Below are 115,343 nucleotides of genomic sequence, written 5' to 3'. Positions count from 1 at the left end.
GTGAGCCGTTGAACCTGCGCTGCTCGGTGAGCACGCTGATCACCCGGGCGCCACCGGCCTCGTAGGCCTGCGCCAACTGCGCCGGATCGGCGATATTGGCCAACTCACCTCGGGACGGGCTCGCACGCTTCACCTCGGCGATCACGGCAATACCCGGTTCCCGCAAGGCGGCCATCACGTTCAGTGGCGCCGGTGCTTCCTGGGCCCGCGCCTTGATATCAGCCAAGCTGATAACGGCCTCGCGGGCGGCAACGTCGGCGCGAACTCCCTCGATAATGGAGTCGAGCACTGTGGCCGAACTCATCGCCCGTCGGTTCCTTTCTGGTGCCTCCGGGCCGGTCCCGGTTGCCCTCCCTGGAAGGGTAGCCGTCGCCACACCTTCACCATTCACCGGCCCTTACTGTCCGGATCACTGCCGTCACCGGTCGGATCGTGACCTTCGTCCAGCGCATCCCACAACATTCGCTCCGACATCGGTTCATCACCGCCGTCGCCCTTGGCCGCCTCCCGCCGCGCTGCAGGTGCCGCGTAGCGGGTCGCATTGCCACGCCTCGCGCCGTTGGCCGACCGCATCAGCAGCACCGCGCCGACCAGTGCACACCCAGCTGCTACCAGCGTCAGCACCGCGCCACCATAGGAACGACTGGTTCCGCCCCCGGCGGCGGTCAACTGGGAGACGGGTACGACTGCCAGGTCAGCGGCCCGCTGCGCCACATCCTTGATCACCCACAGGCTGATCCCCAGGTACCCCATGCCGGCGCTGGCGGCGGCGATCAACAGGGCCAGCAGGCGCAGCGCCCAGCCGTGCACGGCCAGCGTCGCGACCGCGGCCGCCAGCACGAGCAATGCCAGCGGGATCAACGCCGTCGACCAGGATGCGCCCGTCAACGCCGTGGTCTTGGGCTGGCCGAGCCCGTCGAACGATGTCACCGAGACCCAGGTCATCCGCGAGGCGACCCACAGCAGCACCGCCGCGACGACGAACAGCGCCTGTGCCACCCGTGTCACGGCTCGGCCAATGTGTCGGCGGCGGCGATGGCGTTGAGCACGGCTTTGGCCTTGTTCGCCGATTCGTTGTACTCGTAGGGGCCGTTGGAATCGGCCACGACTCCCCCGCCGGCCTGCACGTAGGCCGTGCCGTCACGCATCAGGGCGGTCCGGATGGCGATCGCGAAGTCGGCGTTGCCCGCGAAGTCCAGGTAGCCCAGCACGCCGCCGTACAGGCCGCGTCGGGTCATCTCGACCTCCTCGATCAACTCCATGGCACGCACCTTGGGTGCCCCCGACAGCGTGCCGGCCGGGAAACATGCCGTCACCGCGTCGAGCGCGGTCTTACCCTCCGCCAACTCCCCGGTCACCGTGGACACCAGGTGCATCACGTGGCTGTAGCGCTCGATGTGGCTGTAGTCCTCGACCCGCACCGTGCCCGGGCGGCACACCCGTCCCAGGTCGTTGCGGCCGAGGTCGACCAGCATCAGGTGCTCGGCACGTTCCTTCTCGTCGGACAAGAGCTCTTTCTCGAGAAGGACGTCTTCTTCCTCGGTGGCACCGCGCCACCGCGTTCCCGCGATCGGATGGGTGGTGGCCCGGCCGTCCTTCACCGTGACCAGCGCCTCGGGACTGGAGCCGACGACCGAAAAGTCCAGTCCGCCATCGGCATCGGGGACATTGAGCAGGTACATGTACGGGCTCGGGTTAGTCACCCGCAGCATCCGGTAGACGTCAATGGGATCGGCTTGGGTCGTCATCTCGAACCGCTGCGAGGGCACCACCTGGAAGGCTTCGCCGGCCTCGATGTCGCCGACGAGCTTCTCGACGATCGCGGTGTACTCCTCCACTGTGCGCTGTCCGCGATGGTCGGGTTCGGGCCGGCTGAATGTCGCCACCGTGGACGACAGTGGTTGGCCCAGCGCAGTGGTCATGATGTCGAGGCGCCGGACCGCATCGTCGTAGGCCTCGTCGACGCGCTCGTCGGTCCCGTTCCAGTTCACCGCGTTGGCGATCAGGGTGATGGTGCCCTCGTGGTGATCGACGGCGGCGATGTCGGTGGCCAGCAGCAGCACCATGTCCGGCAGGCCCAGATCGTCCACGGTGAGCTCCGGCAGCCGTTCCAGACGCCGCACCATGTCGTAGGCGAAGTAACCGACGAGCCCCGAGGACAGCGGCGGCAGGTCGGGCACCGCCTCGGTCTGCAGCAGATCCAGCGTGGCCCGCAACGCCGCCAGCGGCTCGCCACCGCTCGGGGCGTCCTTGGGGGCCGTGCCCAGCCACACCGCTTGGTCATCGCGGACCGTGAGGGCCGAAGGTGCACCGGCGCCGATGAACGACCAACGCGACCACGAGCGACCGTTCTCGGCCGATTCGAGCAGGAACGTACCGGGACGGTTGGCGGCGAGCTTGCGGTACGCCGACAACGGCGTCTCGCTGTCGGCCAGCACCTTGCGGGTCACCGGGACCACGCGGTGCTCGGCGGCCAATGCCCGGAAATCCTCGCGCGATGTGGTGCGGGTGAGGCTGTCGGGGGTGGTTTGCACAGACCAATCCTCCCAGATCGTCCGAGCAGGATCGGCATGCAGACGGCGTAGCGTGAGCGACCATGACACAGATCAGGACCGGTGACACCGTTCCCGACTTCGAGCTCCCCGACCAGACCGGCACGATTCGCAGCCTGACGAGCCTGCTCGCCGACGGACCCGTGGTGCTGTTCTTCTATCCGGCGGCGATGACGCCGGGGTGCACCAAGGAGGCCTGTCACTTCCGGGATCTGGCCGGCGAGTTCGCCGCTGCCGGGGCAAACCGGGTCGGCATCAGCACCGACCCGGTCGCCAAGCAGGCCAAGTTCGCCGACATCCAGAGTTTCGACTACCCGTTGCTCTCGGATGCCGACGGCAAGGTGGCGGCCCAGTTCGGGGTGAAGCGTGGTCTGCTCGGCAAGCTCATGCCGGTGAAGCGGACCACGTTCGTCATCGATACCGACCGCACCGTGCTCGCGGTGATCGCCAGCGAGATCAGCATGGACACCCACGCCGACAAGGCACTGGAAGTGCTCAAGGCGCGTTGACCGCCCGCAGCACCGCCGCCATCGACGCCGCGAGCACCGAATCGCTGCGCCCGCACGCCCATCCGGTGCGACTGGGCGACCGGTACTCCAGGTAGCTGACGGCGGTGCTGCCGATCGACTGTTGGGTCAGGCTCAACACCTCGACCGGATGGCCGATCTCGGCGAGCGCGGCCCGCAGTGCATCCACCGGTCCGATGCCGCGATGGCTGCTGGTGACCGTGCTGCCGTCGAACACCAACGTCAGGTCGGTGACTGCGGCCGCGCCGTCGCCGCCGGTGTGCCAGTCCTTGAGTTGCACCGGCCCCGCCGCCTCCAGATAGGTCGCCTCGAACAGGTCGAACAGTTCGGCGGCGGTGACCTCCGCACCGCTTTCGTCGGTGTGGGCCTGGACGTGACGGGCGAAGTCGATCTGCAGGCGGCGCGGCAGGTCCAACCCGTAGTCGGTGGCCAGCAGGTAGGCGATGCCTCCCTTGCCGGATTGGGAGTTCACCCGGATCACCGCGTCGTAGGTGCGGCCGATGTCAGCTGGGTCGATTGGCAGATACGGTACCCGCCAATCGATTTCGTTCTCCGGATGCCCGGTGGCCGCGGCCCTGGCGCGATGTTCGGCGAAGCCCTTCTTGATCGCATCCTGGTGTGTCCCGGAGAACGCGGTGTGCACCATGTCCCCGACATAGGGATGGCGTTCGTGGATCGGCATGCGGGTGCAATGGCTGACCGTGCGCGCGATCTCGTCGATGTCGGAGAAATCGATCATCGGATCCACGCCTTGGGCATGCAGATTCAGCGCCAGGGTCGCGATGTCGACGTTGCCGGTGCGTTCTCCGTTGCCGAAGACACACCCCTCCACGCGCTGAGCACCCGCCAGCACCGCGAGTTCGGCGCAGGCGATGCCGGTCCCCCGGTCGTTGTGCGGATGCACTGAGAGGATGACGCTGTCGCGGCGGGACACGTTGCGGTGCATGTACTCGATCTGGTCGGCGTAGACGTTGGGGGTGGCGATCTCGACGGTGGCCGGCAGGTTCAAGATGACCGGACGTCCCGGGGTGGCTTGCCACAGCTCGATGACCGCGTCACACAACTCCAGCACGTAATCAGGCTCGGTGAGGTTGAACACCTCCGGGGAGAATTCGAACCGCATATTGGGCATGCCGTCGGTGAACTCGAGGACGTCACGCGCACCCGCCAGGATTAGGTCCCGCAGTTCGGCGCGCGCCTTGCCCAGTACGACATCGCGCCAGGTCGGAGCGGTAGCGGTGTACATGTGGACGACGACGTCGTTGCCGATGCCGCGCACCGAGTCCACGGTTCGTTCGATCAGGTCGCGGCGCGCCGGGACGAACACCACGATGGTGACGTCCGGCGGGGCGATGTCGGACTCGGCCAGCAGTCGGACGAAGTCGAAATCAGTCTGCGAGGCGGACGGATATCCGACCTCGATCTCCTTGTAGCCCATGGCCACCAGCAGCTCGAAGAAGCGGCGCTTGCGGGCCGGGTCCATCGGTTCGGCCAGCGCCTGATTGCCGTCACGCAGATCCACCGGCACCCACAGCGGCGCGCGTTCGATCCGGGCGGTGGGCCAATCGCGTTGCACCAGTGGAACTTCGACTCGGTCGTAGACACTGGCGTAGCGGTGCGACGGCATTTGCGAGTGCCGCTGCCGATTCCAGGCCGGTGCGGTGGCCGGGATCTCCCCGGCCGGGGTGTTGATGGTGGGAAATACAGAACTGGTCATGAGGATGCCTTCGGTCGGATGGGAGTTCGACCGGCGCGCCACAGCCCCACGGCAGGGGGCCGGTCGATTCAGGCCCCGCCGCGGCGGCTAAGGAGGAGGGCACGCGTCATGATGGGTAGACTATACACAACTCCTCAGACAAGTAGACAGGTTTCGATGACCTCCCAAGTTCAGCGTCACCCGCTGGCGGCCCAGACCGCCCAGCTTCTACTGACGCGCATCCGCCAGGGCGAATGGCCACTCGGACATCGACTTCCAGGTGAGACAACCCTGGCTGCACAGCTCGGCGTAGGCCGCTCCACCCTGCGCGAAGCCATCCGCGAACTGTCCGGCAAGGGCGTGTTGGAGAGCCGCCAGGGTGCCGGCGTATTCGTCACGGCCCTCGACGCCGCCGAAGACTGGGATACCGTGCTGCGCCGGGCCACCATCGTCTCGGTGATCGAGGCACGCATCGCCATCGAGGCCGAAGCCGCCGCGCTCGCCGCGACCCGGCGTACCCCAGCCGATGTGCGCGCGATCCGTCGCACCCTGGCTGCCCGCGGGGTGACCGGACAGTCCGTACCCGACCACGTCGATGCGGACATGGCGTTTCACCGCACGGTGATCACCGCGTCCCACAACGAGGTGCTGATCCAGTTGTTCGACGCCTTCCTGCCGCGGCTGCGGCTGGCGATGATCGACATGCTCAAGATCCGGCCGATCGCCTCCGAACCCTGCGATCACGACCTGCACCAGCAGTTGGCCGACGCGATCGTCGCCCGCGACCCCGAGGCCGCCGCAGCCGCCAGCAGAACCCATTTGAGCTCATTGAAGGAGTCTTTCGCATGACCCCGGTCCTCGACATCGCCGATGTGACGTTCCGCCGCGACGGCAAGCAGATCATCGACGGCATCTCCCTGACGGTGCAGGCCGGTGAGCACTGGGCCCTGTTGGGACCCAACGGCGCCGGGAAGAGCACGCTGCTGGGTTTCTGTGCCGCCGTGACCTTTCCGACCTCAGGCACCGTGCACGTGCTCGGCGGCCAGATGGGCCGCACCGACCTGGCCGTGCTGCGCCGCTCCATCGGCCACGTGAATCCCCGGCACCGGCTGCAGTACCCGCTCACCGTGCGCGAGGTGGTCCTCACCGGCATCACCGCCACCATCGACATCGCCGCGCACTGGGAACCGACCGCAGAACAGGCCCGCCGGGCCGAGGAACTGATCGACACCGTGGGGCTGTCGGCGCGGGCCGACGCGATCTGGCCCACGCTGTCTCAGGGCGAGCGCGGCCGCACCCTGATCGCGCGGGCATTGATCGCCGATCCGCAGCTGCTGCTACTGGACGAGCCGACCACCGGTCTGGACGTCGCGGCTCGCGAGCAATTGCTGGAAACGCTTGACACTCTGGATGACTCGCATCCGGACATGGCCTCGATCCTGGTCACTCACCACCTCGAGGAGCTGCCCACCAGCACCACGCACGCCCTGTTGATCGCCCACGGCCGCACGGTGGCCAGCGGCGCGGCCCGCGACGTCGTCAACACCGAACACGTCAGCGAAGCGTTTGCGCACCCAGTGGTGGTGGGGTATCAGGACGGCCGGTGGAGTGCGCGGGCCAAGGCCAGTTCGCGGGTGTTGTAGCTTCCGCGAGTGCGACGCAATGGTCGTTCGCAGCGCCAATGCGCGACCCTTGCGTTGATCTCGGCGATTGCATCAGGCTTCGGCGGCTGTGTTACGCCGCCGACGCGCCTCACGGTGCCGGGTCACCGGTGTGGTGTCGATGACGCGGTTGACCATGGTCGCCAGAAAACGCGAGGGTTGCAGCTCGGGCGGCACCGTGTCATGCCGGATCGCGATGTCGGGTAGTGCCGCCAACGCCTCGTCGACGGCGGCTGTGGCAACGTCGACGATCTCGAATAGCGCGTCCGGCTCGGCCTTTTCGATGCTGTCGACCTCCTCGTCCGCGGACTCGGCGACCTCGACGTCGTAATCGATCATCACCAGCGCAACCGCGTGATAGGCGTCGTCCTCGGTGCCGAGCTTGCCCAGCAGATCGATGAGCCACTCGGCCTTGTCCGGTTCTGTGCTCAGAATCGTCGAGCGCAAGCCGTAGACAAAGCCCAGCGCCGAAAGCGGGTGGCGCAGACGCAGATTCTTGGCGTCGCCGTAACTTTCCTCGACCCGGTTGGCGGCATTCTTGCCGAAGCTGGAATCCATACGTTTGGTACTGATCAGCAACTCCGGGCCGGTGTCCCAATCCGACATCACCACGTCGACCTGTTTCATGTAGTGCTTACCGAGCACGCTGGCACTCGACGCGGCAACGCCTTTCATCGACCGCTTCAGCCGTTGCTCGATGAGGTGGCGTTCCTTCTGCGGCAGCGCCTCGAGCAGACTGGCGATCGCGCTGGGCATGATCCGCGGATCCGTTGCTCGGGGCCACACCGCATCCGGATCGAATCCAGCACGCCGCAACTCGTAGGCCAGCCACACGTCCAAAGCCAGCGCCGGAACGCCGGTGGTGGACGGCGCGTCCAGGAACAGCGGGACGCCGAGAAGCTTGCGCAGCACCCGGAAATCGGGAACGAAGGTCAGTGCGCCTCCGCTGCGCACCCACGGATTGGTGTGCACACCGCCGGGCGCGGCGTCGGCCACGATGCGATCGAAGATGGCCCATGCTGTGGCCTTGGTCGACGGTTCAGCGGGCACGCCGAGACCTTACCGTCCGGCGGGTCGCCAATGAATCGCGCGCGGCACGAACGGGTTCCAGAACGATCCTCGTCTCCAATCCCAACGCATCGTCGACGACGCGAGTCGCATCGAGCAGACGGCCGCGCTCCAACAGCGATCCGACCCTCCGGCGGACGGCCCGCAGTTCGTCGGCACGAGCGGCCACCAGATCGGGTGAGGGAACGAGCCAACGGTCGGCCTCGCGCGGTTCGATCTTGAGGATCCCGCCGCCGTAGGAACGGCCGACGATCTCGGCATGTAGCACCGTCACCGAGTTCAGCGCCGCCAAGCCCAGCAGGTCGCGCCCCAGCGTGCGCACCCCGTCACGCAGATACACGCCGTGCACCGAGTTGAGATGATGTGTCTTGGCCCGGTTGCTGATCAACCGCGGAGTATCGGCGTTCATACAGGTCAGCAGCAGGTCGGCCGGTTTCACCAGTGGCACCAGATACCAAGGCTGACGCACCCGGCATTTGTAGGCCAGATGCACGCCTGCGGCGTGGCCGGCGTCGATGTAGCGCTGCGCAGCGGCCGATGGCTGCCCGGCCGGACGGAACAGGTGTATCGACCGGCCGTCCTCCCCCAGCCTGGCCAGTTGCTCGGCGGTCAGCGTGAGGCCGCGTAGATGGGCACTGCCCGGCGGGGACAACGGCAACAGGTCAGTACCGCGCAGACCCAGCTCATGCACGCGCTCAGGCGACAGCGCGAAGAAGCCGTTGTTGCCGGTCACCATGCCCAGAGTCGTGTCGCCCCACGTCTCCAAGGTTGTGAACTGCCCAGCCTCGTGTAGACCGTGGAGCGCATCGACCGGCGCGTTACCGATCAGGCCGCTGACCCACTTGTCTGCGGGATCGCGCGGCGACCAACGACGTTGTGCGAGTTCGGATGTCAACGAGCTCGCGTTGCAGGCCCGGTGAATGACGGCGTGACTGGTCGGCCCACCCCCATAGCCGTCGGCCAGCAGCAGCACCACATCGGCTTCGGCCTCGGGAAACACCTGCTCGTCGAACATCACCAACTCGACGCTGGCGAACCGATCGAAGAGAAACTTCCGCACCGCCGCCGCGTAGTTGACGCTCAGCAGCTCGGCGGGCAGCACCAGGGCCAGGCGACCACCTGGCTGCAGGAACAACGCAGCGTGCACGGTGAACGCGGCCCAGCTCGAGGCCAGCCCAGACAGCGTGACGCCCGCCTTGAGTGCGGCGCGGCGCGACTGTGCCCGGGTGGCACCCCGGAAATCCTGGTAGCGGATGTAGGGCGGGTTGCCGATCACCGCCGTGTACTCAGCACGCGGTTCGACGTCGAAGAAGTCGGACGTCCTGATCCTGGCCCGTCCCCCGGCTTCAGTGACGCGGCGGCGCGCCGTGGTGGCGCTGCTTCGGTGAATCTCGATGCCGTCGAGCTCGGGATGCTCGAGACCGAGCTGCTGCAGCCTGCGGGTGGCGGCTACCAGGAAGGCCGCGTCCCCGGCCGAGGGCTCCAAGATCCGCTCATCGGCGGACCGCACTGCCCATTGGGTTAGGTAATCGGTGATCTGGACCGGGGTGAAGTACGCACCGCGCGCTTTGCGGGCTTCGGCAGAATCGCCGTGGGCCGGCCCAGCGCTGTCAGTCACCCCGTTATTGTGCGATACCGCACCGACAAGCCCATGACCGCAACGCCCGCTCAGAGTTTGAAGTTCGTATAGACGATCCGGTGCCCGAGAAATCCGCTGACCTCGGCGATGAACTCGGGCGCCAACGGATTCCAATTCCAGACCTCCATGGTCAGCAGGCCGAACCCCCAGGTCGGCTCCCAGTCCCACCCGTTCACGTCGTTGTCCGCACCACAAGACGGGCACGGCATCGCACCGACACCACCATCAGCCCAATCACCGATGGCAGCGAATGCCGCCTGCCAATTCTGATCATCCGGTGCCGGCAGCTCCCGGTGCCCGCAGCGCCGGCAAGTCAATACCTCAGGCTCGTAGCTGTATGACACCACCCGGCCGACGCTGATGGCGGCCCCGTTTGTCCAGAGCACCGGTGCCGGTTCGGTACCGCCGATGGCGTGGCCATAGTTCGGTCCGGGCGGGTGACCAAGTGGCGTCCCGAGCACGCAGTCGGATTGTTCGGCACTGATCACCCCGGTGTCGATGAGCCACCGGGTCAGGCGGGCACCCAACTCGGGTGCGTCCTCGGCCGACACCTCGACATCGACCAGTGACTGCGACCAATCTCCCATCGCTCCACGGTAATGCCGCGTCAGTCAGTCTACGGCCGCCAAAAGCACGTCCGCGTCGAAGCAGGTGTGCGCCCCGGTGTGGCAGGCGGCGCCGATCTGATCGACCTCCAGCAACACCGTGTCGCCGTCGCAGTCCAGACGGACCGAGTGCACGTATTGCGTGTGCCCCGAGGTCAGGCCCTTGACCCACTGCTCGCCGCGGGAGCGTGAAAAATAGGTGGCCTCACGGGTTTCCAGGGTGCGAGCCAGCGCGTCGTCGTCCATCCAGGCGACCATCAGTACCTGACCGGTGGAACGCTCCTGCGCCACGGCGCTGAACAGCCCGTCGGCGTTGCGCTTGAGGCGCTTGGCGATGTCGGGATCGAGAGCCATCACCGCACCACGATTCCTTCGGCCGCCATCGCTGCCTTGACCTGACCGATGGTCATCTCCCCGAAGTGGAAGACGCTGGCGGCCAGCACCGCATCCGCGCCAGCCTGCACGGCGGGCGCGAAATCAGCCACCGCGCCGGCACCACCGCTGGCGATCACCGGGACGCCCACTGCCGCGCGCACGGCACGCAGCATCGGCAGATCGAACCCGGCCTTGGTGCCGTCGCGGTCCATCGAGTTGAGCAGGATCTCGCCGACGCCGAGTTCGGCGCCGCGGGCGGCCCATTCGATGGCATCGATGCCGGTGCCGCGGCGCCCGCCGTGAGTGGTCACCTCCCACCCCGAGGGAGTGGGCTGATCACCGGCGGGCACGGTACGCGCGTCGACGCTGAGCACGATGCACTGCGAACCGAACTGGCGCGCCATCTCGGCCAACAGTTCGGGCCGGGCGATCGCCGCGGTGTTGACCGACACCTTGTCGGCGCCGGCACGCAGCAGCACGTCGACGTCCTCGACCGCGCGCACACCGCCACCGACGGTCAGCGGGATGAACACCTGCTCGGCGGTGCGCTTGACCACCTCGAGCATGGTGGACCGGCCCGACGAGGACGCGGTCACATCGAGGAAGGTCAGTTCATCGGCGCCCTCGGCGTCGTAAACGGCCGCGAGTTCCACGGGATCGCCCGCATCGCGCAGGTTCTCGAAGTTGACACCCTTGACCACCCGGCCGGCGTCGACGTCGAGGCACGGGATCACCCTCGTCGCGACGTCACTGATGGTGCTCACAGATAGTCCTCCGGATTGCCAGCGGATTTCACGATTTCCAACATGCGTTCGTGCACGCCGGGCGCGGCGGCCAGCGCCGACTTCGACTCGGCGGTCCACGGATCGCCGGCCAGGTCCGTCACGATGCCGCCCGCGGCCCGGACCAGCGCCACACCGGCAGCATGGTCCCAGATGTGGTGGCCGAAACTGATGGCCCCACCCAGGATCCCGGCCGCCACATAGGCCAGGTCCACCCCGGTGGCGCCGTGCATCCGCACCCGCGAGCACACCCGGCTCAGATTGGACAGCACCTCGACCCGGTAGCGGCCGGGGAACCGGCCGCGAGAATCGATGTTGAAGGTCTGGATCCCGACGATCGAGTCGGTCAACGTCGGCGACCCCAGCGGCGGCAGCACGGTTCCGTTGTCCCGCACCGGTCCCCCAGCCAGCGCCGAATACCGCTGTCCGGTGAACGGCAGCCAGGTCAGGCCGGCCACCGGCTCGCCATCGGCCAACAGTCCGAGCAGGATGGCCGCCATCGGCGAACCTGCCGCGTAGTTGAACGTGCCGTCGATCGGGTCGAGCACCCACACCAGCGGGGAATCGATGGGCTCACCACCGAATTCCTCACCGTGAACCCCGATTCCGGTGGCCTCGGTCAGGGCCCGCACCACCTGCCGCTCGATCGCCAGATCGACCTCGGTGGCAAAGTCGTTGCCCTGCTTGGTGACAGCCGAATCCGCGCGGTGCCCGGCGATGAACGGCACGGACGCCGCGTCGAGGATCTCGGTGGCGGCAGCAACCAGTGCGGCCAGCTTCGACGAATCCAGGTCACCCACCTCGCTTATCCGCTGACCGCGGCCAGTGCCTGCGGCAGAGTGAATCGTTCGGCGTAGAGCGCCTTCCCGACGATCGCGCCCTCGACACCGTGACCGGTCAGGGTGGCGATTGCCCGGAGGTCGTCGAGGCTGGAAACCCCGCCCGAGGCGATCACCGGAGCGTCGGTGCGGTCGGCCACCGCGGCCAACAGTTCCAGGTTGGGCCCGGTCAGGGTGCCGTCCTTGGTGACGTCGGTGACGACGTAGCGCGAACACCCTTCGCGATCAAGGCGATCCAAGACCTCCCAAAGATCGCCGCCGTCGGTTTCCCAGCCGCGGCCGCGCAGCCGCCAGCTGTCGTTCTCGAACTGAACATCCAGCCCAACTGCGACCCGGTCGCCGTACTCGGCGATGGCCCGACGGCACCACTCGGGGCTTTCCAGCGCCGCGGTGCCGATGTTCACCCGCGCGCAGCCGGTGTCCATGGCCGCCTTGAGCGAGTCGTCATCGCGGATCCCGCCGGACAGTTCGACTTTCACGTCGAGCTTGCCGACCAGATCAGCCAGCAGTTCGCGGTTGCTGCCGCGCCCGAAGGCGGCGTCCAGGTCCACCAGGTGGATCCACTCAGCGCCGTCACGCTGCCAAGCCTCCGCAGCTTCCAGTGCCGAGCCGTAATCGGTCTCACTGCCGGCCTTGCCCTGCACCAGACGCACCGCCTTGCCGTCCACCACATCGACAGCCGGCAACAGAATCAAACTCACAGTCCCTCAACCCAATTCGCGAGAAGCGTCGCACCGGCGTCGCCGCTCTTCTCCGGATGAAATTGCGTAGCCGACAACGCGCCGTCTTCGACGGCGGCGATGAACGGCACGTGATGCGTCGCCCAGGTGACGCGTGCGTCCGGATTACCGGACCATTCCTGGGCGGCGTACGAATGCACGAAATAGAAACGCGTGGCGGTGTCGAGGCCCTTGAACAGAGTGCTGCCGGCCGCAGCTTCGACGACATTCCAGCCCATGTGCGGAATCACCGGCGCGTCCAGTCGGGTCACCGAGCCTGGCCACTGCCCGCACCCGGTGGACTCCACGCCGAACTCCACGCCGCGGGCGAACAGAATCTGCATACCGACACAGACGCCCAACACCGGACGACCATGCTGCAGGCGGTCGGCGATGATCTTCTCGCCGCCGATCGCCCGGAGTCCGGTCATACAGGCCTCGAAGGCACCGACACCCGGCACCACCAGTCCGTCAGCTGCCGCGGCGGCGCCGGGATCAGCGGTCACCTCGACGTCGGCGCCCACCCGCTCCAGCGCCCGCTGGGCAGAGCGCAGATTGCCCGATCCGTAGTCCAGGACGACGAGTTTCTTGGTCACAGAGTCCCTTTGGTGGACGGGACGCCGGTGACCCGGGCGTCGTACTCGACCGCCTGTCGCAGCGCGCGCGCCACCGCCTTGTACTGCGCCTCGGTGATGTGGTGCGGGTCCCGGCCGTAGAGCGTCCGCACGTGCAATGCGATGCGGGCGTTGAAGGCCAGCGATTCGAATACGTGGCGGTTGATCACGGTGTGGTAGGGCGCGCTGGACCCGGCGATGGTGAATTCGACCATGAACTCGGGTTCCCCGGTGTGCACGAAGTAGGGCCGGCCGGACACGTCGACGGCGGCGTGCGCCAGCGATTCGTCCATCGGGATGAACGCATCGCCGAACCGGCGGATGCCCTTCTTGTCGCCCAACGCCTGGCCGAGTGCCTGGCCCAACACGATCGCCGTGTCTTCGATCGTGTGATGCCCCTCGATTTCGATGTCGCCCTTGGCGTGCACGGTCAGATCGAAGCTGGCGTGGGTGCCCAGCGCGGTCAGCATGTGATCGAAGAACGGGACACCGGTATCGATGTCGACGACACCGGTGCCGTCGAGGTCGATCTCGACGGTGATGTCGGATTCCCTGGTCTTGCGTTCGACTTTCGCGCGACGGGTCACGATGCTCCTACCGGGCTGTTGGCGGGCTGAAGTTCGGTGGTGGCCAGATCGGCGCTGGCGGCCAGGAATGCGTCGTTCTCCTCGGCCAGACCGATCGTGGTGCGCAGGAAGCCAGGGATACCAACATCGCGGATCAGAATTCCCTTGTCCAGGTAGCGCTGCCACGTCGCCGGCGCATCGGTGAAATCGCCGAACAACACGAAGTTCGCGTCGCTGGGGATCACGCGGTAGCCCAAGCGGGTCAATTCGGCGCTCACCCGGTCGCGTTCGGCGGCCAGGGTCGCCACGCTTCCCAGGGTGTCATCAGCATGACGCAGTGCTGCACACGCGGCGGCCTGGGTGAGCACGGACAAGTGATACGGCAAGCGCACGAGCAGCAGCGCATCGATCACCGCGGGAGCGGCGGCCAGGTAGCCGAGCCGTCCGCCGGCGAACGCGAACGCCTTGCTCATCGTGCGGGTGACGATCAGCTTGGCCGGGAACTCGTCGATCAGCGTGACCGCACTGGGCTGCGAGGAGAACTCGCCGTAGGCCTCGTCGGCGATCAAGATGCCACCCGTCATCTCTTGCAGCAGCCGGCGCAGGTCCTCGATCGGGACGCTCTGTCCCGACGGGTTGTTGGGGCTCGCCACGAACACCACGTCGGGTGTGCGCTCCTTGACCGCGGCCACCGCTACGTCGATGTCGAGCCCGAAATCCGCGGCGCGGGCCGCCTGCAGCCACTCCGTCTGGGTGCCGTCCGAGATGATCGGGTGCATCGAGTACGACGGCACGAAACCGATCGCGGTGCGCCCCGGCCCGCCGAAGGCCTGCAGAAGCTGCTGCAGGATCTCGTTGGAACCGTTTGCCGCCCATAGGTTGTCGACGGTGAGCGGTACGCCGGTTGCCGCCGTGAGATAGGCGGCCAGATCGGTGCGCAACTGAACCGAGTCCCGGTCGGGATAGCGGTGCAATTCGGCCGCGGCGTCGCGGACCGATGCGGCGACGTCGTCGATCAGAGCCTGGGTGGGCGGGTGCGGGTTCTCGTTGGTATTGAGCCGCACCGGAACCACCAGTTGCGGTGCCCCGTAGGGCGATTTCCCGCGCAGGTTTTCGCGCAGCGGCAGATCGGCCAGCGTCACATCCCGTGCGCTCATGATCGCCTGTTCTTCGCGCAAGCGCTCATCACCGTTCAAACCTCCGTCGTACCGCCTCGCCATGTGAGGGCAGGTTTTCCGCCTTGGACAGCGTGATCACATGGCCGGACACATCTTTGAGTGCGGCTTCGTCGTACTCGACGACGTGGATGCCGCGCAGGAACGTCTGCACGGACAGGCCGCTGGAGTGGCGGGCGCAACCCGCGGTCGGCAGCACGTGGTTGGATCCGGCGCAGTAGTCGCCCAGGCTGACCGGCGACCAGGCACCGACGAAAATGGCTCCGGCAGAACGAATCCGGCCGGCCACCGCAGGAGCGTCTTCGGTCTGGATCTCGAGGTGCTCGGCGGCGTAGGCGTTGACCACGCGTACCCCGGCATCGATGTCGTCGACGAGCACGATCGCGGACTGCTTGCCCGAGAGCGCGGCCTTGACACGCTCGACATGCACGGTGGTCTCCAACTGGCGAGTGAGCTCGCGGTCGGTAGCCGCGGCCAGCGCCTCGCTGTCGGTGACCAGCACACTGGCCGCCATCTCGTCGTGCTCGGCCTGACTGATCAGGTCGGCGGCAACGTGCACCGGATCGGCCGTGTCGTCGGCCAGGATCGCGATCTCCGTCGGACCGGCCTCGGCATCGATGCCGACCTGCGAACGGCAGATCCGCTTGGCCGCGGTCACGTAGATGTTGCCGGGGCCGGTGATCATGTCGACGGGGGCCAACTCGGCGCCATCGGTGTCGGTGCCGCCGTAGGCCAGCAACGCCACCGCCTGCGCACCGCCGACGGCCCACACCTCTTCGACGCCGAGCAGCGCCGCAGCGGCCAGAATGGTCGGGTGCGGCAGGCCCGCGAATTCCGCCTGCGGCGGGCTGGCGATCACCAGCGAATCCACACCGGCGGTCTGCGCGGGCACCACGTTCATCACGACACTCGACGGGTACACGGCGTTGCCGCCGGGTACGTACAGCCCGACACGCTCGACCGGGACCCAGCGTTCGGTGACGGTGGCACCAGGCCCCAGCGTGGTGGTGGTGTCGGTGCGTCGTTGGTCGGCGTGCACCGTGCGGGCCCGGTCGATCGCGACTTGCAGGGCGGCGCGGACATCGGGGTCGAGGTCGGCGAGGGCCGCAGCCAGCCGGTCCGCGGGCACCCGCACGGTGTCGGGACGGATGCCGTCGAAGGTATGGCCGTAGTCCAGCGCGGCCTTCGCGCCGTGCTCGGCGACGGCCTCCACGATCGGGCGGACTTTGGGCACAATTGCGTCCACGTCGACTCCGCCGCGGGGCAGCGCGGATCGCAACTGCGCGGCATTCAGCGCACGGTTACGCAGGTCGATACGGGACATCTGAAACTCGGCCATCGGTTCAATTGTCCCTGATCAGTCCAGTTGATAAAAATCCGTCGTCGGCTGCCGCCGGCACAACCCGCCGTAGTGTGGTCCCAGACTGCCGAATGGAGCCCTAGATGTCCGCGAAAGACCATCCGAACAACGCCCCCGGCGTACCGATGCTCATACCGCCCGCGCTGGAGCGGTTCCAGATCAAATACATCAACCCGCTGGTCAAACCGTTTTCCAAGCGCTTGCCCGGCTTCACCGTGATCAAGCATCGGGGCCGTACCTCTGGTACGCCGTACGAGACGATCGTGACCAGCTACCGCAAGGGCAACGTTTTCGCGGTGACGCTCCTGCACGGCAAGACCAACTGGGTCAAGAATGTGATCGCCGCCGGCGGTGCTGACGTGCACCTGTTCCGCGGCGACATCAAGATCACCAATCCGCGCGTCCTGCCGGCGGGCACCGACGATCCGACCCTGCCCCGGATCCCCCGCAACGCGGCCCGCCGGATGGGCGTCTTCGTCGCAGATATCGTTTGACACGCTCGCCAGACTGCACATATGACCTGGCAGATCTGGCTCGCGTTTCTCGGCGCGTCGATCGCCATCAGTCTGTCCCCCGGTGCCGGGGCGATTCAGTCGATGGCGACCGGCCTGACCCATGGCGTACGCCGTGGGTCATGGAGCGTGCTCGGACTCCAGCTCGGGCTACTTGCACAGCTGGTGTTGGTGGCCGTCGGACTGGGGGCCGTGGTCGCGAAGTCGATGCTGGCCTTCCACATCGTCAAGTGGATCGGTGTGGCGTACCTGATCTACCTGGCCATCCAGCAGTGGCGCAGCGCCTCGCAGGATCTGCGCGACCGAATGGGCGGCACAGGTGAACGCGGCCGACTGTCCCTGGTGATGCGCGGATTCCTGGTGAACACGACCAACCCGAAGGGCTTGGTGTTCCTCGTCGCGGTGCTGCCGCAGTTCGTGGTGCCGACGGCGCCGTTGCTGCCGCAGTACTTGGCTATCGGAGCGACCATGGTCGTCGTCGACGTGGTCGTGATGAGTCTCTACACCGGCCTGGCGGCGCGGCTACTCAACTGGCTGCAGACACCGCGTCAGCAGACGATGCTCGGCCGGGTGTTCTCCGGGCTGTTCGCCACGGCCGCGGTGGTGTTGTCGTTTGTCCGCCGCGGCGCGACCGCGTAGGAACCCTCTGTTGAGCACTAAACCGAGGATCTCAGCCACATATTGACCGGAATCCTCGGTTCAGTGCCCCAGGCCTGCCTAGTCGACCGTGTTCTCCTGCGCGCTCTTGATGATCGGGGCGGCCTGCTCCATCGCGGCCCGCAGCGGGCCCGCGGCCTCGTCTGGCAGGACATCACGCGACCACAGGAAGCGGCAGCGGTGCGGGCCGTCGGACACCACCTGCATCACCGCGTTGTCGTGCTCGGGCCTAGCGGTGTCACCTATCAGGGAGTACGCGACACGGCGCGTTGACTCGTCACGGCTGACCAGCCGCTCGCGGGCGACGAAACCGTCGGCGAACGTCACCACCCGAACGTCATCATGGGCTTCGGAGGTCGCCACGAATCCGGGCGCCATGCGTACCGGGCCGTCGGACCAGTCGCCGATCACCTCCCACACCGTCGCGCTGTCAGCTTCAATGTCGAACTCAATGTGGATCGATGCCATACCAGCCAGTCTGATCGCGGGCCGACCAGGCGTCTTGAACATTTTTGCGGGCCGTATCTGTCGGTCGCGAAGGCTAACGTGGCGCACATGCTGACCGCCCAGGCACTGATCGCGCGGCCGGAATTCAGCATCGCCACCTGGAGTTGCTCCGGCGAGCACCCGGACTGGTCAGAGGCCGAATGTCCGGTCGACGGGCGATTCGTGCTGGTGCGTTCGGGGTGTTTTCGCCGCCGCGGGTCCGGCGAGCCAGTGGACCACGATGCCACCATGGGCTACCTCGGCGAACCCGGAGAACACGAGCATTTCGCCCACCCACACGGCGGCGATGCGTGTACGTCACTACAGCTCAGCGCAGACCGCTGGTGGCAACTCGCCGGCGAGCGGAATCGGATCGGGCCGTCCTCCGTCTACGTGGATGCCCGTCTCGAACTTGCGCACCGACGGCTTCTGGCCGGCAGTCGCGCCGATCCCGATTACCAACTGGCGGAGGGCCTGGTGCGGCTGGTCGGGTCTGCGTTGCGTGCGGCCGCACGACGTCCGATACCGGCGTCCGATCCACCTGCTCGGCCATCGGATCGGTTGGTCTCGCAAGCCCGTGACGCGATCAGGCAGGCGGATGACGCCGCGGTCGGGTTGTTCCCGCTCGCAACTGCGCTCGGGGTCTCGCCATACCGGCTGAGCCGATCGTTCAGCAACGAACTCGGGGTGTCGGTGACGCGGTACCGCAACCGGGTGCGGGTCGGCCGGGCTCTCGACCATCTGCACCGCGGCAAATCCACGATCGCCGACGTCGCGGCCACACTGGGTTTCGCCGACCAGGCCCACTTCTGCCGCACACTGCGTGCGCACACCGGGTTGACGCCGACCGCGGTTCGACGCGAATTACGCTGCGCGGGTTAGGTATCGAGCCCGAGATCGAGCACCCGCACCGAATGAGTGAGGGCACCGATCGCCAGGTAGTCGACCCCGGTACCGGCGTATTCGGCAGCGCTGTCAAGGGACAGACCACCCGAGGATTCCAGCAGCGTCTTGGGCGACCGAGTGTCGCGGCGCTGCACGGCGATCTGGGTCTGCCAAACCGGGAAGTTGTCCAGCAACACCAATCCCACGTCGGCGGCGAGCACGTCATCGAGCTGTTCGAGGGAATCCACCTCGACCTCACACGGCAGATCCGGAGCCTCGGCCCGGACGGCCTTGAGTGCGGCCAGCACCGACCCGGCCGCGGCGACATGATTGTCCTTGATCAGTGCCGCGTCGCCCAGCCCCATCCGGTGGTTGACGCCGCCACCGACGCGCACCGCGTACTTCTGCAGCGCACGCAGGCCCGGCAGTGTCTTGCGGGTGTCGCGGATCTTGGCGTTGGTGCCGGCCACTGCGTCGACCCAGGCGGCGGTCGCCGTGGCGATCCCCGACAGGTGGCACATCAGGTTCAGCATGGTGCGTTCGGCCGTGAGCAGCCCGCGGGTCGGCGCCTCGACCGTCAGGATCGAAGAACGGGCGTCCAGCCGGGCACCGTCCTCGACGCGGTCGATCACGCGGTAGCCGTCGGCGCCGAGGACCTCGTCGAGCACCAGCAGCGCAATGTCGACGCCGGCGGCCACGCCCGGCTCCCGATTCACCACCGAGGCGGTGGTCATGGCATCGGCGCCCACGGTGGCGAGAGTCGTGATGTCCGGGCCGAAGCGCAGGTCCTCCTCGAGCGCACGGGTGATCGTGGCCCGGGCCTCGGCCAGCTCAGTATCCGAAAGTGCCATCAGCACACCGCCGTTGCGGTATCGAGGACGGGGCGGCCGGCTGCGGCGCGAATTGTCACGGAATGCTCCTGAGCGGGGTCGGTATCGGGGTGATCGGCGCGATGGTGGCAGCCACGGCTTTCGGTGCGGGCCAGGGCCGCGACGGCGATTGCGCGTGCGGTCGCGGTGAGGGCCGCATCCTCGAAGCTGTGGCGGTCCGCGGGCTGCACCGAGCGCGCATCGGCCAGAACGGCGTCGAGTCGTTGCAGGCCCTCGGCGTCACGGACCACTGAAGCATGCTCAGACATGGCGTGCTGCAGGACATCTCGGTCAACGGAGTCTTGACGGCGATCCTGCGGCGCCTGGGCGCGCACCGAACCGGCCGCGCTCGCGTGCTCGGCGGCCAACCTGCCGGCCCGGCCACCGACGACGAGTCCCTCCAGCAAGCTGTTGGACGCCAACCGGTTGGCCCCGTGCATCCCGGTGCGGGCGACCTCGCCCGCGGCGAACAGCCCGGGCAGTTCGGTACGTCCCTGCACGTCGGTCACTACACCGCCGCAGCTGTAGTGGGCGCCGGGAACCACCGGAATCGGTTGGCAGGTGGGGTCGATCCCGGCCGCCGCACAGGCCGCCGCCACGGTGGGAAACCGGTCGGAGAACCGGGCGATACCCCTGGCATCCAGATACACGCACGGGTCACCCGTGGCGCTGAGCCGGGCGTTGATGGCCGCCGCGACCACATCGCGCGGGGCCAGGTCCCCCATCGGGTGCACCCCGTCAGTCACCGAGTGACCTTGCGAATCAATGAGTATGGCGCCTTCACCGCGTAGCGCTTCAGTGATGAGCGGACGCCGTCCGCCGCCGTTCTCCACGTACAGCATGGTCGGGTGGAATTGGACGAACTCGATGTCGCGGACCGCAACTCCGGCCCACAACGCCAAGGCGATACCGTCACCCGTCGAGCCACTCGGATTGGTAGTTGCCGCGTACACGTGGCCGAGGCCGCCGGTCGCCAGGATGACCGATGGCGCATGGATGAGACCCAGGCCGTCCTCGTTGCGGACCAGCACTCCGGTCACGCCACTGTCGTCACGCAGGATCTCGCACGCCACGTGGTCCCGGCGGATGTCGAGTTCGGCCGCCGCCGAATCCAGGGCGCGCTGCACCTCGGCCCCGGTGGCGTCACCCCCGGCATGAATGATCCGGCGTCGGGTGTGGCCGCCCTCGCGGGTCAGCGCCCAGCGCCCGGGAGCTGCCTCGTCGAACTGGGCACCGTCGGTCACCAAATCGGCCACGGCGCCGTAGCCGGCCGCAACGATGGAGCGCACGGCATCCGGGTCGCACAGGCCACCCCCCGCGGCGACCGTATCGGCAACGTGCGCCTCGACGGAGTCGTCGGAATCCGGCAACACGACGGCGATCCCGCCCTGGGCATGGAACGTCGCGGTCTCGCGAGCCTTGCTCAGCACCACCACTCGACGGCCCCGGCGGTGCGCCGCCAAAGCCGCCACCAGACCGGCGACTCCGGTGCCGACCACGACAACGTCAGCGCGCTGCTGCCACAGCGTCGAACTGCCGCAGGCGAAGCGGCTCGATCCCCGGGCGCTGCCCGTCGGGGTCATTCGCCGCCGCCGGGCTGACCAATCGCGATCATGCGCTGCACGCTGGCCCGTCCCAGCCGAGCGGTCTCGGGATCGACATGCACCTCGTCGGCACCTTCGATCAGGCAGCGCAGCAGTGCGGCCGGCGTGATCATCTTCATGTAGGTGCACGACGCGCGGTCGTTGACGGCCAGGAAGTCGACTTCCGGTGCAGCCCTGCGCAACTGGTGCAGCATTCCGACCTCGGTGGCGACGAGCACCTGCCGGGCCCGGGTTTCCCGGGCCGCGTCGAGCATTCCGCCCGTGGACAGTATCTTCACCCGCTCCTCGGGAACCGCACCCTCACCGGCCAGGTAGAGCGCCGAGGTGGCGCAACCACATTCGGGGTGCACAAACAGTTCGGCGTCGGGGTGCGACCGGGCCTGGTCGGCCAGCTCGTCGCCGTTGATCCCGGCGTGCACGTGGCATTCGCCGGCCCAGACGTGCAGGTTCTTGCGGCCGGTGACGCGGCGCACGTGTGCACCCAGGAACTGGTCCGGGCAGAACAGCACCTCGCGATCCTCGGGGATCGAGGTCACCACCTCGACGGCATTCGACGACGTGCAGCAGATATCTGTCAGTGCCTTCACCGCGGCGGTGGTGTTGACGTAGGACACGACGACCGCGCCGGGGTGCTCGTCCTTCCAGGCCTGCAGCTCGTCGGCGGTGATCGAGTCGGCCAGCGAGCAACCGGCGCGCTGGTCCGGGATCAGCACCGTCTTGTCGGGGCTGAGGATTTTGGCCGTCTCGGCCATGAAGTGCACGCCGCAGAACACGATGGTGTCCTCGGGGGCCTCGGCGGCGATGCGTGAGAGCGCCAGGGAATCACCCACATGGTCGGCGACATCCTGGATGGCCGGCAGCTGGTAGTTGTGCGCCAGCAGCGTCGCGCCGCGCTGATCGACCAAACGGCGAATCTCAGCAGCCCATTTCTCGTCGCCGTCAACGCCGGAATAGCCACCGGGACCATCGACGATCTGATCTGCCAAGCCCCCCGCGAGGGTGTCATCGAGAGCGGTCACGCCGACCTCCTCCACTGCGTCAGGTTTTCGACTTATAATCGAAAACATGCCACATGGTAACACCGCGCACGAAGTGCTCGCCGTCGTGTTCCAGGTTCGCGGCCTCGACACCCGGCAACCCGCACTCAACGTGCTGCTGTGGCAGCGGGCACTGGATCCCGAGCGGGGCAAATGGTCCCTGCCGGGCGGCCGACTGGATGACGACGAGGACCTGATCAGCTCGGTCCGGCGACAGCTCGCCGAGAAGGTTGACCTGCGAGAACTCGCCCATCTGGAGCAGTTGGCGGTGTTTTCCGACCCGCGTCGAGTTCCCGGCACGCGGACCATCGCATCGACATTCCTTGGCCTGGTGCCCTCCCCCTCGACCCCGACCCTACCGCCGGACACCCGGTGGCATCCGGTCAGCGACCTGCCCCCGATGGCCTTCGATCACGCGCCGATGGTCGAACACGCCCGCAACCGACTGGTGGCCAAGTTGTCGTACACCAACATCGGATTCGCCTTGGCGCCAAAGGAATTCGCACTATCCACGTTGCGCGACATCTACAACGCCGCGCTCGACTACCAAGTCGACGCCACAAACCTGCAGCGGGTGCTGGAACGTCGCAAGGTCATCACCCGCACCGGGACCACCGCACGATCGGGCCGCAGCGGCGGCCGGCCCGCGGCCTTGTTCCGGTTCACCGAGTCGCGGTACCGCGTCACCGACGAATTCGCTGCTCTACGCCCGCCCGGGTGAGTCGACTGGCTTCTTAGACCCTTCTTAAGTAAGAATGCCGGGATGGACTTGGGCAGTGCAGCCAGCGTCTCGGCAGCCGAATGGATCGGTCGGGCACCTCACGAGGAGCTCGACCAGGCCTCCCGGCCCGTCCTGCCCCACCACGACGCGTTCTATGTACCGCCTGCGGGTTTCCAGCACGCCGAACCGGGCACCGTGCTGCGCAGCCGTGACGTCGAGCTGGCGTTTCTGGGCCTGATCCCGCAGCGTCTGCAGGCCACGCAGCTGTTGTTCCGCTCCACCGACCGCAACGGCATCCCTGAAGCCGCTGCCACCACCGTCATCGTCCCGGCCGACGCCGCACCGGACTGCCCGATCGTGTCGTACCAGTGCGCGATCGACGCGATTTCAGCCCGATGCTTCCCCTCCTACGCCCTGCGCCACCATGCCAAGGCCACCGGCTCCCTGGCCCAGCTGGAATTCCTGCTGATCTCGGCCGCGCTGGCCGAAGGCTGGGCGGTATCGGTGCCCGATCACGAGGGCATCAACGGCATGTGGGGCGCGCCCTACGAACCCGGTTACCGGGTGCTCGACGGCTTGCGGGCGGCACTCAACTCCGAGCACCTGTCGTTGTCTCCGACGGCCCGTATCGGCCTGTGGGGATATTCCGGCGGCGGCCTGGCCAGCGCCTGGGCAGCCGAGATGGCCGGCAGCTATGCACCGGAGCTCAATATCGTCGGTGCCGTCCTGGGCTCCCCCGTCGGCAACCTCGGAAACACCTTCCGCCGGCTCAACGGCACCGTGTTCTCCGGGCTGCCGGCCCTCGTGGTGGCCGCCCTCGCCGACATCTACCCCAACCTCAACCGAGTGATCGCCGAGCACGCCACCACCGAGGGACGCAAGATCCTCGACCGGCTGCACCGGATGACCACGGTGGAGGCCGTCGTGCGGATGTTCCGCACCGACATGGCCGATCTGGTCGACCTGCCACTGGAACAGATCATCGACGGGCCCGAGGTCACCGAGGTGTTCAAGGACACCAAACTCGGTGTGGCCGTACCGGTCCCGCCGGTTCTGATCGTGCAGGCGGTGCACGACGAGATCATCTCGGTCGACGACATCGACGAACTCGCCGATACCTACCTGGCCGGCGGCGCCGACGTGACCTACCACCGCGACATGTTCAGCGAACACCTGCTGTTGCACCCGTTCTCGGCCCCGATGGCGTTGCGCTGGCTGGGCGATCGGTTCGCCGAGCGCCCGCTGACCGCCAACCTGGTGCGTTCGAAATGGCCGACGCTGCTCAACCCGATCACCTACATGGGCATGGCGCGACTGGCCGGAATCGCCACCAAAGTGGCTTTGGGCCGAACGGTACGGAAGCGCCCGCTCTGAGCTGTCGCGAGCTGGCACAATAGGGGTAGATGCGTTATATCCGTCAGCCCCCGACGGTGGCCCTGCGCGACAGCGTCGACCACCTGTGGTGCATTGCGGACGGACCCACCTACCCGGCGGAACGCATCCTTCCCACCGGCACCACCGAGCTTGTCATCAACCTCGGTGTCGACACCATCGCCATAGCGAACAGCCTAGGTACACAGCGCCTTTCGGGTGCCGTGGTCGCCGGCCCCTACACCCGGCCGTTCGACATCGACGCCCGTGAACACACCGCCATGGTGGGCGTGCACTTCAAACCGGGCGGTGTCCGTGCAGTCCTCGGAATATCAGCGCACGAACTAGTGGGTTCCCACATCAACCTCGACACGGTGTGGAACGGCGCGACGGCCGACCTGCGCTCCGAGATCTGTGAGACGCAGTCGATCACACAGCGGTTGGCGATCGTCGAACGTACCTTGCTCGCCCGACTGCACGGGTGCCGCGGACTGACCCCGGAAGTGGCATTCGTGGTGGACGCGCTCAGCCTCGACCGCCAACCAACGATCGAAAAACTCGCCCGCGCAATCGGCTTCAGTCACCGCAGGCTGATCCAGTTGTTCACGGCCCAGGTCGGAATGCCACCCAAACGGTTCGCCCGCGTTCAACGGTTTCGGCACGCACATGACGCTGTTTCGTCGGCACTCTCACCACCGCATTGGCCCACCTTCGCCATCGAGCACGGTTACGCCGACCAGTCGCACATGATCCGGGAGTTCCAAGAGTTCTCCGGGATGACGCCCGCCCAGCAGCTGCGCCGAAGCAGCTACGTCGCGAAGGATGACCACATCGCACTCGAGCCATAGGTCAATTTTGTTCAATACATCCGGTGCGAAGATCGGCAGACTGCGGTCATGTCTGGACATATCACCTACCGAGCCGGCGCGATCCGCTACCAGGTCACCGACGTCGAGCGCGCGATCGCGTTCTACACGGGCCAGCTGGGATTCGATGTCGCCCTCCGCGGAGGACCCGCGTTCGCGTCCGTGGTCAGCGGCAATCTCACCGTGTTCTTGAGCGGGCCGGGCAGCTCCGGTGCACGTCCACTGCCCGACGGCGCGCCGCAGATCCCCGGAGGCTTCAACCGGATCGTGCTCGAGGTCGATGACCTCGACGCTGCCGTCACTGAGTTACGCGGGGCCGCCGTCACGTTCCGCAACCAGGTGGAGACGGGGCCGGGGGGACGGCAGGTCCAAATCGACGACCCCGACGGCAACCCCATCGAGCTCTTCGAACCCGCAGCCGTCAAGCCCCGGGTGGAGTGACCACCGGCGGGATCACCGGATACGTCGGGGTCTCCACAGGAGGCCAGGCACCGAGATCGTCACGCACGGTCGACACCGCGATCAGCGCGTAGACCATTGCCGCTGCGGCGGCAGGGAACAGGATCGTGCCGGCGATCTGCAGCGGTGTGTGTCCGAAGAAGACCGACGGCGCTTCCAGCACGTAATGCACCCGATGTTCCGTGGTCACCGAGGCTCCGGCGATGTCCAACGAGCCGAACCGCACGTGAGCCAGTGCCGCACCGACACCGGCGGCCACCCCGGTGGCCAACGCAGAGCCCATGGCCAACGCGGCGACCATAACGGGCCCGCGATGCGGGGCCCACTGCCACAGCGCCACTGCAGCCACGACCGCCAGGACAACGAGCATGCCGACGAACATGAATGCCGACGTGAAGAAATGATCGGATTCACTGCCCAGATACGCGTGCACGCGCTCGCCGCTACGAGTCAACGCGATCACTCCGTGAACCCCCGGCGTCAACCACGCCCACAGCGCGCCGAGCAGCGCTCCGGCCACCGCGAGAGCCCCGATGACGGTCAACACCGCCCGCTCACGCGGAACGCGGGGCGCGCCAACGAGATTGGCCGGAGCCGGACCGGCCTGGGCAACCTGCTCTTCGCCCGAGAGGCTCATCGGGACCTTCTGCTCTTCGCCCGAGAGGCTCATCGCCGCGTATCCAGGTCCATCGAATCCACCTGCCCATGCCGCGAACACTTGGCCCACCACCCGGTGGGCCGCACCTGGACGATCATCCGGCGGCCGCATTCGGCACAGAACCGTGGCGGTTCCAGGCCGAGTTGTGCGGCGGTGGGCACGACGCTTCCGTCCGCCGCGTCCGCCTGGACCCCGGTGTAGACGTTGTATAGGCCGGCGCCGACGGGCGCGGGCAAGTCTTGAACCATCACCACCAGTTCTACAGGCTGGCGTTCAGCGCCTTGATCGGCATCTGCAGATCGTCGAGCAATTCAAGGTCCGACTCGGCCGGGCGGCCCAGCGTGGTCAGGTAATTGCCGACGATGACAGCGTTGATGCCGCCGAGGATGCCCTGCTTGGCGCCGAGGTCACCAAGGGTGATCTCGCGGCCACCGGCGAAGCGCAGCATGGTGCGCGGCAGCGCCAGCCGGAACGCGGCCACCGCCTTGAGGGCCTCAGAGGCAGGCAGCACCTCGAGATCGCCGAACGGTGTGCCCGGGCGCGGGTTGAGGAAGTTCAGCGGCACCTCGTGCGGGTCCAGCTCGGCCAGGTTGGCGGCGAACTCAGCGCGCTGCTCCAGCGTCTCGCCCATGCCCAGGATGCCGCCGCAGCAGACCTCCATGCCGGCTTCACGCACCATTTCCAGCGTGCCCCAGCGCTCCTCCCACGAGTGCGTGGTGACGACATTGGGGAAGAACGACTGCGCGGTCTCCAGGTTGTGGTTGTAGCGGTGCACGCCCATGTCCTTGAGGCGGTCCACCTGCTCTTGGGTCAGCATGCCCAGCGAGCAGGCGATCTGAATGTCGACCTCGTTGCGGATCGCCTCGATGCCCGCGGCGACCTGGGCCAGCAGGCGCTCGTCGGGGCCACGCACCGCGGCCACGATGCAGAACTCGGTGGCGCCGGTCTTGGCGGTCTGCTTTGCCGCCTCGACCAGACTCGGGATGTCGAGCCAGGCGCTACGCACCGGAGAGGCGAACAGACCAGACTGCGAGCAGAAGTGGCAGTCCTCCGGGCAGCCGCCCGTCTTGAGGCTGATGATGCCTTCGACCTCGACCTCGGGGCCACACCACTTCATCCGGACCTCGTGGGCCAGGGCCAGCAGCTCTTCGAGCTGGTCATCGGGCAGCTGCAGCACCTGCAGCGTCTGGTCCTTGTCGAGGCCGACGCCACGCTCCAGAACCTGCTCGCGAGCTACGCCCAGTACATCTACGGCTGCCTGCGTCACCGAAAGTCCTCCTGTGGATCATGGGGTCGGCGGTGCCGACAATTGAACACCGTTCAGGCTAGGGTAACGGTGTGCAACTCCACAAACCCGACGTGGTGGATGCGGCGACGGCCATCCTCGACAACTACGGCATCGCCGACCTGACGATGCGCCGCCTGGCGCGCGAGCTCAATGTCAGCCCGGGCGCGTTGTACTGGCATTTCGCCAACAAACAGGAGCTGCTCGGCGCGGTCGCCGACCGCATCCTGCAGCCTGCTCGCACGGATTCCACGACGCCGTCCTGGCCGGGCCGGATCCACGAGATCTGTGTGGCGCTGCGCGACGCACTGCTGTCGCACACCGACGGCGCCGAACTGGTGTCATCGAGCTTCGCGGCTGGGCAGTCAAAGCTGGCCATCGAGATCGTGGCCCAACTCGCCGACGCCGCCCAGCGTGCCGGTGTGGCACCGCCGGACGACGAGTTGGCTGCTCGCACCTTCCTGTACTTCGTACTCGGCTTCACCGCCGACGAACAGTCCCGTCTGCAGTGGGACGCCGCGGGCGCCCTGGCCGACGAGCAGTCGGTGCTCACCCGTGACACCTCCCGGCAGTTCGCCTTCGGCCTGCAGTTGCTCGTAGACGGTGTGGCAGTACGGGGCGCCAGCACACTCAGCTCCGGCCGCGGTGGCCGGCAGCGTAGCGAGAATTGACCCGGCCAGCTCAGAATGCCACCTCAAAATGGCGGTGGTGGTCCATATTCTTCGGCGAGCCAGGCTTGGTATTGGCGTTCGACGTCGAGGTCGTTGTTGAGTTCGGCGCGTAGGCGTCGTTCTTCGGCGATGCGGTCTTGGCTGTCTTGTTCGCGGGTGTGTGAGCGTTTGGGCATCATCGCGCTCCGGTGCGGATTCTCGTTGGGGGCTCCGGGTTCGGACAAGTTGAGGTTCCCGGTGGGTTGACCCAGGGTGGGGAACATACCCGCGCCGTGTGGTTCGGTGACATGCGTGTGGCCGGTCGGTGTGGTGATTTCGACTGTGCCGTCAGGTAATTGACGATCCGACCAGCCGGGGCAAAACGTCTTCACCAAATGATGGGCCCGGCAGTACAGCTTGGTGTTCGATGGATGCGTCGGGCCCGCCGGATAGGGCACGGTGTGGTCGATGTCGCACCGGCCGATCGGGGCGTCACAACCGGGGAACCGACACGTCAGATCGCGCCAGCGGATGAACTCCGACAGTGCCACCGACGGGCGATACCCCGGCTCAGCCCCCTCGGGGGCGGCGGACTCGCTGGGTTCGATCGGCGCCTCAGGCGAACCGCTCGATTCGGTCGACTCAACCGTGTCAGACACCGTGCCTTGTTCGGCCGGAGTCTTAGGCGCTGCAGGCATCCGCACCGGCTTGATCTTGGCCGTGGCCGCCAGGTCGCGAACGGATTCGGCAGGCAGGATGCCATACCCAGGCAGATACCCCGGATTCTGCGAGGTGCCATCGAGAGTGGATTGCTCGGCCAGCACGTGCACCACCGCCGCATCCGCCGCCGCACGCTTTTGGGCGGCCGGGCAATCATCCCGACCACACCGGCAGGTCAAGTGGGCCTCCCGCCGCGCCAACGGCCCGATCGCATCGGCACGGCGCCGCTCCCGGTTGCGCGGATCATGCTCACACACCGTGTCCGCCAGCGCATCCAGGCGTTGATCGAACGCCGCCCCGTCGGCGGCATCCACATTGGCGACGATGGTGGCCTGACCGGGGCTGCCCGGATCGACCTGCACAAACCGGTCTTGCGCCAGATCCGGCGGCACCCGGACCCCGTTCGGATCGAGCTTCGCGATCCACTGATCAATCCGATCCCGCAACTGCCGCTCGGAGAACCGCATCCACTGAGGCGCCCGCGCAGCCAACTCGGCGTCCAGCCCGGCCCACACCGCGCGGTCCGTGGTCTCGGTGCGGGCGATGATCATCCGCACCACCCGATAGTCGATATCGCCGACGGCGAAGCGGGCTGCCACCTGGGGCAGTTTGTCGCGCAAGACCCGAGCGTGATGTACCTGGGTGCCGCCGCGGCCCCGGCTGATCCGCATCGCCACCGACACCTCCGCCGAAACCTCTTCGAACGGATCGGTGCGCCACAAAATGCTGTCGGCCAGTTCCTGTTCACGCAGGCTGTCCAACGCCCCGATCGCGGCCAACCGTCCGGCGATCGCCACCGACTCGGCCCGCGTAGCAGCACTGACCTTGTCGATCAACTCCACATCAGACAGTGAGTCGAACATGTGTTCGATTATGCCACCACCCACCGACGCTGCGGGCGAATTCGGGCCGGACAGACCTAGGGGCAGTTCCCGATCGGGTGATCCAGGCGCTTGTCGCCGTCCCAATGACGTAGCCCGGTCACCTGACCGACGATCTCGGCGGGTCGCCCGGCGATCCGCACAGCGGTGGTCAGCCGGCCCGGAGCGATCCGCCGGGCCAGCGTGACGTGCGGGGTCCAATTCCCCGGTTCGGTGTGCGGCATCGGAGCCGGGTCCATGAACGGCAGACACAGTCGATACACCTCGGCCTGGACCTCGAGCAGCTCATCCGTCGGGACCAGCAGCCGTGCCAATACTCCGGCCGAGCGCCCGAAGATCAGCGTCGCGCCCAGCCGGCACGGCAGCGGGAACCGGTCGACGAGTTCGGTGAGCACGGCGTCGGCCTGAACGTCGATGTGTTGGGCGACGGTCAGCGTCGCGTGCGGCCTGCCGGCGGGCGCCTGGCTGGGAATGTCGGCCTCGCGCAGTGCATCCCAGATTTGCCGGACCGCGGTTTCGGTGTCCGGGTCGAATACCAGCTCGACGGAATGGACCATCTCAAGCCAGGCCGGTCAGCCAGTTCAGATCGAAGGCGTCGGCGCAGATCTTCTCGAACTCCTCGGCGCTCGCCCGGCCCGCCCCTGCGGGCAGTACGGCACGCACCGGCGCCAACCGTGCCAGCGCGTCCCGGTTGCCGGACTCGGCGACCCCGGGGTGGTCCGGCCACGCCCCGATCACCAGACCGGCGCAGGTAATTCCTTGCCCGGCAAGAGCTTCCAATGTCAATGCGGTGTGGTTGAGCGTTCCCAGCCCCGGGGAGACCACCACGAGGACGGCGGCGGAGAGGTCGACGGCCAGATCACGCAGCGTGACGCCGTCAGCCCCCAGCTCGACCAGCAGACCGCCGGCACCTTCGACGAGGGTCAGCCCGTCGGGAACCTCGGCAGCGCGTACCGCATCCGCCAACTCGGTACGCGTCGGCAACGGAAGGCCGGCGCGTTGCGCGGCCGCCACGGGCGCCAGCGGTTCCGGGTAGCGCCATCCGCCGTGCAGATTGCCGACCCCGGACAACCGGTTCACCTCACCGAGGTCGTTGTCACCGTCCACGGTTCCGGTCTGCACCGGCTTGGATACCGCGACATCGAGCCCGGCAAGCCGGGCCGCGCAGGCCAGCGCCGCGGTCGTCACGGTCTTGCCGACGCCGGTGTCGGTCCCGGTGACGACGAGCGTGCTCACAACCGGGCCTCCGACAGAACCTCGGTCAACACCTGACGGGCCAGATCCATCTCGTCGGCGGTCAGCGAGGCCCGGGCCGTCAAGCGCAGACGTGAGGTGCCCTCGGGAACCGTCGGTGGCCGGAAGCAGCCCACCCGTACGCCGCGGTCCAAACAGGCGGCAGCAGCAGCCACCGCGACCTCGGGCTCACCGAGGATCACCGAGACGACGGCGGAATCGGGCACCGCGGTATCCCCGGAGATGCGGGCCAGCTCGGCGGCATGGTCCAGAACCGCTTGCGCTCGCTGGGGTTCGGCGATCAGCACCCGCAGCGCGGCCGACGCCGCACCGACTGCCGCCGGTGCCAACCCCGTATCGAAGATGAACGGACGGGCCGCGTCGATCAGGTGGGCGCGGATCGGCTCGGGGCCGAGCACCACGCCCCCCTGGCTGCCGAGCGCCTTCGACAGTGTCGTCGTCATCACCACGTCCGGCGCTCCCGCGAGGCCGGACTCGTACAACAGGCCCTGTCCGCCCGCACCGCGCACGCCGAGCCCGTGTGCCTCGTCGACGAGCAACAACGCGCCGTGTCGGCGGCAGACCGCGTGCAGTTCACGCAGCGGCGCCAGCACGCCGTCGGTGCTGAACACCGATTCGGTCAACACCACCGCGCGGTCCTCGGTCCGCGACGAGAGTGCGGCATCTACGGCGTCGACGTCGAGGTGCGGCGTGACGGTCACCCGCGCACGGGACAACCGGCAGGCGTCGACCAGCGAGGCATGCGTCAGGGCGTCGGAGACGAGCAGTGAGCCGAGGCCACTCAACGCGACGACGGCACCCAGGTTGGCGGTGTAACCCGACGAGAAGACCAATGCCGACTCGGCGCCGACGAACGTCGCCAGCGCGGTCTCGAACTCTTCGTGCAACTCGGTGTTTCCGGTGACCAGCCGCGATCCGCCGGCGCCGGCACCCCAGGTGCGCAGCGCCTCGATACCGCCGTCGAGGACCTCAGGGTGTTGCGACAGCCCCAGATAGTCGTTGGAGGCAAGGTCCAATTCGGTCGCCACAGCGGGACGGGTGCGCAGCTCGCGACGAAGCCCGGCCTGCCTGCGCTGCTGCTCGACGTCGGTGAGCCAGGCCAGCGGTGAAAGATCCGTGCGCGTCACGTGGTGCTCCCTCGGGCCGACGACCATTGAACACCGTTCAGGTTAGTGCACGAGCGACGCCGACCATGCCAGCGGTGATCTGTTCCACCTCTGCAGGCGTGCAGATGAACGGCGGCATGGCATAGACCAGCTTGCCGAACGGGCGCAGCCAGACCCCGTGCCGCAACGCCGCCAGCGTCGCCACCCTCATGTCGACCGGCTCGCGCATCTCGATCACGCCGATGGCGCCCAGCACCCGCACATCGGCGACGCCGGGCAGCGCGCGGGCCGGCTCCAGTCCCAGTCGCAGGCCCGCCTCGATCTCGGCCACCCGGGCCGGCCAGTCACTGGCGACCAGCAGTTCCACCGCGGCGACACCGACTGCACAGGCCAGCGCGTTGGCCATGAACGTCGGCCCGTGCATCAGCGCGCCGGGCTCCCCCGCACTGATCGTCCGTGCGATCTCACGGGTACACAGCGTGGCCGCCAGTGTGATGTAGCCGCCGGTCATCGCCTTGCCGACACACATGATGTCCGGGCTCACCCCGGCGTGCTCGGCGGCGAACAGCTTTCCGGTGCGACCGAACCCGGTGGCGATCTCGTCGAAGATGAGCAGTACATGGTGGCGATCGCAGATCGCCCGCAAGTCCGCGAGGTACCGCGGGTCGTGAAACCGCATTCCCCCGGCACCCTGCACAACGGGTTCGACGATGACGGCGGCGAGCTCATCGGCGTGCTCGGCCAGTTGCCGCTCGAACGCCTCGCTATAGGACGGCTCGTAGTCGCTGGGCACGGGCGGCGCGAAAACTTGGGGCACCAGAACGTCGGACCACAGGGAATGCATGCCACCGTCGGGATCACACACGCTCATCGGGGTGAAGGTGTCGCCGTGATAGCCGCCGCGCCAGGTCATCAGACGATGTTTCGACCCTCGGCCGACGCTGCGCCAATACTGCAGCGCCATCTTGACTGCCACCTCGACCGACACCGACCCCGAGTCGCTGAAGAACACGGTCTCCAGGGGTTCGGGGGTGAGGTCGACCAGCAGCTGGGCCAGCCGGGCGGCCGGCTCGTGGGTCAGACCGCCGAACATGACGTGGTTCATCGTGGCGAGTTGGTTGTTGATGGCACGGTCCAGCACCGGATGCCCGTGTCCGTGCACGGCAGTCCACCACGACGCCATCGCATCGAGAACCTCGATCGGTGCGCCGTCGGTAGGGTCGATCACAGTCAGCCACGCGCCCTTGGCCCCGACCGCCACCACCGGCGGTAGCGTGTCCGCGCCCATGGCGCTGTAGGGGTGCCAGATGTGGGCTGCGTCGATGGCGCTGATCTGCGCCGGGGTCAGCTCGGCCACAGTCGGGCAGCCTAGCCCTTTGCTCACAGGGTGTGACGCACGCATCCGAAATGTGAGCGGCGGGCCGATGTTAGGTAAATTGGCCTCGACCATGAAAACCCTTGACGCCCCCCGGACGGAGCCCGGCACCGAATCCGGTTCCGTTCCGCACGCAGTCATGGGCACCCGTGCATCAGGTTTCTACCGCCACGATCTGGACGGACTGCGCGGTATCGCGATTGCCCTCGTGGCGATGTTCCACATCTGGTTCGGTCGAGTTTCCGGTGGTGTCGACGTTTTCCTGGCGCTGTCCGGATTCTTCTTCGGCGGCAAACTCCTGCGGATCGCACTCAACCCCGAAGCTCCGCTGTTGCCCGTTCCCGAACTGGTCCGGTTGATTCGGCGCCTACTTCCAGCACTGGTCGTGGTGCTTGCCGCAGCCGCCGTGCTGACGATCCTCGTGCAGCCAGAGACCCGCTGGGAAACGTTTGCTGACCAGAGTCTGGCGAGCCTGGGCTACTACCAGAACTGGGAACTGTCCAACACCGCCGCGGACTACCTTCGCGCCGGTGAGGCGGTCAGTCCGCTGCAGCACATCTGGTCGATGTCGGTCCAGGGGCAGTTCTACGTGGCGTTCCTGGCGCTGGTCTTCGGGTTCGCTTTCCTCGGCCGCCGGATCTTCGGACGGCACCTACGCACCGCGTTCATCGTTTTACTGGGCGCCCTGACCATCGCGTCCTTCGTATACGCGATCATCGCCCACAACAACGACCAGGCCACCGCCTACTACAACAGCTTCGCCCGCGGCTGGGAGCTGCTGATCGGCGCGCTCGCCGGGGCTTTGGTTCCGGCGGTGCGGTGGCCGATGTGGCTGCGCACGATCTTGTCCACAGTGGCGTTGGCGGCCATCCTGTCGTGCGGTTGGTTGATCGACGGCGTCAAGGAGTTCCCGGGGCCGTGGACGCTGGTTCCGGTCGGCGCCACCGTCCTCTTCATCCTGGCGGCCGCGAACCGGTCCGAGGATCCGAGCGCGGGCCAGCGGTTACCCGCACCCAACCGGATGCTGGCAACAAAGCCGTTCGTGTCGCTGGGCTCGATGGCGTACTCGCTCTACCTCTGGCACTGGCCGTTGCTCATCTTCTGGCTGTCCTACTCGGGCCACGCGCACGCCAACTTCCTCGAGGGCACAATCGTGCTGCTGGTGTCGGGCGTGCTCGCCTGGCTCACCACCCGTTACATCGAGGAGCCGCTGCGCTCGCAGAAAAAAGCAAAGGACACCACCCAGAGTGTGTCCATGCCCGCCATTCCGTGGCGGGTCCGGCTGCGTCGGCCCACCATCGTCCTCGGCTCGATCGTCGGACTGCTCGGTGTCGCGTTGACGGCCACCTCCTTCACCTGGCGCGAGCACGTCACCGTGCAGCGCGCCAACGGCAAGGAGCTCTCCGGACTGTCGGCCCGCGACTACCCAGGGGCCCGCGCACTGATCGACCATGCCCGCGTGCCCAAGCTGCCGATGCGCCCGACGGTGCTGGAAGCAAAGGACGATCTGCCCGCGTCCACGACCGACGGCTGTATCAGCGATTTCGGCAACACCGACGTGATCAACTGCACCTACGGCGACAAGGACGCGGCGCGCACCATCGCGGTCGCCGGCGGCTCGCATGCCGAGCACTGGATCACCGCGCTCGATCTACTGGGCCGTCTGCACAACTTCAAGGTGGTCACCTACCTCAAGATGGGTTGCCCGCTCACCACCGAGGAAACCCCGCTGGTGATGGGCGACAATCGCCCCTATCCGAAATGCCATGAGTGGAACCAGAAGGTGATGACCCAGCTCATCGCCGATCGCCCCGATTTCGTGTTCACCACATCGACGCGGCCCTGGAACATCAAAGACGGCGACGTCATGCCGGGCACCTACATCGGAATTTGGGAAACCCTCTCCCAGAACAACATTCCGGTTCTGGCAATGCGCGACACCCCGTGGCTGACCCGCAACGGCAAGCCGTACTTCCCCTACGACTGCCTGGCCAACGGTGGCGATGCCATCTCCTGCGGCATCGATCGGTCCAAGGTACTCTCCGACCACAACCCCACGCTGGATTTCGTCGGGAGGTTTCCTCTGCTCAAGCCACTGGACATGAGCGATGCGGTGTGCCGGAAGGACTACTGCCGCGTGGTGGAGGGAAATGTGTTGCTGTACCACGATTCTCACCATATTTCGACGACGTATATGCGCACGATGACAGGTGAATTGGGCCGTCAGATGGCGGTCGCCACCGGTTGGTGGTGAACCCATGCCGCCGTCATCTCCCGTGCCTCCATCGTCAGCACCCACGCCGATGTCGACTGTGTGGCCCGGCGAGGCCTACCCGCTCGGGGCCACCTATGACGGTGCCGGCACCAACTTCTCGTTGTTCTCCGAAGTCGCCGAACGGGTCGAGCTGTGTCTGATCGCCAAGGACGGCACAGAACATCGGATCAACCTCGAAGAGGTCGACGGGTACGTCTGGCACGCCTACCTACCGACGGTCACCCCCGGCCAGCGTTACGGGTACCGGGTGTACGGCCCGTGGGACCCCGGCAGCGGCCATCGGTGTGATCCCAGCAAGTTACTGCTCGACCCGTATGGCAAGTCGTTTCACGGTGACTTCGACTTCAGCCAGGCCCTGTTCTCCTACGACCTGAACGCCGAGCCGCCCGGTACCGGAAACCCGCCCGGGGTCGACTCTCTCGGCCACACCATGACCAGCGTGGTGATCAACCCGTTCTTCCAGTGGGGATCCGACCGGGCGCCCAAGACGCCGTATCACGACACGGTGATCTACGAGGCACACGTCAAGGGCATGACCCAGACCCACCCGGGAATCCCGGAGGAACTCCGGGGGACGTATGCCGGACTCAGCCACCCGGTGATCATCGAATACCTCCAGTCGCTGAACATCACCGCGATCGAGTTGATGCCGGTGCACCAGTTCATGCATGACCACCGCCTGCTGGACCTCGGGCTGCGAAACTACTGGGGCTACAACACCGTCGGCTTTTTCGCCCCGCACTTCCAGTACGCCGCCACCCGGCACGCCGGCGGCGCGGTGGCCGAGTTCAAGACCATGGTCAAGGCGTTCCACGACGCGGGTATCGAGGTAATCCTCGACGTGGTCTACAACCACACCGCCGAAGGCAACCACCTCGGTCCGACCATCAACTTCCGCGGCATCGACAACGCCGCCTACTACCGTCTGCTCGACGGACAGCCCGAGTACTACAAGGATTTCACCGGGACCGGCAACAGCCTCAACGCGCGGCACCCACACACGCTGCAACTGATCATGGACTCACTGCGGTACTGGGTCCTGGAGATGCACGTCGACGGGTTCCGGTTCGACCTGGCCTCCACACTGGCCCGCGAATTTTATGACGTGGACCGCCTCTCGGCGTTCTTCGATCTGGTCCAGCAGGATCCGGTGGTCAGCCAGGTCAAGCTCATCGCCGAGCCGTGGGACATCGGCGAGGGTGGCTACCAGGTCGGCAACTTCCCAGGTTTGTGGACCGAATGGAACGGGAAGTATCGCGATACTGTGCGCGATTACTGGCGGGGCGAGCCCGCAACTCTGGGGGAGTTCGCCTCCCGGCTGACCGGCTCCTCGGACCTGTACGAGGCCACCGGCCGTCGTCCCGGTGCCAGCATCAACTTCGTCACCTGCCACGACGGGTTCACTCTCAACGACCTCGTGTCCTACAACGAGAAGCACAACGAGGCCAACGGTGAGGACAACCGCGACGGCGAGAGTCACAACCGCTCGTGGAACTGCGGGGTCGAGGGACCGACCGACGATCCGGCGATCCTGGCCTTGCGCGCCAAGCAGATGCGCAACATCGTGGGGACGCTGATGCTGTCGCAGGGCACCCCGATGATCGCGCACGGCGACGAGATCGGCCGTACCCAGTTGGGCAACAACAACGTGTACTGCCAGGATTCCGAGCTGTCCTGGATGGACTGGTCGCTGCTGGAGACCAATGCCGAGCACCTCGAGTTCACCCGCAAGGTATTGGCATTCCGTAAGCGCCATGCGGCATTCCGTCGTCGCCGGTTCTTCGAGGGCAAACCGATCCGCAGTGGTGATCAGGTCCGCGACATCGCCTGGCTCACTCCGGGCGGCACCGAGATGACCCCGGAGGACTGGGGAACGGGATTGGGAACCTGTGTCGCGGTGTTCCTGAACGGCGACTCCATCCCCGCTCCCAATGCCCGCGGTGAACGCGTGGTCGACGACACGTTCCTGCTCTGCTTCAACGCCAATGACCACGAGCAGGATTTCGTCACGCCCAACGGCGACTATGCCGCCGAATGGACCGGTGACCTCGACACCGCCAGTCCGACGGGCGATTCCGATCTGGTGGTGGCCGCCGGCCAGAAGATCTCGCTACAGGCCCGCTCCCTACTCGTCCTACGCAAGACGGCCTGACATGCCGCGCCCGGTGCTGTCCACGTATCGGCTCCAGATGCGCGGGGACTGCTGCACATTCGACGATGCGGTGAACCTGCTCGACTACCTCGACCGTCTCGGTGTGTCACACCTCTATCTCTCGCCGATCCTGTCGGCCGCACAGGGATCGACCCATGGATACGATGTCACCGATCCCACCACGGTGTCGGCCGCACTTGGTGGATCCAAAGGTCTACAGCGCCTGTCGGAAGCGGCCCGATCCCGCGGCATGGGGCTGATCGTTGACATCGTGCCCAACCACGTCGGCGTTGCCCATCCCGAGCAGAACCCGTGGTGGTGGGACCTACTTCGGCACGGCCGAGATTCCGCTTACGCCGGCTACTTCGACATCGACTGGGATCTCGATGCCGGCCGGATCGTGTTGCCCGTCCTGGGTTCAGATGACGACGTCGCCGACCTCGTGGTCGACGGCGGCGTGCTGCGCCTGGGCGATCTGGTCTTCCCCATCGCACCGGGGACCGGCGCGGGTACCGGCAGCGAAGTGCACGATCGCCAGCACTACCGGCTGACCGGTTGGCGCAGCGGAATCTGCGGCTACCGGCGCTTCTTCTCGATCACGTCTCTGGCCGCACTGCGCCAGGAAGACCGTGCCGTTTTCGACGCCAGCCATGTGGAGGTCAAACGCTGGTTCGACGAAGGATTGGTGGATGGTCTGCGTATCGACCATCCGGACGGATTGTCTGATCCCGCAGGCTATCTGCGTTGGTTGCGTGAGCTCACCGGTCCCGACGCGTGGATCGTGGTGGAGAAGATCCTGGCCGCCGACGAGAGCCTCGATGCATCGCTCCCGGTTAACGGCACCACCGGGTACGACGCGTTGCGTGAGATCGGCGGACTGTTCGTCGACCCGGCCGCCGAGAGCCAGCTCACCGCGGTGAGTGGCGATCCGGATCCCGAGGCCGAATCGACGCTCAAGAGGGCTGCTGTGGCCGAGACCCTCGCCAGCGAGTTGGGCCGACTGTGCCGATCCGTCACGGCGGTGACCGGGCAGCACGACCCCCGACTGCCTGCGGCGCTGGCCACACTGATCAGCAGGATCGGCGTGTACCGCAGTGACTATCCGGCACTGGGCACGATCATCCCGATGGCGATACAGGAGTCTGCCTGCGCCGCACCCGAACTCAGCGAAGCGTTGACCGCCATCTCGGTAGCCATGTCCCGCAGCGGCGAGGTGGTCTCCCGGTTCAACCAACTGTGTGGCGCCGCGACCGCCAAGGCCGTCGAAGACTGCCTGTTCTACCGCGAGGCGCGTCTCGTGTCGCTCAACGAGGTCGGCGGCGCACCGGAGTTGTTCGGGGTCACGGCGGCCGAGTTCCATCAGCGGGCGACGGCGCGAATGCGTGCCTGGCCGGCCACGATGACCGCATTGTCGACCCACGACACCAAGCGCGGCGAGGATGTCCGCGCCCGCATCGGCCTGCTGTCCCAGGTGCCCGAGACGTGGGCAGATTCGGTCGAGCGGTGGATTGCAACGTCCACTCCCCCCGACCGTGACACCGCACTTTTCCTGTGGCAGAACATCTTCGGCGTCTGGCCGGTCGACGGCGCCGTGACCGACGAGCTTCGCTCCCGGCTGCACGGCTACGCCGAGAAGGCGATCCGGGAGGGCGCCACCAGGACGTCCTGGCACGACCCCGACGTGGATTTCGAGAATGAGGTACACGCTTGGCTGGACCGCGTGCTCGACGGGCCGGTCGCAGCCGAACTGACGGCATTGGTGAGCCGACTCGAAGCCCACGCCCGCAACGACATCCTTGGCCAGAAACTCATTCAGCTCACGGCACCCGGCATCCCCGACGTCTACCAGGGCACCGAGACGACCGAGGACAGCCTGGTCGATCCGGACAACCGGCGCCCGGTCGACCATGCGGCACTGCGCGGAGCTGTGGAGCGAGGCGACGACGACAAGCTGCGCGTGACCATGGCCGCCCTGGCGCTCCGCCGGGCCCGGCCCGAGACATTCCTGGCCGGCAGCTACGCCCCGCTGCCGGCGACCGGCAGTGCCGCGAGCCACCTGGTCGCGTTTCTGCGAGGTCAGGATGTGGTGGTGGCCGCCTGCCGGTGGACCGTGGCGCTGGCCGAAACCGGCTGGGAAGACACAATGTTGCCGCTGCCCGTGGGCCAGTGGCTGGATCGACTGAGCGGGCGTCAGTGGGCTGGGTCGGTCCCGCTGACCGAGCTGCTCGCCGATTCGCCGGTGGCGCTGCTGGAGCGTACCGATGACTGAATTCACCGTGTGGGCACCGGCCCCCGACCGCGTGCGGGTCGACGTTGACGGAACGCTGCACGACATGGTGCGCTCCGAAGACGGCTGGTGGCGTGCGGAGGTCGCGAGCCGTAGCAATGCCCGATACGGGTTCGTTCTCGACGACGATCCGACGGTGCTGCCCGATCCTCGCTCAGCGCGCCAACCCGACGGTGTACATGAACGCTCCCAGCTGTGGCAGCCCGCGCCCGACGCCTGGACCGACAGCGGCTGGGCGGGCCGCTCGATCAGCGGCGCGGTGATCTACGAACTTCATGTCGGAACCTTCACTCCCGAGGGCACATTCGATTCCGCCATCCACAAGCTCGACCACCTGGTGGATCTCGGTGTCGATTTCGTGGAGTTGATGCCGGTCAATGCCTTCAACGGCACCCATGGGTGGGGCTACGACGGCGTGCTCTGGTACGCAGTGCACGAGCCCTACGGCGGTCCCGACGGCCTGATCCGGCTCATCGATGCCTGCCATGGGCGTGGTCTCGGTGTACTGATCGACGCGGTGTTCAACCATCTCGGCCCCTCGGGCAATTACCTTCCGCGGTTCGGCCCCTACCTGTCATCCGGCCACAACCCGTGGGGCAGTTCGATCAACCTGTCCGATGCCGACGCCGACGAGGTGCGCACTTACATCATCGATTGCGCGCTGCGCTGGATGCGCGACTTCCACGCCGACGGCCTACGCCTGGATGCAGTGCACGCACTGGTGGACAACACCGCAATCCATCTGCTCGAGGAACTGGCGACCGACACCGACGCCCTGGCCGGGGAACTCGGCCGACCGCTGTCGCTGATCGCCGAAAGCGACCTCAACGATCCGCGGCTGATCACTCCTCGCGACCGCGGCGGGTACGGGCTCGCCGCACAGTGGGACGACGATATCCACCACGCCATCCACGCCGCGGTGTCCGGTGAAAGGCAGGGCTACTACGCGGATTTCGGATCGCTGGCGACGTTGGCGCAGACGTTGAAGCACGGCTACTTTCATGCTGGCACCTATTCGTCGTTCCGGCACCGCAGGCACGGTCGGCCGTTGGACACCGCCACGATTCCGGGTACTCGGCTGCTGGCCTACACCCTCACCCACGACCAGGTCGGCAACCGCGCCGTCGGCGACCGGCCGTCACAGTTGCTGACCTTCGGCCAGCTGGCGGTCAAGGCCGCGTTGGCACTCGGATCTCCTTACACGGCGATGCTTTTCATGGGTGAGGAATGGGGATCCTCCTCGCCGTTCCAGTTCTTCAGTTCACACCCCGAGCCGGACCTTGCCCGCGCCACTGCCGAGGGGCGCAAAGCCGAGTTCGCCGAGCATGGCTGGGACGCCGACGAGATTCCCGATCCGCAGGACCCGGCGACCTTCCAGCGCTCCAAACTGAACTGGGGCGAGGTCACCGAGGGTGATCATGATCGGCTCCACCGCACGTATCACGCACTGATCGCGTTGCGGCGCAGCGAACCCGACCTCGCAGATCCGTGGCTCGACCACATGTCCATCGACTTCGACGAAGAGCAGCGCTGGATTCTGCTGCATCGAGGGGCCGTGTCGATCGCCTGCAACCTGGGCACCGAGGCGGTGACGCTTCCCGTTTCCGGCGAGCTGCTCCTGGCGTGGGAAACCCCCGACATCCGCGCCGAATCCATGGTGTTGGCCGGCCACTCATTCGCCGTCCTGCGTAGCAAGCGCGATCAGTGAACCTTCCGCACGGACGTGCCGTCGAGGTCCACGACGGCACCGCGCGAGTTCGTCGGCCGTAGTTCCGAAAGTCGATCACCGCTCGTGTCGACGAGCACCGAGTGCGCCTCGCCAGATGCGAACGCATGCCGCTCACCCCACTGGCGCAGCGCCACCACCACCGTGAAGAGGTCACGACCGGACTGGGTGAGGGTGTACACCTGCCGCCGGCCCGACGCGGCCGTCTCCCGGTCGAGAATGCCGCGGTCGACCAATCGGCGCAGGCGGTCGGTCAGGATGTTGCGCGCGATGCCGGTCCGCTGCTGAAAATCGGTGAAGGCGCGGGCTCCGTCCATGGCGTCACGCACGATCAACAGGCTCCAGCGATCCCCCACCAGGTCGAGGGTGCGCGCCACCGGACATGCGGGATCGGTCCAGGTCACGTCATCGCTGTGCGGCATCGCCTCGCCCATCGCTCCCCCTGAAGAGTTGCTGAATGAAACTATTCTGCCGTAGCGTCGGTTCAGTTGCAATTTGCAACCAATTGGAGGGTAGATGAAACCGACCGTCGGCCTGAAGATGCTTCTCGCCACCGTGTGCGCAGTGGCCGTGGCAACGATCTATGCGGCACAGCCGGTGCTGACCCTGATCGGCCACGACCTGGGCGTGCCCGATGCCGAGCTGGGATCGATCGTCACCGCCGGACAACTGGGTTATCTGGTGGGACTGTTCGCCCTCGTCCCGCTCGGCGACATGGTCGATCGCCGCCGGCTCATCAGCGGGCACCTGGTGTTGGCCGCAGTGGGCGTGGCACTGGCCGCGACGGCCGCACAGTCCTGGCTACTGCTAGCCGGCCTGGCGGTGGCCGGCCTGTTCGCGGTAGTCGTTCAGACCACGGTCGCCTACGCTGCGGCTCTGTCCACACCCGAACAACGCGGTCGAACCCTCGGCGTGGTGACCTCCGGAGTCGTCATCGGCATCCTCGGATCCCGCGTGGCGGCGGGCGCCGTTGCCGCGGTGTGGGGTTGGCGCAGCGTCTATCTCGGGCTGGCGGTGCTGTTGCTGACGCTGGCATGTCTCGTGCTGCGGCTCTTCCCGCCCGACCCGCCCCGTGCGCACACCACCTACGTCGAGGTGCTGGCGTCGTTGGGCCGACTGTTCGGTGACCGCCTGTTCGTCTCGCGCGGGGTGATCGCGTTCTTTCTGTTCGCCTCGTTCGGAACGCTGTGGAGCGGCCTGGCGCTGCCACTGGCGGCGGATCCGTGGCATCTGAGCACAGCTCAGATCGGACTCTTCGGAATCGCCGGCCTAGCAGGCGCACTCGGCGCCGCCCGGGCCGGACACTGGGCTGACGCCGGGTTCGCAAGTACGGTCACCGGCGGGGCGCTCGCATTACTGGCCGTATCGTGGCTGGCCATCGGGCACGTGTCATGGTCGCTGCTGCCGATCGTCGTCGGTGTCGTCGTGCTCGACTTCGCGGTGCAAGCTGTCCATGTGAGCAATCAGCACCTGCTGACCACTGCCCACCCGCACCGCACCAGCAGCGTCATCGGCGGCTATATGTTCTTCTACTCACTCGGCTCAGCCCTGGGTGCGACCGCCACGACCGCCGCGTTCTCGGCTGCAGGCTGGACCGCCTCGGCGCTCCTCGGCGCCGCCTTCGCCGGCTGCGCCCTCGTCATGTGGGCGGTCAGCCGACCGGCGCACCGAACGCCACGATGACGGCGACCAGTGCCAGAACCGCCGCGAACACCGGCAGATGGTCCACGGCTTTCGTGACCAACTTCTCCCCCGCCGCGACTCCGAAGAGGGCCACCATCAGCCACAGTGCGTGCGGGGCCAACGCCATGGGCAGCATCATCGGGCCGCAGGCGCCCACACAGCGCAGCCCGTTACGCAGGCCCTCGCCGACGCATGCCCGGTCCGCTCGCCGGCCGTCCGCAGGCAGCGCCTGTACCCGATGACACGCCCGCAGGAACAACCGCTTCCGGCGGGTCAGTTCCCAGGCTGCCGCGCCCGCGAGCAGACTCGAGACCACCGGAACACCAACTGTTTTCACACCGACCGACCAGACAATGGCCAGCGCTGCGGCACCGAACACCGACCACACTGCGAGATAACCGAGTACGAACAACACTTGGCTGCGGTGCCGCCGATTCCACCTGCCGTTCATCGATATCGACCGCACGGCGGCCAGCGTCGTGGGCAGCATCATCGCCGCGGCCATGACCACCCACATTCCCAGCGAGGCAGGAAATTCGGGCACACCGGGACCCATCGCCGCGCAGCGTTCTGCGACGACGCCCAACCCTGACGCCCCATGGTGGTGGGCCGCAGCGTGAGGCACTGCCGAACAGTGATGGGCGCCAACGTGACCCGGCATCATCAGGTGCAGTACCGTCACCGCCGACCAGGCAGCCACCGAAACCGTGAGCACGGATAGCTCCGGATGCCGCCACCACAACCGTCGCCAGGGCGATGGCCGCGCCGGTGCTGCAGCCAGAGTCATTGCAGGAAGACACTCACGCGCCCGACGCGCGCCTGTCCCGGCTCCTGTGGTGCCGAGGCCTGAGCCCCCGGTAGCCGGATGGGATGAGCGGCCGGCTCCACGTACTGCGGCACGAAGGTGACGCTGACCTGGTCACTCCACCGCCCCTCGGCGGTGAACCGTTGATACAGACCGGTGATGTCGTAGGCGAGCCGCATCCCGCCGTGTTCATTGTCGGGATTGGTGGATTCCTCGATCCCGAAAAATGCGGCGACACCGACGAAATGGTCATCATCGACAGTCGGTTCACCGCCGCCCACGTCGAGATACACCTTGTAGGTGACGCCCACCGGCGCCGGCGACGTCACATCCTCGATCCGAAGGAAAGCGCGGGATACCGGGCTCTCCTCCTGGGCCAGTGGGCCCAGGGGTGGCGCGATGGCGAAGGTGACGTTCGTCGCCTCACCGGCGAGGGCGATCGCGCGATCCGATGCTCCGACGAGTTCCGGTGGGTTCTCGGGCGCAGGTGCGGTTGGCATGAGTGCCTCCAGTGCGACAGGGGCGGCGATGTCCTCATAGCTGTAGCTGAGCTGAGGGGCAGTTTCGAGCACCTCCTGAACCGTCTCGGTGAGCGTCGCCCGGTTCTCGTCATGGAAGTGGAAGGTCACACCGGTCAGCCAGGCAGCCTCCGTGGTGTTGGCGCGGTCCGGCATCGTCCGCCAGATCTCCCAGATCCGGTCGATGTTGGCATGATGCAGCCAGAAGATGGGGTCCAGCGCCGCCGTGTTGAACGATCCCATCAGTCCACCCACACCGACGTGGACGGCACCGTGGGGCGTTCCTTCCAACGGTCCCATCGCCGCACCGGGGTCCTCGCCGGCATGACTGAATCCCGTACGCCCACCGGCGAACCCGCCGAACCCAGCGAAGTCGACGGGCGCCAGCGCACTCGTCAGGTCGACATCGGAGGCAGGCAGTGACGAGCCGTCGTTGAGGTTCCGTCCGGGCACCCACAGGGGATTCGGTGTCACCCCGTCCGGCAGGGTCGTATCGAGGAAGGCCTGCGGCAGCCGGCGGCGGTCCGGGTCGTCGCTGCTGTAGTTCCAGTACGGCAGCGCCCAGGTCGACTTGGTCTGTTCATCGACGTCGTCGAGTTCCTGGATGGCCGACGTGACAATCCGCTCGAACCATTGCAGATACATCCGGTGCCAGGGCAGGAAGAACCAGCAGAAGTGCTGGCACTGATTGCGGAACCGGTCGGGCTTCACTGTGGTGCCGTGAATGTCGGACTGATACTGCCAACCGATCGGATCCAGCTGATCCGCATCTGTCCGGCCGATCAGCACCTGAACTGCGCGGGCGTAGGCGTAGATCGTCGGGTGCCAGTGATCGATGTGATCGAGCGTCCAGATGTTGCGCCGAACGCGGGTCGATGCCGACTCCGCAACCGTGAGGGTGTCACCGGACTGCGTGATGTGTTCGGCCATGGTCGGCTCTTCCTTGCTGCGGATCTCCAGTGGGGCGAATACCCACGTCAGGACGGTAAGCGCCCGGAGGCAGGGGCGCGCGCGTACATCACTACCTGTGTTCGGCGTCGACGCCGGCAGCACGCGCATCGCGGTGGCCCGCACACGCATCGGAGCTCCCGATCGCCGCGATATTCGAGTAGGCCACTACGCACGCATCTGCGCCGCACTCTGGCGCATGATCAGGCCGTGCCACAGCGCCGGCGCAGGCCGGTCCGCACCCGGGCAGCCCAACCCTCGGAGCAGGAGATGTGAGAACTCATGAACGACAACGGGTTAGAGAGCTTTGCACTGCACAGCGCGGACAAGTACCAGGGCCCGGCAGTACAGGCCATCAATGACGAGGCGGTTGTGCCCGGTGGGGCGCAGGCGATCGACGTGGCAACGCTCGATCCGGAATCGGCGGCACGCCGCTACCTCAACCAGATGATCTCCAGCCCCGAGGTGCCCTCGATCACCGACAGCAGCGCAGGCCCGGGGACCGAGTACCTGGCCCTGGGCACCGAGTCGATTCCGCTGACCGAATCCACCGTCGTGAAGTTCGCCCAATACCGCCAACGCATCCCGGTGTACGGGTCGCTCGTCACGATCGAACTCGACGACGCCAACAACATGCTGGCCGTCAACTCGGCGATCGGTAATCCCGAAGGGGTCGACGCGGTCGCGACCATATCGCCGGCGCAGGCCCAGGACGTGATCGTCAAGGATGCGGGCAAAGACGCATTGCCACTGCCGGAGCCACCCCGGCTCTACTTCTACTTCGACAAGAGTGCAGACCCCAGCGTCTGGCGCCTCGTGTACATCGCCAAGAACGTACAGCGCCACCGCGAGCGCACCTCCGACGGTCACCCGGAGACGCTGCCGGAGCTCTTCGACTACGTTGTCGACGCGCACTCCGGCGATCTCGTCGCCAAACTTCCCCGCACCCAGACGATTTCGTGGACCCTGGAAGAGCTGGACTCGACCGACGCCCTCGGCCAGACCCGTCGCATCCGGGCCGAACGCGACGAGAACGACAACAAGCGTCTGGTGGATCCCACCCGGCGCATCGAGACCTACGATTTCGGGTTCCGCAAGATCGAATCGCAGTTCCGCTCACTACCGGGCGCGGCACCGATCTCCAATCCACCAGCACCTTGGAGCCCGGCGGCGATCAGTGCCCACGCCAACGCCCAGGAGGTTGCCGACTATCTGCTGAACACATTGCAGCGCAACGGCCTCGACAACCAGGGCGGCCCGTTCATCTCGTCCATCAACTGCACCTCTATCCAGGCCGCGACACCCCAGGAATGGCGCAACGCCGCCTGGATCGGCACCCAGATGGTGTACGGGCAGCGCAGTGTCGGCGGCGAACTGCGGTCGTATGCAGTGGCGATGGACGTCGTGGCGCATGAAATGACGCACGGACTGACCGACAACACGGCCCGTCTCGAGTACAAGGACGAGTCCGGCGCGCTGAACGAGTCCTACTCGGACATCATGGGGACGATCATCGCGAACTCCCAGAAACCCGACATCGACAGCTGGAACTGGGAAATGGGTGAAGAACTCGACGGTACCGGCGTACCCCTGAGGGATCTGAGTGATCCGGCCCGGCGCGGCCAGCCCGCGCACATGCGCGACTATGTACACACGACCCGGGACAACGGCGGTGTGCACACCAACAGTGGCATCCACAACAAGGCGGCGTTCAACATCATCAGCGCAAAAAACGGCCAGGGCCACCTCTTCACGCCCCAGGATGTGGCAGCGCTGTTCTACCTCGCACTGACACTTCATCTTTCGCGGACGTCAGGTTTCAGTGACAGCCGCCGGGCCGTGGAACTGGTGGCCAAGTCTCTGTTCCGCGGGGACTCCGAAAGCGTTCGGGATGAGAAGGTCGCCGCGGTGAGCGCCGGATTCGAGGCCACCGGGATCAGCGCCTGAAGGCTCGCCCTTCAGGTCGGGTTCCTCAGGTCAGGTACCGGTACGTCGGCGACCCGGGTTCGAGCAACTCCACGTGGATGTCGGAGTCCGCCATCCGTGCCAGCAGGCCTTCGAGGTCGGTCGCTGCACTCAACTCGACACCGCACAGTGCCTCACCGGTCTCGCGGTTGTTGCGCTTGACGTACTCGAAAAGCGTGATGTCGTCGCCCGGTCCGAGAACCTCGTCCAGGAAACGGCGCAACGCCCCGGGTTCCTGCGGGAAGTCGACCAGGAAGTAGTGCTTGAGCCCCAGGTGCACCAGTGACCGCTCGACCACCTCGTTGTACCGCGACACGTCGTTGTTCCCGCCGGAGATCAGGCACACGACGGTGGAACCGCGTTCGATGTCCGCCTCCAGCAGCGCCGCGACCGACAACGCGCCGGCAGGCTCGGCGATGATTCCGTCGTTCTGATACAGGTCGAGCATCGTGGTGCACACCGCGCCTTCGTCGACCGTGGTGAGCGAGACCATGTCACCGGCCGCGGCCAACGCGGCATACGGCAGCGCCCCGGCCCGCGCCACTGCCGCACCGTCGACGAACTGGTCGACGTGATCGAGGGTGACGGGCTGGCCCGCGGCCAGCGCGGCGATCATCGAGGCCGCACCGGCCGGCTCGACACCGAGTACCGACGTGCCCGAGGCACGCTCGGCGAGGTAGGTGGTGATGCCGGAGATACAACCGCCGCCGCCGACGGGGACGATCACCAGGTCCGGCTCGTCGTCGAGTTGGTCGAGCAGCTCGGCAGCGATGGTGCCCTGCCCGGCCATCGTCCGCACGTCGTCGTACGGAGGTACGAGGGTCGCCCCGGTCCGGGCGACGTCGTCGAGCGCCGCGGCAGCGGCCAGATCGTAGGTCGACCCGACCGCGATGAGCTCGATGAACTCGCGGCCGTGGTACCTGATCCGGTCCCGCTTCTGCTTGGGCGTCTTGGCCGGCACGTACACGCGACCGTGGGTCCGCATCGACCGGCAGGCCATGGCGAAGCCCTGCGCATGGTTGCCCGCCGATGAGCACACCACGCCGGCGGCGAGCTCCTCGGGCGAGAGCTGCGCCATCAGGTTGAACGCCCCGCGCACCTTGTAGGAACGCACCGCTTGCAGGTCCTCACGCTTGAGGTAGACATTGGCTCCGGTCGCGTCCGAGAGCCGTTCGTTGTACTGCAACGGGCTGCGGGTGACCACGCCGGAAATTCGCTTGGCGGCCTCGTCGATGTCGGCCGCGGAAAGCGGCGCAGCCAGCGGGGAGACTCGGGAGCCCTTGCTCAGATCGGCAGTCACCGTTCAATGGTGCCACTGGCCAGGCATTTCTCTGCAGTTGGGTGGGAACACACGACCGGATCCCGGCAGCTGGACGGCTATCGCGAGGAAAGCAACAGCAGGTGGTTGAAGGGACTCCGAACTGGGAAAACAACCGTCATGCGGCACATGCAGCAGCGGGCGCGGCGGGTAGCGGCGCACACCGTTTCGGTAGGCGCGCTGGCGTTATCTGCCTGCGCGGCGGCCACCGGCATCCCTGCGGATGCCTACACGGCGCGGATTTTCATCAACGGCGAGCAGGTCCCGACCACGTTCTCGGTGCTCTGCACGCAGAGGTCCTGGCTGTGGACCATCGAAACTCAGCCGGAAACGCCCGGCTTCACGGCCATCATCCAGACCGGCGCCACCGTCGAGCCGAAAGTCATGCGCTTGACCGGGTTGGAAGGGTTCACCGGCGGCTCGGCCAATGTGACAGCGCCTGCCGACGCCAGCGTTGATGGCACCACATTCCATATCAGCGGCACGGCGCGTGGCTGGTTCGCGGACCGCCCCACCCGACCGGCCGAGGTCCAGTACCGGATGGAAGCCCGCTGTTGAGCAGTCTGGACCGATAAAGCGACACGCCACATCCAAGGTTTCGGCTAGCCGAAATCAATGTTGCGAGCTATCGTCAATACATGACCACCGCCGGGAACTTTCGCAGTGTCGCCTCCCGGGCCGATCACCAAGTGGACATCGCCGGGGTGCCCTGGCCGACCTACAAGCTGATCGCCCTGGCGGTCGGTGCGCTGGTACTGGTGATCGTCGGCGTGGCAACCATGAGCGCCGCCCCGGCGGTACTCTCCGCAGCCGCGGCGACCATCGTCGTGTGGCTGAGCCTCGGCCACGTTTCGCCGACTGATCAGTGACACTCCAGCAGCCGCCGCAAGGTCGCTAGATCCGCTGCCACCGCAGCCACGTCTGCTTCGAACTCCGAGTCCGTCACGCCGGGCCGCTGCCGGACGGTGAACACGACTTCGCACGACTCGGCGTCGACGCCGCCCGGCACCACCCGCATCGGGTTGTAGACGGCCTCACCCGAGGGCAACCGCACCACGCGGTCAAGCACTCCTAGCGTGTTGGGGCCGGCGAATTCGACGGTGACCTCACCCATCGGCGAATCGGCGACCCATCCGCGCGGGGTGAGTCGTAGCCCACCTTCAGCCAGCCCCGCCGCCCAGTTGGCCAGGTGCTGCGGATCTGCCGCGTAGGCGTACACCGCGTCCGCGGCAACCTCGATCCAGACGCTCACGTGCATGCTGCGCATGGCTCCCACCGTAGGCTGCGGTCAGCTCACTGCCCACCCCCTTTCACCCACACCACCGGTCGGCGGCGCGTGATCGTAAGGGCGGTAAACGTTTTCGCCCAATTGTTCAGTCCTTACCGGGTGTACCGTCGGGTTGTGGGTATTGCGACGACGGGCCTGACGCCGGTGGAGGAAACCGCGTTCCTGACCCTGTACGCCAGGGCGCTCGACAGCAGATGGGCGAACCCCATCCTCGGCGACACGATGGCCGACGAAACGGTGGCACGACTCGACTACGACTTCGCCGGACTCGGTGTACAGACCAGCGTGGTGTGCCAGTCGGCGTTGCGCGCCAAGATGCTCGACGATCGGGTCCGTGCGTTCGTCGTCGATCATCCCGATGCCGTCGTGGTCGACCTCGGCGGAGGTCTGGACAGCGGCGTCCATCGCGTCGCGCCGCCGGCCGCGGTCGACTGGTACAGCGTCGATCTACCCGGGATCAGCGAACTGCGAGATCGGGTGCTGCCCTCACTCCCCCAGGCGCACACTGTCTCTGCGTCGCTGGCCGACCCGGACTGGACGGACCCGATCCCGTCGGATCGCCCCACCATGCTGGTGGCCGACGGGTTGTTCGCGTTCCTCACCGAACCGGTGATCGCCGGTATCTTCCGGACCATCACGGAACACTTCGAATCCGGCGAGCTCGCATTCAATGACTACGGTCGCATCGGATGGATGAGTAAGGCGGCGCTGAAGTTCTTCCCCGCCAAGATGTTCAAAGACGTCGGAAGCCAATGGGGCTACGCGGGTTTCAAGGATGCACACCATCCCGAATGCTGGAACCCAAAGCTGCGTCTGATCGAGGAGTCCAGCCTGGCCTACCAGCCCGAAGTCGACCGCTTCCCCGGAATGCTGCGGATCGCCACGCGGGCCTCCGGCCTCAGCAAGGCCACTGCACGCAAGGCGCGCATTCTGCGCTACCGGTTCTGACGCAGCCACGCCATTCCGCGCGAGACAATCGACCCGAGCGGCTGTTGCCGCTCCTTCGTCAGGCCGGCAATTCGTGATGAATCCCGCACGTGCACAACTCGATTGACGGGCAGGTGCACCGCATCCCCCACTCGATGATGGCCCGCGCCCGCGCCAGCGACTTCAGTTGCTCGTCGATCTCGGCCAATTTGGTCTGCGCCAGTTCGCGAGCCAAGGGGCGGCCCGGGGTGTCGTCCTTGAGCAGCAGCGCGATCTCTGTCAGCGAGAAGCCCGCCATCTTGCACAACCTGATCACTTCCAGCCGCATCAGGACCGACTCCTGGTAGCGGCGCTGCCCGCCCACGCGATGCGGTGCAGGCAACAAGCCGACCTGCTCGTAGTAGCGCAGCGCGGTCTGGGCGATGCCCGACCGCTGCGTGACGTCTCCGATGGTCAGCATCGCGCCCATCTGCCCTCCTTCTGCGCTTGACTTAGAGTCAACTCTAAGTCGTTGACTGGCTACATGCCACACACCGACTCCACGTTGGAGACCCTGAGTCACTCCCGATACGCGCTGCTGCGCAGCTTTCGCCGCGACGGCACCGCAGCAGACACCCCGATCTGGTTCGTGCTCGACGGCCGAACGGCGTTGTTCCGCACCAAGATCGGCCCGAAGACCCGCAGAATCGCGGCGCGGCCCGACGTCGAACTGGTGATCTGCGATCACCGCGGCCGGATCACGGGCACCACCTGGCTGACCGGCCGGGCCACGGTCCTGCACGGTGAGGACGCCGAGGAGGCGAACCGGGCGCTGCACCGACGCTACGGCTGGCAGTGGAACATCATGCCGCTACTGAAGATCCCCGGAGTCACCAATGTGCACAGCAACCTTCCGCTGCTGCAAAAACTACGGCGCGCGCGGGACCGGGCACTGTGGCCCGACAGCGCGATCGTGAAGATCGACCTGGACGGTCAGCCCAGGCAACCCGGCCCGAGCAACGCCTTCAGGTCGCCCATCAGCGCCGAGGACGGCGTCACCCGCAGCGACTGATCCAGTTCCAGCGTGGTGATCCGTTCACCGCTGATCAGCCGCAGATGCACCTGAGACGTGCCGGGATGGTTGGCCAGCACCTGCTTGAGCGCACTGACCTTGTCGATGGTGCACTGCCGGGTCGGCAGGCTCACCGCCAGCGGCCGGTCGGCCTGGGCGCTGCTGAAGTCGGGTACCACCAGTTCGTGGGCGATCAGCGAGATCCGGTCATCCCGGGCAGCCACCTTCGCCTTGACCAGTACCACCACGTCGTCAGCGATCTCGTGACCGAACAGTGAGTAGGTCTGCGGGAAGAACAGCACCTCGATGCCACCGGTGAGATCTTCCAATTGGGCTGAGGCCCAAGGCAAGCCATTCTTGTTCACCCGACGGTTGACCGAGGCCAGGATGCCACCGACCACCACCTGCGCATCGTTGGCGACATCGCCGTCGAGAATCGCCGGAATCTGGGTGTCGACCTGGTTGGCCAGCAGGTGGGCAATCCCGTTGAGCGGATGGCCGGACACGTACAGCCCCAGCATCTCGCGTTCGAGCGCCAGCTTGTGCTTGTCCTCCCATTCTTCCTCGGGCACGCGGATGGTGAACACCGCGTCGGTGCCGCCGCCGTCGTCAGCACCGCCGAACAGGTCGAACTGGCCCATCGCCTCGGCCTTCTTGGTGCCGAGCACCGAGTCGACAGCGTCGGTGTGCACCAGGAACAGCCCCTTGCGGGGGTGGCCGAGCGAATCGAACGCACCCGCCTTCACCAATGATTCGGTGACCTTCTTGTTGCAGGCCGCGATATCGATCTTGTTGAGGTAGTCGGAGAAGTCGGCGTACTTGCCCTTCTCGGTACGGGTACTGATCAGCGACGCAACGACATTCGCGCCGACGTTGCGGATGGCCCCCAGACCGAACCGGATGTCATCGCCCACCGAGGCGAAGTTCTGCACCGACTCGTTGACGTCGGGCGGCAGGACCGTGATGCCGAGACGACGGCAGTCGGCCAGATAGACCGCGGCCTTGTCCTTGTCGTCACCGACCGAGGTGAGCAGACCGGCCATGTACTCGGCGGGATAGTTCGCCTTGAGGTAGGCCGTCCAGTACGACACCAGGCCGTAGCCGGCCGCGTGCGACTTGTTGAACGCATACCCGGCGAACGGAAGGATGGTGTCCCACAGGGCTTTCACCGCGGCTTCGGAGAACCCGTTGGCGGTCATGCCCTCCTTGAAGCCCTTGTACTCGGCCTCGAGCACTTCGAGCTTCTTCTTACCCATGGCCTTGCGGAGCGCATCGGCCTTACCCATGGTGTAGGAGGCGACCTTCTGCGCGATGAACATGATCTGCTCTTGGTAGACGATCAGGCCGTAGGTCTCGGCGAGGATCTCCTTGAGCGGCTCTTCGAGCTCAGGATGGATGGGCTTGATGGCCTGGCGACCGTTCTTACGGTCCGCGTAGTCGTTGTGGGCGTTCATGCCCATCGGGCCGGGGCGGTACAGCGCGAGCACCGCGACGATGTCGTTGAACCCGGTGGGCTGCATCCGGCGGAGCAGGTCACGCATGGCACTGCCGTCGAGCTGGAACACGCCAAGGGTGTCGCCGCGGCCGAGGAGTTCATAGGCGGCCGGGTCATCGAAAGGCAACGTGTCGAGGTCGAGGTCGATACCGCGGTTGGCTTTGATGTTCTCGATGCAGTCGCCGATGATCGTCAGGTTCCGCAGGCCCAGGAAGTCCATCTTCAGCAGGCCGATGGCCTCGCACGACGGATAGTCCCAGCCGGTGATGATGGCGCCGTCCTGCGGCCGTTTCCACAGCGGGATCGCGTCGACCAACGGCTCGGAACTCATGATCACCGCGCAGGCGTGCACGCCCGCGTTACGGACCAGGCCCTCCAGGCCGCGCGCCGTCTCGAAGATGGTCCGCACATCCGGATCGGTGTCGATCAGGGCGCGGACCTCGGCTGCTTCCTTGTACCGCTCATGGTTGGGATCGGTGATCCCCGACACCGGGATGTCCTTGGCCATGATCGGCGGCGGCAGCGCCTTGGTGATGCGGTCGGCGATCGCGAAACCAGGTTGGCCGTAATGCACGCGGGCCGAGTCCTTCAGCGCCGCTTTGGTTTTGATAGTGCCGAAGGTGATGACCTGCGCCACCCGGTCACTGCCCCACTTGTTGGCCGCGTACCGCAGCATCTCGCCGCGGCGGCGGTCGTCGAAGTCGATGTCGATATCAGGTGCGGAGGGCCGTTCCGGGTTGAGGAACCGCTCGAACAGCAGGCCGTGCGGGATGGGATCGATGTTGGTGATGCCCATCGCGTACGCCACGAGCGATCCCGCGGCCGAGCCACGGCCGGGCCCCACCCGGATACCGACCGAACGGGCGTAGTTGATCAGGTCGGCCACGATCAGGAAGTACGACGGGAAGCCCTTGTCGCAGATGACCTTGATCTCGTAGGCGGCACGGTCGGTGTACTCGGCGGGTACGGCGTCTCCACGGAACCGCCGGTTCAGCCCCTCCGTCACCTCGTGCGTCAGCCACGATGCCTGGTCGTGGCCGTCGGGCACCGGGAACACCGGCATGCGGTCGGTGGGCGCCCACACGTCGGCATAGGACTGCACCCGCTCGCCGATCAGGACCGTGGAATCACACGCGCCCGGAACCTGCGAATCCCACAGCGCCCGCATCTCTTCGGCCGATTTGAGGAAGTAGCCGTCGCCGTCGAACTTGAAACGGTTCGGGTCCGACAGGGTCTTGCCGGTCTGGATGCACAGCAGGGCCTCGTGGTTCTGCGAGGCCTCGCGCGTCACGTAGTGGCAGTCGTTGGTGGCCAGCGGCGGAATGTTGAGCTTCTGCCCGATCTCCAGCAGGCCCTCACGGACCCGGCGCTCGATGTCGAGGCCGTGGTCCATCAACTCCAGGAAGAAGTTGTCGGGGCCGAAGATCTCGCGCCATTTGGCAGCCGCCTCCAGCGCCTCCTGGCGGTGACCCAGCCGGAGCCGGGTCTGCACCTCACCGGACGGGCAACCGGTGGTCGCGATGATGCCTTCGGCATACTCGGCGATGATCTCGGCATCCATGCGCGACCATTTGCCGAGCTGACCTTCGAACGATGCCAGCGAGGACAGCTTGAAGAGGTTGCGTAGACCGGTGGCGTTCTCGGCGACCATGGTCATGTGGGTGTAGGCGCCGCTGCCCGAGACATCGTCACTCTTCTGGCTCGGGTCACCCCACTGAACCCGTTTGGTGTCGAACCGCGACGCCGGCGCGATGTAGGCCTCGATGCCGATGATCGGTTTGATGCCGGCCTTGGTTGCCGAGTTGTAGAACTCACTGGCGCCGAACATGTTGCCGTGGTCGGTCATACCGATCGCCGGCATGCCCAGCCGCTGAGCCTCGGCCAGCATCGGCGTGATCTTCGCAGCCCCGTCCAGCATCGAGTACTCGGTGTGGTTGTGCAGGTGTACGAAGGACCCCGAAGATGAACCGCTCATAGAGTGGCCAGTCTATTGCCGACCACCGACACCCTCCGGGCGTGTCGCCACGCGTGTCTGCGCCGAGGTGTCAGCGATCACGATCAGCGATCGACAGCAACCCGTTTCCGATCACCTGATGCAGTTGCTTGGCTATCGCCGGCACATCAACCGGCCGGCCCTGCCAACCACTGTAGGCACCCACTCCCCACATCATCGCGTACAGCAGTTCGACCAGGGTCGCCGGCTCGGTGTACGGGGACACCTCGCGGCGGGCGATCGCCTCGGTGACCACCTCGCCGAGGAACCCGCGGGTGGCCGCGACGGTGGCGGCGGGCAGGCCCGGGTGCCGGTAGGCCTCAAGCCGCGCATTGGCCAGGAACCCGACCACAGCGTGGTCCCGATGCCACACCGCCACCACCGCATCGATGTAGGCATGCAACCGATCCAACGTTCCTTCATGCTGTTTCGCCACGCGAATGCACGAAACGACGACATCGTGCGCCTGCTGGAGCAGCGCGCTGTAGAGCTCTTCGCGGCTGGCGAAGTAATAGTTGAGGGTCGGGCGGCTCAGACCACTGCGATTCGCGATCTCCTGGAATGTCGCCGCCGCGTAGCCGCGCTCGTTGATGACTTCATAGGCCGCGTGCAGGATGCGTTCACGGGTTTGCGCAGCGTCGGCGCCAACCGGCCTACCGGGCCGACGAGCGGCCCGAGGCCCGCTTCGCACAGTCATTCAGCAAACACTATGACATTGCCAGAATGAGGTCAAAAGATGCGTTCGCAAAGAGTCTCCCGGATGGGTCACGACCCCGGTCCGGTCTGGCCGGTCGATCGGAGCCCCATCAGCCGTCCGGCCAAGTAGGTCCGCACCGCATCGTCGGCGGTCAGTTCGATGGCACGGCGGTATGCCGCGGCCGCCTCGTCGACCCGTCCTGCCTCGGCGAGAAGATGCCCGTGCCTCGCACAGACACATCAGTGCGGCCAGGCCCAGAACCTCGGGCTCCTCGGGCAACAACTCGACGAGCACCATGGCCAGGCGCAGGGCCTCGGACGACAGCGATTCGACGGCCGTTGTCTGCGGGACGGACAGCCAGTCGATCGAGTAAGCGCCGTAGACCGCTTCGAGTACCTCGGGTAGCCGCGCATCGAGGTCGGCGCGCTCCGGCAGGGTGAACGGGATCCCGGTGTCCCGAATGCGCTTCTTGGCCCGCACCAGTCGTTGCGCCATGGTTGCCGGGGCAACCGCGAAGGCCGAGGCGATGGCGGCGGCCTCCACCCCCAGAACCGTCTGCAGCATCAACGGGGTGCGGATGTCGGCGGCGATGGCCGGATGGGCGCACACCAGCATGAGTTCGAGCCGGCAGTCGGGAATCACCGCCGCGGGGTCCGCCATCTCCCAGGCGACGTCGTGGTCCTCGGTCCATGGCCCGATCAGCCGATAGGCAGGCGATTTCCACATGTCCCGCAGTCGATTTCGCGCCACGGTCACCAACCACGCCTCGGGATTGGCCGGAACGCCGTCGCGTGGCCACCGCTGCAGGGCGCGTTCGAGCGCGTCGGCCAAGGCGTCCTCGGCCGCGGCGATGTCGCGGCTCTGGGCGGCAAGCAACGCAAGCAGTCGGCCGTAGGACCGGCCGACCACCTGCGCGAGGCGCGCCGAGGCCGGTGTGTTCAGGGGGCGTACCAGCCCCGGCCACTGCGATAGGTCACGGCGACGGGCCTGATCTCGATGGAACCCCACGCCGCGGCGGGGCATTTCGCCGCCCACGCCAATGCCGCATCGAGATCGGGCACGTCGATCACGAACACGCTGCCCAACCGCTCTCTGGTGTCGGCGAACGGGCCGTCCTGGATCTCGGCGGCACCGGTACGTGCGGTGTAGGTCGTGGAGGCTGACGCCGACTGGAGTACCTGTGTCCCGATGAGCACTCCGGCCGCGTCAAGATCGTCGGCATAGCGGGCGAATGCGGCCCGCGCCGGTTCCATGTCCTCGTCGCTCAGGCCCGCCTCCGGGCCCTCCTGATAATGCATGAGTAGGCAGTACTGCACGGTGTCGTCCCGGTTTCGGTTTTCAGCCTGTCACCGTGATGACGATTCCGATTGCACCTGATCGACAAAGTCGGCCGAAATCTCGGCCGGCTTTTTGCGCAGCGCCCCGACCGTCATGATCACCAACGCCACCCAGATCAGGGCGAACCCGATCCACCGGCCCAACGGCATCGGCTCGTGGCCGATGAACACCCCCCCAGGCCATCTGCAGCCCAGGGTTGAGATAGAACAACAGGCCCAGTGTCACCATCGGGAGGCGCTGTGCGGCCGCGGCGAACAACAGCAGCGGGACCGCGGTGACCGGCCCGGCGAGCAACAACAGCAGCGCGTGCCAGGTGCCGTGGTCGAGGAAGTTTCCCCGGCCCAGCACCTCGAGCGTGATCAGATAACCGGCCGCGAAGGGAAACGCTGCCAATGTCTCTGTGGCCACGCTCACTCTCGGGTCGGCCTGCACCACTTTCTTGATCAGGCCGTAAATGCCGAAGGACAGCGCGAGCACGACCGCGATGTATGGCGGCGCGCCCAGCTCCACGGTCAGGATCACCACTGCGACGAGTGCGAGCACCAAGGCGACCGCCTGCCATCGGCTGATCCGTTCGCGGAACACCAGCACGCCCAGCAGCACGCTCACCAGGGGATTGATGAAATAGCCGAGAGCCGCGTCCACGACGTGGCCGGTGGTCACGGCATAGATGTAGGTCCCCCAGTTGACGGAGATCAACGCGGCGGCAATCAGCAGCTCTAGCCAGGTCTTCAGCGTCAACCTGCGGAGGTCACCGAGCCGCCGGGCCACCGCGAGCACCAGCAGCAGGAACACTGCGCTCCACACGATGCGGTGGGCCAGCACCTCCGGCGCTCCCGCCGGGAGTAACAACAGGAAGAAGCCGGGGCACAAACCCCACCAGATGTAGGCACCCGCACCGTAGAGCACCCCGGCGCGGGTGGCGCCGGTCTGCTGCGCAGGTGCCTGCACACCCACCGCTAGTGGCGGCGCAGAACGTCGAGGGCGGCCTGCAGGTCAGCCGGATACGGACTGGTGATCTCGATGCGGCGGCCGTCGGCCGGATGGGCGAAGGCCAGCGACCGGGCATGCAGCCATTGACGTTCCAGCCCAAGCTTTTTCGCCAACGTCGGGTCGGCGCCGTAGGTCATGTCGCCGCAACACGGGTGGTGCAGCGCGGAGAAGTGCACGCGGATCTGATGTGTGCGGCCGGTCTCCAGGTGGACGTCCAGCAGGCTGGCGGCCTGGAACGCCTCCAGGGTGTCGTAGTGGGTGATGCTGTGACGTCCGCCCTCGACGACCGCGAACTTCCAGTCGTGACCACGATGCCGCCCGATGGGGGCATCGATGGTTCCGCTCGACGGATCGGGGTGTCCCTGCACCAGCGCGTGGTACCGCTTCTCCACGGTGCGTTGCTTGAACGCCCGCTTGAGCACGGTGTATGCCCGCTCCGACAACGCCACGACCATGACTCCGGAGGTGCCGACATCGAGTCGGTGCACGATGCCCTGGCGTTCGTGGATGCCCGAGGTGCTGATCCGGAACCCGGCGGCGGCCAGCCCGCCCAGGACCGTCGGGCCATGCCAACCCACGGTCGCATGCGCGGCCACACCCGGCGGCTTGTCCACGGCCACGATGTCGTCGTCCGAGTAGAGGATGCCCATGCCCTCGATGTCGACCGGGGTGTTCTCGACTGGTGGGGGCGCCTCAGGAAGCCGAACTTCCAGCCATGCCCCGGCGACGAGCTTGTCGGATTTGGCTGCCGGCGCGCCGTCGATATCGACACCGCCGTCCTCGGCCATCGCTGCCACCGCGGTACGCGACAGCCCCAGGAGCCGGGCCAGGCCGGCGTCGACCCGCATTCCCGCCAGGCCCTCGGGCACCGGCATCGACCGGGTGGTCACTATGACGTCTCGGCCTGGCGCCCGACCGCGCTCGACTCGTCTTCGGCCGCAGTCTCCGGATCGGCGTCATCAACCTTCTCGGACTGATCATCGTCGGCCGCTTTGTCGTCGCCCGCTTTGTCGTCGGCGTCGTCGTTCAGGCGCCGCCGCCCGACGGTATCGAAGTCGAATCCGAACAACGAGAGCGCCACCAACAGGATCGCGCCCCCGACCACCGCCGGATCGGCCACGTTGAACACCGGCCACCAGCCGACCGAGAAGAAGTCCACCACGTGCCCACGGAGCGGTCCAGGGGCACGGAAGAAGCGGTCGATCAGGTTTCCCGTCGCACCGCCCAGGATCATCCCGAGACCGATCGCCCACCACGGAGAGACCAGTCGGCGGCCCATCCAGACGATTCCGATCACCACTCCGGTCGCAATGAGCGTCAACACCCAGGTGTATCCGGTTGCCATCGAGAACGCCGCGCCGGAGTTTCGTACCAGCGTCCAGGTCACGGTGTCACCGATGATCGACACCGGCTGTCCGGGCGTCAGCAGGCGTACCGCGAGCACCTTGGTCACCACGTCGATGAACAGCACGACCGCGGCGACGGTGAGCAGCAGACGCAGCCGCCGCCGGGGCGGAGCAGCGGTTACAGGGGATGGTTTCGCATCCCCGGTTGCGTCGGTCACCGGCTCTACCGGGCCTGACGTTTCATCAGTCACTCCCCCATCATCCCAAACAGTCGAGCCGGGACAATTGCGGGACAATCTGGACCGTGACGGAGACCGTGACAGGAGCTGTGGCGCCGCGCCGCCGCGTCGTCGTGATCACCACCGGCGGCACCATCTCGACCAGCACCGACGACGCCGGAATCCGGCGTCCGACGCGTGCCGGGGCCGAGCTGACGGCCGGACTGGCGGTTGACGCGGACGTCGAGATCGTCGATGTGCTCTCGACCGACAGCGCCCTGCTGACACCTGCGGACTGGGACGTGATCCGAGCGGCGTCCGGCGCCGCAGCGGCCCGGGCCGAGGGCGTCGTCATCACGCACGGAACCGACAGCCTGGAGGAAACCGCGCTGTGGCTCGACCTCACCTACGGCGGAGCCGTGCCGGTGGTACTGACCGGGTCGCAGCGCAGCGCCGACGCGCCCGATGCCGACGGTCCCGCCAACCTGCGGCACGCCATCACCGTCGCGGCCAGTCCGCAGGCCCGAGACCTCGGGGTGGTCGTCAGCTTTGCCGGGACCGTGTGGCAACCGCTGGGTCTTCGTAAGCGTCACACCGACGAGTTGAACGCCTTCACCGGCGACGCGATCGGAACGGTCATCGATGGTCGTTTTGAAGCGGCCGCGACCAAACGCCGCACGTTTCTCGGCGAGTTGTCCGCAGCGACGGCACCGCGAGTCGACATCGTCGCCGCGTATCCGGGAGCAGACTCGACCGCCCTGGACGCCTGCGTCGACGCCGGGGCACGCGCGGTCGTGCTCCAGGCGATGGGCTCGGGCAATGCGGGAACTGCGCTGATCGACGCGGTGCGCCGGTACTGCCGCGCCGGTGTCGTGATCGCGGTGTCGACCCGGGTTCCCGACGGCCCGGTGGTCGCGCAGTACGGACCCGGCCGGCAGTTGGTCGACGCCGGCGCCACGATGGTCCCTTGCCTGCGCCCGGCGCAGGCGCGGGTTCTGTTGATGGCCGCACTGGCTGCCGGGCGACCCGTAACGGAGGTCGTCGACGCCTGGGGTTGACGACCTGTGCTGAAATAGCGAACGTGCGTTTCCACATTGTGGCGGCAGCTGCCGTCGGCCTATCGATGTTCGGCCCGCTTCCGACCGCGCAGGCTTGGCCGTGGCCGCCGCCACCTGGGATCGAGGACATCGACGGCTACCCGATCGCCGAGGGCAACTACACCTCGCCCACCGATTTCTACGGGCTGTACTTCCAGACCCCAGACGGTCGGTACTGCGGAATCCTTCCCAACCGCGGTCCGGTCGGGTGCGACGCGGTGCCCGCGGATGCGCCCGAGGGCATGAACCAGACCTTCGTCGAGGCCGGAGCACCGGCGTCCTACCGCTATTCGGGGAGCAAGCTGTTCACCCGGGATGTAGACGTGCTGCCCGCGGGCTATCGACTGGAGAACTGGGAGGCCGCCTGCGCTGTCACCCACGAGGGCACACTGATCTGCAAAACGTCCGGCCGGCACGGCTTTTCGCTCGATGCCGCTTCCGGCGTGCTCTGGTAGTCGGCCACGGGGGTTGACGGCGTCGGTTCAATGGAACCTATGCGCCATCACCTCATGGCAATTGCGGCGATCGGCCTGCTCACGCTGACACCGGCCCCGACCGCGGCAGCGGAGCCACCACCCGGCGCCGACGACATCGACAGCTATCCCAAAGCAGAGGGGCATTACAGCTCACCCACCGACTTCTACGGCGTCTTCTTCCGGACCCCGGACGGCCGGCATTGCGGAATCGGACCCAACGGCGGACCGGTCGGTTGCGACGCAGTGCCGATCGATGCACCGGCGGGCAGCAACCAGATCTTCGTCAACAGTGGCGGGCCCGCCTCCTACCGTCACTCCGACACGGCCTCGTTCACGCGCGATGTCGACGTGCTGCCCGAGGGGCATCGGTTGGAGAACTGGGGCGCGAGTTGTGGGGTCGGCTATCAGGGCACGGTGACGTGCAAGACGTATGGCGAGCACGGCTTCATCCTGAATGCCACCTACGGCGTGCTCTGGTAGTCGGCCAGGCCGCTGAGATAGTCGCCCCAGTCCAGGCTGTCGACCGGATCGGCCCGGCTGAAACCGGGAGTGTCGTCGGGAAACGTGCGGGCCGGCCCGGGACCGCTGGCCCTGGTTTCGAAGCGCACGGTCATCACGCCGTGACCGGCCCCCTGGACCCAGCCGTGACCGTGGTCGGGGTGCGCGACGTCGTCGCCGATGCGCCAGCCGGTCGGGCTGCTCTGCGCAGCCTCGGTGGCCTCATGCTGGTGCGAGTCGGAGATGTCGTCGAGCTGCTCGAGGTCCGGAAACAGGGATTCCTGCCTGCTGTCCGACAGCCCCGAAAAACCCACGCCGACAAGGCGAATCGGACCGATCTCCACCGGGTCGAGCAGCAGCCGGCGGGCGGTGCCGATCAGGGTGGCGGCCTCGGTCGTGGCATAGGCCAGCGTGGCCGAGCGAGTCAGCGTGCTCATGTCCGACTTCTTCAACTTGACCGTCACGGTCCGGGCACCACGACCGTCTTTCTCCAGGCGACGGTGCGCATGTTCGCCGATCGGTGCGATCGCGTCCTGCAACTGACGAAGAGTGGTGAGATCCTCCGGAAAAGTCGATTCCGCGCTGATCTGCTTGGCCTCGGCGCGCTCGGCTACCGGGCGGTCGTCGATCCCGCGGGCCAGCCGATGCAGCGCGGCGCCCACCGCCGTGCCGAGCACACTGGCGGCTTCGGCATCCGACAACGCGGCCAATGCGCCCACCGTCTCGATACCGAGTCGGTGCAGCTTCTCCTCGGCCACCGGGCCGATCCCCCACAACTTGCGTACCGGCAGGCCGTCGAGCAACAGCGCTTCCTCGTCGCGGCGGACGATCCGGATCCCATCGGGCTTGGCCAGCCCGGATGCGATTTTGGCGATCTGTTTTCCCGAGCCGGCTCCGACGGAGGCCACCAGCCCGGTCTGCTCGAGGACCTTGGCCCGCAACTGCTGACAGAACTGTTCGACGTCGGCGGCGGTGGCGCCGACCAGTTCCACCGGTTCGCCGAAGGCCTCGTCGAAGGACAGCTGCTCGAGCACCGGGACGACGCTGCGCACGGTGTCGAGTGCGCGTCGGCTCGCCAATCCGTAGACCGCGCCACGGGGCGGCAGCACCACGGCGGGTGCACCGACGAGCCGGCGGGCCTGGTGCATCGGCATCGCCGACCGTGCGCCGTAGCGGCGCGCCTCGTAGCTGGCCCCCGCCACCACACCGCGCCCGCCGAGGCCGCCGACCAGCACAGGTCTGCCGCGCAGGGTGGGACGCGTCAGTTGTTCGACGGATGCGAAGAACGCATCCATGTCGAGGTGCAGAACCCAGCGTCCGCCCGCGCCCGTGACCTCGGCGCCGTTCATAGTTGCTGATGCTATGGCGCTAGCCTGACTTTCATGACGCCGGATGACGTGCCGATCAGGGACGAGTCGATTCGCCTGGGACAGTTCCTCAAGCTGGCCTCCCTGATCGACAGTGGCGCCGACGCGAAGTCCGTCATCGCCGACGGCCTCGTCAGCGTCAACGGCGAGGTCGAACTGCGCCGCGGCCGCCAACTACGACCGGGCGACACCGTCGCGTTCGCCGGCCGCAGTGCGCGCGTGGCCGGCGGCTGAACCCACCGCCTCACGCTTTTGCGATCGCGACCCGCACTCCGTCCCCGATCTCTGTGCCCTCCAGCACCGTGTCCGTGCCCCTAAATTCGAAACCGGTGGCCAGGATTTCTCCGGCGATGAGATCACGATGGGCCCGCGCCCATGGCTCGTACTGCGCCGGCACCGACATCTGCACGACGATCCGGTCGGACACCTCAAGGCCGGTGGACTTGCGCAGTTCCTGCAGTTCGCGGATGCGGTCCTTGGCCCAGCCCTCGGCCTCAAGCTCCTCGGTGACTGTGCCGTCGAGCACCACCAGGCCCGCACCGTCGGGCAGAGCCGCGGTCCATTCCGGGTCGGCGGCAACCAGTTTGGCGGCGTATTCCTCGGGCTGCAGCACCACCGGCCCCGCGGTCAGGGTGCCGTCGGGATTGACCACGCCCTCCCCTGCCTTGACGGCCTTGATCGCGGCCTGCACGTCCTTACCGATCCGGGGACCCGCGACGCGGGCGTTGACGGCGAGGTCGAACTTGCCGTAGGCGTCGATGTCGTCGGTCAGCTCGACCGCCTTGACGTTGAGCTCGTCGGCAATGAGATCCGCGAACGGGGCGAGGGCAGTTGGGTTTTCGACCGCGACAGTCAGTTTCGGCAACGGCAGCCGCACCCGCAGCTTCTTGGCCTTGCGCAGCGACGAGCCCACCGAACACACCTCGCGGACCTGATCCATCGCGGCCACCAACTCAGCGTCGTGCGGCACCACATCGGCTTCGGGCCAGTCGGTCAGATGTACCGAACGCTCACCGGTCACGCCCCGCCAGATCACCTCGGTGGCCAACGGCAACAGCGGAGCCGCGAGTCTGCACGTCACTTCCAGGACGGTGTGCAGGGTGTCGATCGCGTCGGCATCCTCTTCCCAGAAACGCGAACGTGACCGACGCACATACCAGTTGGTGAGTGCCTCGGTGAACTGCCGCAGTTCGTCGCACGCCCCGGAGATGTCACAGGTGTCCAGTGAAGTGGTCAGATCGTCACGCAACTGCGCCAACTTGGCCAGGATGTAGCGATCGAGCACGTTGGCCGAGTCCGTGCGCCAGGTGCCCTTCTTCGGCGCGTACAACGCCAGGAAGCTGTAGGCGTTCCACAACGGCAGCAGCACCTGACGGACACCTTCACGAATGCCCTGTTCGGTGACGATCAGGTTGCCGCCGCGCAGGATCGGCGAAGCCATCAGGAACCAGCGCATGGCGTCGGACCCATCGCGGTCGAAGACCTCGCTGACATCGGGGTAGTTGCGCAGCGACTTGCTCATCTTCGCACCGTCGTTGCCCAGCACGATCCCGTGCGCCACACAGGTTTTGAAAGCCGGCTTGTCGAACAGCGCGGTGGCCAGCACATGCATGGTGTAGAACCAGCCGCGGGTCTGGCCGATGTACTCGACGATGAAATCGCCCGGGAAATGCGCGTCCTCGCCGCTGCCCCCGGTCTCATTGTCGGCACCGCCGACGCCGTCGAACCATTCCGCGTTCTCGAACGGGTAGTGCACCTGCGCGTACGGCATCGAACCCGAGTCGAACCACACATCGAACACGTCCTCGATGCGGCGCATCGTGGACTTGCCGGTCGGATCGTCGGGGTTGGGCCGGGTCAGTTCATCGATGAACGGTCGGTGCAGATCCGTCGGCCGCACACCGAAATCGCGTTCGAGCTCGTCGAGGCTGCCGTAGACATCGATCCGCGGATAGGCCGGGTCATCGGACTTCCACACCGGAATCGGGCTGCCCCAGTACCGGTTTCGAGACACCGACCAGTCGCGCGCATTGGAGAGCCACTTTCCGAACTGTCCATCCTTGACGTGTTCGGGGTACCAGGTGATCTGCTGGTTGAGCTCGACCATCCGGTCCCGGAAGTCGGTGACCTTGATGAACCACGACGAGACCGCGCGGTAGATCAACGGGTTGCGGCACCGCCAGCAGTGCGGGTAGGAGTGCTCGTAGGTTTCGTGCCGCAGCAGCACCGCGCCGTTGGCGGCAGCAGGCCCGTCACCGTTCTTGAGGTCGCGGATGATCTGCGAGTTGGCGTCGAAGACATGCTGACCCGCGTAATCGGGCACGGTCGCGTCGAAACGGCCCTTCGAGTCCACCGGGGTGACCGCGACGATGTCGGCGGTGTCGGCGGTGGCCTTGTCGTCCTCACCGTAGGCAGGCGCCATGTGCACGATGCCCGTGCCGTCCTCGGTGCTGACGAAATCGGCGGCCAGCACCTGGAACGAATTGGGTGCGTCCATGAAGTAGGGGAACGGCGGCAGGTAGTGCGTCCCGAGCAGGTCGCGCCCGGTGTAGCTGCCGAGGACTTCAGGCTCTTCCCCGAGTTCGCGCGCGTAGGCTGCGAGCCGCGCTTGGGCCAACACGTACCGCCGCCCGTCGGTGCCCTTCACCAGGACGTAGTCGATGTCGGGGTTGACGGCGACAGCCTGGTTGGACGGCAGCGTCCAGGGCGTCGTCGTCCAGATCAACAGGTGGGCGCCCTTCAGCGGGCCCTCGGTCACCGTGAAGCCGACCGTCACTGCCGGATCCTGGCGGCTCTGGTAGACGTCGTCATCCATCCGAAGCTCATGGTTGGACAGCGGGGTCTCGTCGTTCCAGCAGTACGGCAGCACCCGGTTGCCCTCATAGGCCAGGCCCTTGTCCCACAGCTGCTTGAACGCCCAGATCACCGACTCCATGAAGGTCGGGTCGAGGGTTTTGTAGTCGTTGTCGAAGTCCACCCAGCGGGCCTGCCGCGTGACATAGGCGCGCCACTCGTCGGTGTATTTCAGGACCGAGGCTCGGCAGGCCGCGTTGAACTTCTCGATGCCCATCTCTTCGATCTGGGCCTTGTCCGCGATGCCCAGCTGGCGCTGCACCTCAAGTTCGGCGGGTAGGCCGTGCGTATCCCACCCGAACCGGCGTTCCACCTTGTAGCCACGCATGGTTCGGTATCGCGGCACGATGTCCTTGACGTAGCCGGTCAGCAGGTGGCCGTAATGCGGCAGACCGTTGGCGAACGGCGGTCCGTCGTAGAAGACGTACTCCTCGGCATCCGCACGGCGCGCGATACTGGCCCGGAAAGTGTCGTCGCCGGCCCAATAGTCGAGCACCTCGAGTTCCCGCTCCGGGAAGTTGGGTGCCGCCGGCTTGGGATATCCGGCCGACGTTGAAGACTCCGATTGGGCAGTCACTGACGCGTCTCCTGTGCCTATGACGTGGCCGTCGGGCCGCGTCGCCGGCCCCTCATTGAGGAGCCTGTGTGTCCTAGGCACGGGGACGACGTCGCGCGGGTGCGCAAGCGCCGCGGTACCACCCCGCTTGCGCGCTGTCACGCAGCGCGCCGCTCAACTTTCAGGCGATCACGGGCCCACCCGTCCGGTTCTACTGAGCCGCGGATCCCGCAACTGTTCTTCCGAAGGCTCCCCGGTGATGGCCGGATCAGCGCCGATGCGCCCAGTCTAGTGAGCACCGCAAATCATCGAGAAATCACACCTAACCGGAGGTGACCTCGATCAGTGCCAGCGGGAACTGCTCGGCCAATTCCTGCACCGTGCACTCGTCGAACCCGCGGCTGTCGAACCGCCAGTCCAGGCTCATCGTGGCCGCACTGTCACGCCGGATGTGCAACGACAGCGGATGTTCGCACTGACCGGCCCGGGGCCCCTCGCCGTAGGCGAAGGCGATGTCCGCCGGTGGGTGGTCCCCGTTGTCGACGACGGGCCGCGCCGCCGCGAGCAATTCGTGCCCAGACAGGCCACGATGCGACATGCAGGGCACCCCGACGCGGCGGTATCCGGCGCGCTCGGGACCAGTGACGACGTCGACGACCAGCACACCTTCACCGATGGTGCGGGCGACCGTCCGGCCCAGCGCAGCCAGCAGCAGCTCCTCGGCGGTGCAACCCATCGCGAGCTGGGCTTCGTGCACCTCCGCGGACAACACCTCGTCCAGCGAACTGGACACCGACGCCAGATCTGCGACAACGGGAGGCCCCACGGTGCCGTAGTCGGCGATCCACGAGCTCGCGCCGTATGCATGGGGCAGGACGGAAACAGACATAGGTGTAACGGTAGCCAGAGAGTCCCAAAAATGGGAGATCTGTGCCAAAACTCTGACATCGTTGTCAATTACGTCATTGCTGGCTTCCCTGCGGTTCGCTGTGACCAACTCCGGGCCCGGGGTCTATTGTGTTCTGATGCCGCGAACCGACGAGAACGGCAGGCAGCTCAAGGCCCTGCTCGACTATCTGCTGGACGGCGAGGTCGACGCCAAGGCCGTGTACAGCGCGCTGGGCGTATCCAGCAGCACGTACTACCGGCGTGTGAAAGAAGCCGACTACCCCAACGCCGAGGAATTGCGGCAGGTGGCCGACCGCTTCCATCTCAGCTACCCCGACCTGCAGATCCGGTTCGGGCTGATGAGCCGCCAGGAAGTCTGGCACTACATGGAGTCGTCGCCGGTGACGGTGGCACCGACGGATACCGCCACCCGCGTGCGCCCGACCGTCCACCGCTCCAAGAGACTGTCCCAATTGACCCCGAGATCCGACGCACCCCCGCTGTGAGCAACCCGCACGTCAGCTGAACCGCAACACCGTCCGAGGCAGATCGTTATGTCCGTCGCCACACTCATCCTGATCACACTGGCCTGCATCCTGTGGAGCCTGTGGATCAGGAGGGTCACCTGGTCGTGTCGGTGGGAGGTGGCCGCCACCCTCAACATCGCGCTCCAGGGCCTGGCCGTGCTCCTGATGTCGCCCTGGGCCTCGGCGACCATCGGACAGGTCCTCTACGAGCTGACGGGCAAGTGGAATGTCGAGGACTACATCGGGCACGACTGCTACATCGTCGCGGCGTCGGCCATCGTGTACAACTCCCTGGGCCGGCTCCAGGACGACAGCGCCATGCAACGCTCGTTCAAGCAGTACGTCGAGCGCCCGGCAACGATCTGTATCCCGGTCCTGCTGGCCACGTTCTCGATGGGCAACGGCGCCGCGGTGTACCGAGCCGACTTCTTCCAGGTACCGACCGACTTCTGGCTCAGCGTGTACTGGATCATCCTCTGCGGCACCTTGATCTACCTGCTGGGGTACGGTGCCCGCGCCATGCTGATCCTCCGCAAGGATCCGCGGTCCCGGCGGATCGCCAACATCTATCTGTTCGCCTCGATCAGCGGCGTGCTCGCGTGCGCGACACGGATCGTCACTTCGCTTGTTCCGGCGCTGCAACCCATCGAGAACGGCCGACTGGTCTGGATTTTCGCCTGCGGCTGCGGCGCGATCTTCGCACTCGCGTCCGCGCATTCCTGGCGGATCAAGACGCGGTGGCTGTCCCCGAGCAATCGGTGATCGGTGAGGTCGAGGCGCACATCAATTCACTGTCCCCACGGCACCGCCCGCTGCCGTCCCGCTCGCCCGTAGGATCGTAAAGTGCCGTCGCCGACAGAATCTACGAGCACGGCCGAACACTCCTCGCTGTTCGTCCGGCTCGGCTCACTGATAGTGCGATGGCCGTGGCTCGTCATCGGAATCTGGCTGGCCATCACGGCTGCCCTCCCACTGACGTTCCCGTCGCTGACGCTGATGGTGCAGCAACGGCCCGTCGCGATCCTGCCGTCACACGCACCCGTCACCCTCGCCACCCGTGAGATGACCGAGGCGTTCCACGAATCCGGCTCGGAAAACGTGCTGTTGGTCGTCCTGAGCAACGACAAGGGCCTGGGCCCGGCCGACGAAGCGACCTACCGCACGCTGGTCGACAACCTGCGCAAGAACGACGCCGACGTCGTGATGCTGCAGGACTTCATCAGTACCCCTCCCCTGCGCGAGTTCATGGCCAGCAAGGACGGCAAGGCCTGGATCCTGCCCGTGGGCATCGCGGGCAACGTCGGTTCGCCGCAGTCGTACGCGTCGTATACCCGGGTCGCCGCCATCGTCAAGGACAGCGTGCACGACGCCTCGCTCACCGCGAGCCTCACCGGCCCGGCCGCCACCGTCGCCGATCTCACCGACATCGGCGAACACGACACGACCGCCATCGAGATCGCCACGATCGGGATGGTCCTGGTGATCCTGCTGTTGATCTACCGGAATCCGGTCACGATGCTGCTGCCCCTGCTCACCATCGGGGCCTCCCTGGTGACAGCGCAATCAGTGGTCGCCGGCCTGGCCTCGCTCGGGATGGGGATCTCGAACCAGACCGTCGTGTTCCTGACCGCCATGATGGCAGGCGCCGGGACCGACTACGCGGTGTTCCTCATCAGCCGATATCACGACTATCTGCGCGACGGACTGGAGTCCGATCGCGCCGTCGAACAAGCACTCGGCTCGATCGGCAAAGTCATTGCCGCGTCCGCCGCGACGGTGGCCGTCACCTTCCTCGGGATGACGTTCGCCCAACTCGGCGTGTTCTCCACGGTGGGCACCGCGCTCGCCGTCGCCATCGGCATCGCGCTGTTGGCCGCGTTGACACTGTTGCCTGCCGTGATGGTGCTCGTCGGACGGCACGGTTGGATCGCCCCGCGCCGTGACCTCACGAGCCGACTCTGGCGACGGTCCGGCATCCGCATCGTGCGCCGACCGTGGTCCCATCTGGCCGCCAGCCTGGTCGTCCTCGCGGCACTGGCCAGTTGCGCATCCCTCGTCCAGTACAACTACGACGACCGCAAGGCGCTGCCGGCGCACGCCGAGAGCTCGATGGGGTATGCGGCCCTGGAAGACCACTTCCCGATCAGCTCGGCCATTCCGCAGTATCTGATCATCCAGTCTCCGAACGAGTTGCGTACGCCGCAGGCACTGGCCGACCTGGAACAGATGGCCCAGCGGGTGAGCCAACTTCCCGGGATCGCCGTCGTGCGCGGGATCACCCGTCCCACGGGAGAATCGCTGCAGCAGGCACGACTGAGCTATCAGGCCGGCGAGGTCGGGACCAAGCTCAATGACGCGTCAACCCAGATCAACGGGCGCGCAAGCGATCTCAACCGGCTGACCGACGGCGCCGATTCCCTGGCGACCAGCCTTCTCGACGTGCGCACACAGGTCACCCGCGGCGTGGCCGGAGCGCGTGGCCTGGTCGATGCCCTGGCGGCAATGCAGAAGCAGGTCGGTGGCAATACGACACTTCAGCAGGTCGACAGCGCGGCAAAGCTTGTCAGCAGTATGCGGGCACTCGGAGACTCACTCGGTTCGAACTTCTCCGATCTGACCAACGGAATGCCGTGGATCGATCCGGTCCTGCGGGGACTGGACACCAGCCCCGTCTGTCTGACCGACCCAGCCTGCCTTGAGGCCCGCGGAGCCCTGCGCCGTCTGGCCGCGGCCCGCACCGATGGAACCTTCGATCAGATCGCTGCCCTGGCCCGGGATCTACGGGCAACAGATCCGATGCAGTCCCTCGATGACACGGTCAAGAAGCTCAGCACCACCATCGACACCGCGAGCAAGGCCATGCAATCCATGGGTCTGGCCAACCCGGCCCAGGCACGTTCGCAGCTCAGCACCCTGCAGACCGGTGCCGACACCCTCGCCGACGCCAGCCGACAGATCGCCGACGGGGTCTCGCAACTGGTCACGGAGACCAAGCGGATGGGATCGGGGCTCGACGAGGCGTCGGCATTCCTGCTCAACATGAAGACCGACGCGGCCAGTCCCCCGATGGCCGGGTTCTACGTGCCCGCCCAGATCCTCACCCAGGACGACTTCCGCAAGGCCGCAGCGACGTTCATCTCTCCCGACGGTCATACCGCGCGTTACCTGATCCAGACCGACATCAACCCGTTCGGCACCGAGGCGATGAACCTGGTCAATGCGATCGGTGACACCGCACGTGGCGCCCTGCCCAACACCGCGCTCGAAGGGTCCTCGGTGTCGATCGCCGGATATCCGGCGATGCTCCGCGACACCCGCGACTTCTACAACCACGACATCCGGCTCATCCTCGCGCTCACGATCGCTGTCGTGCTGCTGATCCTGGTGGTCCTGTTGCGAGCCTTGGTCGCGCCGATCTACCTGATCGCCTCGGTGGTGATCTCCTACCTGTCGGCTCTGGGCATCGGGGTCGTGATGTTCCAGTATGTCCTCGGCCAACAGTTGCACTGGAGCGTTCCCGCGCTGACCTTCATCGTGCTGGTCGCCGTCGGAGCCGATTACAACCTGCTGCTGATCTCCCGAATACGCGATGAGTCGCCACATGGCGTGCGGTCGGGTGTGATCCGTACCGTCGGATCCACCGGCGGCGTGATCACGGCAGCCGGGCTGATCTTCGCCGCATCGATGTTCGGGCTGTTGTTCGCCAGTATCTCCACCGTCGTGCAGGCCGGATTCGTTGTGGGCGTGGGGATTCTGCTGGACACGTTCCTGGTGCGCACCTTGACCGTGCCCGCCATCGCGACGCTGATCGGCACGGCGAACTGGTGGCCGTCGGACTTCGTCACCCGGCAGGTCGAGCGGGTGCGCAGTCGGCTGCGGGTGGGGGTCAAGCAGGAAGCCGAGCCCGGCAACTGAGCCGAGCTCGGCAACGCTGGGCGGAGCCGGCTAGCCGATCCCTGGGAACAGGTTTTTCACCTGCTGAGCGGCGTTGTCGATGTTGGCCTGATCGGTGGGGCTGAGTTTGACGTCTTTCACAGCCTTGTCGATGTTCGCCTGATCGGTGGGGCTCACCTTGATGCCCTGCACGGCCTTGTCGATGTTCTCCTGGTCGGTGCGGCTCACCTTGATCGTGGGCTGCGACACGGGAGCCGGCTGTGGCGGCAGTTCCGACAGACCGGTGCCGGCCTGCCGCAGCCACTCCTCGACGTTGGCCCGGGCCACGGGATCGATACCGGTAGCCGGTGCACCCGGGTAGTCGTTACGGGAGTATCCGGCGTCCACCATGGGACGAACCACGCCGTCGAGCTGGTCGACCAGCTCGTTGGGAACTCCGAGATCGCGAAGCGGCCTGGTAAGGGGCAGGAGTTGGGTCGGCAGGAAATACGCCGTCTGCGTGGCTCCCTTGGAGTTGACCGTGACGAAGATGTTCTGCGGCGGCACGTCCTCACGGGTGGAGTACGACGTCTCGGTGTGCAGATACTCCAGCGCAACAAGCGAATTCGCGAGCGCCAGGAAGTTGTCCGGCCGATCGGGGAAGTCGGCGATGAAATCGTATTCACCCACGACCAGGGTGGTGTCGTACTGGCTCTCCACCGGACCGCGCACCGTGTAGTCGATCAGCGGCACGTACGTTCCCGGCGTCAGCGATGACAGGACCGAATGGCTGAAGGGTGTCACCGACTGCGGGGGCCCGAACAATGTGAAGGACACGCCTTCTGGGGCGCGCGCACCGGGATCCTGCGACAGGCGCGCCAGCGCCTCGCTGAGCACCAGCGCGCCCTCGGAATTGCCGACCACCACGGTCTGGCCGGGAGTGTTCTGCAGCGCGGTCTTCAGGTTGCGCGCACCGATGTCCACCGAGTCGCCCACACTGTCGGTCGAGATGTCGTTGCCGGGCCACAACTTGTCCGGCAGCCGGCCGTACACCATCCCGGCGGGATACTCGACGATGCGCCGGTTCGCATTCGGGTAGTAACCGCGGCCCACCTTGTTGGTGATCTGGTCCCACGGAATGCCGGGGCCGCGGGCGCCGCCGAAGATCAGCGCGTTCTCGGCGGACGCGGTTCCGGCGCCGAACACCGTTCCCGCGGCGACGAGGCCGACGGCGAAGGTTCCGGCCAGCAGGCCTTGCGGCACGCGGCGCCGACGTCCTCCGTTGACTCCAGGCATCCTGCCGTCTCCCTTCTGAGCACCGCCCGTCGGCGGTGTCATGCTGCCGCTCAAATCCCCAGCAGACCGATCGTGATGAACAAAGCACCTGCAGCAGTGAGGATCATCGCTACGTCGCGCCGCGTGCACGAACGGATCCAGGTGTGCACGCGGGTCATCCACACCAGCGTACGTTGCGGCGCAATCAGGTAACTCAGGAGTGGGATCTCCACGAGTGCAAATGCCACCAGGTTGAAGGCGATCACCGCGCCAACCTGTGTGCCGGGTGCGACACCGGAGGCGTGTATGACGGCCAGTGCCGCCAGGTAGTCGACCGACGGCAGCGCGATGCCCAGCCCGCTGACGCCGGCCACCCACAGCGAATTGCCTTGCATGACCGCACGTATCCGGTCTCGCAGACCGACGCGCGGCGCCGCCACTGCCACCTGGCCGGAGCCGGATTCCTCAGGCGCCGGCTCTGCCTTTTGCGCCCGCCGCGAGCCCACGTTGGCGGCGACCAACACGGCGGCGACCAAGGCGAGGATGCCGATCCCGATCTGCATCCTGGGCACGGTGAGCGTGCCTGCGGCCAGCGGTGCGGCGTCGAGGACCAGCAACGCCGTCCCGCCGACCACCAGGCCCATGAGGAATCCACCGCACAGGAACGCCAGCAACTGATGCACCGGCCGGGGACGGTTCAGCATCAACACGGTCAGCCCGATCCGTACGGGTTCGAGGCTGACCGCGATGGCCATCAGCAAAAGGGTTGCCCACATGGTGGTTTCAGCGCTTCGGTTCAGCCCCGATCAGGCGTCCAACCTCGCAAATTCCTGCCGCCGGTACAGCTCTGCACTCGCCTGACGACGGACCTTGCCGCTGGTGGTGATCGGGAGCGAGCCGGGGGCCACGAGTGCCAGGTCGGCGGGGTTGAGTCCGTGCGCCGTCGAGATGGCGGAGATCACTTCGCGTTTCATCAACGTGAGACGCTCAGACAGGTCCTCCGGGCTTTCGTCGGAACGCTTCTTGACCTCGATGACGGCGACCAGCTTCTCTTCCTCTTCATGGTTCACCGCAATCGCAGCGACGCGCCCACGGGAGATCGCCGAGACCGTGGCCTCGATGTCGTCCGGGTAGTGGTTGCGCCCGCGGACGATCAGGAGATCCTTGACCCGTCCGATGATGAACAACTCGCCTTCGGAGATGAAGCCCAGATCGCCGGTCCGCAGCCATGTTCCGCCGGGGACGCCGTCGACGGTCGCGCCGAAGGTCTCCTGCGTCTCGGCGGGCCGGTTCCAGTATCCGGCCGCGATGTTCTCGCCCTGCGCCCAGATCTCACCGATCATCCCGGCGGGCATCTCGGTGTGGGACTCCGTATCGACGATCCGTACGGCGGGGCTCTGTGGTGTCCCGTAGCTGATCAGCGCGGTTCCGCTGGCACACCGCTCGGCGTGCCCGGCGGCCAGTTTCTCGGGCTCGAAGTGGGCCACCACCGGCGGCTTGCCCGGCTCGCGCGTCGCGACGTACAGCGTGGCCTCGGCCAGGCCGTAGGACGGACGAATCACCTTGCCCTGCAGATTGAATGCGGCGAACCGCTTGGTGAAGCGTTCGACGGTCGCATGGTGAACACGCTCGGCGCCGCTGATGATGCTCAGCACGTTGCCCAGGTCACAACCCGCCATATCGTCATCGGTGGTCTTGGCCGAAGCCAGGTCGAAGGCGAAGTTGGGCCCCGCGGTCAGGCCAGTGGTCACGCTGCCGAGCTGCTGCATCCAGCGTGCCGGACGGGCCAGGAACGCCAACGGACTCATCATCACCGTGCGCCATCCACCCAGGATCGGCGCCACGATGCCCGCCATCATCCCCATGTCGTGGTACAGCGGCAGCCACGTCACGACGGTCGTGTCGGCCGGTGGCACGCGGTTGTAGTCCGGATAGAAGCTGGCCATCATCTGCTCGAAGTTGGCCGTCAGGTTGCGGTTCGAGACCATCACGCCCGCGGGAGTCCGCGTCGAGCCCGACGTGTACTGGAGGTACGCGGTCTCGGGGGCGGCTTCGCGCCTCAGCCGTACCGCCTTGCGGGAATCCAGGTCGAGCGTGTCGACCTCGAGCACGACGGGTGCCGGGTTGCCGTCCTGGGCCACCGCATACGGGGTCACCGTCGCGGAAATCGCGGACGTGGTGAGGATGACGGTGGGCGCCGCGTCACGCAGGACCGCGGTGACCCGCTCGTCGTGGGCGCCGATCATCGGCGTCGACAGCGGGACGCAGACCACCCCGGCTTCCAGTGAAGCCAGGAACGCGACGATGTAGTCGAGGCTCTGCGGTGCCAGCACCACCGCGCGGTCCCCCGCTGCGGCGTGGGTCTGCAGTTCCCCCGCCAGATTCCGGATGCGTCGGTAGAGCTGACCCCAGGTCAGGGTCTCCTCAACGCCATCCCAGTCGCGTTCGTAATCGACGAAGGTGTAGGCGATGTCATTGGGCTGCATGCTCGCCCGCTCACGCAACACGCCGTTGAGTGTTGACTCAGCCATCGAGTGTGCCTTCCTGTTCTGACTTCATTCCGCGGCTCACCTGCGCGACCCTGCGCTGAGGTTTTCCAGCACCCGTGCACACGTCGACTTCAGCACCTTGACGTACCGGCCGACCGATTCATGTGCCTCGGGATTGTTCGGATAGACCACCGAGACCGCCGTGCGGTCCTTCAATCGCACCAGGAACACCGTCATCTGGTACGAGTACACGCCGTCACTGAACATGCCGATCCGCATCGATTCCAGCTCGGTGGTGAGCAGCACCGACAACGGGGCCGCCCCGGCATCCAGGAAGTTGATCACCTGGAAATTCGGCCTCGGCCAATCCAATTCGGGTCGCAGCTCGAGCACCCGGTAGAACGGGACATCGACGAGCTGATGTCCGGCGTCGAAGGATTGCTGTGCCGCAACGGCCGACTCGGCAAAGGACCTACCCGCGATCGGGACGGTGATCGGGACCAGCCCGGTGAACCAGCCCATCGTCATCAGGTCGGCGGTGGTCTTGCGGGTATCGCTCGGTGTCAGCCCGTAGTAGGTATCCGCTCCGGTCAGTTCATGCTCGGCCATCCCGGTGCAGGCGAGCATGCCACCGATGAAGCGGGCCCCGGCTGCGACGCATGCCGATTCGAAATTGGCCGTCTGCTCCTCGTCCATGAGGGTCTCGACCCACATCTCCGCTCCACACGGCTCGAGCGGATCGCCCAGGGGCAGTGGGAAGTCCGGCAGACTGCCCTTGTTGCTGGTCGCGAAGTCGGCCCACGCCTTGACTTCCGGCGAATCCGGCGTCAAAGCACCGAGCAGTTCCTTCTGACGCATGCAGAAGGCGTCGTAACTGCCCGCCTCCGGAAGTGCCAGGGGCGCGCCACCACTGACGAGGGTGGTGTACATCGCGTGGAACTCCATGAGCGTGACACCTGCGAACGTCGCGTCCATGTGCAGGTGGTCGATGCTCACGTAGATCGTGAACCGATCCGGGTACTGGACGATGCCATAGGTGAAGCAGTCCCAGTGCAGCGGATCCGGCGTCGACAGCGTCAGCTGACGCAGTTCCTCCGACGTGAGATCGCCGTGCCGGGTGGGCACGAACTTGATGTCGGCCGGATTGGGCATCGTGTGCCGCACGATGTCGTGGACATCGTGGTACTCGAACCAGCTACGGAACGTGTCATGCCTGCGCACATGGGCATTGACCACGTAGGTCATCGCCCTGATGTCGCATTGCCCTGGAATGTCACACGTCACGATCACCAGACGGGAGTAGTCCAGGCCTTTGGCTCGCTGATCGACGAACCCGCGCAGGTGCTGGGCCTGCATGTAGCTGACCGGCACGTCACTGACGGGCGCTTCAGCCGCCTTGGCGCACGAGGCCGGCGAGGCTCGCCAGGAAACGGCAGAACCGGGCGGTGCGTCCCACTCTTCGACCGAACCGATCGAAACGGACCCTAACTGCAACGTGACTCCTCTATAAACTCAACCGAATTCGGCATCACGCCGTCGGTGTCAGCTCCGTGTCGGCATTGGCGACCAACTTCTCGCACAACTTGTCGGCGAGCCCGCGGACGGTGGTGATGTCCGCCGGGCTGATCCGCACCCCGGTTTCGGTCTCGATCCTGGTCCGTACCTCGAGGTTGCCCAGTGAGTCGATACCGTATTCGGCCAGCGGACGATCCGGGTCGATCGAACGACGCAGCAGCACGCTGATCTGGTCGGAGACCAGCCGGCGCAACCGCGAAGGCCATTCGTCCTGCGGACTGGCATACAACTCGGTGAGGAACCCGCTGGCATCGGAATCCCCGGAACTCGCGGGACGGAACGACTCGGCGAACGGGACCCGCTTGGCGAAGTCGGCGAGCCAGGACACCCCCACGATCGGCGTATAGCCGGCGTAGCCACGGTTGTGCCGCAACATCGTCTCGAACGCGTGGGCACCTTCGTCGGGCGCGATCGCCGAATCGGAGGCTTCGGCAAAACCGGCACCCTTGCCGATCTCGGTCCACGCGCCCCACGCGATGGCGCTCGACGGCAGTCCCGCGTTTCGCCGCCACTGGGTGAATCCGTCCAACCAGCTGTTGGCAGCGGCGTACGCACCCTGCCCCGGTGAGCCCACCAGGGCGGCTGCCGACGAGAAGCAGCAGAACCAGTCCAGCGACTCCGACCGCGTCGCGTCGTGAAGGTTCCACGCGCCCACAGCTTTTGGTGTCCAATCTCGGGCCACCAGGTCATCGGTGATGTTGGTCAGCGTGGCGTCTTCGACGACCGCTGCCGCGTGCAGGACACCACGCAGTGCCAGTCCGGTGGCGGTCGCCGCCGACACCAGCGCCGCGGCAGTGGCGGGATCGGCGATGTCACCGGTGACCACCTCCACCTCGGTACCGAGGCCGCGGATCCGGTCGAGCTCGACGAGTGCTTCGGCGGACGGCTGGGACCTCGCGTTGAGCACGATCCGGCCGCTACCGGCCGAGGCCATCTTCTCGGCGAGGAACCGTCCGAGGCCGCCGAGACCGCCGGTGATGACATAAGCCCCGTCGGCGCGGAATACCGGTGCGTGCTCGGGCGGCACCACCGCCGTATCCGAGCCCGACTCCGGGATCTTCACGACGAGCTTGCCGGTGTGCCCGGCCGCATCCATCAGTTCCATCGCCGCGGCCCATCCGGTCAGCGGATAGGTGCTGATCTCTGGCAGCGGTAGCGCGCCTTCGGCGAGCTTGCCGAACACCGTCTGCAGCAGTCGGCGGACGACGTCGGGTCGACGCTGGCTCAGCGACGACAGATCGACCGCGTGGAACGACAGGCCCTCTCGGATCATCGCCGGCGTGAGGGTGGCGTCACCGCGAAGGTCAGCAACTCCGGTCTCGACGAACCGGCCGCCGAAGGCGAGCAGTTCCAGTCCGGCACGCTGCCCTGACCCGGTCAGCGAATTGAGCACGACGTCGACACCGTATCCGTTGGTATCGCGGCGGATCTCATCGGCGAAGCTCAGCGTGCGCGAGTCGTAGACATACTTGATGCCCATGTCGCGCAACAGTTGCCGACGCTCGGGACTGCCGGCAGTGGCGAACACCTCGGCTCCGCACTCGCGTGCGATGGCTATGGCTGCCAGGCCGAGGCCTCCGGTTGCCGAATGGATCAGCACCTTGTCCTGTGCCGATATCCTCGCCAGCTCCCGCAGCGCGTACCACGCGGTGGCATGCGCGGTGGGCACCGCGGCGGCACTGTCCACGGCCAACTCATCGGGCAGCGCGACGGCCAGGTCGGACGCGCACGTGACGAACGTGCCCCAGCAACCGGTCGCCGCAACCCCGGCCACCCGATCGCCGACCTTGTGGTCGGTGACGTCGGGTCCGACGGCCGTGACGACGCCGGCGAAATCGCGGCCCAGCGCTGCGGACTGCTCGGCGAGACCGGGATACCGGCCCGACGCCGCCAGAACGTCGACGAAATTCAGGCTCGACGCGCTGACCCTCACCTCGATGCAGCCGCTCTCGGGGGCCGACCGCTCAAAGGTGGTCAGCTCCAGCGAACCGAAGTCACCTGGGGTCCGGATGCTCAGGCGCACCGCATCGGTGGACAGGTCCACGGTGGTGGACAGCCGCTCGTCGGCAGCCAACGGGCTGGCCCCCAGCCGTGCGGTGTACCACCGACCGTCGCGCCAGGCGGTCTCGTCCTCGGGACTGCCGGCGAGCAGTTGGCGGGCAATGTCCTTGGGATCGGTGCGCTCGTCCACGTCGATCTGCGTCGCGTGCAGTTGCGGCTGCTCGTTTCCGACCACCCGGACCAGTCCGCGCAGTCCGAGCTGGTCGAGGTTGAGCGCATCGCCGGGCAGCACCGACTGCGCGCCACGTGTGACGAGGTGCAGGCGCGGAGCCTGATCGTCGACGTCGATCAGTTCGCGCACGATGTGAACCACGCGCTGGACCAGCCCCAGGCCCCGGGACGCCGACTCCCGGTCCCCCGTTGCCGCTGCGCCGGCCAGGACCAGGACGACGTCACTGTAGGTCTCGGCACCGAGGTGTTTGCGCAGCGATTCGGCGTTGGCGGTTTGGTTCGCCCGTTCGGGCCAGACCACTGTCGACACGTCACCGAGGTCGGGTTCCAGCGCGTCGGCCAACTCCGTGGTCAGCAGATCCGAACCGTCGGACGTGATCAACAACCACTTGCCCGTCCCGGATGTCCGGGCCTCCGGCAGTTCCTGCTCGTGCCACTCGACGGCGAGCAGGCGCTCGTTGAAGATGCGTTCCCGCTGACCGCTTTCGGTCATGCCGGTGCCCAGCCGCAGACCACGAACGGCGAGCAGGACCTCACCGTCCTCGTCGAGCAGATCGAGATCGGCTTCCACGCTGGTGGCGTCGGCGTTGGTGACCTGCAGCAGGCAGTAGTGCGCCGAACGGGTCGACCCGGACGCACGCAGGCTCCGCACGCCCAGTGGGAGCAGCAGACCGCCCGGGTCCTCGCCTTCGGCGTACGCCGCCACCGACTGGAAGCACACGTCGAGCAAGGCCGGGTGGATCTGGTAGGCGCCCTGCTGGGACCGGATTGCGCTGGGCAGTGCGACCTCGGCCAGCACACTGGTGACGGGACCGTCGGCGGTGAATGCCGCCGCCAGGCCGGAGAACGCCGGCCCGTACTGAATACCTTTGTCCCCGAACCATTTACGCAGCGCATCGCCCTCGACACGGCGAGGGTGGGCCGCTTTGAGTTCGGTCAGATCGAGTCGGGTCGGCGCCTCCGAAGGCTCCGCCTCGGCGATCACCGCCGCGGCACGCCGGATCTGTTCGCCATCCCCGGCCGTCTCGACCAGGAACTGCACTGCCCCCTCGGGGGTCACCTTCGCCTCGGCCGAGACCACGGTCTCGGCGTCGAGCAGCAGCATCTGCTCGAAGGTGATGTCGCGTACCTCGCAGGCATCCCCCAGCAGCGAGCGACCGGCGACCAACGCCATCTCGCAGTACGCGGCGCCCGGAAGTGCGGCCACGTTGTGGACCTGATGGTCGGCCAGCCACGGCTGAGCGTCGACACCGACATCGGCCTGCCAGACATGACGCTCGGGGTCTTCGGGAAGTACGACGTGCGCACCCAACAGCGGATGGACGCTGAGCAGATGTCCGCCCCCGGGAACGTGCTCGCGAGCGTCCCGGCTGACGGTCAGCGGCAGACGAGTCCAGGTGGGCAGAGGTGCGTCGGCGAGGGTGCCCGCCGGGTACAGCGTCCCGAAATCGACTGCAGCGCCCGCGCTGTGCAGGTCGCCGACGTACTGCAGCAGACCGGTGGGCATCTCGGTCTCACGCCGCATGCTCGGCAGTGCCGCGATGTTGATGTCCAGGCTGCGGGCGACCTGCTGGGCCGGGTGAACCAGCAGCGGGTGCGGAGAAAGCTCACCGAACACGCGGTAGCCGTCCTCGAGGGCGGCCTGCACCGCAGCCGAGAACCGCACGGCGTGGCGCAGATTGTCGACCCAGTAGTCGGCGTCGGTGTAGGGCTCGTCGCGGGGGTCGTACGACGTCGACGAGTAGTACGGAACCGTCGGCGTGAGCGGGGTCAGGTCACTGAGCACCTCGGCGAGTTCGTCGAGGATCGGATCGACCTGCGGCGAATGCGACGCGACGTCGACCGCGACCTCGCGCGCCATGATGTCCCGCTGTTCCCAATCGGCGACGAGTTCCCGAATGCGTTCGGTGGTTCCGCCGACGACGGTGGACTTCGGCGAGGCGATCACGGAGATCACCACGTCGGTGATGCCTCGGGCGGCGAGCTCGGACAGCACATGTTGCGCCGGCAGCTCGACCGAGGCCATGGCGCCCGAACCCGAGATCCGCGTCATCAGGGTCGACCGCCGGCAGATCACCCGCACGGCATCCTGTAGCGACAACGCCCCCGCGACCACCGCGGCTGCGGCTTCGCCCATCGAGTGGCCGATCACCGCTCCGGGTTGCACTCCCCTGGACTTCAGTGCGGCAGCGAGCGCGACCTGCATCGCGAATATCGTCGGCTGCACCCGGTTGATGCCCTGGACGGGCTCCGAATCCGAAATTGCCTCGGTCACGGAGAAACCTGACTCCGCGGCGATGAGGGGTTCCAGTTCGGCGATGGCCGCCGCGAAGGCGGGCTCGGTGGCAAGAAGTTGCGCACCCATCCCCGCCCACTGCGAACCCTGGCCGGAGAACAACCACACCGGTCCGCGCTCGCCGGTTCCGACGGCCGGCTCGTAGACCGCGTCGCCCTCGGCGACCTCCCGCAGCGCTGCCCCGAGTTCCTCTGCGGTCGCCGCCGTCACCGTCGTGCGGAACGGCCGGTGAGCGCGGCGCCTCGTCAGCGTGTACGCCAGATCCGGCAGCGGCTGGTCGCCGGCCTCGTGGATCAGCCAGTTGGCCAACCGGCCTGCGGTCCGCCGCAACTCGTCGGCCGAGGTGGACGACACCGGGAACATCATCGGCTCGCCGTCACCGCCCGGCGCGCCGGCGGGCTCGGACCCGGCTGCGGGCGCCTGCTCGAGCACCGCGTGCACATTGGTACCGGACAACCCGTAGGACGACACGGCCGCGCGACGCGGGTGTTCCCCGGCGACCGGCCACGGCATCAGTTCGGTCGGGACGACCAGTGAGCTGTTGAGCCGGGCCATCGCCTCGGGCAACTCGGTGAAATGCAGGTTGGCCGGAACGGCGCCGTGCTCCAGGGCGAGTACGGCCTTGATCAGACCGATCGCTCCGGACGCCGACTGGGCGTGCCCGATGTTGGTCTTCACCGACCCGAGTGCGCACGGGCCGTCCGTGCCGTACACCGCGGCCAAACTGGCGTACTCGATGGGGTCGCCGACCGGCGTTCCGGTTCCGTGGGCCTCGATCATGCCGACGGTCACCGGATCGACCGCTCCGGCGGCCAGCGCCGCGCGGTAGACCGCGCTCTGCGACTCCTCCGACGGGGTCGCGATGTTGATCGTGTGGCCGTCCTGGTTGGCCGCGGTGCCGCGGATCACGGCGAGCACCCGGTCGCCGTCACGCTCGGCATCGGCAAGACGCTTCAACAGCACCATGGCGACGCCCTCGCCCGAGACGAACCCGTCGGCGCCGACGTCGAACGCATGGCAGCGGCCCGTGGGCGACAGCATTCCCTGCGCCGAGCCCGCCACCATCTTCTTCGGGTCGAGCAGGAGTGAGGCGCCGCCGGCCAGGGCCAGGTCGCTCTCCGATTCGTGCAGGCTCCGGCACGCCATGTGGATGGCCAGCAGGCCCGATGAGCAGGCCGAGTCGACCGTCAGCGCGGGTCCGTGTACGCCCAGTGCGTAGGCGACACGCCCCGACGCCAGGCTGAAGTTCGTTCCGGCGAAACCGTAGGCGCCGTCCAGCGCGTCCGCCTCGGCAGCGACCATCTGATAGTCGTTGTGCGTCATACCGAGGAAGACGCCGGTCAACGATCCGGCGATGTCGCCGGGAGCACGACCCGCGTGCTCGAGGGCCTCCCATGACGTCTCGAGCAGGAGTCGGTGCTGCGGGTCGATGGACGGCGCCTCACGCTCCCCGTAACCGAAGAAGTCCGCGTCGAATCCTGAAACATCGTCGAGGAACGCACCCCACTTGGACACGGAACGACCAGGCACTCCTGGCTCCGGGTCGTAGTATTCGTCCGCGTCCCAGCGATCCAGGGGAACCTTGGTGACGAGGTCGTCTCGCCGCAGAAGTGCCTGCCAGAACGCGGCCGGTGAGTCGATCCCTCCGGGCAGACGGCAGCCCATGCCGATTACGGCAATCGGGGTGACTGGTGTCTCGGCCAAGTTGGCTCACCTCTCTCGATGCGATCGATCAGCAAAGCGTCGATCAACATACTTAGAACGCGGAAAAGAATGTGCGCTACGTCGCCCACGACGCACGGTACCGAATCCCCGTATCCGGTACGAGTCGTTGCCAACGCGGGTCCGTAGCCTAGCGCGTGGACCAACTGGATGTTGGAAACACCCGATCGCAAAAACTTTCAGACGTTCGCTGCACGGACCAATTCTTGAGAAATGGCAGCACCGGCCAATTTCATCAGCGAGGCACCGGACCCGGATCGTCGACACCTGCCATAGTTCACCAATACTGCTGTGCACCAACACTATTGAGCCCTCAATGTCCCACCACCACGGCGCGGGGGTAATTATCCCGCTAACTAACCCCGAGCCGTTTTAAGACGCGGAGCGGCGCTTTCACAGGTTGTCCATAGTTTGAAAACGGTGTTTGATTCACCACTCACAGTTAATTCATAGGTCGACTGCGAATAGTTAGCTGGCAACCGCCACGCAAACTATGGGATCCGTAGTTGAACCGAATTCATGTTCCATGCGGCAGGCACGCGAAAATGGTACGAATGTGTACCCTCATCACGCATCAGCTAATGGTCATCATTGACTATGCAACGTCATAACCAGCATGGATCACCGCAGACCGGGAAACTGTCGCAACACAGGAGACGTAGACGTACCAAATTCCGGCGCCAGGGCAGGCCGACTGAGATCCAGCCCACGCCGTACGCGAATGCGTGACAAAAACCACAATGTGTCTACCAAAGCAAATCTGCCGAGGTTAACGGTGGACATGCGCTGCAACCACGGGACGAGCCTCCCAAATATGGGACATAGTGTGATGTATATCACTGCAGGTAGAAGCGGTACGTGGCCGTTCCTGGCCCGCGCTCAACCCTCCGCAACGAACGGGAGCCGACCTGCTGGTTGCAACCGGTCGGCTCCCATTTGGGTGAACTATCCCGCGACGGGTTTGGACAACTCGTACGGGTCCGCTCCGAGGTTCGGCACCGCCTCGAATCCCCGCTCGCGGGCACGGGCCACGTCCTTGCGAATCAGGGCATTCAGACCGACGAAGGCGGCCATGTCCAACACCATCGGAGTCAGCAGACGGTTGTGCACGAACCCGATCGCCAGCCCGCTGGCCGGGTCCGCCCAGCCGACCGACCCGCCGAGCCCGACATGACCGAATCCGGGCATGATCCCGAACGGCACCGAGTGATACCCGAGATGGAAGCCGAGCGGCACCCCGAGATTGCGGTCCGGGCGTAAACCGGGCGGACCGGCCAAGCCGCCAACGATGCGCTCGGACAGGTAGTCCGCGCCACCGAAACGGCCGTGGTTCGCGATTGCGCCGTACATCCTGGCCAGGCCACGGGCTGTGGCGACACCGTTGACGGCGGGTGCCTCGGCGTCCAGAAACGGAGTGTCCCCCTGAACGAGGGACATCACGCCGGGAAAGTACATGGAACCGAAAGCGCCGGAGAAGTTCAGCGCTGCGATCCGCGGTGCCATGAAGTCGAAGACCTGGTTGGGCCACCGTCGTTGCGGAACCAGAATCTGTGCGGCCCGGGTCGGGGCGTCGGCCGGCGGCCGACCCAGATGCAGGCCATCGGTGCCCAACGGCTCTGCCAACTCGATCCGGAACAGCTCGCGCATGCCCTGCCCCGTGACCGCGCGGGCCAGACCCGACAACAGCCAGCCATAGGTGAGCGCGTGATAGGCGGGCTTGCCGAACAGAAGTGAGTTCACCGGCGCCGCCGCAACCCGGCCTTCCATCACCACGTGATCCAACAGATCGGCTTTGCTGACGCCATTGAGCTGAGACAGTCCCGCCTCGTGCGCCATCACCTGTCGCACCGTGACCGCGGATTTGCCATTGGCCCCAAATTCAGGCCAATAGTCGCTCACCGGGCCGGCGTAATCGATCAGACCACGATCGACGAGCCGATGGATGACCGTCGAGGCCATTCCCTTCGTCGCGGAGAACACCATCGCGCCCGTGTCGGCTGTCCAATGCTGCGTACCGTAACGGTCCGAGTAGCCGGTCCAGACGTCGACCACCGGTTGACCGTCTTGGAGAATCACCAGTGCCCCGCCGCCGTACTTCCGGCCTGGGAACAACTTTGAGAACCCGCGGACCGTGCAGGAGAAGTTCCTGTCCGCCGCGCCTTGGACGCCGTGTGGAAGCGCCTCGTCGCGCTCCCCGTTGTGATCGGTCACACACTTGAATTTACCTGGCCCCCCGGCAAATTCCACAGGCGTTATCTACCTGTTAGCCGGAGCCCGGCGATCGGGTCAGGGACTCGGCTTGTCATCCACCTTGAAGTCGATCTTGACCTTCTCGGATTCGACGTTCTTGACCGTAGCCGTAACGCCGTACTTGGTGCCGTTCTTGTCTGTCAGCACACAATGCTGGGTCGCTCCCACCTTGCCGACGATACCGTCGTCGCAGGTCACAGACTTGGCCTTGCGCTTGGCCGCGGCTTCCAGGTTCTCCTTCGCCATGGTTTGCAGCTTGGACTTGGCCACGGTGGGTGCTGGGGCGGTCGATCCACCGCCGCAGCCGGTCAGGACAGCACCGCCGACCATCGCGGCAGCCACGAGCACACGCAGTTTCGCCTTCACGTCCCTCATCTCCGGGTCAACCCAGCCTTTCCCTGTCATCCGGCCGCGTCGAGGATTTCCTGCGCGGCCAGGGCCGGTGTCAGTTCGCCCTCGCGCACCCGGCGCTCCACCTCGTCGCGGATACTGCGGACACCAGGATGCGACATCACGCGGTCCAGCACGGTGTCTCGCACCATCGACCAGGTCCAGTCCACCTGCTGCGCGCGTCGCCGGGCCTCGAACTCACCGGCCTGGGTCAGCACCTCACGATGCTTGAGCACTGTCTCCCAGAGTTCGGTCAGCCCGTGGCCTTCGATCGCGCTCATCGTGAGAACCGGTGGCCGCCATAGCGTTTCACGGGGGTAGATGAGACGGATGGCACCCGTTAGTTCGCGGGCGGCCGCCTTGGCCTCGATCGCGTGCTCGCCGTCGGCCTTGTTGACGACGATGACGTCGGCCAGCTCCAGCACACCTTTCTTGATGCCCTGCAGCTGGTCACCCGTGCGGGCCAGGGTGAGGAAGACGAAAGTGTCGACCATGTTCGACACGGTGACCTCGGACTGCCCCACCCCCACCGTCTCGACCAGGATGACGTCGTAGCCGGCGGCCTCCAGCAGAACGATGGTCTCGCGGGTGGCCTTGGCCACCCCACCGAGCGTCCCGGACGTCGGCGACGGCCGGATGTAGGCGTCGGGATGAACCGCCAGTTTGGCCATCCGGGTCTTGTCTCCCAGGATCGAGCCACCGGTCCGGGTCGACGACGGGTCTACGGCCAGGACCGCCACCCGGTGGCCGGCCCCGATGAGGTACATGCCGAGGGCCTCGATCGTCGTCGACTTGCCGACGCCGGGAACGCCGGTGATGCCGATGTGTTGAGCTTTGCCCGCCTCGGGCATCAACTCCAGCAGCAACTGCTGAGCCTGGTCACGGTGGTCGGCCCGGGTGGATTCCACCATCGTGATGGCCCGCGCCAGGGCAGCTCGGTCGCCGCCCCGGATGGCCTCCGCCAGTTCCTGAACTGCACTCATGTCCCGGGTCGCTCCGCTCCTGCCCGCCGAACGGAAGCCACTACTCGCTCAGCTGGTAACCGAGCCGGTCTGCCAGCTTCTGCAGCAGGCCGATGGCCGCATCGGCGATCACGGTGCCAGGCGGGAAGATCGCATTCGCGCCGGCAGCGTAGAGCTCGTCGAAGTCCCCGGGCGGGATGACCCCGCCGACGACGATCATGATGTCGGGTCGGCCCACCTCGGCCAGCGCGTCACGCAGCGCGGGCACCAGGGTCAGGTGCCCCGCGGCCAGTGACGACACCCCGACCACATGCACGTCGTTGTCGGCGGCCTGACGGGCCACCTCCTCCGGGGTGGAGAACAGCGAGCCCACGTCGACGTCGAAACCGATGTCGGCGAACGCCGTTGCGATCACCTTCTGGCCACGGTCGTGCCCGTCCTGGCCCATCTTGGCCACCAGGATCCGGGGCCGACGGCCGTCGGCCTCGGCGAACTTGGTCACGAGCTCGGTTGCGGTAGCGATGTTGCTGCCCTTCCCCACCTCGTCGCGGTAGACGCCCGAAATGGTACGGATCTCGGCCTGGTGCCGCCCGTACACCTTCTCCAGGGCGTCGGAGATCTCGCCGAGGGTGGCGTTGGCGCGGGCGGCATTGATGGCCAGGGCCAACAGGTTGTTGCCCAGTCCGTCCTCCCCCGCAGAACCTGTCGCCTCGGCGGCACGGGTCAGCTCGGCCAGCGCGGCCTGCGTTGCCGACTCGTCGCGGTCGGCCCGCAGCTGCTGCAGTTTGGCCAGCTGTTCGGCCCGCACCCGGCTGTTCTCGACCTTGAGGACCTCGATCTCCTGGTCCTCTTCCACCTGATACTTGTTGACACCGATCAGCGGCTGGGCACCGGAGTCGATCCGTGCCTGGGTCCGGGCCGCAGCCTCCTCGATGCGAAGCTTCGGGATGCCGTCGCTGATGGCCTGTGCCATGCCGCCGTGCTCGTTCACCTCGTGGATATGGGCACGCGCCTTGTCGGCCAACTGATGCGTGAGCCACTCGACGTAGTACGAACCGCCCCACGGGTCGATCGGCCGGGTGGTCCCCGACTCCTGCTGCAGCAACAGCTGGGTGTTGCGGGCGATCCGCGCGGAGAAGTCGGTGGGCAGCGCCAGCGCCTCGTCCAGGGCGTTGGTGTGCAGCGACTGGGTGTGCCCCTGCGTGGCCGCCATCGCCTCGATACAGGTTCGGGCGACGTTGTTGAACACGTCCTGCGCGGTCAGCGACCAGCCCGAGGTCTGCGAATGGGTGCGCAGCGACAGCGACTTGTCGTTCTTCGGGTCGAACTGCGCCACCAGCTCGCTCCACAGCAGGCGGCCGGCCCGCAGCTTGGCCACCTCCATGAAGAAGTTCATGCCGATGCCCCAGAAGAAGCTCAGCCGCGGCGCGAACTTGTCGATGTCCAGGCCGGCATCGAGGCCGGCCTTGATGTACTCGACACCGTCGGCCAGCGTGTAGGCCAGCTCCAGATCGGCAGTCGCCCCGGCCTCTTGGATGTGGTAGCCCGAGATCGAGATCGAGTTGAACTTGGGCATCTTGGCGCTGGTGTAGGCGAAGATGTCCGAGATGATCCGCATCGACGGCGTGGGCGGATAGATGTAGGTGTTGCGGACCATGAACTCTTTGAGGATGTCGTTCTGGATGGTCCCGGCCAGCTTCTCCGGCGGCACCCCCTGCTCCTCGGCTGCGACGACGTAGAGCGCCAGGATCGGCAGCACAGCGCCGTTCATCGTCATCGACACGCTGACTGTCGACAGGTCGATGCCATCGAACAACTGGCGCATGTCGAGAATGGAATCGATGGCCACACCGGCCATTCCGACGTCACCCTGTACGCGCGGATGGTCCGAGTCGTATCCGCGGTGGGTGGCCAAGTCGAAGGCCACCGAGAGGCCCTTCTGCCCGGCGGCCAGGTTGCGCCGGTAGAACGCGTTGGATTCGGCAGCAGTTGAGAAACCGGCGTACTGACGGATGGTCCACGGCTGGTTGACGTACATGGTCGGGTACGGCCCACGCACGAAAGGCGGTGCCCCCGGGAAGGTGTCGAGCGGGTAGCCGGCGGCGACCGCCTCGTCGCGGTCGGCGGCGATGTACACCGGCTTGACATCGATCCCCTCGGGCGTGGCCCAGGTCAACTGCTCGGGGGTGTAGCCATGCGCGGTCGCGGCCGCCGCGACGTGCGTCTCGACCGCTTCCGGAGTGGCGGGCTCACCCGCGCCTTCGCCGTGCAGCGGTACGTCCGCGAAACTTCCGATTCCAGTTGTGGCAGTCATCTCAGGCCCCCAGTCCGGTGAGCAGGTTCGACAAAGCTTCGACCGCATCGATCTTGGCGGTCAGGTATCCGTCCGGCTTCGAATCAGCCTCGGCGACAGCTTTTTCCGGGCCGGCCAGCAGCACCTGACGCACACCGGCCGCATGTGCAGCGGCCACAGCTGCGGAGGCCTCGGCACCGTAGCGGGCGTCGCTGCCACACAGCACCGCCACCGTCGGGGCACCGGCATCGGCCACCGCCGCGGCAACCGCGGCCGCCTCGACGGTCCCGGGGTTGACCGCCTCGATTCCGCCGGACGCCAACAGGTTCGACGCGAAGGTGGTGCGGATGTTGTGCTCGGCCAGCGGACCCAGCGGCAGCAACACAACCTTGGGCCGTGCCCCGGTCGATGCCAGGAACGCATCCGAGCGGTCCCGCAGCGCCTCGAATCCGGCTGCGTACCGCGCGATGGACGACACCGACGATCCCTGCGGCAGCGGCTGTTCGTCGAGGTTGGGGAATTCGTTGACGCCGGTGATCGCGGTGCGACGGTGCGCGACATCGTCACTGCGCCGCGCAGCGACCTCGGCGATCTGGGCCGCGATGTAATCGCGAGCGGCGACGAACCCGCCCCGCGCCTCGATGTCCTGGAAGTGCGCCCACGCCTGTTCGGCCAACTGAGCCGTCAGATCTTCGACGAACCACGAGCCACCGGCCGGATCGAGCACCTGACCGATGTGCGACTCCTCCAACAGCAGCAACTGGGTGTTGCGGGCGATGCGCCGCGCGAAGGTCGCCGACGTCCCGTCCAGTCCATCCGGAATCGCCGCGTCGAACGGATGCACCTGCACGGTGTCGGCACCCCCGACACCCGCCGCGAACGCGGCCAGGGTCGTGCGAAGCATGTTCACCCACGGGTCGCGCTGGGTCATCATCGGCAACGAGCTCACCGCGTGAATGCGCGCGGCTCCGGCGTCATCTGCAGTGTCGGCCCCGACCACCTCGGCCACCCGCGCCCAGAGCTGCCGGGCAACGCGCAACTTGGCGATCGTCATGAACTGGTCGTCGTCGGCGGCGTAGCGGAAGCTGATCTGCCGCAACGCATCCGGCGTCGCCACCCCGCCGTCGCTGAGCAGACGCAGGTAGGCGACCGCCGCGGCGATCGATCCCGCGAGCTCCCAGGCGGCGCTCGAGCCGAGGTTGTGGAACGCCGGGCCGTCAACCGTGATCGCCCGCACTCCCCCGCCGTGGCCGGTGAGCTTGGCGACGGTGGCCGGCAGGTCCGCGCCGTCGGTGGCGGGCCGGCCGGAAAACGGCGCGGTCAGCGGGTCGACACCGAGGTCGATCGACAGCCGCGAGCGCTGGTCCTCGTCAAGGTTTCCGAGCAGCGCCAGCACCGCGTCGGCCGCTGCCGCCAGGTCGGCACCGGCGCTTTCGACGCCTTCGAAGATCACCGGCACCAAGTCCAGGAACACGCCGTCGAGCAGACGGTCCAGCTCGCCCAGGGCGATGCCGCCCTCGTCGCCGACCCGCAGGGAGAGCGCGCTGGCGCCCTCCGTCAAGGCCACCAGGACCGCACCGTTGACGGTGCCGACGGCGGTACCAGGGACAGCCGGGAAGCTTTCGACGACGCGCCATCCGGACTTCACGTCGCGAAGGGCATCGCCGCCGCGCACGAACGGCCACTGTCCCGGCAGCGCGGACTCGGGCACTGCATCGAGGGTCGTGTAGAGCGGCCGGATCGCGAAACCCTCGTAGGTCTGCGAATCCAGTAGGCGTTCGGGCTCGGCCGGCAGATCGGCCACATCCCGTCGGCTGCTCTTGGCCAGCACTCCGGCGACTGCCGTCCGCCACTGCTGTCGGTCCGCCTCGACCGCGCTAGTCCCCTGTAACGACACCCGCATCTCCTGTTATCGCAGCGTGTGACCTACCTACTTGACCCTCAGGCTAAATGATCGCCGTCACGGCTCTGACCGCTGGTGGGTGGACTCGCGGTTACACCCAGCGGTCAATGGTGCCTTCGCCCCGTACTCTTGGAAGACGTGAAACCCGTCGTCAGGACCCTGCGCGTGCTGCGCGCCGCGGTGATCTCGACGGTTTCCCAACTGCCGCCCCGGCGGATCGTGGGCCCGCTGGCCGGCATTGTGATTCTTGTCGCAGTCGCCGTACTGATTCCGTTGCCGACCGCGATGCAGATGCGGGACTGGGCCACCTCCGTGGGTCCCTGGTTCCCACTGGCTTTCCTCGGTGCGCACATCATCATCACGGTCTTCCCGTTCCCGCGCACCGCATTCACCCTGGCTGCGGGCCTGCTGTTCGGGCCGGTGCTGGGTGTGGCCATAGCCGTGGTGGCCAGCGCGGTGAGCGCGGTCCTCGCATTGTTCTTGATCCGCGCTGCCGGTTGGCAGCTCAATCGCCTGGTCCCGCACCCCCGGATCGACTCGCTCGATACCCGGCTGCGCCAGCGTGGCTGGCCGGTGGTGCTGTCCATGCGATTGATCCCGGCGGTGCCGTTCTCGGTGCTGAACTACGCGGCCGGCGCGTCTGCGGTGCGGGCTGTCCCCTACGCGCTGGCGACGCTGGTGGGGCTGTTCCCCGGCACAGCGGCCGTCGTCGTCCTGGGCGACGCGTTGACCGGGAACATCAGCCCGGCACTGGTCCTGGTGTCGTTGAGCACCGCCGCACTCGGCGTGGCCGGCTTGGTCTACGAATGGCGCCTACACCACCGCGACCGGCGTGCGAATCAATCCGCCGACAAGACACACGAACGCGCCGTCACGGGCTGACGCCCCCGCTGTCGGTCGCGAGGACGCAGCACCTTGCGGGTACTAAACATTTGTTTACAATAGTAAACGTGGGTTCACCATCTGACGATCGAACCGCGCGGGCCCGGATTCGTGACGAGGCGTTGCGACTGTTCGCCGAACGCGGCGCCGACGCGGTGACGATGCGCGACATCGCTTCCGCTGCCGACGTTTCCCCGGCGCTCCTGGTCCGGCACTACGGCTCCAAGGATGGACTCGTGGCGGCGGTCGACGAGCACGCTGTACGCAGCCTCGAAGCGGTGCTGACGCAGGTCACCGAACGGACCGCACAGGATGGCCTCGGACCGTCGGCGGTGCCGACGATGCTGGAGAGTCTCGCCACCCACCTCCCCCCGGACTCTCCTGTGCCGGCCTACCTGAGCCGCCTGCTGACGACGGGTGGCGCGGTCGGATCGGCAGTGTTTCAACGGCTCTACGGCATCAGCAGGACCGCGCTGGACGGCATGGTCGCAGCGGGTGTGGCAAGTCCCGGCGAAGACCCCGCAGTGCGGGCTGCAGTTCTGATGGTCAACGACCTCGCGGTGCTGACGCTGCGGACGCGCATCACCGAGACGCTCGGCGTCGACCCGCTCTCCGCTGCCGGGATGAAGCGCTGGGCGACAGAAGTTTTCGCAATCTACCGCGACGGTCTGAAGTCCTGAGCAGCGAAAAGAGACGAGGAGGAGACAACCTATGGCCACAATCCCTGATCTCGGCGCCCGACTCCTGCGCAACCGCCGGCTGGTGCGTGCTCCGATCTGGCTCTACCGGATGCGCGCCGGGGCACTGTTCGGCTCGAGGATGTTGATGCTCGAACACGTCGGTCGCACCTCGGGCGCGCACCGCTATGTCGTGCTCGAAGTGGTGGGCCGGCCGAGTCCGGACACCATCGTCGTGGCGTCAGGGTTCGGCACAAAGGCCCAGTGGTTCCGCAATGTTGTTGCAAATCCGCAGGTCCGGGTGTGGCTCGGCAGTCACCGTCCGGCTGCCGCTACCGCTCATGTGCTGGACCAGCAGGCTGTCGACCAGGCGCTGGCCGATTACCGCACAGAGCATCCGAAGACGTGGGGGCAGTTCAAGCTCGTTCTGGAAGAGACGCTGGGCCAACCGATCACCGATACCAATGCACCGCTGCCGATGGTGGAACTACGGTTGCAGCCTCGCCACTGACAGACGTGCCCCTCAGCCGGGTGGCGGTTGGATACGCACCTGACGCCGGGTGGGTCGGTGCGCGACCATGATGCCGACGGTCACGCACGCCTGCACGCCGCCGGTCGGTGACGGATCGACGGCCCAATCACGTTGTCCCGCATCCTCGAACAGTGCGACCGCGTTCGCGCCGGCGCCGGTACTGAACCGGGTCTGATAACGAATTCCACGGTGGCGGCCGGTGGCGAAGAAGGCCGCGGCCCAGGCCTGCGGCAGCTCATAGTCCGGGCACGTACCGAGCTCACGGGTCATCCCGACGAAGGAAGCCGCCCGCGCCGCACATGCGTTGGCCAACCATCGGGCCGCAGGCACCCGCACCCGCGACACCACCGTGCGGGCCGCGGCGTCGAACGTGACCACACCCTGCCGTACCAGATCGTGGCCGAAACGCTCGCGCAGCGCCGTCATGACATCGGTTGCCAGATAACAGGTTCCGTTCGGCGGGACTAGATCGAAGCGACCGCTCAGATCTGAGGAGAACCACCACGGCGACTTGCCCACGGTGTGGGCCCGATACAACAGGTGGTCGATGCGCAGCCGGGACCGCGGGAACCCGGAGACGTCCGGCGGTGAACCGAGCGCGGGCCGCTGCCGGCTCATGCGCTCCAACTCGCCGCGGTCTCCCGGGCCATGTCGATCACCGTTTGCGGATCCCCACCATCGCGCAGCCAATCCGCGGGACAGGATCCGTCGAGTCGCTCACTGGGTGCCCGCATCCACAACGCGGCCATCCACGGGTCATCGGTGCCCTCGGTCAGCACCGTCAGCACGTCACGCAGAGACGGAATCGTGGCACCGCTGTCGAGAAACTGCCACGTCGGGTACACGACCCCGCCATCGTCGAGCGGGCAGGCCAGGATCGCGTACCGCGCCACCTTCTGGTGCAGGGCCTGGCGGGTGACGCCGAGCCAACGCGTCAACCCTGCCGTGTCGTAGAACGGCCCGGTGACCTCGTCGAACACGTGCCCCAGCGGCAATGCCGCCACCATGGCCTCGGCGATCTGCTCCGGGTCGCCGAATGCCTCAGGGCCCAGGCTCGCCTCGTCGGCCCGCCGCAACCGCTCGTGGACCTTCTGCCCCACCGAACGCATGATCTGGCGCTCGAACAGTGCGAGATCGGTCATTGCGGCCTCCCAGACGCGTCAACTACGTCAAGTCTACTGCGTCAAGGACGTCAAGCAACGAACGCGACCACTACGCGCGGTGCGCGCCACCTTCGAGTTCATTGGGCGGCATCCCCGGCGGCGTCCCCAACGGCTGCTGTGCCGGCGGAGCACCCAGGGGCGGCGTCGTCGCCCTGGCCTCGGCCTCGGCCTTCGCCACGGCACGTGCGATCTCGGGATCGGTCTCGGTGTTGAACCACTCGGCGACTTCGTCGCTGTCGTCCTCGGGCTTGGGCAGGTCCTCGTCGACCGGCGGCGGCGTATACCGGAAGACACCGTCCTCGCCGGGCGCACCCAGCATCTTGGTGAAACCCTGCAGCGCCGAACCGAAGTCGCTGGGCACCAGCCAGACCTTGTTCGCCTCACCCTTCGCCATCTGGGGCAGCGTCTGCAGATACTGGTACGCCAGCATCTCCGGGGTGGGCCGGCCCGCCTTGATCGCGGCGAACGTCTTCTCGATGGCCTTGGCCTGCCCCTGTGCCTGCAGGTACTGGGCTGCGCGTTCACCCTGGGCGCGCAACATCCGCGACTGCCGGTCGGCCTCGGCGGCCAGGATCGCGGCCTGCTTGGCACCCTCGGCGGCCAGGATCTGCGACTGCTTCTGGCCCTCGGCCTGTTTGATCGAGGATTCCCGAACGCCCTCTGCGGTCAGGATCATGGCCCGCTTGTCGCGGTCGGCCTTCATCTGCTTTTCCATCGACTCCTGGATCGACGGCGGCGGATCGATGCTGCGCAGCTCGACACGCGCCACGCGCAGCCCCCAACGGCCGGTGGCCTCGTCCAGCACCCCGCGCAGCTGGGCATTGATCGAGTCGCGTGAGGTCAGCGTCTGCTCCAGCGTCATACCGCCGACGACGTTGCGCAGGGTGGTGGTGGTCAGCTGTTCCACACCGACGATGTAGTTGCTGATCTGGTACACCGCAGCCTGCGGGTTGGTGACCTGGAAATAGACCACGGTGTCGATGTTGAGCGTCAGGTTGTCCTCGGTGATCACCGGCTGCGGCGGGAAGGACACCACCCGCTCACGCAGATCCACTCGCGCCCGGATCCGGTCGATGAACGGCACCAGCAGCGTCAACTGGCCACTGACCGTGCGGCTGTAGCGGCCCAGCCGCTCGATCACCGCTGCCTCGGCCTGGGGAATGAGCGCCACTGATTTCGCCACGATGATGATCGCGAACACCACCAGCACGAGCAGCAAGATCAGCCCGGCTACAGCACCTTCCATGGTGGATCCCTCCCTCTAGGTCCTACCTCGTTTACGGAGCTACTACATCGCCTTGAAAACCACCGCGGTGGCGCCGTCGATCCTGACAACGGTCACGTGATCACCCGGTTCGTACACATCGTTGTCGTCGAGCGGCCGCGCCGTCCAGACCTCGCCGTCGAGCTTGACCTGCCCCTCGTGCTGTCCCACCCGGTCCAAGACCAGCGCAGACTTGCCCTCGAGCGCCTTGACGGGCTCGGGGAGCCCCCGGCCGGCCTCGAAACGGCGCCGCAGCGCAGGCCGGACCAGAACCAGCAAAAGCACCGACACCACGAGAAACACCAGACCGTCACCCCAGAGTGGCAGGTCGAACAGCCAACTCGAGCCCGTCGCGGCCAGTGCACCGCCGGCCAGCATGAGCAGGAACATGTCACCGGTCAGCGCCTCTGCCCCGGCGAGACCCAGCGCCAGAATGAGCCAGATCAGCGGAAGCGGCATACGCCCACCCTAGCGAATACGACCCGATCGGCGACCGACAATTACACTGCCAGGATCATGTGGTGTCCAAGTGCGACTCTTTCGATGTGGGCCAACGCCTGGCTTGCCGGCGCGGCCGCGCCCGACGACGTCCTCGACGCGTTATCTCAATGGGCACCAATGCATTCTGTGACGGCCTACGACTCGCAGGCCGCCGTCCGTACGGGGCTGCCCTGGCCCGAGTTGGAGGACTCGGGTTCGGTGTCGTTGCTGCAGACCTTGCGCACCGCCGTCGGCCGGTCCGGCACCCGGCCCTCGATCAGGGTGGCGTTGCCGGTGCCCGGCGATGTCCGCGGACTGCCCCCGGGATCGCAGTTCCAGCGCGACGCACTGAGCGTGGGCGAAGCGGTGCTGGTGACCCATGACGAGCTCGACGGCGTCGGACTGGTGCCGGAGTTCGAGTATTTCGAATTCGACGACGTGGAAACCGAATCCACCTTCGAGCCCGAGCCGAGGGCGCTGTCGTGGACCGTGTACTCACTGCCTGTTCTGCCACCGCCCCAGCACCACGATCTCGGCGAGGCCGAGTACGAGTTGCGGTCAGCGGTGCGCTCGGCGGCCGACACGCTGGTCACCTTGCGGGCCGGTGTGGGGGTAGATATCGAGGATCCCCGTGGCATGGTCGAGGACATCCTCGAGGCCGGACGGATGCACCGCATCCCCGACCACGCCCCCACCCGGGCCCTACGCGTGTTGGAGAACGCTGCCCACGTGGAGGCGATCATCACCGTGAGCTCGGGCCTGATGCCGATCGGCCTGCAGAGTTCCTCGGAGGTTCAGATCGCCGGCGACGCCATGCGACCGCTGGCACAGGTGGTGCGCTCGGCGCGGTTGGCCGCACTCGAAGCGATCCTGCAATCCGCTTGGCGGGACTAACCTTCGGTCGGTGTCCCACAGCAGTGCGGTGAGCACAGCGCACCGTTGACGCTGAACCCGTAGCCAGGCACCGGCTCTGGACCGGCGGCCCGCAGCGGCGCCGCACCGGTGCGCAGCTCCTCGATCAACCCGGCCGCCAACCGAGCGAAACGTTCGTCGGCGTTCGGGGTGCTTGCCCGCGCGAAGGCGATACCGGCCTGTTCGGCCTGCAACCGGAGTTCGTAGTCGAGATCCCACACCACCTCGATGTGGTCGGCGACGAATCCGATCGGACAGACGATGACCGCCCGGGTTCCGTTCTGGCCCAACACAGTCAGGTGATCAGCCACGTCGGGTTCGAGCCACGGGATCCGGGGCGGTCCGGACCGGGACTGCCAGACCTGGTCGTAGTCGTCGTAGCCCGCGGCGGCGGCCACCAGCCGCGTCGCGTAGCCGACCTGCCGACTGTAGAGGGCAGGGCCGTGCCGCTCGTCGGCGGCGATGGGCACCGAGTGCGCGGTGAACACCAGTCGGGCCTCGTCACGTAGATCGACCGGCAACGTGGCGGCCGCGGCCGCGATCGAGTCGGCGAACATCTCCACCAACAACGGATGGTCGAAGTACTGGCGCAGTTTGACCAGTTCGGGTGCGTCGGGCCCGGCCGCGGCCCGCGCCCGGGCGATGTCCTCGACGTACTGGGTGCAGCTGGAGTAACCGCCCCAGGCCGACGTGGTGAACACCGCTGCCCGCCGGATTCCGTTGTCCCGCATCGCCGCAACAGTGTCTTCGACGTACGGCTCCCAGTTCCGGTTGCCGAAATAGATGGGCAGGCCGGGCAACTGGAGACGCAACTGCTCGATCAGCGCCCGGTTGATCCCGTTGATCGGTGACACCCCACCGAAATGCAGGTAGTGCTCGGCGACGTCGGCCAGCCGCTCGGCCGGGATACCACGCCCCCGGGTGACGTTCTCCAGGAACGGCATCACCTGCTCAGGCGCCTCCGGACCGCCGAAAGACAGCAGCAGGACCGCGTCAAACTCCATCAACTCGAGTCCCCTCTGCGGCGGAATACAGGTCAGAGCAGCTGGGTGCTGGCGCCGCCGTCGGCGTAGACGATGGTGCCGGTGGTGGCGGGCAGCCAGTCGGACAGCAGTGCGCACACGGTCTTGGCGACCGGCTCCGGATCCTTCATGTTCCAGCCGACCGGTGCACGCTGATCCCAGCCCTCTTCGAGCAGCCGCATCTGGTCACCGGCTTCGGCACCGAGCGCACCGCCGACGATCGCACTCATGGCCAGGGTCCGGATCGGGCCCGCCGCCACGAGGTTGGAGCGCACACCGAACGGTCCGGCCTCACGAGCAACGAACCGGTTGACCGACTCGAGGGCGCTCTTGGCCACGGTCATCCAGTTGTAGGCCGGCATCGCGCGGGTCGGATCGAAGTCCATGCCGACGATGCTGCCGCCCTCGTTCATGATCGGCAGAGTCGCCTTGGCCAGCGAGGCATAGGAATAAGCCGAGATGTGGATGCCCTTGGCGACGTCCTCGTAGGGGGCGTCGAAGAACGGGTTGACACCCATACCGGTCTGCGGCATGAAGCCGATCGAGTGGACCACGCCATCCAGCTTGTTGCCCTCACCGATGACACCGGAGACACGCTCGGCCAGGCTCGCGAGGTGCTCCTCGTTCTGCACGTCGAGTTCCAACAAGGGAGCCGGACTCGGAAGTCTGTCGGCGATGCGCTGGATCAGCTTCATCCGGTCGAACCCGGTGAGCACCAGCTCCGCGCCGGCCTCCTGGGCCACCTTGGCGATGTGGAACGCGATCGACGAGTCCGTGATGATCCCGGTGACGAGGATGCGCTTGCCTTCGAGCAAACCTGCCATTAGTGCGACTCCTTCTTGGGGAAAGTTTCAGTAGACCAATATGTTTGGGTCAGATCCAGGTGGATCAGTGCCCCATGCCCATGCCACCGTCGACGGGGATGACCGCACCGGCGATGTAGCCGGCGTCCTCGGAAGCCAGGAAGCTCACCGCGCCGGCGACCTCTTCGGCGGTGCCGACCCGCTTGGCCGGGATGAACTCGAGGGCACCGGCCTGAATCCGCTCGTCCAGGGCGCGGGTCATCTCGGTGTCGATGTAGCCCGGGGCCACCACGTTGGCGGTGACGCCGGCCTTGGACAGCTCCCGGGAGATCGAGCGCGCCATACCGATCAGGCCGGCCTTGGCGGCCGCGTAGTTGGCCTGGTTGCCGATGCCCCACATGCCGGAGACCGAGCCGATGAAGATGATGCGGCCGAAACGCTTGCGCTGCATGCTGCGCGACGCCCGCTGCGCCACCCGGAATGCTCCGGTGAGGTTGGCGTTGATGACGTTCTCGAACCGCTCCTCGGTCATCCGCATGAGGAACGCATCCTGGGAGATGCCGGCATTGGACACCAGCACCTCGACCGGGCCCTGGTGCTCCTCGACCTCTTTGAACGCGCGGTCGACGGCCTCGTTGTCGGTGACGTCGCACACGACGCCGAACAGCCCGTCGGGTGCGCCGGACCCACGGTGCGTGACGGCCACCTTGTGTCCGTCGGCGGCCAGTCGCTGCGCGATCGCCAGGCCGATCCCCCGGTTTCCACCGGTGACCAGCACGGAACGGGGAACGAAGGCCGGCCGGCCGGTGGATGTCTCGGTGTCGGCTTCGGAGACAACAGCGTCACTCATGCCCGCCAACTTATCTCCTCACCAGCATGGTCTGAAAATCGCGTCGCCGGTGAGGACCGCAGTCCAGGAAGGCGCGATCGCGGCTCAACCGGGCAGTCTGCGGTTGATCAGCAGCGCCGCCACCCCGGCGACGGCCAGCAACAACGCGCCAAGCCGCAGCCAGCCGAGGCTGGCATCGCCCTTGATGGTCTCGTAGCCGATCTGCTGCTGCAGCGAGGTGAACACCTGCTTGAGCTGTTCCAGGCTGGACGCGGTGAACGCGTCTCCGCCGGACAGCTTGGCGATCTTGCCGAGCATCTCGTCGTCGACCGGCACCGGCTGGCGCTGGTCGTTGATCTCGACGTAGCCGTAGGGCGTACCGAAGGACACGGTGGAGATCGGCACGCCCTGGTCCTTGGCGGTGCGCGCCGCGGTATAGGCGCCCTTTGGATTGTCCGGGTTGGACGGCACCGTCTCCTTGCCGTCCGACATCAGCACGATGCGCGCGGGCGGCTTCTCGTCGCCGCCGCCGATCACCGCGCCGACGGTGGCGATCGCCTGCAACGCGGTGAAAATGCCTTCACCCGTGGCCGTGCGGTCGGCCAACTGCAGCTTGTCCAGACCGTTTTTGGTGGCCTCACGGTTGGTGGTCGGCTGCACCAGCACCGTCGCCGTACCGGCGTAGGCGATCAGGCCGAGGTTGATCCCCGGGGTGAGCTGATCGGCGAACTGCTTGGCGGCCTCCTGCGCGGCGGCCAGCCGGCTGGGGGCGACGTCGGTGGCGCGCATCGACTGTGACACGTCGATCACCAGCATCACCACCGCGCGATTACGCGGAATGCGCACATCGTGGGTAGGGCCGGCCATCGCGACCGTCAGGAGCACGAGCGAGGCAGCCAGCAGGGCGGCGGGCAGGTGCCGCCAACGCGTCGGCTGCTTGGGCGCCACACTTTCGAGCAGCTCCATGTTGGCGAACCGCAGGATCCGCTGCTTGCGTGCGCGCTGCACGATGACGTAGTACGCCATCAGGCCGAGCACCACGAAGAGGAACAGGAACCACCAGGCGTGCGCGAAACCCGTCAGGCTCATCGGACCGAGAATCGGTAAAGTCATGTGCTAGAAGTCATTTCGGGTTGGTTGCTCATCAAGCTTTCGTCTACCGCTGGCCGGCCAGGGCGCCACGCCTCCGGTTGGCCACGAACCGCACCACGTCGGCGATCCAGTCCCGGTCGGTGCGCAGACTCAACAGCGGTGCATCACAACGCCGCAAGGTCCGGGCCACCTCTTCCCGATGGGCGGCGGCGGCCCGCTCGAAGTCGCTGCGAAGCTGTTCGTCGATCGTGAACTCACGGGTGACACCGGTCTCGGTGTCCTGCAGCACCACATCGCCGACCGCGGGCAGCTCGACATCGCGCGGGTCGAGGATCTCGATTCCGAGGACCTCGTGGCGACCGGCGATGGCCCGCAACGGGCGCATCCAGTTGATCGGGCCGAGGAAGTCACTGATGATCACCGCCATGCCGCGCCGGCGCTCGGGACGGCGCAGCGCATCGATGGCAGCAGCCAGGTCTCCCCGCACCCCGGTCGGGGCCTTCGGCGTGGTGGCGATCGCCCGCAACAGCTCCTGCTCGTGCACCCGCCCGCTCAGCGCGGGCACCCGCCGCACCGTGTCACCGTTGGCGATGACCGCGCCGATCCGATTACCGCCTCCGCTGTTGAGGAACGCGATCGCCGCGGCAGCCGCCACGGCGAGGTCGCGCTTCTCGCAACCGGTGGTGCCGAAGTCCAGGCTGGCCGACATGTCGACCACCAGCCAGGTCTCCAGCTCGCGGTCGGCGATCATCTGCCGCACGTGTGGCGTCATCGTCCGCGCCGTGACAGACCAGTCCATCCGGCGCACGTCGTCGCCGGGCTGGTAGATCCGCGAGTCCCCCGGCTCTGATCCCGGCCCCGGGATCAGACCGAGGTGGTCGCCGTGCAGGACTCCGTCAAGCTTGCGCCGCACCGTCAGCTCAAGCTTGCGCAACGCCGCCGTCAGTGCGGGGTCGCGAATCTCCCCGCGCTTCAGAGACGGCAGGTCGACGGTGCGTCGCGAAGTGGTCACCGACCACCCGCCGCGCCGGCCGCGGCAGGTACGGCGGGCGCAACCGAATGTCCTTGCTGCGGAAGCGCATTGACCTGCGGCAGGGCGACGGTCTGCAGGATCCGGTTGACCACGGTCTCCGCAGACACCTCGTCGGCCAGCGCGTCGTAGGTCAGCACCAGGCGGTGGCGTAGCACATCCGGGATCACCTCGACGACATCCTGCGGGATGACGTAGTCACGGCCGCGCACCAACGCCAGCGCGCGGGCCGCCGAGATGATGCCCAGCGACGCACGGGGCGAGGCACCGTAGGCGATCCAGGCCTTGGCGTCGGGCATGCCGAACTTCTCCGGCTCGCGGGTCGCGGTGACGATCCGCACCACGTAATCGACGAGCGCATGGTGCACGAACGTATTGGCCGCGAGTTCCTGCAGCCGCAGCAGGTCGCCGGTGTCGAGGATCTGCTTGGGCTCCGGGGGCTTCACACCCATCCGGTAGATGATCTCGCGCTCTTCCTCCGGCGACGGGTAGTCGACGTTGAGCTTGAACAGGAAGCGGTCACGCTGGGCTTCCGGGAGCGCGTAGACGCCTTCCTGCTCGATCGGGTTCTGGGTGGCCATCACCAGGAACGGGCTGGGCAGTGGGAAGGTCTTGCCACCGATGGAGATCTTGCGCTCGGCCATCACCTCGAGCAGTGCGGACTGCACCTTCGCCGGCGCACGGTTGATCTCGTCGGCGAGCAGGAAGTTGACGACCACCGGGCCGAGCTCGATGTCGAAGTCTTCCTTGCCCTGCCGGTAGATGCGGGTACCGATGATGTCGGTGGGCACCAGGTCAGGGGTGAACTGGATGCGGGCGAATGTGCCGCCGACCACCTTGGCGAACGTCTCGACGGCCAGCGTCTTGGCCACGCCGGGCACACCTTCGAGCAGCACGTGGCCTTTGGCGAGCAGACCGACGAGCATCCGCTCGACGAGCTGGTCCTGACCGACGATGATCCGCTTGACCTCGAAGATGGCGCGTTCCAGGGTGTGCACCTCGGCCTGCAGGCTGCCGTTGGTCGTGGCCTGCGGGGCGGCCGGCGCGGCGTGGGAGCCGGCCGACCCGGGCGGAAAGCCCGGCGCCGGGCTCGAACCGGGATAACCTCCGGCGCCCTGCGGCGGTCCACTCGGTGACGTCATCAACTTCCTCCCACGGTGTTCGACTACAAAAAACGCTGGTCGTGCTGGTTGCTCATCGGGCAATCGGGTGCCCGCCGTCAACTATTCCAGGCACTTCGAGATCCGTCGACGCTGCCCGGAAGAGTTCAGGTTCCCCTCAGGATTCGATGATGCGGGCCGCGTACGGCTGGATGCCTGACATGCGAACGGGACTCACGGTCACTTTCTCCGCACTGCCCGACGCCTCCAGCATCTTGCCGCCACCGAGGTACATCGCCACATGCTGGCTACCGCCGGGACCCCAGAACAGGAGGTCACCGCGCTTTGCCTGGGCGACCGGCACCTTGCGGCCGGTGTTGTACTGGTCTCCGGAGTACTTGGGAATCTGCACGCCCACACCGGCGAACGCGTACCTGGTCAGGCCCGAGCAATCGAAACCCATCTTGCCCGCGTCGTAGTCCACCCCCGGCCCCGGCCCGGTGAGCGTGCCGCCGCCCCAGGAGTACGGCACGCCCATCTGGGTGCCGCCCCTTCGGATCGCGTATTCGATGGCTTGGGGCCCCCGGACCCGGCCACCGGGGAATGTCGAGGCGGCCTGCTTGGGGGCCAGACCGATGGTCTGCAGGAACTGCGAGCCAAGGTTCTGTGTGGTCTGGAGCGCGATCTGGCTGACCTGGAATGAGGCGTTGGCGATGGCCACCGGATCCCCCGGCGCGCCCGAGCTGACGATTTTCGGCAAGGTCGGATCCCATTGGCCGTCGTCTGGCGCAGCGTTGGCCGGCGACACGAGACTGATCGCCGCGAACGCGATTGCGGCGATCAGGATCAGGCACCGTAAGACGAAGGAGCGCAATGTATTCCCATCAGTATTCGATGTAGCGGACGACGTACGGGGTCATGCCGCTGGTGCGGACCGGAGAGACCTTGACCTCCGAACCCGTGTAGGGCGCTTCGAGCATCTGGCCGTTTCCGAGATAGAGCGTCACGTGCTGGCTGCCACCGGGGCCGTAGAAGATCACGTCACCACGGCGCATCTGCGACGACGGGATCTTGCGGCCGGCGTTGTACTGGGAGCCGGAGTAATGGGGCAACTTGATTCCGACGCCGGCGAACGCGTAGAGGATCAGGCCCGAGCAGTCGAATCCGACGGTGTTGGCCCCCGAATCGATGCCGCGACTCGGACCGGCCGCGTTGCCGCCGCCCCAGGAGTAGGGAACGCCCATTTGCGAACCCGCCCGCTGGATCACGTATTCGGATGCCTGCCGGCCGTACACGCGCGGGATCGCGCCGTTGGTGTAGCCGGTCGGCGTCGGCAGGATGCCCAGCTTCTGCAGGAACTGGCGACCCATGTTCTGCGTCACCTGCGCCGACGTCGACGAGATGCCGAGGATGGTGTTGATGATCGCGACCGGGTCACCGCTGACGAACGCGCTGGGGATCGCCGGCAGCGTGGGATCCCATGCGGTGTCCCAGTTCTGGCCGCGCTGCACGGGCGCGCCCGGGGCACGATCCCAGTTGTCCGCCGCGGCCTGGGGTGCGGGTCCCTGCGCCGGTGTGGCCGGGGCCGACGCCTTGTGCACCTGGGCGAGTTCGGCTTGGGCCGAGGCACGTTCGGCGGTCAACCGCTGCAACTCACCTTGCTGCGAGCTGAACGTCTGCTGCGCCTGTTGTAGTGCCGCGACCGCGGTGTCCTGACTCGTCTGGGCGTTGGCCGTGGCCTGGTCGGCGTTCTGCTTGGCCAGGCGCGCGGCCGACTGTCGGTTGACCTGTTCGGTGCGGGCGCGCTGCAGGTCGGCGATCACCTTGTCGCTGCTGACGGCCAGGGTCTGACCGGTGGCGGCGGCGCTGACGATGTCGCCCGGATCGGAGGCGGTCAGGTACGAGCCGGAGGGGCCACTGACATAGGTGGCCGCGGCGAAGGTGTCGAAGCGCTTCTGGGCCTCACTGATGGCGGTGTTGGCGTCGTCGATGCCCTGCTGGCTGGCATCGACCTCCTGCTGCGCCGTCGCGGCCGCGTCACGGGCGTCCTGCACCTCGACGATCGCCTTGTTGACGGCTTCCTGCTGAGTCTGGATGGCCGCGCCCAGCTCCTGCAGCTTCTGGTCGGCGTTGGCCACCGCGGCGACGAGCGTTGCGACCTGATCGGGGGCCCCCGGCTCGGCGGCGGCCGTAACACCTCCCGTCATGGCCGTGGCCAACAGCATCCCGGCGGTCACCGGCACGGCCAAGAAACGGCCGTACAGCCGGGACGCAGAGGCGCCAGCGGTGCGTCTCATTCGACTCAAGTCTCCTATGGCTCAACGACGGCGTACCGACGTTTGCTCGGGGCCATTGCAACAGAAGTCACATGAAGCACAACTACAACAATGGCTACCGATTGCACCGTACGTCACATCTGAAGCCAAAGAAACTTTAGTCACAAATTACAAGTTTGTAATTGCGAATAGTGTGACCAATTAGTGATATTGGGCGTTATCCCGAACTAATGTTCGAGGGATTTCCGAGACCAGATCGACACCTAGTCCGAGGAGGCAGCAGACGCCTCTGACCCGGCCAATTGTTTGCTACGGCGCTGCAGAACCCGAGTGAGAGCGGCCGCCCCGGCAACACCGAGAACCAGCACGATCGCGAGTGCCGTCCACGGGAAATCCGGGGTGGAAATCTCGCCGACGAAATTCTTCGCAGACAACACCGGATTACCGGTCTTGGCCACGTCCTGACCCGCCTCCAAAGTCACCCGATCGATCGTCGGACTGTAGGTACCCGCGAACGACGGACTCAGCGCCAGCACGGTCGCGCCCGGATTCGCCTGCCCGACCTCGGTGGCGATGTCACGCAGCGGCGTGTCGATCCCCGGGTTGCTCGGCAGCACGACGATCTTGAGATCGATACCCTCCTGCCTGGCGTCGCTGACGACCTGACGAAGACCGTCGACGTCGGCGGCGGGGGCACTCACCCCGTCATCGCGAACGTCGGCCTGCACAGCCGCCATGCACTTGGCCACCCCGTCGGGTTGCGCCGCATCGAGCCCTACGGTGTCGCACACCTCGACCGGAATGTAGGCCGGCAGGAACGGGATGACATGGGGTCCGGTCACGTCAGGCACGGTACGCGGCGTCCACCGACCCCAGCGAGGCGACACGGGAATCGTCATCGCATCGGTACCGCGGAGGGATCTCAGACGGATCCAACCGACCGGGTAGCAACGCGAACGCGACAAGGGAAGACTAGACCCCGGCCCGCTGGCCATTGCAGGACAAGCGTACTGTTAGGATCAGGACGCCGCCGACACAGCCCGTCGCGGCGAGATCGAGCCGGGAGTTGATGTGAGCAGCGAGAATACGGAAAATTCGTCCCTTAACTCATTTGGTGCCCGCGACACATTGACTGTCGGGGACCAGAACTACGAAATCTACCGACTGGACGCGGTACCCGGTACCGAAAAGCTCCCGTACAGCCTCAAGGTGCTTGCGGAGAACCTGTTGCGCACCGAGGACGGCGCCAACATCACCAAAGACCACATCCAGGCCATCGCCAACTGGGATCCCTCGGCCGAGCCGAGCGTCGAGATCCAGTTCACCCCGGCCCGCGTGCTGATGCAGGACTTCACCGGTGTGCCGTGCATCGTCGACCTCGCCACCATGCGCGAGGCCGTGGCCGCCCTCGGCGGCGATCCGAACAAGGTCAATCCGCTGTCCCCCGCCGAGATGGTCATCGACCACTCCGTCATCCTCGACGTGTTCGGCAACGCCGGCGCCTTCGAGCGCAACGTCGAACTCGAATACGAGCGCAACTCCGAGCGCTACCAGTTCCTGCGCTGGGGCCAGGGCGCGTTCGACGACTTCAAGGTCGTCCCGCCGGGCACCGGCATCGTGCACCAGGTCAACATCGAGTACCTGGCCCGCGTCGTGATGACCCGCAATGGCGTCGCGTACCCGGACACCTGTGTGGGCACCGACAGCCACACCACCATGGAGAACGGCCTGGGCGTGCTGGGTTGGGGCGTCGGCGGCATCGAGGCCGAGGCCGCCATGCTGGGCCAGCCCGTATCGATGCTCATCCCCCGCGTCGTCGGCTTCAAGCTGACCGGTGAGATCAAGCCCGGTGTGACCGCCACGGACGTCGTGCTCACCGTCACCGACATGCTGCGCAAGCACGGCGTGGTCGGCAAGTTCGTCGAGTTCTACGGCAAGGGCGTGGCCGAGGTGCCGCTGGCCAACCGCGCCACCCTGGGCAACATGAGCCCGGAGTTCGGTTCCACCGCAGCGATCTTCCCGATCGACGACGAGACCATCAACTACCTGCGGCTGACCGGGCGTACCGAGGAGCAGCTGGCACTCGTCGAGGCCTATGCCAAGACGCAGGGCATGTGGCACAACCCTGACCGGGAGCCGGTGTTCTCCGAGTACCTCGAGCTTGACCTGTCGACCGTGGTGCCCTCGATCTCCGGCCCGAAGCGTCCGCAGGACCGCATCGAGCTGTCGGACGCCAAGAACGCGTTCCGCAAGGACATCCACAACTACGTCGAGGAGAACCTGCCCGTCGAGCACACCCAGCTCGACGAGGCGATCGAGGAGTCCTTCCCGGCCTCGGATCCGGCCAAGCTGACCTTCGCCGACGACGGCGCCGTGGACGTCCGCCCGTCTGCCGCCAACGGCTCCGAGGGCCGACCGACCAAGCCGATCACCGTGCGCTCCGACGAGCGCGGTGAATTCGTGCTCGACCACGGCGCGGTTGTCGTCGCGGGCATCACGTCCTGCACCAACACTTCCAACCCGTCGGTCATGATCGGCGCCGCGCTGCTCGCGAAGAAGGCCGTCGAGAAGGGCCTGACCAGCAAGCCGTGGGTCAAGACCAACATGGCGCCGGGCAGCCAGGTCGTCACCGACTACTACAACAAGGCCGGCCTGTGGCCGTACCTGGAGAAGCTGGGCTACTACCTGGGCGGCTACGGCTGCACCACCTGCATCGGCAACACCGGCCCGCTGCCCGACGAGATCTCCAAGGCCATCAACGACAACGACCTGTCGGTGACCGCGGTGCTCTCGGGTAACCGCAATTTCGAGGGCCGCATCTCCCCCGACGTCAAGATGAACTACCTGGCCTCCCCGCCGCTGGTCATCGCATACGGCATCGCGGGAACCATGGACTTCGACTTCGAGACCGACCCGCTGGGCCAGGATCAGAACGGTAACGACGTCTTCCTCAAGGATATTTGGCCATCTGCCCAAGAAATCGAGGAGACCATCGCGTCCTCGATCAACCGGGAGATGTTCACGGACTCCTATGCCGACGTGTTCAAGGGCGACGACCGCTGGCGTTCGCTCTCCACCCCCGAAGGCAACATCTTCGAGTGGGACGACGCCTCCACCTACGTGCGCAAGGCGCCGTACTTCGACGGCATGCCCGCCGAGCCGGAGCCGGTCGGCGACATCAAGGGCGCCAGAGTCCTTGCCCTGCTTGGCGATTCGGTGACCACCGACCACATCAGCCCGGCAGGTTCGATCAAGCCGGGCACCCCGGCCGCGCAGTACCTCGATGCCAACGGCGTTGAGCGCAAGGATTACAACTCGCTGGGGTCGCGTCGCGGCAACCACGAGGTGATGATCCGCGGCACGTTCGCCAACATCCGACTGCGCAACCAGCTGCTCGACGACGTCTCCGGTGGCTACACCCGTGACTTCACCCAGCCGGGTGGGCCGCAGTCGTTCATCTACGACGCCTCGGTCAACTACAAGGAAGCCGGCATCCCGCTGGTGGTCCTGGGCGGCAAGGAGTACGGTTCGGGATCCTCGCGTGACTGGGCGGCCAAGGGCACGGTGCTGCTGGGCGTCAAGGCCGTCATCACCGAGTCCTTCGAGCGCATCCACCGGTCGAACCTGATCGGTATGGGTGTGATCCCGCTGCAGTTCCCGGCCGGCGAGTCCGCGGCGAGCCTCAAGCTCGACGGCACCGAGACCTACGACATCACCGGCATCGAGGCGCTCAACGAGGGCAAGACGCCGAAGACGGTCAAGGTCACCGCCACCAAAGAGGATGGTTCCAAGGTGGAGTTCGACGCCGTGGTCCGCATCGACACCCCCGGCGAGGCCGACTACTACCGCAACGGCGGCATCCTGCAGTACGTGCTGCGCAACATGCTGAAGTCGAAGTAATCCTGTCCGGACTGACCGAAGCACGTAAGGACAGCGCCAACGGGCGCTTGCGCGAGGAGTGGTCTGAATGCCCCGGGTAACGGACGACCATCTCGCGGCCCGGCGCCGTCAGATCCTTGACGGCGCCAGGCGCTGCTTCGGTCAGTACGGATATGAGAGTGCGACCGTGCGGCGGCTCGAAGAAACCATCGGGCTCTCGCGCGGCGCAATCTTTCACCACTTCAAGGACAAGGACACCTTGTTCTTCGAACTGGCCCGCGAGGACGCCGAGCGGATGGCCGAAGTGGCTGCCCGCGAAGGGTTGATCCAGGTGATGCGGAACATGCTCGCCGCCCCCGAGCAGTTCGACTGGCTGGCCACCCGGCTGGAGATCGCCCGAAAGTTGCGAAACGACCCGGCTTTTCACCGCGGCTGGGCGGAACGGTCCGCCGAGCTGGACGCCACGGTCACTGAGCGCCTACGCCGGCAGAAGCAGGCCGGCCGACTGCGTGACGACGTACCGAGTGCGGTCCTGCACATCTACCTGGACCTCGTGCTCGACGGCCTGGTGGCGCGGATCGCCTCCGGCGAGGATCCGCAGAACCTCACGGCGGTACTCGATCTGGTGGAGGCCAGCGTGCGCCAACAGACGCCGGCGGATAGCTGAATCCCGCTATTCCGCAGCGCTTGTGCTCGTCATACCCTGGCCCGGGTCCGGTGATTGGGTCCCCCGCGGCTTCGCATCGTCGTGCCCGACTCACGCAGCAAGCTGTGGACTGAACCGTATGAACGACCGGTCTTCGCCACCAGCGAGCGGATGCTGGCACCCGCCTCGTATTCCTTCCGAAGCTCGGTCAGCAGTTCGCCGCGATTCTTGTTCATATCCCTCATCGACATCTCCCAGATTGTGATGTCCCGACGGGTACCCACAGTAGAAACCCCACACACACCACGGGGTCGATTTGTCCAACGTCTTAAATTGACGCTCTCGAAGATGCGGCGGTCCTTGAGGATTCGCGGTCAGGCGAGCTCGATGAGGTCCCGGTATTCGGTGGACCAGAAGTCCTCGGTACCGTCCGGCAGCAGCACCACTCGCTGCGGATCGAGAGCCTCGGCTGCACCCGGATCGTGCGTCACCAACACCACCGCGCCCTGGTAACTGCGCAGCGCGTCGAGAACCTGCTCGCGTGACGCTGGATCGAGGTTGTTGGTGGGCTCGTCGAGCAACAGCACATTGGCCGTAGAGGCAACCAGACCGGCGAGAGCCAACCGCGTCTTCTCACCGCCCGAGAGAGTGCCCGCCGACTGATCGAGCTGTGGTCCGGTGAACATGAAGGCGCCCAACAGGCCTCGGAGATCCTGCTCGCCGGTGTCGGGTGCGGCGTGGCGGATGTTCTCCCAGACCGTCGCCCCGTTGTCGAGCGTGTCGTGCTCCTGGGCGAAGTACCCGATCTTGCACCCGTGACCGGGTTCCAGTGCTCCGGCGTCGGCAGTCTCGGCGCCGGCGAGCAGTCGCAGCAGGGTGGTCTTGCCGGCACCGTTGAGGCCGAGCACCACCACCCGGGATCCGCGGTCGATCGCCAGGTCGACACCGGTGAAGATCTCCAGCGACCCGTACGTCTTGGTGAGCCCCTTGGCCACCAGCGGAGTTTTTCCGCACGGCGCCGGGGTGGGGAACTTGATCCGGGCCACCTTGTCGGCCACGCGCTCGGCATCGAGCTCGGCGATCATGCGGTCGGCTCGGCGCAACATGTTCTGCGCGGCAACGGCTTTGGTCGCCTTGGCGCCCATCTTGGCGGCCTGGGCCCGCAACGCACCGGCCTTCTTCTCGGCATTGGCACGTTCGCGACGGCGGCGCTGCTCATCGGTCGCGCGCGCGTCGAGGTACTTCTTCCAGCCCATGTTGTAGACGTCGGCCTCACCGCGCACCGCGTCCAGGAACCACACCCGGTTGACGACCTCGTCGAGCAGGTCGACATCGTGACTGATGACCACAAGGCCACCGGTGTGGTTGTGCAGGAAGTCCCGCAGCCAGCCGATCGAGTCTGCGTCGAGGTGGTTGGTCGGCTCATCGAGTAACAGAGTCGTGGCCGACCCCGAACCGGTGTCGCTCGCCGCGAACAGGATGCGGGCCAGCTCGACGCGGCGGCGCTGACCGCCGGACAGCGTCCGCAGCGGCTGCGTCAGCACCCGGTCCGGCAGGCCCAGGCTCGCGCAGATGCGACCGGCCTCACTCTCGGCGGCGTAACCGCCCAGTGCCGAGAACCGTTCTTCGAGCTGACCGTACTTTCGGACCGCCTTGTCGCGAGCCGCGTCGTCGGCGACCTCGGCCATCAAGACCTGCTGCTTCTCCAAGTCCGCCAGCAGCGTGTCGAGACCGCGGGCCGACAACACCCGGTCACGGGCCATGACGTCGAGGTCACCCTCTTTGGGATCCTGTGGCAGGTAACCGATTTCACCGGTGGTTGTGACAGACCCGGCGTACGGCTCGCCCTCCCCCGCCAGAATTCTCATCGTGGTGGTCTTGCCTGCGCCGTTGCGCCCGACCAGTCCGATCCGGTCACCGGGCTGCACCCGCAGCGCCGAGCCCTCGAAGGACAGCAGCGTGCGCGCGCCGGCGCGGACCTCCAGGTCCGTTGCGGTGATCACGCTGCGGTCCTCCTAGGTATGTGTCTTACTTCTCGTCGGTAAATATCGGGTCGCGCTTCTCCGCGCGCGCGGCAACCGCTTCCTCAAAGTTTGCGGTGAGCAGACGCACGAAGAGTTGTCCCAGGCCCTCGGCCTGCATGTGCCCCTCCAGGCTAGCGGCGTCCAGTCCACTCCAAAGTGTGCGCTTGGTCAACTCGATACCCGGCCGGGAGAACGCCGCCATCCGGTCCGCCATGTCGTAGCAGGTCCCCAGGAGGGCCTCCTCGGCCACCACACTGGACACCAGACCGATGCGCGCAGCCTCCTGGGCGTCGACGTCGCGGCCGGTCAACATGATCTCGAAAGCGCGTGACGAGCCGATGGCGCGTGGCAGCAAGTAGGACAAGCCCAGCTCACTGGCGGTGAGCCCGTTGTTGATCCCCGCGGCGCGGAAGTAGGCGCCCTCGGCGGCCACCCGGACGTCACAGGCCAGCGCGAGGCAGAGCCCGCCGCCGATGGCCGCGCCGTTGACCGCTGCGATCACCGGCTGGCGCAGCCGCCGTAGGGCGAGGATCACATCGTCGAGAATCTCCATCGACCGCAATGCGTACGTCGGCCTGGTCAAACCGGCCACGTGCGGCACCGACCCGGCCGACTTGTGATCGGCCCCGGAGGAGAACCCCCGACCGGCCCCGGTCAGCACGACAACGCGCACGCTGTTGTCATAGCGCAGGTCTTCCAGGACGCCCTTGAGCGGGACCATGACGTCGAACGCCATCGAGTTCATCCGCTCGGGCCGGTTGAGGGTCACCAGGGCGACGTCCGAGCGGGGGCGGTCGACCAGGACGAATTCGTTCTGCGCAGTCACGGTCAGCACGCTATCGCGTGCCGGCGCTCACATCTGTTCTGCGTCGCCCTGAGCGGCCTGCTCTTTCATGGCCGCGTCGATGTCGAACTCCTTGATCTTCTGGACGAGGTCCTCCAATGCAGCCGGTGGCAGCGCCCCGGCCTGGTTGAAGACCAACTTGCCCTTCTTGAAGGCCATCAGGGTGGGGATCGAGCGGATCTCAGCTGCCGCGGCGAGCGCCTGCTCGGCCTCGGTATCGACCTTGGCGAAGACCACATCGGGGTGGTTCTCGGAAGCAGCCTTGTACGTCGGCGCGAAGGCCCGGCACGGTCCGCACCACGACGCCCAGAAATCGACCAACACGATCTCGTTGTCCTTGACGATGTTGTCGAACTGTTCTGTGGTGATGTCCTGCGTACTCACACTTTTCCTAACGTCGGGGCTTAGCGGCCTGTTCCCAGCCTATTTCAGTACAGCCTGGCCAGCGCGGTTTCGGCGTGGTAGCCGGTGAAGCTGCCGAGCGTGTCGTCACGCAGCCGATTCACCCAACCCGGATCCGCCAGCAGGGCTCGGCCGATCGCCACGATGTCGAGCTCTTCGGCCGTGAACTGCGCCAACAGTCGATCGACCGGGGCCGGCTCGATGGGGTCGCCATCTCGCTTTCCGGGTTGGAACTCGGTTGCCAGTCCGACCGATCCCACCCCGATCACCGGCACACCGGTGATCTTCTTGGTCCAGCCGGCCAGGCTCAGATCCGAGCCCGGGAACGCGGGGATGTACACGCGCCGGGTCGACGGATGCAGTACGTCGACACCCGCGGCGACCAACGGTGCGAGTACCTGCTCCAACTCAGCCGGGGTCTCGACGAGTTGTGCGTCGTAGGCGTTGGCCTTCCACTGCGAGAAGCGGTAGATGATCGGGAATCCGGTACCGACGGCTTCGCGCACCGCCGCGACGACCTCGGCCGGGAAGCGGGTCCGCGCTGCCGGCGAGCCGCCATAGGAATCGGTGCGCTGATTCGTCTTCTCCCAGAGAAATTCGTCGAGCAGATAACCGTGGGCGGAGTGCAACTCGACAGCGTCGAATCCAACAGCCTTGGCATTGCGGGCCGCCTCCGCGAACTGCGCTGCGACACCACCCAATTCATCGGCCCGCAGCGCCCGGCCCTTGGCAACGCCCACACTGTTGACCCCCGAGGGGCTGACCGGCACCACCCCGTCACCGTCGGCACGTTCGGCACCCTGATGCCACAGTTGCGCGGCGATCACGGCGCCTTGAGCATGTACCGCGTCAGTGACGGCCCGCCAGCCGTCGAGCGCCTCGGTACCGGACAGCGTCGGGATGCTGAACGGCCAGCCCGCGGCCGGATCCGTCAACCGCACCCCCTCGGTGATGATCAGGCCGACGCCACCGGCTGCGCGACGGGCGTAGTAGTCCGCCACGTCGGTGCCCGGCACACCACCGGGCGACGCCGCTCTGGTCATCGGTGCCATCGCGAAGCGATTCGGGATCGTCAGCGATCCGACGGTCAACGGACTGAACAGGTCGCGGGGAGTTTGGCTCACTTGGGCGTCAACGCCCCGTGGGACCGGCCGATTCCGATTTACTCAGCGCGAGTTTGGGGGGCGACGTCAGTCGTCGCGACCATCGGAACTGTCACCGATGTCCTGAGACATCACAGCCCGTGTGTCGTACCGCCGTGGCATAATCGAACACATGTGCTACTCCTCATGTTCTTGTGGGTAGTTGAGGGTTCAGGCCGCCGAGGCAGAGGTAGATCATTGAGGTCAGTGCTTTGGCGGAGTGGT

Annotated in this window: 103 protein-coding genes and 2 pseudogenes (1 of these 105 running past the window's edge); 34 read left to right on the top strand and 71 right to left on the bottom strand. The window is 66.6% G+C overall.

The annotated features are described in order from the left end of the window. From trpC to AC4ELS_RS08335, 3 genes are all read right to left on the bottom strand, one after another. Positions 1–304 carry the start of an indole-3-glycerol phosphate synthase TrpC gene (trpC, locus tag AC4ELS_RS08345; RefSeq protein ID WP_055113911.1) on the bottom strand. Its footprint begins 515 nt before the window's first position, so 304 of the gene's 819 nt are visible here — the first part of the coding sequence; its start codon is at positions 302–304; its stop codon lies beyond the left edge, outside the window. Between the two features lie 83 nt (positions 305–387). Continuing rightward, on the bottom strand, positions 388–1,008 hold the full coding sequence (locus tag AC4ELS_RS08340; RefSeq protein WP_064887222.1) for a TIGR02234 family membrane protein: 621 nt from the start codon (positions 1,006–1,008) through the stop codon (positions 388–390). Next, positions 1,005–2,534 carry an anthranilate synthase component I gene (locus AC4ELS_RS08335; RefSeq protein WP_064958653.1) on the bottom strand — a complete coding sequence of 510 codons (1,530 nt, stop codon included), beginning with the start codon at positions 2,532–2,534 and terminating at the stop codon, positions 1,005–1,007. The genes AC4ELS_RS08340 and AC4ELS_RS08335 overlap by 4 nt, the downstream gene beginning before the upstream one ends. A gap of 71 nt (positions 2,535–2,605) precedes the next feature. Here AC4ELS_RS08335 and AC4ELS_RS08330 point away from each other — a divergent pair, with 71 nt between their 5' ends. Continuing rightward, positions 2,606–3,061 (top strand): peroxiredoxin, encoded by a 456-nt coding sequence (locus tag AC4ELS_RS08330; protein ID WP_169618901.1) that lies wholly within the window; start codon positions 2,606–2,608, stop codon positions 3,059–3,061. Here the strand turns inward: AC4ELS_RS08330 and AC4ELS_RS08325 are convergent. Further along, positions 3,048–4,796, bottom strand: a complete 1,749-nt coding sequence (locus AC4ELS_RS08325; protein WP_499046713.1) for a 2-isopropylmalate synthase — start codon at positions 4,794–4,796, stop codon at positions 3,048–3,050. The two genes, AC4ELS_RS08330 and AC4ELS_RS08325, sit on opposite strands and share 14 nt — an antisense overlap. A 156-nt stretch (positions 4,797–4,952) precedes the next feature. On the opposite strand from AC4ELS_RS08325, the gene AC4ELS_RS08320 reads away from it, so the two are divergent. Further along, a complete protein-coding gene (locus AC4ELS_RS08320; RefSeq protein ID WP_499046710.1) occupies positions 4,953–5,624 on the top strand; it encodes a FadR/GntR family transcriptional regulator in 672 nt (223 codons plus the stop codon). After that, entirely contained in the window at positions 5,621–6,418 is a 798-nt protein-coding gene (locus AC4ELS_RS08315) for an ABC transporter ATP-binding protein (RefSeq protein ID WP_499046708.1), read from the top strand. Before AC4ELS_RS08320 ends, AC4ELS_RS08315 begins: the two co-directional genes overlap by 4 nt. A 72-nt stretch (positions 6,419–6,490) precedes the next feature. Here the strand turns inward: AC4ELS_RS08315 and AC4ELS_RS08310 are convergent, their stop codons facing one another. The 11 genes from AC4ELS_RS08310 to hisD are packed head-to-tail and all read right to left on the bottom strand — an operon-like array spanning position 6,491 to position 16,157. Then, positions 6,491–7,486 (bottom strand): hypothetical protein, encoded by a 996-nt coding sequence (locus tag AC4ELS_RS08310; protein WP_064887218.1) that lies wholly within the window; start codon positions 7,484–7,486, stop codon positions 6,491–6,493. Further along, positions 7,476–9,122 carry an N-6 DNA methylase gene (locus AC4ELS_RS08305; RefSeq protein ID WP_499046705.1) on the bottom strand — a complete coding sequence of 549 codons (1,647 nt, stop codon included), beginning with the start codon at positions 9,120–9,122 and terminating at the stop codon, positions 7,476–7,478. Before AC4ELS_RS08305 ends, AC4ELS_RS08310 begins: the two co-directional genes overlap by 11 nt. Positions 9,123–9,172: 50 nt before the next feature. Next, complete coding sequence (locus AC4ELS_RS08300; protein WP_499046703.1) at positions 9,173–9,730, bottom strand: hypothetical protein; 558 nt, start codon at positions 9,728–9,730, stop codon at positions 9,173–9,175. 24 nt (positions 9,731–9,754) lie between these two features. Beyond that, positions 9,755–10,102 (bottom strand): phosphoribosyl-AMP cyclohydrolase, encoded by a 348-nt coding sequence (gene hisI / locus AC4ELS_RS08295; RefSeq protein ID WP_448447673.1) that lies wholly within the window; start codon positions 10,100–10,102, stop codon positions 9,755–9,757. After that, entirely contained in the window at positions 10,102–10,887 is a 786-nt protein-coding gene (hisF, locus tag AC4ELS_RS08290; protein ID WP_064887215.1) for an imidazole glycerol phosphate synthase subunit HisF, read from the bottom strand. Before hisF ends, hisI begins: the two co-directional genes overlap by 1 nt. After that, a complete protein-coding gene (locus AC4ELS_RS08285; RefSeq protein WP_448447801.1) occupies positions 10,884–11,714 on the bottom strand; it encodes an inositol monophosphatase family protein in 831 nt (276 codons plus the stop codon). Before AC4ELS_RS08285 ends, hisF begins: the two co-directional genes overlap by 4 nt. After that, entirely contained in the window at positions 11,711–12,445 is a 735-nt protein-coding gene (gene priA / locus AC4ELS_RS08280; protein WP_064887213.1) for a bifunctional 1-(5-phosphoribosyl)-5-((5-phosphoribosylamino)methylideneamino)imidazole-4-carboxamide isomerase/phosphoribosylanthranilate isomerase PriA, read from the bottom strand. The genes AC4ELS_RS08285 and priA overlap by 4 nt, the downstream gene beginning before the upstream one ends. Beyond that, positions 12,442–13,059 (bottom strand): imidazole glycerol phosphate synthase subunit HisH, encoded by a 618-nt coding sequence (gene hisH / locus AC4ELS_RS08275; protein ID WP_064887212.1) that lies wholly within the window; start codon positions 13,057–13,059, stop codon positions 12,442–12,444. The genes priA and hisH overlap by 4 nt, the downstream gene beginning before the upstream one ends. Further along, on the bottom strand, positions 13,056–13,664 hold the full coding sequence (hisB, locus tag AC4ELS_RS08270) for an imidazoleglycerol-phosphate dehydratase HisB (RefSeq protein WP_055113886.1): 609 nt from the start codon (positions 13,662–13,664) through the stop codon (positions 13,056–13,058). The genes hisH and hisB overlap by 4 nt, the downstream gene beginning before the upstream one ends. Beyond that, complete coding sequence (locus AC4ELS_RS08265; RefSeq protein ID WP_448447676.1) at positions 13,661–14,800, bottom strand: histidinol-phosphate transaminase; 1,140 nt, start codon at positions 14,798–14,800, stop codon at positions 13,661–13,663. Before AC4ELS_RS08265 ends, hisB begins: the two co-directional genes overlap by 4 nt. A gap of 28 nt (positions 14,801–14,828) precedes the next feature. Next, entirely contained in the window at positions 14,829–16,157 is a 1,329-nt protein-coding gene (gene hisD, locus AC4ELS_RS08260; RefSeq protein ID WP_448447678.1) for a histidinol dehydrogenase, read from the bottom strand. Positions 16,158–16,261: 104 nt separating this feature from the next. Between hisD and AC4ELS_RS08255 the strand changes: the two genes are divergently transcribed. Together AC4ELS_RS08255 and rhtB are read left to right on the top strand one after the other, a co-directional pair. Then, on the top strand, positions 16,262–16,672 hold the full coding sequence (locus tag AC4ELS_RS08255) for a nitroreductase family deazaflavin-dependent oxidoreductase (protein ID WP_044518426.1): 411 nt from the start codon (positions 16,262–16,264) through the stop codon (positions 16,670–16,672). Positions 16,673–16,693: 21 nt separating this feature from the next. Beyond that, complete coding sequence (rhtB, locus tag AC4ELS_RS08250; RefSeq protein WP_448447680.1) at positions 16,694–17,329, top strand: homoserine/homoserine lactone efflux protein; 636 nt, start codon at positions 16,694–16,696, stop codon at positions 17,327–17,329. Between the two features lie 78 nt (positions 17,330–17,407). On the opposite strand, the gene AC4ELS_RS08245 is transcribed toward rhtB, so the two are convergent. Continuing rightward, positions 17,408–17,815 (bottom strand): SRPBCC family protein, encoded by a 408-nt coding sequence (locus AC4ELS_RS08245; protein WP_448457081.1) that lies wholly within the window; start codon positions 17,813–17,815, stop codon positions 17,408–17,410. Between the two features lie 87 nt (positions 17,816–17,902). Between AC4ELS_RS08245 and AC4ELS_RS08240 the strand changes: the two genes are divergently transcribed. Continuing rightward, positions 17,903–18,715 carry a helix-turn-helix domain-containing protein gene (locus AC4ELS_RS08240; protein ID WP_499046699.1) on the top strand — a complete coding sequence of 271 codons (813 nt, stop codon included), beginning with the start codon at positions 17,903–17,905 and terminating at the stop codon, positions 18,713–18,715. Here the strand turns inward: AC4ELS_RS08240 and nadC are convergent. The 3 genes from nadC to nadA are packed head-to-tail and all read right to left on the bottom strand — an operon-like array spanning position 18,712 to position 22,258. Next, on the bottom strand, positions 18,712–19,569 hold the full coding sequence (gene nadC / locus AC4ELS_RS08235; protein WP_498883256.1) for a carboxylating nicotinate-nucleotide diphosphorylase: 858 nt from the start codon (positions 19,567–19,569) through the stop codon (positions 18,712–18,714). The two genes, AC4ELS_RS08240 and nadC, sit on opposite strands and share 4 nt — an antisense overlap. Continuing rightward, positions 19,569–21,170 carry an L-aspartate oxidase gene (locus tag AC4ELS_RS08230; protein ID WP_498883255.1) on the bottom strand — a complete coding sequence of 534 codons (1,602 nt, stop codon included), beginning with the start codon at positions 21,168–21,170 and terminating at the stop codon, positions 19,569–19,571. Before AC4ELS_RS08230 ends, nadC begins: the two co-directional genes overlap by 1 nt. Beyond that, positions 21,167–22,258, bottom strand: a complete 1,092-nt coding sequence (gene nadA / locus AC4ELS_RS08225) for a quinolinate synthase NadA (protein WP_498883254.1) — start codon at positions 22,256–22,258, stop codon at positions 21,167–21,169. Before nadA ends, AC4ELS_RS08230 begins: the two co-directional genes overlap by 4 nt. Here nadA and AC4ELS_RS08220 point away from each other — a divergent pair. From AC4ELS_RS08220 to AC4ELS_RS08205, 4 genes are read left to right on the top strand one after another with little or no spacing between them, the layout of a single operon-like run. After that, positions 22,257–22,949, top strand: coding sequence for an NUDIX hydrolase (locus AC4ELS_RS08220; protein ID WP_064887207.1), 693 nt, complete (start codon positions 22,257–22,259; stop codon positions 22,947–22,949). The two genes, nadA and AC4ELS_RS08220, sit on opposite strands and share 2 nt — an antisense overlap. A gap of 42 nt (positions 22,950–22,991) precedes the next feature. Then, positions 22,992–24,323, top strand: coding sequence for a lipase family protein (locus tag AC4ELS_RS08215; protein WP_498883253.1), 1,332 nt, complete (start codon positions 22,992–22,994; stop codon positions 24,321–24,323). A gap of 29 nt (positions 24,324–24,352) precedes the next feature. Further along, positions 24,353–25,168, top strand: a complete 816-nt coding sequence (locus AC4ELS_RS08210; protein ID WP_498883252.1) for a DUF6597 domain-containing transcriptional factor — start codon at positions 24,353–24,355, stop codon at positions 25,166–25,168. A gap of 48 nt (positions 25,169–25,216) precedes the next feature. Beyond that, positions 25,217–25,627 carry a VOC family protein gene (locus tag AC4ELS_RS08205; protein ID WP_498883251.1) on the top strand — a complete coding sequence of 137 codons (411 nt, stop codon included), beginning with the start codon at positions 25,217–25,219 and terminating at the stop codon, positions 25,625–25,627. Here the strand turns inward: AC4ELS_RS08205 and AC4ELS_RS08200 are convergent. The 3 genes from AC4ELS_RS08200 to bioB are packed head-to-tail and all read right to left on the bottom strand — an operon-like array spanning position 25,608 to position 27,570. Further along, the gene (locus tag AC4ELS_RS08200; protein ID WP_498883250.1) at positions 25,608–26,315 is read right to left on the bottom strand and encodes a DUF2567 domain-containing protein; all 708 of its coding nucleotides are present in this window, start codon (positions 26,313–26,315) and stop codon (positions 25,608–25,610) included. The genes AC4ELS_RS08205 and AC4ELS_RS08200 overlap by 20 nt on opposite strands. Then, the gene (gene bsaP, locus AC4ELS_RS08195) at positions 26,312–26,551 is read right to left on the bottom strand and encodes a biotin synthase auxiliary protein BsaP (RefSeq protein WP_064887255.1); all 240 of its coding nucleotides are present in this window, start codon (positions 26,549–26,551) and stop codon (positions 26,312–26,314) included. Before bsaP ends, AC4ELS_RS08200 begins: the two co-directional genes overlap by 4 nt. Positions 26,552–26,562: 11 nt before the next feature. Then, on the bottom strand, positions 26,563–27,570 hold the full coding sequence (gene bioB / locus AC4ELS_RS08190) for a biotin synthase BioB (protein ID WP_055113863.1): 1,008 nt from the start codon (positions 27,568–27,570) through the stop codon (positions 26,563–26,565). A gap of 71 nt (positions 27,571–27,641) precedes the next feature. Between bioB and AC4ELS_RS08185 the strand changes: the two genes are divergently transcribed. Beyond that, complete coding sequence (locus AC4ELS_RS08185) at positions 27,642–28,259, top strand: TetR family transcriptional regulator (protein ID WP_064887203.1); 618 nt, start codon at positions 27,642–27,644, stop codon at positions 28,257–28,259. Between the two features lie 23 nt (positions 28,260–28,282). Here AC4ELS_RS08185 and AC4ELS_RS08180 read toward each other — a convergent pair whose 3' ends face one another. From AC4ELS_RS08180 to bioA, 5 genes are read right to left on the bottom strand one after another with little or no spacing between them, the layout of a single operon-like run. After that, the gene (locus AC4ELS_RS08180; RefSeq protein WP_499046697.1) at positions 28,283–29,821 is read right to left on the bottom strand and encodes an HNH endonuclease signature motif containing protein; all 1,539 of its coding nucleotides are present in this window, start codon (positions 29,819–29,821) and stop codon (positions 28,283–28,285) included. Positions 29,822–29,877: 56 nt separating this feature from the next. After that, positions 29,878–30,396, bottom strand: coding sequence for a 2'-5' RNA ligase family protein (locus tag AC4ELS_RS08175; RefSeq protein ID WP_499046695.1), 519 nt, complete (start codon positions 30,394–30,396; stop codon positions 29,878–29,880). Position 30,397: 1 nt separating this feature from the next. Continuing rightward, positions 30,398–31,075, bottom strand: coding sequence for a dethiobiotin synthase (bioD, locus tag AC4ELS_RS08170; RefSeq protein WP_064883463.1), 678 nt, complete (start codon positions 31,073–31,075; stop codon positions 30,398–30,400). Then, positions 31,072–32,247, bottom strand: a complete 1,176-nt coding sequence (gene bioF / locus AC4ELS_RS08165; RefSeq protein WP_499046693.1) for an 8-amino-7-oxononanoate synthase — start codon at positions 32,245–32,247, stop codon at positions 31,072–31,074. The genes bioD and bioF overlap by 4 nt, the downstream gene beginning before the upstream one ends. A gap of 10 nt (positions 32,248–32,257) precedes the next feature. Further along, the gene (gene bioA / locus AC4ELS_RS08160; RefSeq protein WP_499046692.1) at positions 32,258–33,601 is read right to left on the bottom strand and encodes an adenosylmethionine--8-amino-7-oxononanoate transaminase; all 1,344 of its coding nucleotides are present in this window, start codon (positions 33,599–33,601) and stop codon (positions 32,258–32,260) included. Between the two features lie 46 nt (positions 33,602–33,647). On the opposite strand from bioA, the gene sucT reads away from it, so the two are divergent. Genes sucT through treZ form a run of 4 tightly spaced genes read left to right on the top strand, consistent with a single transcriptional unit; the run spans position 33,648 to position 41,996 of the window. Beyond that, complete coding sequence (gene sucT / locus AC4ELS_RS08155) at positions 33,648–35,828, top strand: acetyltransferase SucT (protein ID WP_064958633.1); 2,181 nt, start codon at positions 33,648–33,650, stop codon at positions 35,826–35,828. Between the two features lie 4 nt (positions 35,829–35,832). Further along, positions 35,833–38,001: a glycogen debranching protein GlgX gene (gene glgX / locus AC4ELS_RS08150; RefSeq protein ID WP_499046689.1), complete on the top strand. Its 2,169-nt coding sequence runs from the start codon at positions 35,833–35,835 to the stop codon at positions 37,999–38,001. 1 nt (position 38,002) lies between these two features. Continuing rightward, the gene (gene treY / locus AC4ELS_RS08145; protein WP_499046686.1) at positions 38,003–40,270 is read left to right on the top strand and encodes a malto-oligosyltrehalose synthase; all 2,268 of its coding nucleotides are present in this window, start codon (positions 38,003–38,005) and stop codon (positions 40,268–40,270) included. Next, positions 40,263–41,996, top strand: coding sequence for a malto-oligosyltrehalose trehalohydrolase (treZ, locus tag AC4ELS_RS08140; RefSeq protein ID WP_499046684.1), 1,734 nt, complete (start codon positions 40,263–40,265; stop codon positions 41,994–41,996). Before treY ends, treZ begins: the two co-directional genes overlap by 8 nt. Here treZ and AC4ELS_RS08135 read toward each other — a convergent pair. Further along, positions 41,990–42,448, bottom strand: a complete 459-nt coding sequence (locus tag AC4ELS_RS08135) for a winged helix-turn-helix transcriptional regulator (RefSeq protein ID WP_064958629.1) — start codon at positions 42,446–42,448, stop codon at positions 41,990–41,992. The genes treZ and AC4ELS_RS08135 overlap by 7 nt on opposite strands. Before the next feature lie 82 nt (positions 42,449–42,530). Here AC4ELS_RS08135 and AC4ELS_RS08130 point away from each other — a divergent pair, with 82 nt between their 5' ends. Further along, positions 42,531–43,697 (top strand): MFS transporter, encoded by a 1,167-nt coding sequence (locus tag AC4ELS_RS08130; RefSeq protein ID WP_499046682.1) that lies wholly within the window; start codon positions 42,531–42,533, stop codon positions 43,695–43,697. On the opposite strand, the gene AC4ELS_RS08125 is transcribed toward AC4ELS_RS08130, so the two are convergent. After that, positions 43,666–44,322 carry a copper chaperone gene (locus AC4ELS_RS08125; protein ID WP_499046680.1) on the bottom strand — a complete coding sequence of 219 codons (657 nt, stop codon included), beginning with the start codon at positions 44,320–44,322 and terminating at the stop codon, positions 43,666–43,668. The two genes, AC4ELS_RS08130 and AC4ELS_RS08125, sit on opposite strands and share 32 nt — an antisense overlap. Before the next feature lie 158 nt (positions 44,323–44,480). Next, on the bottom strand, positions 44,481–46,100 hold the full coding sequence (locus tag AC4ELS_RS08120) for a tyrosinase family protein (RefSeq protein WP_499046679.1): 1,620 nt from the start codon (positions 46,098–46,100) through the stop codon (positions 44,481–44,483). Positions 46,101–46,250: 150 nt separating this feature from the next. Here AC4ELS_RS08120 and AC4ELS_RS08115 point away from each other — a divergent pair, with 150 nt between their 5' ends. Next, the gene (locus tag AC4ELS_RS08115; RefSeq protein ID WP_448447719.1) at positions 46,251–47,915 is read left to right on the top strand and encodes a M4 family metallopeptidase; all 1,665 of its coding nucleotides are present in this window, start codon (positions 46,251–46,253) and stop codon (positions 47,913–47,915) included. 25 nt (positions 47,916–47,940) lie between these two features. Here the strand turns inward: AC4ELS_RS08115 and ilvA are convergent, their stop codons facing one another. Further along, positions 47,941–49,233, bottom strand: coding sequence for a threonine ammonia-lyase IlvA (ilvA, locus tag AC4ELS_RS08110; protein WP_448447721.1), 1,293 nt, complete (start codon positions 49,231–49,233; stop codon positions 47,941–47,943). Positions 49,234–49,371: 138 nt separating this feature from the next. Between ilvA and AC4ELS_RS08105 the strand changes: the two genes are divergently transcribed. Both AC4ELS_RS08105 and AC4ELS_RS08100 read left to right on the top strand, forming a co-directional pair. Next, positions 49,372–49,809, top strand: coding sequence for a lipoprotein LpqH (locus AC4ELS_RS08105; protein WP_064883485.1), 438 nt, complete (start codon positions 49,372–49,374; stop codon positions 49,807–49,809). An 80-nt stretch (positions 49,810–49,889) separates the two neighbouring features. Then, complete coding sequence (locus AC4ELS_RS08100) at positions 49,890–50,120, top strand: hypothetical protein (RefSeq protein WP_463806790.1); 231 nt, start codon at positions 49,890–49,892, stop codon at positions 50,118–50,120. On the opposite strand, the gene AC4ELS_RS08095 is transcribed toward AC4ELS_RS08100, so the two are convergent. Further along, entirely contained in the window at positions 50,114–50,518 is a 405-nt protein-coding gene (locus tag AC4ELS_RS08095) for an SRPBCC family protein (RefSeq protein ID WP_499046675.1), read from the bottom strand. The genes AC4ELS_RS08100 and AC4ELS_RS08095 overlap by 7 nt on opposite strands. A gap of 135 nt (positions 50,519–50,653) precedes the next feature. Here AC4ELS_RS08095 and AC4ELS_RS08090 point away from each other — a divergent pair, with 135 nt between their 5' ends. Then, positions 50,654–51,487 (top strand): class I SAM-dependent methyltransferase, encoded by an 834-nt coding sequence (locus AC4ELS_RS08090; protein ID WP_498883233.1) that lies wholly within the window; start codon positions 50,654–50,656, stop codon positions 51,485–51,487. A 58-nt stretch (positions 51,488–51,545) separates the two neighbouring features. Here AC4ELS_RS08090 and AC4ELS_RS08085 read toward each other — a convergent pair whose 3' ends face one another. Then, positions 51,546–51,926: a MerR family transcriptional regulator gene (locus AC4ELS_RS08085; protein WP_499046720.1), complete on the bottom strand. Its 381-nt coding sequence runs from the start codon at positions 51,924–51,926 to the stop codon at positions 51,546–51,548. 63 nt (positions 51,927–51,989) lie between these two features. Between AC4ELS_RS08085 and AC4ELS_RS08080 the strand changes: the two are divergent. Further along, positions 51,990–52,433, top strand: a pseudogene (locus AC4ELS_RS08080) (PPOX class F420-dependent oxidoreductase); the annotation flags it as partial. 5 nt (positions 52,434–52,438) lie between these two features. Here AC4ELS_RS08080 and dnaE read toward each other — a convergent pair. From dnaE to lspA, 7 genes and pseudogenes are all read right to left on the bottom strand, one after another. Then, a complete protein-coding gene (gene dnaE, locus AC4ELS_RS08075; protein WP_064883496.1) occupies positions 52,439–55,987 on the bottom strand; it encodes a DNA polymerase III subunit alpha in 3,549 nt (1,182 codons plus the stop codon). 70 nt (positions 55,988–56,057) lie between these two features. Beyond that, positions 56,058–56,702: a TetR/AcrR family transcriptional regulator gene (locus AC4ELS_RS08070; RefSeq protein ID WP_448447727.1), complete on the bottom strand. Its 645-nt coding sequence runs from the start codon at positions 56,700–56,702 to the stop codon at positions 56,058–56,060. Next, the gene (locus tag AC4ELS_RS08065; RefSeq protein WP_448447729.1) at positions 56,703–57,611 is read right to left on the bottom strand and encodes a DUF6596 domain-containing protein; all 909 of its coding nucleotides are present in this window, start codon (positions 57,609–57,611) and stop codon (positions 56,703–56,705) included. A gap of 29 nt (positions 57,612–57,640) precedes the next feature. Next, the gene (locus tag AC4ELS_RS08060) at positions 57,641–58,018 is read right to left on the bottom strand and encodes a YciI family protein (RefSeq protein ID WP_499046671.1); all 378 of its coding nucleotides are present in this window, start codon (positions 58,016–58,018) and stop codon (positions 57,641–57,643) included. A 30-nt stretch (positions 58,019–58,048) separates the two neighbouring features. Continuing rightward, a pseudogene (gene rarD / locus AC4ELS_RS08055) lies at positions 58,049–58,949 on the bottom strand (EamA family transporter RarD). A 50-nt stretch (positions 58,950–58,999) separates the two neighbouring features. Next, complete coding sequence (locus AC4ELS_RS08050) at positions 59,000–59,923, bottom strand: RluA family pseudouridine synthase (protein WP_499046669.1); 924 nt, start codon at positions 59,921–59,923, stop codon at positions 59,000–59,002. Next, positions 59,923–60,630 carry a signal peptidase II gene (lspA, locus tag AC4ELS_RS08045; protein ID WP_064958620.1) on the bottom strand — a complete coding sequence of 236 codons (708 nt, stop codon included), beginning with the start codon at positions 60,628–60,630 and terminating at the stop codon, positions 59,923–59,925. Before lspA ends, AC4ELS_RS08050 begins: the two co-directional genes overlap by 1 nt. A gap of 77 nt (positions 60,631–60,707) precedes the next feature. On the opposite strand from lspA, the gene AC4ELS_RS08040 reads away from it, so the two are divergent. The 3 genes from AC4ELS_RS08040 to AC4ELS_RS08030 all read left to right on the top strand — a co-directional run bounded on the left by AC4ELS_RS08040 (position 60,708) and on the right by AC4ELS_RS08030 (position 62,650). Next, a complete protein-coding gene (locus AC4ELS_RS08040) occupies positions 60,708–61,655 on the top strand; it encodes an asparaginase (protein ID WP_448447804.1) in 948 nt (315 codons plus the stop codon). Between the two features lie 65 nt (positions 61,656–61,720). Continuing rightward, positions 61,721–62,149: a hypothetical protein gene (locus tag AC4ELS_RS08035; RefSeq protein WP_064958784.1), complete on the top strand. Its 429-nt coding sequence runs from the start codon at positions 61,721–61,723 to the stop codon at positions 62,147–62,149. Between the two features lie 39 nt (positions 62,150–62,188). Beyond that, positions 62,189–62,650, top strand: a complete 462-nt coding sequence (locus AC4ELS_RS08030) for a hypothetical protein (protein WP_064883510.1) — start codon at positions 62,189–62,191, stop codon at positions 62,648–62,650. Here AC4ELS_RS08030 and AC4ELS_RS08025 read toward each other — a convergent pair. Next, on the bottom strand, positions 62,632–64,017 hold the full coding sequence (locus AC4ELS_RS08025) for a DNA polymerase IV (protein WP_064883512.1): 1,386 nt from the start codon (positions 64,015–64,017) through the stop codon (positions 62,632–62,634). The two genes, AC4ELS_RS08030 and AC4ELS_RS08025, sit on opposite strands and share 19 nt — an antisense overlap. A 33-nt stretch (positions 64,018–64,050) precedes the next feature. Between AC4ELS_RS08025 and AC4ELS_RS08020 the strand changes: the two genes are divergently transcribed. Beyond that, positions 64,051–64,269 (top strand): RNA-binding S4 domain-containing protein, encoded by a 219-nt coding sequence (locus AC4ELS_RS08020; protein ID WP_055113809.1) that lies wholly within the window; start codon positions 64,051–64,053, stop codon positions 64,267–64,269. Positions 64,270–64,279: 10 nt separating this feature from the next. Here the strand turns inward: AC4ELS_RS08020 and ileS are convergent, their stop codons facing one another. Then, positions 64,280–67,465, bottom strand: a complete 3,186-nt coding sequence (gene ileS / locus AC4ELS_RS08015; RefSeq protein WP_499046666.1) for an isoleucine--tRNA ligase — start codon at positions 67,463–67,465, stop codon at positions 64,280–64,282. A 301-nt stretch (positions 67,466–67,766) separates the two neighbouring features. Continuing rightward, positions 67,767–68,333 (bottom strand): hypothetical protein, encoded by a 567-nt coding sequence (locus AC4ELS_RS08010; protein WP_498883228.1) that lies wholly within the window; start codon positions 68,331–68,333, stop codon positions 67,767–67,769. A gap of 136 nt (positions 68,334–68,469) precedes the next feature. Between AC4ELS_RS08010 and AC4ELS_RS08005 the strand changes: the two genes are divergently transcribed. The 3 genes from AC4ELS_RS08005 (at position 68,470) to AC4ELS_RS07995 (ending at position 72,774) form a co-directional block, all read left to right on the top strand. Next, entirely contained in the window at positions 68,470–68,838 is a 369-nt protein-coding gene (locus tag AC4ELS_RS08005) for a hypothetical protein (RefSeq protein WP_064883587.1), read from the top strand. A 48-nt stretch (positions 68,839–68,886) separates the two neighbouring features. Then, positions 68,887–69,621 carry a hypothetical protein gene (locus AC4ELS_RS08000; protein ID WP_064958615.1) on the top strand — a complete coding sequence of 245 codons (735 nt, stop codon included), beginning with the start codon at positions 68,887–68,889 and terminating at the stop codon, positions 69,619–69,621. Between the two features lie 126 nt (positions 69,622–69,747). Then, positions 69,748–72,774, top strand: coding sequence for an MMPL/RND family transporter (locus AC4ELS_RS07995; RefSeq protein WP_082963468.1), 3,027 nt, complete (start codon positions 69,748–69,750; stop codon positions 72,772–72,774). A gap of 30 nt (positions 72,775–72,804) precedes the next feature. Here AC4ELS_RS07995 and AC4ELS_RS07990 read toward each other — a convergent pair whose 3' ends face one another. The 10 genes from AC4ELS_RS07990 to mutA form a co-directional block, all read right to left on the bottom strand. Continuing rightward, entirely contained in the window at positions 72,805–74,028 is a 1,224-nt protein-coding gene (locus AC4ELS_RS07990) for a PE-PPE domain-containing protein (protein ID WP_499046664.1), read from the bottom strand. 50 nt (positions 74,029–74,078) lie between these two features. Further along, the gene (locus AC4ELS_RS07985; RefSeq protein WP_448447743.1) at positions 74,079–74,783 is read right to left on the bottom strand and encodes a GAP family protein; all 705 of its coding nucleotides are present in this window, start codon (positions 74,781–74,783) and stop codon (positions 74,079–74,081) included. Positions 74,784–74,813: 30 nt separating this feature from the next. Then, the gene (locus tag AC4ELS_RS07980) at positions 74,814–76,538 is read right to left on the bottom strand and encodes an AMP-binding protein (RefSeq protein ID WP_064883521.1); all 1,725 of its coding nucleotides are present in this window, start codon (positions 76,536–76,538) and stop codon (positions 74,814–74,816) included. Between the two features lie 36 nt (positions 76,539–76,574). Then, complete coding sequence (locus tag AC4ELS_RS07975) at positions 76,575–77,990, bottom strand: condensation domain-containing protein (RefSeq protein ID WP_064958612.1); 1,416 nt, start codon at positions 77,988–77,990, stop codon at positions 76,575–76,577. A gap of 34 nt (positions 77,991–78,024) precedes the next feature. Next, positions 78,025–84,303: a sulfolipid-1 biosynthesis phthioceranic/hydroxyphthioceranic acid synthase gene (pks2, locus tag AC4ELS_RS07970; protein WP_448447746.1), complete on the bottom strand. Its 6,279-nt coding sequence runs from the start codon at positions 84,301–84,303 to the stop codon at positions 78,025–78,027. A 963-nt stretch (positions 84,304–85,266) separates the two neighbouring features. After that, positions 85,267–86,532 (bottom strand): esterase/beta-lactamase LipL, encoded by a 1,266-nt coding sequence (lipL, locus tag AC4ELS_RS07965; RefSeq protein WP_064883527.1) that lies wholly within the window; start codon positions 86,530–86,532, stop codon positions 85,267–85,269. A gap of 75 nt (positions 86,533–86,607) precedes the next feature. Then, complete coding sequence (locus AC4ELS_RS07960; protein ID WP_064958609.1) at positions 86,608–86,946, bottom strand: DUF4333 domain-containing protein; 339 nt, start codon at positions 86,944–86,946, stop codon at positions 86,608–86,610. A 26-nt stretch (positions 86,947–86,972) separates the two neighbouring features. Further along, positions 86,973–87,944: a methylmalonyl Co-A mutase-associated GTPase MeaB gene (gene meaB, locus AC4ELS_RS07955; protein WP_064883531.1), complete on the bottom strand. Its 972-nt coding sequence runs from the start codon at positions 87,942–87,944 to the stop codon at positions 86,973–86,975. Between the two features lie 40 nt (positions 87,945–87,984). Continuing rightward, positions 87,985–90,237, bottom strand: a complete 2,253-nt coding sequence (scpA, locus tag AC4ELS_RS07950) for a methylmalonyl-CoA mutase (RefSeq protein ID WP_064883534.1) — start codon at positions 90,235–90,237, stop codon at positions 87,985–87,987. Between the two features lies 1 nt (position 90,238). Continuing rightward, entirely contained in the window at positions 90,239–92,119 is a 1,881-nt protein-coding gene (gene mutA, locus AC4ELS_RS07945) for a methylmalonyl-CoA mutase small subunit (RefSeq protein WP_448447752.1), read from the bottom strand. A 138-nt stretch (positions 92,120–92,257) separates the two neighbouring features. Between mutA and AC4ELS_RS07940 the strand changes: the two genes are divergently transcribed. From AC4ELS_RS07940 to AC4ELS_RS07930, 3 genes are all read left to right on the top strand, one after another. Next, positions 92,258–93,001, top strand: a complete 744-nt coding sequence (locus tag AC4ELS_RS07940) for a TVP38/TMEM64 family protein (RefSeq protein WP_498883226.1) — start codon at positions 92,258–92,260, stop codon at positions 92,999–93,001. Between the two features lie 68 nt (positions 93,002–93,069). After that, complete coding sequence (locus AC4ELS_RS07935; RefSeq protein WP_498883225.1) at positions 93,070–93,681, top strand: TetR/AcrR family transcriptional regulator; 612 nt, start codon at positions 93,070–93,072, stop codon at positions 93,679–93,681. A 31-nt stretch (positions 93,682–93,712) separates the two neighbouring features. Next, positions 93,713–94,189: a nitroreductase family deazaflavin-dependent oxidoreductase gene (locus AC4ELS_RS07930; protein ID WP_498883224.1), complete on the top strand. Its 477-nt coding sequence runs from the start codon at positions 93,713–93,715 to the stop codon at positions 94,187–94,189. A 12-nt stretch (positions 94,190–94,201) separates the two neighbouring features. Here the strand turns inward: AC4ELS_RS07930 and AC4ELS_RS07925 are convergent, their stop codons facing one another. The 4 genes from AC4ELS_RS07925 to AC4ELS_RS07910 all read right to left on the bottom strand — a co-directional run bounded on the left by AC4ELS_RS07925 (position 94,202) and on the right by AC4ELS_RS07910 (position 97,096). After that, positions 94,202–94,828 carry an RES domain-containing protein gene (locus tag AC4ELS_RS07925; RefSeq protein WP_498883223.1) on the bottom strand — a complete coding sequence of 209 codons (627 nt, stop codon included), beginning with the start codon at positions 94,826–94,828 and terminating at the stop codon, positions 94,202–94,204. Next, complete coding sequence (locus AC4ELS_RS07920) at positions 94,825–95,352, bottom strand: hypothetical protein (RefSeq protein WP_448447759.1); 528 nt, start codon at positions 95,350–95,352, stop codon at positions 94,825–94,827. The genes AC4ELS_RS07925 and AC4ELS_RS07920 overlap by 4 nt, the downstream gene beginning before the upstream one ends. 70 nt (positions 95,353–95,422) lie before the next feature. Continuing rightward, on the bottom strand, positions 95,423–96,619 hold the full coding sequence (locus AC4ELS_RS07915) for an SPFH domain-containing protein (protein WP_064883545.1): 1,197 nt from the start codon (positions 96,617–96,619) through the stop codon (positions 95,423–95,425). Between the two features lie 42 nt (positions 96,620–96,661). After that, entirely contained in the window at positions 96,662–97,096 is a 435-nt protein-coding gene (locus tag AC4ELS_RS07910; RefSeq protein ID WP_064883547.1) for an NfeD family protein, read from the bottom strand. Positions 97,097–97,153: 57 nt separating this feature from the next. Here AC4ELS_RS07910 and AC4ELS_RS07905 point away from each other — a divergent pair, with 57 nt between their 5' ends. Further along, positions 97,154–98,011, top strand: coding sequence for an Rv1486c family protein (locus AC4ELS_RS07905; protein WP_064958604.1), 858 nt, complete (start codon positions 97,154–97,156; stop codon positions 98,009–98,011). On the opposite strand, the gene AC4ELS_RS07900 is transcribed toward AC4ELS_RS07905, so the two are convergent. From AC4ELS_RS07900 to AC4ELS_RS07860, 9 genes are all read right to left on the bottom strand, one after another. Beyond that, on the bottom strand, positions 98,008–99,033 hold the full coding sequence (locus AC4ELS_RS07900) for a ferrochelatase (protein WP_064883552.1): 1,026 nt from the start codon (positions 99,031–99,033) through the stop codon (positions 98,008–98,010). The genes AC4ELS_RS07905 and AC4ELS_RS07900 overlap by 4 nt on opposite strands. A 32-nt stretch (positions 99,034–99,065) precedes the next feature. After that, entirely contained in the window at positions 99,066–99,875 is an 810-nt protein-coding gene (inhA, locus tag AC4ELS_RS07895; RefSeq protein WP_064958603.1) for an NADH-dependent enoyl-ACP reductase InhA, read from the bottom strand. A 64-nt stretch (positions 99,876–99,939) separates the two neighbouring features. Continuing rightward, positions 99,940–100,704, bottom strand: coding sequence for a 3-oxoacyl-ACP reductase FabG1 (gene fabG1, locus AC4ELS_RS07890; protein WP_064883556.1), 765 nt, complete (start codon positions 100,702–100,704; stop codon positions 99,940–99,942). An 84-nt stretch (positions 100,705–100,788) separates the two neighbouring features. Further along, positions 100,789–101,796 (bottom strand): VWA domain-containing protein, encoded by a 1,008-nt coding sequence (locus AC4ELS_RS07885; protein ID WP_064958601.1) that lies wholly within the window; start codon positions 101,794–101,796, stop codon positions 100,789–100,791. Between the two features lie 43 nt (positions 101,797–101,839). Further along, entirely contained in the window at positions 101,840–102,787 is a 948-nt protein-coding gene (locus AC4ELS_RS07880) for a DUF58 domain-containing protein (RefSeq protein WP_055113761.1), read from the bottom strand. Next, complete coding sequence (gene moxR1 / locus AC4ELS_RS07875; RefSeq protein ID WP_064883558.1) at positions 102,784–103,947, bottom strand: chaperone MoxR1; 1,164 nt, start codon at positions 103,945–103,947, stop codon at positions 102,784–102,786. Before moxR1 ends, AC4ELS_RS07880 begins: the two co-directional genes overlap by 4 nt. Before the next feature lie 136 nt (positions 103,948–104,083). Further along, positions 104,084–104,779 (bottom strand): NlpC/P60 family peptidoglycan endopeptidase RipB, encoded by a 696-nt coding sequence (gene ripB / locus AC4ELS_RS07870; RefSeq protein WP_064883560.1) that lies wholly within the window; start codon positions 104,777–104,779, stop codon positions 104,084–104,086. 10 nt (positions 104,780–104,789) lie between these two features. Then, positions 104,790–106,202 carry an NlpC/P60 family peptidoglycan endopeptidase RipA gene (ripA, locus tag AC4ELS_RS07865; RefSeq protein WP_064883562.1) on the bottom strand — a complete coding sequence of 471 codons (1,413 nt, stop codon included), beginning with the start codon at positions 106,200–106,202 and terminating at the stop codon, positions 104,790–104,792. A gap of 242 nt (positions 106,203–106,444) precedes the next feature. Further along, positions 106,445–107,023, bottom strand: a complete 579-nt coding sequence (locus AC4ELS_RS07860; RefSeq protein ID WP_463805933.1) for an Rv1476 family membrane protein — start codon at positions 107,021–107,023, stop codon at positions 106,445–106,447. A 229-nt stretch (positions 107,024–107,252) separates the two neighbouring features. On the opposite strand from AC4ELS_RS07860, the gene acnA reads away from it, so the two are divergent. Continuing rightward, a complete protein-coding gene (gene acnA, locus AC4ELS_RS07855; protein ID WP_499046660.1) occupies positions 107,253–110,081 on the top strand; it encodes an aconitate hydratase AcnA in 2,829 nt (942 codons plus the stop codon). Between the two features lie 67 nt (positions 110,082–110,148). Further along, on the top strand, positions 110,149–110,727 hold the full coding sequence (locus AC4ELS_RS07850; RefSeq protein ID WP_448447773.1) for a TetR/AcrR family transcriptional regulator: 579 nt from the start codon (positions 110,149–110,151) through the stop codon (positions 110,725–110,727). A gap of 29 nt (positions 110,728–110,756) precedes the next feature. Here the strand turns inward: AC4ELS_RS07850 and AC4ELS_RS07845 are convergent, their stop codons facing one another. From AC4ELS_RS07845 to AC4ELS_RS07825, 5 genes are all read right to left on the bottom strand, one after another. Further along, positions 110,757–110,951 carry a helix-turn-helix domain-containing protein gene (locus tag AC4ELS_RS07845; protein WP_448447807.1) on the bottom strand — a complete coding sequence of 65 codons (195 nt, stop codon included), beginning with the start codon at positions 110,949–110,951 and terminating at the stop codon, positions 110,757–110,759. Positions 110,952–111,080: 129 nt separating this feature from the next. Next, complete coding sequence (locus tag AC4ELS_RS07840; protein WP_448447775.1) at positions 111,081–112,709, bottom strand: ABC-F family ATP-binding cassette domain-containing protein; 1,629 nt, start codon at positions 112,707–112,709, stop codon at positions 111,081–111,083. 25 nt (positions 112,710–112,734) lie between these two features. Continuing rightward, positions 112,735–113,565: an enoyl-CoA hydratase gene (locus AC4ELS_RS07835; RefSeq protein ID WP_498883220.1), complete on the bottom strand. Its 831-nt coding sequence runs from the start codon at positions 113,563–113,565 to the stop codon at positions 112,735–112,737. A gap of 18 nt (positions 113,566–113,583) precedes the next feature. Continuing rightward, positions 113,584–113,958 carry a thioredoxin gene (gene trxA / locus AC4ELS_RS07830; RefSeq protein ID WP_055113744.1) on the bottom strand — a complete coding sequence of 125 codons (375 nt, stop codon included), beginning with the start codon at positions 113,956–113,958 and terminating at the stop codon, positions 113,584–113,586. 44 nt (positions 113,959–114,002) lie between these two features. Beyond that, a complete protein-coding gene (locus AC4ELS_RS07825) occupies positions 114,003–115,100 on the bottom strand; it encodes an NADH:flavin oxidoreductase (RefSeq protein ID WP_499046658.1) in 1,098 nt (365 codons plus the stop codon). Between the last annotated feature and the right edge of the window lie 243 nt (positions 115,101–115,343).

It is taken from the genome of Mycobacterium shunyiense (assembly GCF_058270035.1).
Note: the sequence above shows the minus strand (reverse complement) of the source record. Positions and strands in the feature narration are given on the sequence as shown.

What these genes read in the sequence shown, in the direction of transcription:
- AC4ELS_RS08325 (WP_499046713.1), bottom strand. Translation starts at nt 4,796, where the DNA reads ATGACCAGTTCTGTATTTCCCACCATCAACACCCCGGCCGGGGAGATC.
- AC4ELS_RS08320 (WP_499046710.1), top strand. Translation starts at nt 4,953, where the DNA reads ATGACCTCCCAAGTTCAGCGTCACCCGCTGGCGGCCCAGACCGCCCAG.
- AC4ELS_RS08315 (WP_499046708.1), top strand. Translation starts at nt 5,621, where the DNA reads ATGACCCCGGTCCTCGACATCGCCGATGTGACGTTCCGCCGCGACGGC.
- AC4ELS_RS08300 (WP_499046703.1), bottom strand. Translation starts at nt 9,730, where the DNA reads ATGGGAGATTGGTCGCAGTCACTGGTCGATGTCGAGGTGTCGGCCGAG.
- hisI (WP_448447673.1), bottom strand. Translation starts at nt 10,102, where the DNA reads ATGGCTCTCGATCCCGACATCGCCAAGCGCCTCAAGCGCAACGCCGAC.
- AC4ELS_RS08265 (WP_448447676.1), bottom strand. Translation starts at nt 14,800, where the DNA reads ATGAGCGCACGGGATGTGACGCTGGCCGATCTGCCGCTGCGCGAAAAC.
- hisD (WP_448447678.1), bottom strand. Translation starts at nt 16,157, where the DNA reads ATGGCCGAGTTTCAGATGTCCCGTATCGACCTGCGTAACCGTGCGCTG.
- AC4ELS_RS08255 (WP_044518426.1), top strand. Translation starts at nt 16,262, where the DNA reads ATGTCCGCGAAAGACCATCCGAACAACGCCCCCGGCGTACCGATGCTC.
- rhtB (WP_448447680.1), top strand. Translation starts at nt 16,694, where the DNA reads ATGACCTGGCAGATCTGGCTCGCGTTTCTCGGCGCGTCGATCGCCATC.
- AC4ELS_RS08245 (WP_448457081.1), bottom strand. Translation starts at nt 17,815, where the DNA reads ATGGCATCGATCCACATTGAGTTCGACATTGAAGCTGACAGCGCGACG.
- AC4ELS_RS08240 (WP_499046699.1), top strand. Translation starts at nt 17,903, where the DNA reads ATGCTGACCGCCCAGGCACTGATCGCGCGGCCGGAATTCAGCATCGCC.
- nadC (WP_498883256.1), bottom strand. Translation starts at nt 19,569, where the DNA reads ATGGCACTTTCGGATACTGAGCTGGCCGAGGCCCGGGCCACGATCACC.
- AC4ELS_RS08230 (WP_498883255.1), bottom strand. Translation starts at nt 21,170, where the DNA reads ATGACCCCGACGGGCAGCGCCCGGGGATCGAGCCGCTTCGCCTGCGGC.
- AC4ELS_RS08220 (WP_064887207.1), top strand. Translation starts at nt 22,257, where the DNA reads ATGCCACATGGTAACACCGCGCACGAAGTGCTCGCCGTCGTGTTCCAG.
- nadA (WP_498883254.1), bottom strand. Translation starts at nt 22,258, where the DNA reads ATGTTTTCGATTATAAGTCGAAAACCTGACGCAGTGGAGGAGGTCGGC.
- AC4ELS_RS08215 (WP_498883253.1), top strand. Translation starts at nt 22,992, where the DNA reads ATGGACTTGGGCAGTGCAGCCAGCGTCTCGGCAGCCGAATGGATCGGT.
- AC4ELS_RS08210 (WP_498883252.1), top strand. Translation starts at nt 24,353, where the DNA reads ATGCGTTATATCCGTCAGCCCCCGACGGTGGCCCTGCGCGACAGCGTC.
- AC4ELS_RS08205 (WP_498883251.1), top strand. Translation starts at nt 25,217, where the DNA reads ATGTCTGGACATATCACCTACCGAGCCGGCGCGATCCGCTACCAGGTC.
- AC4ELS_RS08200 (WP_498883250.1), bottom strand. Translation starts at nt 26,315, where the DNA reads ATGAGCCTCTCGGGCGAAGAGCAGAAGGTCCCGATGAGCCTCTCGGGC.
- bsaP (WP_064887255.1), bottom strand. Translation starts at nt 26,551, where the DNA reads ATGGTTCAAGACTTGCCCGCGCCCGTCGGCGCCGGCCTATACAACGTC.
- AC4ELS_RS08180 (WP_499046697.1), bottom strand. Translation starts at nt 29,821, where the DNA reads ATGTTCGACTCACTGTCTGATGTGGAGTTGATCGACAAGGTCAGTGCT.
- AC4ELS_RS08175 (WP_499046695.1), bottom strand. Translation starts at nt 30,396, where the DNA reads ATGGTCCATTCCGTCGAGCTGGTATTCGACCCGGACACCGAAACCGCG.
- bioF (WP_499046693.1), bottom strand. Translation starts at nt 32,247, where the DNA reads ATGGTCGTCGGCCCGAGGGAGCACCACGTGACGCGCACGGATCTTTCA.
- bioA (WP_499046692.1), bottom strand. Translation starts at nt 33,601, where the DNA reads ATGCGTGCGTCACACCCTGTGAGCAAAGGGCTAGGCTGCCCGACTGTG.
- sucT (WP_064958633.1), top strand. Translation starts at nt 33,648, where the DNA reads ATGAAAACCCTTGACGCCCCCCGGACGGAGCCCGGCACCGAATCCGGT.
- glgX (WP_499046689.1), top strand. Translation starts at nt 35,833, where the DNA reads ATGCCGCCGTCATCTCCCGTGCCTCCATCGTCAGCACCCACGCCGATG.
- treY (WP_499046686.1), top strand. Translation starts at nt 38,003, where the DNA reads ATGCCGCGCCCGGTGCTGTCCACGTATCGGCTCCAGATGCGCGGGGAC.
- treZ (WP_499046684.1), top strand. Translation starts at nt 40,263, where the DNA reads ATGACTGAATTCACCGTGTGGGCACCGGCCCCCGACCGCGTGCGGGTC.
- AC4ELS_RS08135 (WP_064958629.1), bottom strand. Translation starts at nt 42,448, where the DNA reads ATGGGCGAGGCGATGCCGCACAGCGATGACGTGACCTGGACCGATCCC.
- AC4ELS_RS08130 (WP_499046682.1), top strand. Translation starts at nt 42,531, where the DNA reads ATGAAACCGACCGTCGGCCTGAAGATGCTTCTCGCCACCGTGTGCGCA.
- AC4ELS_RS08120 (WP_499046679.1), bottom strand. Translation starts at nt 46,100, where the DNA reads ATGCGTGTGCGGGCCACCGCGATGCGCGTGCTGCCGGCGTCGACGCCG.
- AC4ELS_RS08115 (WP_448447719.1), top strand. Translation starts at nt 46,251, where the DNA reads ATGAACGACAACGGGTTAGAGAGCTTTGCACTGCACAGCGCGGACAAG.
- AC4ELS_RS08105 (WP_064883485.1), top strand. Translation starts at nt 49,372, where the DNA reads ATGCGGCACATGCAGCAGCGGGCGCGGCGGGTAGCGGCGCACACCGTT.
- AC4ELS_RS08100 (WP_463806790.1), top strand. Translation starts at nt 49,890, where the DNA reads ATGACCACCGCCGGGAACTTTCGCAGTGTCGCCTCCCGGGCCGATCAC.
- AC4ELS_RS08095 (WP_499046675.1), bottom strand. Translation starts at nt 50,518, where the DNA reads ATGCGCAGCATGCACGTGAGCGTCTGGATCGAGGTTGCCGCGGACGCG.
- AC4ELS_RS08085 (WP_499046720.1), bottom strand. Translation starts at nt 51,926, where the DNA reads ATGCTGACCATCGGAGACGTCACGCAGCGGTCGGGCATCGCCCAGACC.
- dnaE (WP_064883496.1), bottom strand. Translation starts at nt 55,987, where the DNA reads ATGAGCGGTTCATCTTCGGGGTCCTTCGTACACCTGCACAACCACACC.
- AC4ELS_RS08070 (WP_448447727.1), bottom strand. Translation starts at nt 56,702, where the DNA reads ATGACTGTGCGAAGCGGGCCTCGGGCCGCTCGTCGGCCCGGTAGGCCG.
- AC4ELS_RS08035 (WP_064958784.1), top strand. Translation starts at nt 61,721, where the DNA reads ATGTTCGGCCCGCTTCCGACCGCGCAGGCTTGGCCGTGGCCGCCGCCA.
- AC4ELS_RS08030 (WP_064883510.1), top strand. Translation starts at nt 62,189, where the DNA reads ATGCGCCATCACCTCATGGCAATTGCGGCGATCGGCCTGCTCACGCTG.
- AC4ELS_RS08025 (WP_064883512.1), bottom strand. Translation starts at nt 64,017, where the DNA reads ATGAACGGCGCCGAGGTCACGGGCGCGGGCGGACGCTGGGTTCTGCAC.
- AC4ELS_RS08020 (WP_055113809.1), top strand. Translation starts at nt 64,051, where the DNA reads ATGACGCCGGATGACGTGCCGATCAGGGACGAGTCGATTCGCCTGGGA.
- AC4ELS_RS08010 (WP_498883228.1), bottom strand. Translation starts at nt 68,333, where the DNA reads ATGTCTGTTTCCGTCCTGCCCCATGCATACGGCGCGAGCTCGTGGATC.
- AC4ELS_RS08005 (WP_064883587.1), top strand. Translation starts at nt 68,470, where the DNA reads ATGCCGCGAACCGACGAGAACGGCAGGCAGCTCAAGGCCCTGCTCGAC.
- AC4ELS_RS08000 (WP_064958615.1), top strand. Translation starts at nt 68,887, where the DNA reads ATGTCCGTCGCCACACTCATCCTGATCACACTGGCCTGCATCCTGTGG.
- AC4ELS_RS07990 (WP_499046664.1), bottom strand. Translation starts at nt 74,028, where the DNA reads ATGCCTGGAGTCAACGGAGGACGTCGGCGCCGCGTGCCGCAAGGCCTG.
- AC4ELS_RS07985 (WP_448447743.1), bottom strand. Translation starts at nt 74,783, where the DNA reads ATGTGGGCAACCCTTTTGCTGATGGCCATCGCGGTCAGCCTCGAACCC.
- AC4ELS_RS07980 (WP_064883521.1), bottom strand. Translation starts at nt 76,538, where the DNA reads ATGGCTGAGTCAACACTCAACGGCGTGTTGCGTGAGCGGGCGAGCATG.
- AC4ELS_RS07960 (WP_064958609.1), bottom strand. Translation starts at nt 86,946, where the DNA reads ATGAGGGACGTGAAGGCGAAACTGCGTGTGCTCGTGGCTGCCGCGATG.
- meaB (WP_064883531.1), bottom strand. Translation starts at nt 87,944, where the DNA reads ATGAGTGCAGTTCAGGAACTGGCGGAGGCCATCCGGGGCGGCGACCGA.
- scpA (WP_064883534.1), bottom strand. Translation starts at nt 90,237, where the DNA reads ATGACTGCCACAACTGGAATCGGAAGTTTCGCGGACGTACCGCTGCAC.
- mutA (WP_448447752.1), bottom strand. Translation starts at nt 92,119, where the DNA reads ATGCGGGTGTCGTTACAGGGGACTAGCGCGGTCGAGGCGGACCGACAG.
- AC4ELS_RS07930 (WP_498883224.1), top strand. Translation starts at nt 93,713, where the DNA reads ATGGCCACAATCCCTGATCTCGGCGCCCGACTCCTGCGCAACCGCCGG.
- AC4ELS_RS07925 (WP_498883223.1), bottom strand. Translation starts at nt 94,828, where the DNA reads ATGAGCCGGCAGCGGCCCGCGCTCGGTTCACCGCCGGACGTCTCCGGG.
- AC4ELS_RS07920 (WP_448447759.1), bottom strand. Translation starts at nt 95,352, where the DNA reads ATGACCGATCTCGCACTGTTCGAGCGCCAGATCATGCGTTCGGTGGGG.
- AC4ELS_RS07915 (WP_064883545.1), bottom strand. Translation starts at nt 96,619, where the DNA reads ATGGAAGGTGCTGTAGCCGGGCTGATCTTGCTGCTCGTGCTGGTGGTG.
- AC4ELS_RS07910 (WP_064883547.1), bottom strand. Translation starts at nt 97,096, where the DNA reads ATGCCGCTTCCGCTGATCTGGCTCATTCTGGCGCTGGGTCTCGCCGGG.
- AC4ELS_RS07905 (WP_064958604.1), top strand. Translation starts at nt 97,154, where the DNA reads ATGTGGTGTCCAAGTGCGACTCTTTCGATGTGGGCCAACGCCTGGCTT.
- AC4ELS_RS07900 (WP_064883552.1), bottom strand. Translation starts at nt 99,033, where the DNA reads ATGGAGTTTGACGCGGTCCTGCTGCTGTCTTTCGGCGGTCCGGAGGCG.
- inhA (WP_064958603.1), bottom strand. Translation starts at nt 99,875, where the DNA reads ATGGCAGGTTTGCTCGAAGGCAAGCGCATCCTCGTCACCGGGATCATC.
- fabG1 (WP_064883556.1), bottom strand. Translation starts at nt 100,704, where the DNA reads ATGAGTGACGCTGTTGTCTCCGAAGCCGACACCGAGACATCCACCGGC.
- AC4ELS_RS07885 (WP_064958601.1), bottom strand. Translation starts at nt 101,796, where the DNA reads ATGACTTTACCGATTCTCGGTCCGATGAGCCTGACGGGTTTCGCGCAC.
- moxR1 (WP_064883558.1), bottom strand. Translation starts at nt 103,947, where the DNA reads ATGACGTCACCGAGTGGACCGCCGCAGGGCGCCGGAGGTTATCCCGGT.
- ripA (WP_064883562.1), bottom strand. Translation starts at nt 106,202, where the DNA reads ATGAGACGCACCGCTGGCGCCTCTGCGTCCCGGCTGTACGGCCGTTTC.
- AC4ELS_RS07850 (WP_448447773.1), top strand. Translation starts at nt 110,149, where the DNA reads ATGCCCCGGGTAACGGACGACCATCTCGCGGCCCGGCGCCGTCAGATC.
- AC4ELS_RS07845 (WP_448447807.1), bottom strand. Translation starts at nt 110,951, where the DNA reads ATGAGGGATATGAACAAGAATCGCGGCGAACTGCTGACCGAGCTTCGG.